The sequence below is a fragment of the Bacillus sp. AR13-1 genome, assembly GCF_008042285.1.
Taxonomy (GTDB): domain Bacteria; phylum Bacillota; class Bacilli; order Bacillales; family Bacillaceae_G; genus Bacillus_A; species Bacillus_A mycoides.
Window position 1 is genome coordinate 1 of record NZ_QNUA01000007.1, and the last position, 113113, is coordinate 113113.

The 113113-nt window shown below is 36.6% G+C and carries 133 protein-coding genes, 1 pseudogene, 1 riboswitch and 1 other annotated feature (1 of these 136 cut by a window edge); of the genes and pseudogenes, 46 read left to right on the plus strand and 88 right to left on the minus strand.

What is annotated here, in order from left to right; genetic code table 11:
• Positions 1–498 precede the first annotated feature (498 nt).
• The gene (locus DN408_RS04350; protein WP_002034530.1) at positions 499–1182 is read left to right on the plus strand and encodes an MgtC/SapB family protein; all 684 of its coding nucleotides are present in this window, start codon (positions 499–501) and stop codon (positions 1180–1182) included.
• A gap of 95 nt (positions 1183–1277) precedes the next feature.
• Complete coding sequence (locus DN408_RS04355; protein ID WP_003192106.1) at positions 1278–2273, plus strand: potassium channel family protein; 996 nt, start codon at positions 1278–1280, stop codon at positions 2271–2273.
• Here DN408_RS04355 and DN408_RS04360 read toward each other — a convergent pair.
• Both DN408_RS04360 and DN408_RS04365 read right to left on the minus strand, forming a co-directional pair.
• On the minus strand, positions 2260–2673 hold the full coding sequence (locus DN408_RS04360; RefSeq protein WP_002131278.1) for a YugN-like family protein: 414 nt from the start codon (positions 2671–2673) through the stop codon (positions 2260–2262). The genes DN408_RS04355 and DN408_RS04360 overlap by 14 nt on opposite strands.
• Before the next feature lie 108 nt (positions 2674–2781).
• Positions 2782–4134: a glucose-6-phosphate isomerase gene (locus tag DN408_RS04365; RefSeq protein WP_002015845.1), complete on the minus strand. Its 1353-nt coding sequence runs from the start codon at positions 4132–4134 to the stop codon at positions 2782–2784.
• A gap of 281 nt (positions 4135–4415) precedes the next feature.
• Between DN408_RS04365 and DN408_RS04375 the strand changes: the two genes are divergently transcribed.
• Positions 4416–4649: a DUF378 domain-containing protein gene (locus DN408_RS04375; protein ID WP_002089278.1), complete on the plus strand. Its 234-nt coding sequence runs from the start codon at positions 4416–4418 to the stop codon at positions 4647–4649.
• A gap of 112 nt (positions 4650–4761) precedes the next feature.
• Here DN408_RS04375 and yugI read toward each other — a convergent pair whose 3' ends face one another.
• From yugI to DN408_RS04390, 3 genes are all read right to left on the minus strand, one after another.
• Positions 4762–5106, minus strand: coding sequence for a S1 domain-containing post-transcriptional regulator GSP13 (gene yugI / locus DN408_RS04380; RefSeq protein ID WP_002015848.1), 345 nt, complete (start codon positions 5104–5106; stop codon positions 4762–4764).
• Between the two features lie 252 nt (positions 5107–5358).
• Positions 5359–6549: an aminotransferase gene (locus DN408_RS04385; RefSeq protein WP_078178521.1), complete on the minus strand. Its 1191-nt coding sequence runs from the start codon at positions 6547–6549 to the stop codon at positions 5359–5361.
• Positions 6546–7043 carry an Lrp/AsnC family transcriptional regulator gene (locus DN408_RS04390; protein WP_002129688.1) on the minus strand — a complete coding sequence of 166 codons (498 nt, stop codon included), beginning with the start codon at positions 7041–7043 and terminating at the stop codon, positions 6546–6548. The genes DN408_RS04385 and DN408_RS04390 overlap by 4 nt, the downstream gene beginning before the upstream one ends.
• 296 nt (positions 7044–7339) lie before the next feature.
• On the opposite strand from DN408_RS04390, the gene DN408_RS04395 reads away from it, so the two are divergent.
• Together DN408_RS04395 and DN408_RS04400 are read left to right on the plus strand one after the other, a co-directional pair.
• Entirely contained in the window at positions 7340–8332 is a 993-nt protein-coding gene (locus tag DN408_RS04395) for a 2-hydroxyacid dehydrogenase (protein ID WP_033707944.1), read from the plus strand.
• 263 nt (positions 8333–8595) lie between these two features.
• Positions 8596–9435, plus strand: a complete 840-nt coding sequence (locus tag DN408_RS04400; RefSeq protein ID WP_002034539.1) for an alpha/beta fold hydrolase — start codon at positions 8596–8598, stop codon at positions 9433–9435.
• Positions 9436–9650: 215 nt separating this feature from the next.
• Here DN408_RS04400 and DN408_RS04405 read toward each other — a convergent pair whose 3' ends face one another.
• Positions 9651–9902, minus strand: a complete 252-nt coding sequence (locus tag DN408_RS04405) for a YugE family protein (protein ID WP_078178520.1) — start codon at positions 9900–9902, stop codon at positions 9651–9653.
• A gap of 117 nt (positions 9903–10019) precedes the next feature.
• On the opposite strand from DN408_RS04405, the gene DN408_RS04410 reads away from it, so the two are divergent.
• Positions 10020–11171 (plus strand): MalY/PatB family protein, encoded by a 1152-nt coding sequence (locus DN408_RS04410; RefSeq protein ID WP_078178519.1) that lies wholly within the window; start codon positions 10020–10022, stop codon positions 11169–11171.
• 117 nt (positions 11172–11288) lie between these two features.
• Here DN408_RS04410 and sodC read toward each other — a convergent pair whose 3' ends face one another.
• On the minus strand, positions 11289–11828 hold the full coding sequence (gene sodC, locus DN408_RS04415; protein ID WP_016127724.1) for a superoxide dismutase [Cu-Zn]: 540 nt from the start codon (positions 11826–11828) through the stop codon (positions 11289–11291).
• A gap of 68 nt (positions 11829–11896) precedes the next feature.
• Positions 11897–12073 (minus strand): hypothetical protein, encoded by a 177-nt coding sequence (locus tag DN408_RS31300; protein WP_000982764.1) that lies wholly within the window; start codon positions 12071–12073, stop codon positions 11897–11899.
• Between the two features lie 165 nt (positions 12074–12238).
• Here DN408_RS31300 and kapB point away from each other — a divergent pair, with 165 nt between their 5' ends.
• A complete protein-coding gene (gene kapB / locus DN408_RS04420; RefSeq protein WP_001209324.1) occupies positions 12239–12622 on the plus strand; it encodes a kinase-associated lipoprotein KapB in 384 nt (127 codons plus the stop codon).
• A 40-nt stretch (positions 12623–12662) separates the two neighbouring features.
• Here the strand turns inward: kapB and kapD are convergent, their stop codons facing one another.
• A complete protein-coding gene (gene kapD, locus DN408_RS04425; RefSeq protein WP_002034559.1) occupies positions 12663–13286 on the minus strand; it encodes a 3'-5' exonuclease KapD in 624 nt (207 codons plus the stop codon).
• 290 nt (positions 13287–13576) lie between these two features.
• Here kapD and DN408_RS04430 point away from each other — a divergent pair, with 290 nt between their 5' ends.
• On the plus strand, positions 13577–14902 hold the full coding sequence (locus tag DN408_RS04430) for an ArsB/NhaD family transporter (protein ID WP_002129696.1): 1326 nt from the start codon (positions 13577–13579) through the stop codon (positions 14900–14902).
• 103 nt (positions 14903–15005) lie between these two features.
• Here DN408_RS04430 and DN408_RS04435 read toward each other — a convergent pair whose 3' ends face one another.
• Positions 15006–15473, minus strand: a complete 468-nt coding sequence (locus DN408_RS04435; RefSeq protein ID WP_002034556.1) for a hypothetical protein — start codon at positions 15471–15473, stop codon at positions 15006–15008.
• 118 nt (positions 15474–15591) lie between these two features.
• Here DN408_RS04435 and DN408_RS04440 point away from each other — a divergent pair, with 118 nt between their 5' ends.
• Complete coding sequence (locus DN408_RS04440; RefSeq protein ID WP_002015862.1) at positions 15592–16305, plus strand: DNA alkylation repair protein; 714 nt, start codon at positions 15592–15594, stop codon at positions 16303–16305.
• Positions 16306–16650: 345 nt separating this feature from the next.
• A complete protein-coding gene (locus DN408_RS04445) occupies positions 16651–18027 on the plus strand; it encodes a glycine--tRNA ligase (RefSeq protein ID WP_078178518.1) in 1377 nt (458 codons plus the stop codon).
• 36 nt (positions 18028–18063) lie between these two features.
• Here the strand turns inward: DN408_RS04445 and DN408_RS04450 are convergent, their stop codons facing one another.
• A complete protein-coding gene (locus DN408_RS04450) occupies positions 18064–18447 on the minus strand; it encodes a hotdog fold thioesterase (protein ID WP_002034550.1) in 384 nt (127 codons plus the stop codon).
• Between the two features lie 96 nt (positions 18448–18543).
• On the opposite strand from DN408_RS04450, the gene DN408_RS04455 reads away from it, so the two are divergent.
• From DN408_RS04455 to DN408_RS04465, 3 genes are all read left to right on the plus strand, one after another.
• Positions 18544–19287 (plus strand): DUF3298 and DUF4163 domain-containing protein, encoded by a 744-nt coding sequence (locus DN408_RS04455; RefSeq protein ID WP_002129698.1) that lies wholly within the window; start codon positions 18544–18546, stop codon positions 19285–19287.
• A 50-nt stretch (positions 19288–19337) separates the two neighbouring features.
• A complete protein-coding gene (locus DN408_RS04460; RefSeq protein ID WP_002015867.1) occupies positions 19338–19931 on the plus strand; it encodes a biotin transporter BioY in 594 nt (197 codons plus the stop codon).
• Between the two features lie 149 nt (positions 19932–20080).
• Positions 20081–20929 carry a hypothetical protein gene (locus tag DN408_RS04465; protein ID WP_078178517.1) on the plus strand — a complete coding sequence of 283 codons (849 nt, stop codon included), beginning with the start codon at positions 20081–20083 and terminating at the stop codon, positions 20927–20929.
• A 105-nt stretch (positions 20930–21034) separates the two neighbouring features.
• On the opposite strand, the gene galU is transcribed toward DN408_RS04465, so the two are convergent.
• Together galU and DN408_RS04475 are read right to left on the minus strand one after the other, a co-directional pair.
• A complete protein-coding gene (gene galU, locus DN408_RS04470; RefSeq protein ID WP_002015869.1) occupies positions 21035–21922 on the minus strand; it encodes a UTP--glucose-1-phosphate uridylyltransferase GalU in 888 nt (295 codons plus the stop codon).
• 152 nt (positions 21923–22074) lie between these two features.
• On the minus strand, positions 22075–23799 hold the full coding sequence (locus DN408_RS04475) for a phospho-sugar mutase (RefSeq protein ID WP_016127723.1): 1725 nt from the start codon (positions 23797–23799) through the stop codon (positions 22075–22077).
• A 143-nt stretch (positions 23800–23942) separates the two neighbouring features.
• Here DN408_RS04475 and cdaS point away from each other — a divergent pair, with 143 nt between their 5' ends.
• Positions 23943–24548, plus strand: coding sequence for a sporulation-specific diadenylate cyclase CdaS (gene cdaS / locus DN408_RS04480; protein ID WP_002129703.1), 606 nt, complete (start codon positions 23943–23945; stop codon positions 24546–24548).
• Positions 24549–24716: 168 nt separating this feature from the next.
• Here the strand turns inward: cdaS and pepA are convergent, their stop codons facing one another.
• From pepA to DN408_RS04505, 5 genes are all read right to left on the minus strand, one after another.
• Positions 24717–26201, minus strand: a complete 1485-nt coding sequence (gene pepA / locus DN408_RS04485) for a cytosol aminopeptidase (protein WP_002129705.1) — start codon at positions 26199–26201, stop codon at positions 24717–24719.
• 205 nt (positions 26202–26406) lie between these two features.
• Positions 26407–27033 carry a 3D domain-containing protein gene (locus tag DN408_RS04490; RefSeq protein ID WP_002129706.1) on the minus strand — a complete coding sequence of 209 codons (627 nt, stop codon included), beginning with the start codon at positions 27031–27033 and terminating at the stop codon, positions 26407–26409.
• 86 nt (positions 27034–27119) lie between these two features.
• Entirely contained in the window at positions 27120–27437 is a 318-nt protein-coding gene (locus DN408_RS04495) for a YuiB family protein (protein ID WP_002089308.1), read from the minus strand.
• On the minus strand, positions 27434–27940 hold the full coding sequence (locus DN408_RS04500; RefSeq protein ID WP_002015875.1) for an NUDIX hydrolase: 507 nt from the start codon (positions 27938–27940) through the stop codon (positions 27434–27436). The genes DN408_RS04495 and DN408_RS04500 overlap by 4 nt, the downstream gene beginning before the upstream one ends.
• A 120-nt stretch (positions 27941–28060) precedes the next feature.
• A complete protein-coding gene (locus DN408_RS04505; protein ID WP_078178516.1) occupies positions 28061–29269 on the minus strand; it encodes an NAD(P)/FAD-dependent oxidoreductase in 1209 nt (402 codons plus the stop codon).
• A 461-nt stretch (positions 29270–29730) separates the two neighbouring features.
• Between DN408_RS04505 and DN408_RS04510 the strand changes: the two genes are divergently transcribed.
• The 3 genes from DN408_RS04510 (at position 29731) to DN408_RS04520 (ending at position 32938) form a co-directional block, all read left to right on the plus strand.
• Entirely contained in the window at positions 29731–30720 is a 990-nt protein-coding gene (locus DN408_RS04510) for an NAD(P)/FAD-dependent oxidoreductase (protein WP_002184753.1), read from the plus strand.
• Positions 30721–30885: 165 nt separating this feature from the next.
• Entirely contained in the window at positions 30886–31362 is a 477-nt protein-coding gene (locus tag DN408_RS04515; protein WP_002167457.1) for a GyrI-like domain-containing protein, read from the plus strand.
• A 328-nt stretch (positions 31363–31690) separates the two neighbouring features.
• Positions 31691–32938 carry an MFS transporter gene (locus DN408_RS04520; protein ID WP_078178515.1) on the plus strand — a complete coding sequence of 416 codons (1248 nt, stop codon included), beginning with the start codon at positions 31691–31693 and terminating at the stop codon, positions 32936–32938.
• A 17-nt stretch (positions 32939–32955) separates the two neighbouring features.
• Here the strand turns inward: DN408_RS04520 and DN408_RS04525 are convergent, their stop codons facing one another.
• A complete protein-coding gene (locus DN408_RS04525) occupies positions 32956–33837 on the minus strand; it encodes a helix-turn-helix domain-containing protein (protein WP_147739968.1) in 882 nt (293 codons plus the stop codon).
• A gap of 231 nt (positions 33838–34068) precedes the next feature.
• Here DN408_RS04525 and DN408_RS04530 point away from each other — a divergent pair, with 231 nt between their 5' ends.
• Entirely contained in the window at positions 34069–34530 is a 462-nt protein-coding gene (locus DN408_RS04530; RefSeq protein ID WP_078178513.1) for a 2-thiouracil desulfurase family protein, read from the plus strand.
• Positions 34531–34560: 30 nt separating this feature from the next.
• Here the strand turns inward: DN408_RS04530 and DN408_RS04535 are convergent, their stop codons facing one another.
• The 7 genes from DN408_RS04535 to DN408_RS04565 form a co-directional block, all read right to left on the minus strand.
• A complete protein-coding gene (locus DN408_RS04535) occupies positions 34561–34914 on the minus strand; it encodes a YxeA family protein (RefSeq protein ID WP_044439147.1) in 354 nt (117 codons plus the stop codon).
• A gap of 177 nt (positions 34915–35091) precedes the next feature.
• Entirely contained in the window at positions 35092–35277 is a 186-nt protein-coding gene (locus DN408_RS31895; RefSeq protein WP_078178512.1) for a hypothetical protein, read from the minus strand.
• A 32-nt stretch (positions 35278–35309) separates the two neighbouring features.
• A complete protein-coding gene (locus DN408_RS04545; RefSeq protein WP_002166530.1) occupies positions 35310–35501 on the minus strand; it encodes a hypothetical protein in 192 nt (63 codons plus the stop codon).
• Between the two features lie 87 nt (positions 35502–35588).
• Positions 35589–36347: a hypothetical protein gene (locus tag DN408_RS04550; protein WP_003192150.1), complete on the minus strand. Its 759-nt coding sequence runs from the start codon at positions 36345–36347 to the stop codon at positions 35589–35591.
• A 268-nt stretch (positions 36348–36615) separates the two neighbouring features.
• Positions 36616–36969 (minus strand): HesB/IscA family protein, encoded by a 354-nt coding sequence (locus tag DN408_RS04555; protein ID WP_002034566.1) that lies wholly within the window; start codon positions 36967–36969, stop codon positions 36616–36618.
• A 41-nt stretch (positions 36970–37010) separates the two neighbouring features.
• Positions 37011–37877: a diaminopimelate epimerase gene (gene dapF, locus DN408_RS04560; protein ID WP_002015893.1), complete on the minus strand. Its 867-nt coding sequence runs from the start codon at positions 37875–37877 to the stop codon at positions 37011–37013.
• Positions 37878–38204: 327 nt separating this feature from the next.
• The gene (locus DN408_RS04565; RefSeq protein WP_002015892.1) at positions 38205–38444 is read right to left on the minus strand and encodes a YuzB family protein; all 240 of its coding nucleotides are present in this window, start codon (positions 38442–38444) and stop codon (positions 38205–38207) included.
• A 428-nt stretch (positions 38445–38872) separates the two neighbouring features.
• On the opposite strand from DN408_RS04565, the gene DN408_RS04570 reads away from it, so the two are divergent.
• From DN408_RS04570 to DN408_RS04580, 3 genes are all read left to right on the plus strand, one after another.
• Complete coding sequence (locus DN408_RS04570) at positions 38873–39943, plus strand: NAD(P)/FAD-dependent oxidoreductase (RefSeq protein WP_002015890.1); 1071 nt, start codon at positions 38873–38875, stop codon at positions 39941–39943.
• A 263-nt stretch (positions 39944–40206) separates the two neighbouring features.
• Complete coding sequence (locus tag DN408_RS04575) at positions 40207–40866, plus strand: ABC transporter ATP-binding protein (RefSeq protein ID WP_002129718.1); 660 nt, start codon at positions 40207–40209, stop codon at positions 40864–40866.
• Complete coding sequence (locus DN408_RS04580; protein WP_002129719.1) at positions 40850–41644, plus strand: ABC transporter permease; 795 nt, start codon at positions 40850–40852, stop codon at positions 41642–41644. The genes DN408_RS04575 and DN408_RS04580 overlap by 17 nt, the downstream gene beginning before the upstream one ends.
• Before the next feature lie 50 nt (positions 41645–41694).
• Here DN408_RS04580 and phnA read toward each other — a convergent pair whose 3' ends face one another.
• The 4 genes from phnA to DN408_RS04600 form a co-directional block, all read right to left on the minus strand.
• Positions 41695–42036 carry an alkylphosphonate utilization operon protein PhnA gene (gene phnA / locus DN408_RS04585; protein WP_002089332.1) on the minus strand — a complete coding sequence of 114 codons (342 nt, stop codon included), beginning with the start codon at positions 42034–42036 and terminating at the stop codon, positions 41695–41697.
• A gap of 281 nt (positions 42037–42317) precedes the next feature.
• Positions 42318–43091, minus strand: a complete 774-nt coding sequence (locus tag DN408_RS04590) for a DUF2628 domain-containing protein (protein ID WP_002166528.1) — start codon at positions 43089–43091, stop codon at positions 42318–42320.
• A 353-nt stretch (positions 43092–43444) separates the two neighbouring features.
• Entirely contained in the window at positions 43445–43819 is a 375-nt protein-coding gene (locus tag DN408_RS04595) for a hypothetical protein (RefSeq protein WP_002167451.1), read from the minus strand.
• Positions 43820–43855: 36 nt separating this feature from the next.
• Entirely contained in the window at positions 43856–44113 is a 258-nt protein-coding gene (locus DN408_RS04600; protein WP_078177957.1) for a DUF7660 family protein, read from the minus strand.
• Between the two features lie 89 nt (positions 44114–44202).
• Here DN408_RS04600 and DN408_RS04605 point away from each other — a divergent pair, with 89 nt between their 5' ends.
• A complete protein-coding gene (locus DN408_RS04605; protein WP_002015882.1) occupies positions 44203–44679 on the plus strand; it encodes an SMI1/KNR4 family protein in 477 nt (158 codons plus the stop codon).
• A gap of 350 nt (positions 44680–45029) precedes the next feature.
• Here DN408_RS04605 and DN408_RS04615 read toward each other — a convergent pair whose 3' ends face one another.
• Both DN408_RS04615 and DN408_RS04620 read right to left on the minus strand, forming a co-directional pair.
• Positions 45030–45824, minus strand: a complete 795-nt coding sequence (locus DN408_RS04615; protein ID WP_002015900.1) for a nucleotidyltransferase domain-containing protein — start codon at positions 45822–45824, stop codon at positions 45030–45032.
• 52 nt (positions 45825–45876) lie between these two features.
• The gene (locus DN408_RS04620) at positions 45877–46185 is read right to left on the minus strand and encodes a YuzD family protein (protein WP_000248590.1); all 309 of its coding nucleotides are present in this window, start codon (positions 46183–46185) and stop codon (positions 45877–45879) included.
• Between the two features lie 206 nt (positions 46186–46391).
• Here DN408_RS04620 and DN408_RS04625 point away from each other — a divergent pair, with 206 nt between their 5' ends.
• Both DN408_RS04625 and DN408_RS04630 read left to right on the plus strand, forming a co-directional pair.
• Positions 46392–46628 carry a NifU family protein gene (locus DN408_RS04625; protein ID WP_000431159.1) on the plus strand — a complete coding sequence of 79 codons (237 nt, stop codon included), beginning with the start codon at positions 46392–46394 and terminating at the stop codon, positions 46626–46628.
• Between the two features lie 190 nt (positions 46629–46818).
• Positions 46819–47034, plus strand: a complete 216-nt coding sequence (locus DN408_RS04630; protein WP_001137788.1) for a hypothetical protein — start codon at positions 46819–46821, stop codon at positions 47032–47034.
• A gap of 59 nt (positions 47035–47093) precedes the next feature.
• On the opposite strand, the gene yutH is transcribed toward DN408_RS04630, so the two are convergent.
• Complete coding sequence (gene yutH / locus DN408_RS04635) at positions 47094–48095, minus strand: spore coat putative kinase YutH (RefSeq protein WP_002089339.1); 1002 nt, start codon at positions 48093–48095, stop codon at positions 47094–47096.
• A gap of 120 nt (positions 48096–48215) precedes the next feature.
• Between yutH and DN408_RS04640 the strand changes: the two genes are divergently transcribed.
• Positions 48216–48707 carry a phosphatidylglycerophosphatase A family protein gene (locus DN408_RS04640; protein WP_002015902.1) on the plus strand — a complete coding sequence of 164 codons (492 nt, stop codon included), beginning with the start codon at positions 48216–48218 and terminating at the stop codon, positions 48705–48707.
• A gap of 19 nt (positions 48708–48726) precedes the next feature.
• Here DN408_RS04640 and DN408_RS04645 read toward each other — a convergent pair whose 3' ends face one another.
• The 3 genes from DN408_RS04645 to DN408_RS04655 form a co-directional block, all read right to left on the minus strand.
• On the minus strand, positions 48727–49206 hold the full coding sequence (locus DN408_RS04645; protein ID WP_003192160.1) for a GNAT family N-acetyltransferase: 480 nt from the start codon (positions 49204–49206) through the stop codon (positions 48727–48729).
• Positions 49207–49727: 521 nt separating this feature from the next.
• A complete protein-coding gene (locus tag DN408_RS04650) occupies positions 49728–52301 on the minus strand; it encodes an FtsX-like permease family protein (protein WP_002129725.1) in 2574 nt (857 codons plus the stop codon).
• Entirely contained in the window at positions 52285–53073 is a 789-nt protein-coding gene (locus tag DN408_RS04655) for an ABC transporter ATP-binding protein (RefSeq protein WP_002129726.1), read from the minus strand. The genes DN408_RS04650 and DN408_RS04655 overlap by 17 nt, the downstream gene beginning before the upstream one ends.
• Before the next feature lie 286 nt (positions 53074–53359).
• On the opposite strand from DN408_RS04655, the gene DN408_RS04660 reads away from it, so the two are divergent.
• Positions 53360–53941, plus strand: coding sequence for an NAD(P)H-dependent oxidoreductase (locus tag DN408_RS04660; RefSeq protein ID WP_078177958.1), 582 nt, complete (start codon positions 53360–53362; stop codon positions 53939–53941).
• A 32-nt stretch (positions 53942–53973) separates the two neighbouring features.
• On the opposite strand, the gene DN408_RS04665 is transcribed toward DN408_RS04660, so the two are convergent.
• From DN408_RS04665 to DN408_RS04680, 4 genes are all read right to left on the minus strand, one after another.
• Complete coding sequence (locus DN408_RS04665) at positions 53974–54504, minus strand: iron ABC transporter substrate-binding protein (protein WP_147739969.1); 531 nt, start codon at positions 54502–54504, stop codon at positions 53974–53976.
• A gap of 112 nt (positions 54505–54616) precedes the next feature.
• Positions 54617–55381 carry a TIGR01457 family HAD-type hydrolase gene (locus DN408_RS04670; RefSeq protein WP_002089349.1) on the minus strand — a complete coding sequence of 255 codons (765 nt, stop codon included), beginning with the start codon at positions 55379–55381 and terminating at the stop codon, positions 54617–54619.
• Between the two features lie 107 nt (positions 55382–55488).
• Positions 55489–56121: a helix-turn-helix transcriptional regulator gene (locus tag DN408_RS04675; protein WP_002167445.1), complete on the minus strand. Its 633-nt coding sequence runs from the start codon at positions 56119–56121 to the stop codon at positions 55489–55491.
• A 78-nt stretch (positions 56122–56199) separates the two neighbouring features.
• Positions 56200–56640 (minus strand): DUF86 domain-containing protein, encoded by a 441-nt coding sequence (locus DN408_RS04680; RefSeq protein ID WP_078177959.1) that lies wholly within the window; start codon positions 56638–56640, stop codon positions 56200–56202.
• Between the two features lie 147 nt (positions 56641–56787).
• Between DN408_RS04680 and glpX the strand changes: the two genes are divergently transcribed.
• From glpX to DN408_RS04695, 3 genes are all read left to right on the plus strand, one after another.
• Entirely contained in the window at positions 56788–57759 is a 972-nt protein-coding gene (glpX, locus tag DN408_RS04685; protein WP_002015911.1) for a class II fructose-bisphosphatase, read from the plus strand.
• 16 nt (positions 57760–57775) lie between these two features.
• Entirely contained in the window at positions 57776–58042 is a 267-nt protein-coding gene (locus DN408_RS04690) for a DUF3055 domain-containing protein (protein WP_002167444.1), read from the plus strand.
• Positions 58043–58415: 373 nt separating this feature from the next.
• Complete coding sequence (locus tag DN408_RS04695) at positions 58416–58913, plus strand: hypothetical protein (RefSeq protein WP_002129735.1); 498 nt, start codon at positions 58416–58418, stop codon at positions 58911–58913.
• Positions 58914–59037: 124 nt separating this feature from the next.
• Here the strand turns inward: DN408_RS04695 and DN408_RS04700 are convergent, their stop codons facing one another.
• Positions 59038–59340, minus strand: a complete 303-nt coding sequence (locus DN408_RS04700; RefSeq protein WP_002015914.1) for a YutD family protein — start codon at positions 59338–59340, stop codon at positions 59038–59040.
• Between the two features lie 118 nt (positions 59341–59458).
• Here DN408_RS04700 and DN408_RS04705 point away from each other — a divergent pair, with 118 nt between their 5' ends.
• Positions 59459–60037 (plus strand): YhcN/YlaJ family sporulation lipoprotein, encoded by a 579-nt coding sequence (locus tag DN408_RS04705; RefSeq protein ID WP_002015915.1) that lies wholly within the window; start codon positions 59459–59461, stop codon positions 60035–60037.
• A gap of 28 nt (positions 60038–60065) precedes the next feature.
• Here the strand turns inward: DN408_RS04705 and DN408_RS04710 are convergent, their stop codons facing one another.
• Positions 60066–60797, minus strand: a complete 732-nt coding sequence (locus DN408_RS04710; RefSeq protein WP_002129738.1) for a MerR family transcriptional regulator — start codon at positions 60795–60797, stop codon at positions 60066–60068.
• 99 nt (positions 60798–60896) lie between these two features.
• On the opposite strand from DN408_RS04710, the gene DN408_RS04715 reads away from it, so the two are divergent.
• Positions 60897–61712 (plus strand): YhfC family intramembrane metalloprotease, encoded by an 816-nt coding sequence (locus DN408_RS04715; RefSeq protein WP_002015917.1) that lies wholly within the window; start codon positions 60897–60899, stop codon positions 61710–61712.
• Between the two features lie 301 nt (positions 61713–62013).
• On the opposite strand, the pseudogene DN408_RS04720 reads toward DN408_RS04715, so the two are convergent.
• Positions 62014–62325: pseudogene (locus DN408_RS04720) on the minus strand (hypothetical protein); the annotation flags it as partial.
• Positions 62326–62458: 133 nt separating this feature from the next.
• Between DN408_RS04720 and DN408_RS04725 the strand changes: the two are divergent.
• Both DN408_RS04725 and DN408_RS04730 read left to right on the plus strand, forming a co-directional pair.
• Positions 62459–63013, plus strand: a complete 555-nt coding sequence (locus DN408_RS04725; protein ID WP_002184735.1) for a histidine phosphatase family protein — start codon at positions 62459–62461, stop codon at positions 63011–63013.
• 74 nt (positions 63014–63087) lie between these two features.
• The gene (locus DN408_RS04730; RefSeq protein ID WP_002184734.1) at positions 63088–63567 is read left to right on the plus strand and encodes a YbaK/EbsC family protein; all 480 of its coding nucleotides are present in this window, start codon (positions 63088–63090) and stop codon (positions 63565–63567) included.
• A gap of 20 nt (positions 63568–63587) precedes the next feature.
• On the opposite strand, the gene lipA is transcribed toward DN408_RS04730, so the two are convergent.
• A complete protein-coding gene (lipA, locus tag DN408_RS04735) occupies positions 63588–64484 on the minus strand; it encodes a lipoyl synthase (RefSeq protein WP_002034580.1) in 897 nt (298 codons plus the stop codon).
• 189 nt (positions 64485–64673) lie between these two features.
• On the opposite strand from lipA, the gene DN408_RS04740 reads away from it, so the two are divergent.
• Positions 64674–65657, plus strand: a complete 984-nt coding sequence (locus DN408_RS04740; RefSeq protein WP_002034579.1) for a M23 family metallopeptidase — start codon at positions 64674–64676, stop codon at positions 65655–65657.
• Between the two features lie 57 nt (positions 65658–65714).
• Here the strand turns inward: DN408_RS04740 and yunB are convergent, their stop codons facing one another.
• The 3 genes from yunB to DN408_RS04755 all read right to left on the minus strand — a co-directional run bounded on the left by yunB (position 65715) and on the right by DN408_RS04755 (position 68285).
• The gene (yunB, locus tag DN408_RS04745; RefSeq protein WP_002129745.1) at positions 65715–66446 is read right to left on the minus strand and encodes a sporulation protein YunB; all 732 of its coding nucleotides are present in this window, start codon (positions 66444–66446) and stop codon (positions 65715–65717) included.
• Positions 66447–66501: 55 nt separating this feature from the next.
• Positions 66502–66804 carry a YunC family protein gene (locus DN408_RS04750; RefSeq protein WP_002015926.1) on the minus strand — a complete coding sequence of 101 codons (303 nt, stop codon included), beginning with the start codon at positions 66802–66804 and terminating at the stop codon, positions 66502–66504.
• Positions 66805–66869: 65 nt separating this feature from the next.
• Positions 66870–68285: a bifunctional metallophosphatase/5'-nucleotidase gene (locus DN408_RS04755; RefSeq protein WP_321145796.1), complete on the minus strand. Its 1416-nt coding sequence runs from the start codon at positions 68283–68285 to the stop codon at positions 66870–66872.
• Positions 68286–68647: 362 nt separating this feature from the next.
• On the opposite strand from DN408_RS04755, the gene DN408_RS04760 reads away from it, so the two are divergent.
• Together DN408_RS04760 and DN408_RS04765 are read left to right on the plus strand one after the other, a co-directional pair.
• Complete coding sequence (locus DN408_RS04760) at positions 68648–68977, plus strand: PadR family transcriptional regulator (protein WP_078177962.1); 330 nt, start codon at positions 68648–68650, stop codon at positions 68975–68977.
• Positions 68977–69705 (plus strand): VanZ family protein, encoded by a 729-nt coding sequence (locus DN408_RS04765; RefSeq protein WP_078177963.1) that lies wholly within the window; start codon positions 68977–68979, stop codon positions 69703–69705. The genes DN408_RS04760 and DN408_RS04765 overlap by 1 nt, the downstream gene beginning before the upstream one ends.
• A 201-nt stretch (positions 69706–69906) precedes the next feature.
• Here the strand turns inward: DN408_RS04765 and sufB are convergent, their stop codons facing one another.
• The 15 genes from sufB to DN408_RS04840 all read right to left on the minus strand — a co-directional run bounded on the left by sufB (position 69907) and on the right by DN408_RS04840 (position 82628).
• A complete protein-coding gene (gene sufB, locus DN408_RS04770) occupies positions 69907–71304 on the minus strand; it encodes a Fe-S cluster assembly protein SufB (protein ID WP_002015928.1) in 1398 nt (465 codons plus the stop codon).
• A gap of 48 nt (positions 71305–71352) precedes the next feature.
• Complete coding sequence (gene sufU, locus DN408_RS04775) at positions 71353–71784, minus strand: Fe-S cluster assembly sulfur transfer protein SufU (protein ID WP_002089369.1); 432 nt, start codon at positions 71782–71784, stop codon at positions 71353–71355.
• Positions 71774–72994: a cysteine desulfurase SufS gene (gene sufS, locus DN408_RS04780; RefSeq protein ID WP_002015930.1), complete on the minus strand. Its 1221-nt coding sequence runs from the start codon at positions 72992–72994 to the stop codon at positions 71774–71776. The genes sufU and sufS overlap by 11 nt, the downstream gene beginning before the upstream one ends.
• A complete protein-coding gene (gene sufD / locus DN408_RS04785) occupies positions 72994–74286 on the minus strand; it encodes a Fe-S cluster assembly protein SufD (RefSeq protein ID WP_078177964.1) in 1293 nt (430 codons plus the stop codon). Before sufD ends, sufS begins: the two co-directional genes overlap by 1 nt.
• A gap of 15 nt (positions 74287–74301) precedes the next feature.
• Positions 74302–75087 (minus strand): Fe-S cluster assembly ATPase SufC, encoded by a 786-nt coding sequence (gene sufC, locus DN408_RS04790; RefSeq protein ID WP_002015933.1) that lies wholly within the window; start codon positions 75085–75087, stop codon positions 74302–74304.
• Positions 75088–75324: 237 nt separating this feature from the next.
• The gene (gene metQ / locus DN408_RS04795; protein ID WP_002089377.1) at positions 75325–76131 is read right to left on the minus strand and encodes a methionine ABC transporter substrate-binding lipoprotein MetQ; all 807 of its coding nucleotides are present in this window, start codon (positions 76129–76131) and stop codon (positions 75325–75327) included.
• Between the two features lie 71 nt (positions 76132–76202).
• Positions 76203–77015, minus strand: coding sequence for a methionine ABC transporter substrate-binding lipoprotein MetQ (gene metQ, locus DN408_RS04800; protein ID WP_002015935.1), 813 nt, complete (start codon positions 77013–77015; stop codon positions 76203–76205).
• 22 nt (positions 77016–77037) lie between these two features.
• The gene (locus DN408_RS04805; protein ID WP_002129754.1) at positions 77038–77703 is read right to left on the minus strand and encodes a methionine ABC transporter permease; all 666 of its coding nucleotides are present in this window, start codon (positions 77701–77703) and stop codon (positions 77038–77040) included.
• Positions 77696–78721, minus strand: coding sequence for a methionine ABC transporter ATP-binding protein (locus DN408_RS04810; RefSeq protein ID WP_002015938.1), 1026 nt, complete (start codon positions 78719–78721; stop codon positions 77696–77698). The genes DN408_RS04805 and DN408_RS04810 overlap by 8 nt, the downstream gene beginning before the upstream one ends.
• 178 nt (positions 78722–78899) lie before the next feature.
• Positions 78900–79007, minus strand: a riboswitch (SAM riboswitch).
• 125 nt (positions 79008–79132) lie between these two features.
• Positions 79133–79477 carry a hypothetical protein gene (locus DN408_RS04815; RefSeq protein ID WP_002015939.1) on the minus strand — a complete coding sequence of 115 codons (345 nt, stop codon included), beginning with the start codon at positions 79475–79477 and terminating at the stop codon, positions 79133–79135.
• A gap of 152 nt (positions 79478–79629) precedes the next feature.
• Positions 79630–79938, minus strand: coding sequence for a thioredoxin family protein (locus tag DN408_RS04820; RefSeq protein ID WP_002015940.1), 309 nt, complete (start codon positions 79936–79938; stop codon positions 79630–79632).
• Between the two features lie 3 nt (positions 79939–79941).
• Positions 79942–80286 carry a toprim domain-containing protein gene (locus DN408_RS04825; protein ID WP_000640865.1) on the minus strand — a complete coding sequence of 115 codons (345 nt, stop codon included), beginning with the start codon at positions 80284–80286 and terminating at the stop codon, positions 79942–79944.
• 375 nt (positions 80287–80661) lie between these two features.
• Positions 80662–81045, minus strand: coding sequence for a glycine cleavage system protein GcvH (gene gcvH, locus DN408_RS04830; RefSeq protein WP_000026895.1), 384 nt, complete (start codon positions 81043–81045; stop codon positions 80662–80664).
• Between the two features lie 41 nt (positions 81046–81086).
• The gene (locus DN408_RS04835) at positions 81087–81452 is read right to left on the minus strand and encodes an arsenate reductase family protein (RefSeq protein ID WP_002129756.1); all 366 of its coding nucleotides are present in this window, start codon (positions 81450–81452) and stop codon (positions 81087–81089) included.
• A 648-nt stretch (positions 81453–82100) separates the two neighbouring features.
• Positions 82101–82628, minus strand: a complete 528-nt coding sequence (locus DN408_RS04840) for a hypothetical protein (RefSeq protein ID WP_078177965.1) — start codon at positions 82626–82628, stop codon at positions 82101–82103.
• Positions 82629–82772: 144 nt separating this feature from the next.
• On the opposite strand from DN408_RS04840, the gene DN408_RS04845 reads away from it, so the two are divergent.
• Complete coding sequence (locus DN408_RS04845) at positions 82773–83420, plus strand: phosphatase PAP2 family protein (RefSeq protein WP_002129758.1); 648 nt, start codon at positions 82773–82775, stop codon at positions 83418–83420.
• Positions 83421–83474: 54 nt separating this feature from the next.
• On the opposite strand, the gene DN408_RS04850 is transcribed toward DN408_RS04845, so the two are convergent.
• From DN408_RS04850 to DN408_RS04870, 5 genes are all read right to left on the minus strand, one after another.
• Positions 83475–84488, minus strand: a complete 1014-nt coding sequence (locus DN408_RS04850) for a PTS sugar transporter subunit IIC (protein WP_002089394.1) — start codon at positions 84486–84488, stop codon at positions 83475–83477.
• 22 nt (positions 84489–84510) lie between these two features.
• On the minus strand, positions 84511–85461 hold the full coding sequence (locus tag DN408_RS04855; RefSeq protein WP_407707276.1) for an L-lactate dehydrogenase: 951 nt from the start codon (positions 85459–85461) through the stop codon (positions 84511–84513).
• Between the two features lie 247 nt (positions 85462–85708).
• Complete coding sequence (locus tag DN408_RS04860; RefSeq protein WP_002015950.1) at positions 85709–85957, minus strand: spore coat protein; 249 nt, start codon at positions 85955–85957, stop codon at positions 85709–85711.
• 13 nt (positions 85958–85970) lie between these two features.
• Entirely contained in the window at positions 85971–86156 is a 186-nt protein-coding gene (locus tag DN408_RS04865; protein ID WP_001180550.1) for a hypothetical protein, read from the minus strand.
• Between the two features lie 147 nt (positions 86157–86303).
• Positions 86304–87020 (minus strand): CPBP family intramembrane glutamic endopeptidase, encoded by a 717-nt coding sequence (locus DN408_RS04870; protein ID WP_002184721.1) that lies wholly within the window; start codon positions 87018–87020, stop codon positions 86304–86306.
• A 241-nt stretch (positions 87021–87261) separates the two neighbouring features.
• On the opposite strand from DN408_RS04870, the gene DN408_RS31900 reads away from it, so the two are divergent.
• On the plus strand, positions 87262–87390 hold the full coding sequence (locus tag DN408_RS31900; RefSeq protein ID WP_002112689.1) for a hypothetical protein: 129 nt from the start codon (positions 87262–87264) through the stop codon (positions 87388–87390).
• Between the two features lie 27 nt (positions 87391–87417).
• Here DN408_RS31900 and DN408_RS04875 read toward each other — a convergent pair whose 3' ends face one another.
• The 6 genes from DN408_RS04875 to DN408_RS04900 form a co-directional block, all read right to left on the minus strand.
• Entirely contained in the window at positions 87418–88140 is a 723-nt protein-coding gene (locus tag DN408_RS04875) for an MBL fold metallo-hydrolase (RefSeq protein ID WP_016127713.1), read from the minus strand.
• Positions 88141–88202: 62 nt separating this feature from the next.
• The gene (locus DN408_RS04880; protein WP_016127712.1) at positions 88203–88490 is read right to left on the minus strand and encodes a DUF2178 domain-containing protein; all 288 of its coding nucleotides are present in this window, start codon (positions 88488–88490) and stop codon (positions 88203–88205) included.
• Complete coding sequence (locus DN408_RS04885) at positions 88487–88714, minus strand: helix-turn-helix transcriptional regulator (protein ID WP_002184716.1); 228 nt, start codon at positions 88712–88714, stop codon at positions 88487–88489. Before DN408_RS04885 ends, DN408_RS04880 begins: the two co-directional genes overlap by 4 nt.
• Before the next feature lie 130 nt (positions 88715–88844).
• The gene (locus tag DN408_RS04890; protein ID WP_002089410.1) at positions 88845–90629 is read right to left on the minus strand and encodes an acyl-CoA dehydrogenase family protein; all 1785 of its coding nucleotides are present in this window, start codon (positions 90627–90629) and stop codon (positions 88845–88847) included.
• A gap of 384 nt (positions 90630–91013) precedes the next feature.
• Positions 91014–92186 (minus strand): acetyl-CoA C-acetyltransferase, encoded by a 1173-nt coding sequence (locus DN408_RS04895; protein WP_001206332.1) that lies wholly within the window; start codon positions 92184–92186, stop codon positions 91014–91016.
• Positions 92187–92207: 21 nt separating this feature from the next.
• Positions 92208–94589 (minus strand): 3-hydroxyacyl-CoA dehydrogenase/enoyl-CoA hydratase family protein, encoded by a 2382-nt coding sequence (locus tag DN408_RS04900; protein WP_033730843.1) that lies wholly within the window; start codon positions 94587–94589, stop codon positions 92208–92210.
• 237 nt (positions 94590–94826) lie between these two features.
• Between DN408_RS04900 and DN408_RS04905 the strand changes: the two genes are divergently transcribed.
• Positions 94827–94973 (plus strand): YuzL family protein, encoded by a 147-nt coding sequence (locus DN408_RS04905; protein ID WP_002034611.1) that lies wholly within the window; start codon positions 94827–94829, stop codon positions 94971–94973.
• 97 nt (positions 94974–95070) lie between these two features.
• Positions 95071–95910, plus strand: coding sequence for a D-alanyl-D-alanine carboxypeptidase family protein (locus DN408_RS04910; RefSeq protein WP_147739970.1), 840 nt, complete (start codon positions 95071–95073; stop codon positions 95908–95910).
• Between the two features lie 22 nt (positions 95911–95932).
• On the opposite strand, the gene DN408_RS04915 is transcribed toward DN408_RS04910, so the two are convergent.
• The 4 genes from DN408_RS04915 to DN408_RS32605 all read right to left on the minus strand — a co-directional run bounded on the left by DN408_RS04915 (position 95933) and on the right by DN408_RS32605 (position 99835).
• Positions 95933–96850 (minus strand): proline dehydrogenase family protein, encoded by a 918-nt coding sequence (locus DN408_RS04915; protein WP_002089421.1) that lies wholly within the window; start codon positions 96848–96850, stop codon positions 95933–95935.
• A gap of 310 nt (positions 96851–97160) precedes the next feature.
• Positions 97161–97406: a YusU family protein gene (locus DN408_RS04920; RefSeq protein ID WP_001290599.1), complete on the minus strand. Its 246-nt coding sequence runs from the start codon at positions 97404–97406 to the stop codon at positions 97161–97163.
• 48 nt (positions 97407–97454) lie between these two features.
• Entirely contained in the window at positions 97455–97757 is a 303-nt protein-coding gene (locus DN408_RS04925; protein WP_001018862.1) for an MTH1187 family thiamine-binding protein, read from the minus strand.
• Between the two features lie 77 nt (positions 97758–97834).
• The gene (locus DN408_RS32605; protein WP_147739971.1) at positions 97835–99835 is read right to left on the minus strand and encodes a methyl-accepting chemotaxis protein; all 2001 of its coding nucleotides are present in this window, start codon (positions 99833–99835) and stop codon (positions 97835–97837) included.
• Between the two features lie 208 nt (positions 99836–100043).
• Between DN408_RS32605 and DN408_RS04935 the strand changes: the two genes are divergently transcribed.
• Entirely contained in the window at positions 100044–100802 is a 759-nt protein-coding gene (locus DN408_RS04935) for a TrmB family transcriptional regulator (protein ID WP_002034606.1), read from the plus strand.
• A 180-nt stretch (positions 100803–100982) separates the two neighbouring features.
• Here the strand turns inward: DN408_RS04935 and DN408_RS31305 are convergent, their stop codons facing one another.
• From DN408_RS31305 to DN408_RS04950, 3 genes are all read right to left on the minus strand, one after another.
• Positions 100983–101156 (minus strand): hypothetical protein, encoded by a 174-nt coding sequence (locus DN408_RS31305; protein WP_002034605.1) that lies wholly within the window; start codon positions 101154–101156, stop codon positions 100983–100985.
• Positions 101157–101233: 77 nt separating this feature from the next.
• Positions 101234–102478, minus strand: coding sequence for an MFS transporter (locus DN408_RS04945; RefSeq protein WP_129146790.1), 1245 nt, complete (start codon positions 102476–102478; stop codon positions 101234–101236).
• Between the two features lie 49 nt (positions 102479–102527).
• Positions 102528–103841 (minus strand): APC family permease, encoded by a 1314-nt coding sequence (locus tag DN408_RS04950; protein WP_050001059.1) that lies wholly within the window; start codon positions 103839–103841, stop codon positions 102528–102530.
• 65 nt (positions 103842–103906) lie between these two features.
• Positions 103907–104143, minus strand: a binding site (T-box leader).
• Between the two features lie 165 nt (positions 104144–104308).
• Here DN408_RS04950 and DN408_RS04955 point away from each other — a divergent pair.
• On the plus strand, positions 104309–104536 hold the full coding sequence (locus DN408_RS04955) for a hypothetical protein (RefSeq protein WP_002015964.1): 228 nt from the start codon (positions 104309–104311) through the stop codon (positions 104534–104536).
• A 90-nt stretch (positions 104537–104626) separates the two neighbouring features.
• Here DN408_RS04955 and DN408_RS04960 read toward each other — a convergent pair whose 3' ends face one another.
• From DN408_RS04960 to DN408_RS04970, 3 genes are all read right to left on the minus strand, one after another.
• Positions 104627–105592 carry a hypothetical protein gene (locus DN408_RS04960; RefSeq protein ID WP_050001058.1) on the minus strand — a complete coding sequence of 322 codons (966 nt, stop codon included), beginning with the start codon at positions 105590–105592 and terminating at the stop codon, positions 104627–104629.
• A 129-nt stretch (positions 105593–105721) separates the two neighbouring features.
• Entirely contained in the window at positions 105722–106504 is a 783-nt protein-coding gene (gene yidC / locus DN408_RS04965) for a membrane protein insertase YidC (protein WP_002015966.1), read from the minus strand.
• Positions 106505–106532: 28 nt separating this feature from the next.
• A complete protein-coding gene (locus DN408_RS04970; RefSeq protein ID WP_002015967.1) occupies positions 106533–106817 on the minus strand; it encodes a hypothetical protein in 285 nt (94 codons plus the stop codon).
• 275 nt (positions 106818–107092) lie between these two features.
• Here DN408_RS04970 and DN408_RS04975 point away from each other — a divergent pair, with 275 nt between their 5' ends.
• Positions 107093–107986: a YitT family protein gene (locus DN408_RS04975; protein ID WP_000530031.1), complete on the plus strand. Its 894-nt coding sequence runs from the start codon at positions 107093–107095 to the stop codon at positions 107984–107986.
• A gap of 340 nt (positions 107987–108326) precedes the next feature.
• Complete coding sequence (locus DN408_RS04980) at positions 108327–108713, plus strand: DUF3938 domain-containing protein (RefSeq protein WP_002034640.1); 387 nt, start codon at positions 108327–108329, stop codon at positions 108711–108713.
• 225 nt (positions 108714–108938) lie between these two features.
• Here DN408_RS04980 and DN408_RS04985 read toward each other — a convergent pair whose 3' ends face one another.
• The 5 genes from DN408_RS04985 to DN408_RS05010 all read right to left on the minus strand — a co-directional run bounded on the left by DN408_RS04985 (position 108939) and on the right by DN408_RS05010 (position 112220).
• Positions 108939–109079: a DUF3985 family protein gene (locus DN408_RS04985; RefSeq protein ID WP_000404757.1), complete on the minus strand. Its 141-nt coding sequence runs from the start codon at positions 109077–109079 to the stop codon at positions 108939–108941.
• 85 nt (positions 109080–109164) lie between these two features.
• Complete coding sequence (locus DN408_RS04990) at positions 109165–110247, minus strand: site-2 protease family protein (RefSeq protein WP_098632651.1); 1083 nt, start codon at positions 110245–110247, stop codon at positions 109165–109167.
• 13 nt (positions 110248–110260) lie between these two features.
• Positions 110261–110974: a DUF3169 family protein gene (locus tag DN408_RS04995; RefSeq protein ID WP_147739972.1), complete on the minus strand. Its 714-nt coding sequence runs from the start codon at positions 110972–110974 to the stop codon at positions 110261–110263.
• Entirely contained in the window at positions 110964–111203 is a 240-nt protein-coding gene (locus tag DN408_RS05000) for a helix-turn-helix transcriptional regulator (protein ID WP_179957883.1), read from the minus strand. The genes DN408_RS04995 and DN408_RS05000 overlap by 11 nt, the downstream gene beginning before the upstream one ends.
• A 402-nt stretch (positions 111204–111605) precedes the next feature.
• Positions 111606–112220, minus strand: coding sequence for a DedA family protein (locus DN408_RS05010; RefSeq protein ID WP_078177971.1), 615 nt, complete (start codon positions 112218–112220; stop codon positions 111606–111608).
• Between the two features lie 410 nt (positions 112221–112630).
• Between DN408_RS05010 and DN408_RS05015 the strand changes: the two genes are divergently transcribed.
• Both DN408_RS05015 and DN408_RS05020 read left to right on the plus strand, forming a co-directional pair.
• Positions 112631–113074 (plus strand): DUF3978 family protein, encoded by a 444-nt coding sequence (locus DN408_RS05015; protein WP_147739974.1) that lies wholly within the window; start codon positions 112631–112633, stop codon positions 113072–113074.
• Positions 113075–113104: 30 nt separating this feature from the next.
• Positions 113105–113113, plus strand: the start of a protein-coding gene (locus DN408_RS05020; protein WP_147739975.1) for a L,D-transpeptidase. It continues 453 nt past the right edge of the window; 9 of the gene's 462 nt are visible here — the first part of the coding sequence; it begins with the start codon at positions 113105–113107; its stop codon lies off the right edge, out of view.

The window sequence follows — 113113 nt, forward strand, 5'->3', positions numbered from 1 at the left end:
GTTCAGTTTTCAAAGAACTTATCTGCCGCTTCAGAAGCGACTTCATCATATTAACATCTTCATTTTTCGATGTCAACTATGTTTTTCAATTTCTTTTTTGTCGTTTTCTGCGTTTCTGCATCAGCGACGTTTATTAATATATCATGTGAAAAAATGAAATGCAACACCTTTTGAAAACTTTTTTGAAACCAACTACATTTCTTTTTTAATATCATATACTTAAACGAAACATCTCTTTCATTTCTAAGTAATTCCTACATATATTCTATAGAAAGTCACTCTGTCAAAAAACGTTTCTTTCTATATAAAGTGAAACTTTAATCAGTGGGGGGTATTCATCCCCCACTGATTATTAGCCTTCACCAATCGGGCATGTACGGGCAGTCGTCCCCCACCTAACTTTCTCGCATTCGGCGAATTTTGAGGCGGGGCTTACTGCCCGCAAATAGTGGGATAAACGTTTTATTCATATACCATATCATACAAGGAGGAATATACATGGACTACACCGACTTATTAATAAAACTAGGTCTCTCGGCTATTTTAGGATTCGCTATCGGTTTAGAGCGCGAATTAAAACGTAAACCACTCGGCTTAAAAACGTGTTTAGTTATTTCTATTATTAGTTGCCTCCTAACCATTGTTTCTATTAAAGCAGCTTACAACTTACCACATACCGATCATATGAATATGGATCCACTTCGACTTGCCGCTCAAATTGTATCAGGAATTGGTTTTTTAGGTGCCGGTGTAATTTTACGCAGAGGAAACGATAGTATTGCGGGGTTAACGACCGCCGCTATGATTTGGGGTGCTTCTGGCATCGGCATCGCCGTTGGAGCTGGTTTCTATATCGAGGCTATTTTTGGAATGTGTTTCCTTATGATTAGTGTAGAACTTATACCATTAGCGATGAAATACGTCGGTCCTAGATCATTTCGCCAACGTGATATCGCAGTGAAACTCGTTGTACGAAATATGGACAATATCCCGACCGTAATTGAAGAAATAAAAGAAATGGATATAAAAGTTAAGAACATGAAGCTCAAAACATTGGAAAATGGTTCGCACTATTTACATTTAAAATTGTCTATCGATCAAAAAAGACATACTGCTGATGTTTATTATGCTCTTCAGCATCTTGAAAGTGTTCAACAAACTGAAGTTGAAAGTATGTATTAATTATGAAATGAACTCTCTTTTTAATTAGAGAGTTTTTCTTTTTTCTATAATGGTAACAATGAATGTAGTCCTGAAAAGTAAGGAGGAATAGGAACTTGAAATCCCGTCCGAATTTAGTAGATACATTTCGTGATTCCATTATATTTCGTTTAATTTGTTTTATTATTGTACTTACTACCTTCTCCGGCTTTCTTATACATATATTAGAGCCATCTCACTTCACCACATGGTTCGACGGGGTTTGGTGGTCAATCGTTACCATTTTCACCGTTGGATACGGCGATTTCGCCCCTCATACAACGATAGGAAAACTTATTGGTATATGTATTATTTTATTAGGAACGGGATTTTGTTCTTATTATATGGTTCTATTCGCTACCGACATGATTAATAAACAATATATGAGAATTAAGGGTGAAGCAGCTGCTACCTCTAATGGTCATATGATTATCGTTGGCTGGAATGAGCGTGCAAAACATGTTGTAAAACAAATGCACATATTACAACCGGACCTTGATATCGTTTTAATTGATGAAACACTTTCTTTACTTCCAAAGCCATTTCATCATTTAGAATTTATAAAAGGTTGTCCGCATCACGATCAAACTTTATTAAAAGCTAACATTACAACAGCTCACACTATATTAATAACAGCGGATAAAGAGAAGAACGAAAGCTTAGCAGATACACAGTCCATTTTAAATATTTTAACTGCAAAAGGACTTAATCCAAACATTCACTGCATCGCTGAACTTCTTACTTCTGAACAAATCCAAAATGCAACGAGAGCTGGCGTATCAGAAATTATAGAAGGAAATAAATTAACGAGCTATGTATTTACCGCTTCTCTTTTATTCCCTTCCATTTCAGGTGTACTATTCTCACTTTACGATGAAATCTCTGATAACAAATTACAACTGATGGAGATTCCCCCGTCCTGCACCGGACAATCCTTTGCAAATTGTAGCTATACTCTTTTAAAGCAAAACATTCTCTTACTAGGTGTAAAGCGCGACGAACAATATATGATCAATCCAGTTCATTCTTTCATTCTCATCGAAAGCGACATACTCATCGTTATTCACCATTAAAAAAATGATTTTCTAGTTCTTGTACCAATACTTTACCAATATTGACATACTTTCTTTTCACATCTCCATCTGGATCTTGCGGCTCCGCAAATTGATCCAATCCACTCGTTCCAGCTGTTAAAGCATTAACATTATCATCTAGTTCGTCTTGATATACGTGCGAAAGAATATACGGTGTTTCAAGACGGACTATTACACCAGGCACATCTAGTTCCCCATCCACCGCTGTAAATGGTACGCGTAAAAATTGATACCCTTCTTCTTCGTCGATTTTATAATCAAAGCATCCTTTATCATAATCCCAATTACCGCCAATACTATATCCAAGTGGTTTCATAACCTCTTCTAACTTATATAACGCATATGTACATCCTTCTAATTTTGATTGAATCGGAATCAAGCCCATCCCTCCTAGACTTTTCCTTTAGCATACCCATTCTAGTTTGAATATACCGATGTACCTTTCAATAAAATAATAAAAAGCGACCGGAGACCCGATCGCTTTTCATTATTTTAAACGCTCTTCTAATTCTGCTTTTAATTCTTCAAATCCTGGTTTACCAAGTAAAGCAAACATGTTTTTCTTGTATGCTTCTACTCCTGGTTGGTCAAATGGATTTACGCCTAATAGGTAGCCGCTCATCGCACATGCTTTTTCGAAGAAGTATACAAGGTAACCGAATGTGTACTCATTTAATTCAGGGATGTTTACGATTAAGTTTGGTACTCCGCCATCGCTATGTGCAAGTAATGTACCTTCGTATGCTTTTGTGTTTACGAAGTCTATCGTTTCACCAGCAAGGTAGTTTAATCCATCTAAATCGTTGTCGTCTAATTCGATTTTTAGTTCGTGTGTAGATTTACCTACTTTAAGAACTGTTTCGAATAGGTCACGACGACCTTCTTGAATGTATTGACCTAATGAGTGTAAGTCAGTTGAGAAGTTTGCTGAAGATGGGAAAATACCTTTTTGATCTTTTCCTTCACTTTCACCAAATAACTGTTTCCACCACTCAGAGAAGTAGTGAAGTGCTGGCTCATAGTTAACAAGCATTTCAATTGTTTTCCCTTTATTATATAGAGCATTACGAACTACTGCGTATTGGTAAGCTGGGTTTTCTTCAAGTTCTGATTTCGCGAAATCATTATGGCCAGCAGCTGCACCTTTCATCATCTCTTCAATGTTTAGGCCACTTACAGCGATTGGCAATAAACCTACTGGTGTTAATACAGAGAAACGACCGCCAACATCATCTGGAATAACGAACGTTTCGTAGCCTTCATTATCAGATAATGTTTTTAAAGCACCGCGCGCTTTATCTGTAGTCGCATAAATACGTTTGCGTGCTTCTTCTTTTCCATACTTTTCTTCTAATAATTTACGGAAAATACGGAATGCGATTGCAGGCTCTGTTGTTGTACCTGATTTGGAAATAACGTTAATAGAAAAGTCTTTACCTTCTAGTACGTCCATTAAATCTTTCATGTAAGTGGAGCTAATGTTTTGTCCAACAAATAGCACTTGTGGAGTTTTACGTTGTTCTTTAGAAAGCGTGTTATAGAAAGAATGGTTTAACATTTCAATTGCTGCGCGTGCTCCTAGATAAGAACCACCAATACCTACAACAAGTAAAATGTCAGAGTCATTTTTAATTTTTTCTGCGCATTTTTGAATGCGAGCGAATTCTTCTTTGTCATATTGAAGCGGAAGCTCTACCCACCCAAGGAAATCGTTCCCAGCTCCAGTTTTTTCGTGGATTGCATGATGTGTTACTTTTACTGCATCACGTAAATAAGTTAGTTCATTTTCACCGATGAAGGATAACGCTTTAGAATAGTCGAACGTTACATGTGTACTCATCTTTTTCCCTCCAATTATGTATATGTATTTCTGTATTCACTTTAGCGAAACTAAAGTTGTAAATCAAGCGATTCAACAATTGTAAACGTAACCATTATTTATTTTTTAGAAAAAGTTCATTTTTTGCATAAAAATTCGAATTTTTCGGTATAGATGTATATACATCGTTTTTCGTACATTTTTCATGTATAAAAACAACAAAACTATACCATTCTATAAAGGAGTTAAATTTTCTTATTAACTCCTTGCTTGCTCACGCTTCACATTAAGGGGGGCTTTTCATGAGTACCTTGCAACGTATCGCATTAGTCTTCACTGTAATCGGCGCTGTTAACTGGGGACTGATCGGGTTCTTCCAGTTTGACTTAGTAGCAGCTATTTTCGGGGGACAGAAATCAGCTCTTGCACGTATTATTTACGGCATCGTTGGTATTTCTGGGCTTATCAATCTCGGCTTACTATTTAAACCATCCGAGAATCTTGGTACTCACCCAGAAACACATGAAATTCAATAGTCAGTATGTCTTTTTCGCCTCCGACATACGAATATGATTGCATGCAATCATATTTGCAAATATATATATCATAAGTCACAGTAAAAGAGGAACGCTCATATGCGTTCCTCTTTTACTTTATTACCTCCGACTCTTCAATCCATTCTGCTAGCTTTTCTCGCAGTGTATTAAATCCGTTCTCTGATGGATTCGGTATAAGAATTCGTCCTTGCTTTCTTTTCGCCGCTTTTAACGATAAACTCATTTTTCTGTGTTCTTCATCAATTGAAAGTACTTTTACTTCTACTGTATCTCCGACCTTTAAAAAGTCATGAATGTCTTTTACATACCCATTTGTGATTTCAGATATATGCACAAGTCCTTGTGTTTCTGCATCCAAAGCTACAAATGCACCGTAATCTTGAATTCCAGTTACTTTCCCTGTTACAACCACTCCCGTTGTATATTGTTCTGACATGTGAAACACTCCCATACGTTTACCATTTTCTCTACAATTGTAAATAGCAAAGCAGATGTATTTATTGTTAAATATCCGATTAGTGGTAAGTATCCTAAGTAAAACACCGAGGATACTCCCACCTTATATTAGTAAATTATACCACTTTGATAGAACTCATTCAAAATTCACGAAAAAATTTCCTGTAATACGTATAATTCTCCAATATTAGGATAGAATACTAACACATGGCTTTCTAGTATTCCCCCCCTTTTATGGACAAAACGTATTGTGTTTTGTCCTTTTTTTATTCTCTATGAACCGTTCCATTCTCTTCATTGCTTCCATAAGTTGCTCAAGCGATGTTGCATATGAACAACGAATAAATCCTTCACCACTCCCGCCAAACACATTTCCAGAAACAACAGCCACTTTTTCTTCTAATAATAATTGTTCTGCAAATTCTGCTGAAGATAGTCCGGTTGAAGCTATAGAAGGGAAGACATAAAATGCCCCGCCTGGCACATGACATGTTAAGCCCATTTCATTGAAAGATGTCGTCATAAAGTTACGACGTTTTTTATAGCTATCTCTCATTCGAATTACTTCATCATTTCCCCCGCGTAATGCTTCAAGTGCTGCAAATTGAGACATCGTCGGTGCACACATCATTGAATACTGGTGGATTTTGAGCATTAATTCTGAAAATTGAACAGGGGCTGCAATCATCCCAAGACGCCATCCCGTCATGGCAAACCCTTTTGAAAATCCTGAAATTAAAATCGTATGGTCACGCATATTTTTAATACTCGCGAAACTCGTATATGCTTCGTCGTATACGAGCTCTGCATAAATTTCATCCGATAACACGATTAAATTATACTTCTCAACAATAACAGCTAGCTTTTCTAATTCGGATTTATTTAACATTGCGCCTGTTGGGTTATTGGGAGAACAAAGTAATATTGCCTTTGTTTTCGTTGTAATAGCTGCTTCAATTTGATCTGGCTGTACTTTAAATTCATCTTCTAATGAAGTCGCCACTGGAACAGGGACCCCGCCCGCTAACGTAACAAGCGGTGCATACGAAACGAAACTTGGTTCAATAATAAGTATTTCATCATCAGGGTTTACAATAGCACGCATCGCTACATCTAGCGCTTGACTCGCTCCAACTGTAACAATGATTTCATCATTCGGATCATAAGATACTGCAAATTGTTTTTTTAGATACTTTGCTATTTCTTGACGGAGCTCCAATAATCCTGCATTTGCTGTATATGACGTATATCCTTGTTCTAAAGAACGAATACATGCTTGCCTTACATTCCAAGGTGTAACAAAGTCCGGCTCTCCCACTCCAAGTGAAATAACACCTTTCATACTTGCCGCTAAATCAAAAAACTTTCGTATACCGGACGGTTGTAAAGATTCTGCTACTCTAGATAGGTCAAATTGCTTCACGGTGTCACCACAATTCTCTTATCATCATCTGTCTTTTCATAAATAATCCCCTCATGTTTATACTTCTTCAAAATAAAATGAGTTGTCGTTGAAACGACAGATTCAATTGTTGCTAATTTCTCAGAAACAAACATCGCTACTTCTCCCATCGTCTTTCCTTCTAATGTAATAGAAAGGTCATATGTCCCAGACATTAAATAAACGGATTTCACTTCTGAATAGCGATAAATTTGTTCAGCTACTGCATCAAAACCGACACCACGCTTCGGTGTAACTTTCACATCAATCATCGCCGTTAAACCAGTATGTTCTTTCACTTTTGTCCAATCGATATGTGTTACATAGTCCACGATAATCTTTTCACTTTCTAATTTCGCAACCATTTTTTTCACTTCTTCTACTTCTATATTTAACAACTTCGCTAATGTATCTACAGATAAACGACTATTCTTTTCAAGACAAGCTAATAATTCCAATTCTTTCTCTGTCACCATATAAATCATCCTTCCTTTTAGTTTCTGTCTAAATTATACAAATACTCTTTCCAGTTTGAAAAGAAGATTTTTTTTGAGAATTATGTCAAAATAAAGTGAAACTTTAATCAGCGGAATGCTCTATCCCGCTGATTATTAACCCGCACCAATCGGGCATTTACGGATAGTTGCTTTCCAACTTATATTCTTTGCCTTAGCTGTTCTTCAAGGCGGAAAGCTTACTGTCCATTAATGCGGGATAAAGTGAAACTTTAATCAGCGGAATGCTTTATCCCGCTGATTATTAGCACACACCAATCCAGGTAAAGAGGAAAGGGGATGGAACCGTGAAACCAAAAGTATATATTGCCGAACCAGTTCCAACATTTGTAGAAAACTATTTATCAGAACACTGTGATTTTGAAAAATGGGATCAAAATGAGAAAGTACCTCGTGATGTTCTATTAGAAAAAATAAAAGATAAAGATGGGTTATTAAATTTCGGATCTACTATAAATGAAGAGTTATTGCAGGTTGCTCCTAATTTAAAAGTAGTAAGTAACATTTCTGTTGGCCATGATAACTTTGATTTAAAAGCGATGGAAAAACAAAATGTTATCGGAACGAATACTCCATATGTGTTAGATGATACAGTAGCCGATCTCGTTTTCGCTCTTATGTTATCTGCTGGTCGCCGTGTTTGCGAACTCAATTCCTATGTAAAAAATGGTGAATGGAACGCTGAAATTGGAAAAGAACACTTCGGACTAGATGTACATCATAGTACGATTGGTATTATCGGAATGGGACGAATTGGAGAAGCTGTCGCAAAACGAGCGAAATTCGGCTTTGATATGAATGTCCTTTACTATAATCGTCGCCGTAAAGAAGAAGCTGAGCAAAAATTTGATGCTACATATTGTGATTTACAAACTTTAATCAAACAATCTGATTTTATTATTCTTCTTACTCCATTAACAGATGAAACGTATCATCTTATCGGTGAAAAGGAATTTTCATTAATGAAAGAAACAGCAATTTTCATTAATGCTTCTCGCGGGAAAACAGTAGATGAAACTGCATTAATTCATGCGTTAACAGAAAAGAAAATATTTGCAGCCGGCATCGACACATTTACACAAGAGCCGATTCAAAAAGAGAATCCGCTCTTATCATTACAAAACGTTGTAACTTTACCGCACATCGGATCTGCAACATTAAAAACTCGGCAGCAAATGGCAATGACAGCTGCTGAAAATTTAGTAGCAGGATTACAAGGAAAAACACCACCTAATATTGTGCGTGGGTAATTATAAAGTGAAACTTTAATCAGTGGGGGTTTTGTCCATCCCCCACTGATTATCAGCCTTCACCAATCGGGCTTTTACGGGCAGTTATCTCCCACCTAACTTCCTCGCATTCGCCGAATTTTGAGGTGGGAGTCTACTGCCCGGCGAATAGCGGGATAAATAAGCGAAAGGCAAGATGACGATGTCATCTTGCCTTTTTTTGTTAACATATTTTGTTTCTTGCCGGGAGATGATATGAACAAAAATCAATGGAGTGACAAAAAATGAACCATGAATGCAAATGCCCTTACTTCACTTTTTCCACTCGCGGGACTACTATTCATTACGAATTGTATGAACATAATACTAAAAAAGAACGACCTACTTTCGTACTCGTTCACGGCTTCCTCTCTTCCTCATTTAGCTATCGACGACTCATTCCTTTACTAACAAAGGAAGGTACAGTAATTGCCCTTGATTTACCACCATTCGGAAAAAGTGATAAATCTCATCTCTTTAAATATTCTTATCACAATTTAGCAGCTATTATTATCGATTTAATCGAACATTTATCTCTCTCGAATATTGTACTAGTTGGCCATTCTATGGGCGGACAAATTTCACTCTTTGTAAACCGACTACGCCCTGAATTAATTTCAAAGACGATTTTACTATGTAGCTCTAGTTATTTAGCACGCGCAAACTTACCTTTACTGTACTCCTCTTATTTACCATTCTTCCACTTATACGTGAAGAACTGGATTATTCGAAGGGGCATCGTCCATAACTTAATGAATGTCGTTCATGACCATTCATTAATTGACAATGAAATGATGGAAGGCTATGCTGCTCCTTTTTATGATGATCGTATATTCCCTGCTTTAACTCGAATGATAAGAGACCGTGAAGGTGACTTATCTTCAACTGAATTACAAAAAATCGAAACCCCAGTATTACTCATTTGGGGTGAAAAAGATCGCGTCGTCCCTGTACATGTAGGACACCGTCTCCATAAGGACCTACCTAATTCAACTTTCATTTCTTACGAAAATACAGGGCACCTACTACCTGAAGAAAAGCCCGATCATGTTTATGAAGAAATTATTACGTTTGCGACGCAATAAAGTGAAGCTTTAATCCGTGGGAGGCTCTATCCCCACGGATTATTAGCCTTCACCAATCGGGTTTTTACGGGCAGTTTGATTTCTCGCCTAACCTCTTTGCTTCAACCTAATCTTGAGGCGGGAGTCTTACTGCCCGTTAAAACGGGATAAAGTGAAGCTTTAATCAATCAGCACAAATGAAAATAAACAAAAAGGCTGTCGTAAATTCCGACAGCCTATAACGAACAACTTCCGCCTTCTTTTAGTACGAGTAACTCTATTGCTAATTTTTCGCATTTTTCAAGTGCAGGTACTTCTTCAAAAGACATAAAGTATATATGTTGAATCTTCTTTGCGATGTATTTCGGATCATCAAACACACTTACGACGTTTACAACATCGCTCGCTTCTGTTTCATAAAACTCCGGTCCCATTTGAAACGGATCCCAATTTTTCACAACCTCAATCATTTTGTCATATGCACCCATCTGCTTCCCGCCTTTTCACTTTTTAATGCTTTTCTTTATCGTATCACATCAGCTATTCTATAAGAAGAGTGAGAATTTTCATAACTTAACAGTTTGACAGAAGAAAGGAGCAAACATATGCAACTATTTCATAAAACGGTAAATCGTCGCGGAACGCATAGTACAAAATGGGATACATATAAAAATGAAGAGCTCATCCACGCTTGGATTGCCGATATGGATTTTGAAGTACCAAAACCAATTCAAACTGCATTACAAAAACGCACAGAACATCCTATTTTCGGCTATACACTTCCTCCTGAAAATATTGGGGATATCATTTGTAATTGGACGAAAAGCCAATACAATTGGGAAATACAAAAAGAATGGATTGTATTTAGCGCAGGTATCGTTCCAGCTCTTAGTACGAGCATACAAGCTATAACGAAAGAAGGAGAAGCCGTACTAGTACAACCTCCTATTTATCCACCATTTTTTGAAATGGTCAAAACAAATAATAGACAATTATGTGAGAGTCCCTTATTTAAACAAAATGGCATATATAAGATAGACTTCGAGCATCTAGAAACTCAATTTAAACAAGGTGTAAAACTAATGCTTCTTTGCAGCCCTCACAATCCTATCGGGCGCGTTTGGACGAAAGAGGAGCTAACAAAACTCGGTACGTTATGTACGCAATATAATGTAACCGTTGTCGCGGATGAAATTCACGCCGATATTATTTATAAAGGCCATACTCATACACCGTTTGCTTCTTTATCTGAAGAATTAGCAGCACGCACTATTACTTGTATGGCTCCGAGCAAAACATTTAATATCGCTGGATTACAAGCATCGATCATTATTATTCCGAATGAAAATCTCCGTAATGCCTTTATGTCTATCCAATATAGACAAGGATTCCACGGATTAAATACATTTGCTTATACAGCAATGCAAAGTGCCTATACAGAATGTAATGATTGGCTAAATGAAATTCGATTGTATGTTGAAGATAACGCTCAATTTGCTTGTGAGTATATTCAAAATCACATACCAGCTCTTTCTGTAATTAAACCAGAAGGTAGTTTTTTACTGTGGATTGATTGTTCCCACTTGGATCTTTCTCAAGATGAACGAACAGCATTGCTTGAAGAGAAAGGTAAAATCATCATTGAGCCCGGTGAGAAATACGGAACAGGTGGAGAAGCCCATATCCGAATTAACATTGGCTGTCCTAGATCTGTTTTAGAAGAAATTTTAAACAGACTACACCATACATTCTCATAACAAAAAAGGAGGCTATCCCAAAATGATATTGAGATAGCCTCCTTTTTTCGGTAAATCGATATAATTCCACTTACTATCATGCGGTTTTACAACAAAAGCTATCATTCACGGTAGCTTCTATTTTTTCTTCAGATCCGACGCTTTTTTTACGATAACACCGCAAGCAATTCGGCCACCAGATTTACCAGTTGGTTGCGTCATACCATCATCAGCGTTTTCTGTAATAATAATAGACGCTCCATCTTTTCTATGAATCGTCGTTTTTCCTTCTTCAAGCGTTATATGCGGAGCATCGATTTCTGCTTTAATCTTTCCAGAACCATCCGCCACTACATTCGGTAAATCACCATTTTCCGCACCTTTCGGATTCAAGAGCCCATGTTTTTTATTATCTGGATTAAAATGATTCCCAGATGATTCGAAACTAGGCGCTTTACATTCTCCGATTTCGTGTACATGTATACCGTGTGGTCCTGGTGCAAAACCTTCCGCTTTAATCGTAATTTTCACTCCACTTGTTTGCTGAGCTACTTTTGCAGTCCCAACTTCATCACCTGAAGCATTATGTAATTTCACATCAATTTCTTTCGGCTTCCCTTGGTCACAACCCGCCATTAGAAATAATAAACAACAACTGAAAAAAAGCCGTCTTTTCATTCAATTCCCTCCAAAATGCTTTCTGCCCTTAGATTGTCCGAGCATAGAGGGAAACATACAAAAATGAATTACCGTTTCTTTTCAGCTAAAAGCTTTTCTTCTACTTTCTGTAATCGCTCTGCTTCTCGTTTTGATACACGAATAAACATACGCCACGTAGCAACCGCACCGATGATAAATAGAACGCAAACAATACCTGGAATAATATACTCCGTTTTATCTTCAGGGAAATATAAAGGCATCATAACGAACACTCCTTATTATAGGATTCAAAAAACATCAGAATTTTCTGTTATATATCTTTAAATTATAGTTGAACCAGTTCATATTCTCAAGGGGGCGTTCCGAAAGCGAATGATTTCTTTGACTCCTTCGCGCACTTTCCTTACTATAAACTTGAGGTGAAAAATATGAGAGAAACATTTGAAATTGGTGAAATCGTTACTGGTATTTATAAAACTGGAAAATACATCGGCGAAATTACAAATAGCCGTCCTGGCAGTTACGTCGTAAAAGTACTAGCTGTTTTAAAACATCCAGTGCAAGGTGATTTACATAATGTAAAACAAGCTGACGTACCATTCTTCCATGAAAGACGTGCTTTAGCTTTTCGTGAACAGACGAACATTCCAGAGCAAATGGTGAAGAAATATGAAGGAGAAATTCCGGATTATACAGAGTCACTAAAATTAGCATTAGAAACTCAAATGAATTCATTTTCTGAAGATGATTCACCTTTTGCGGGGCGTAGTCTAGAAACACTTCAGCAATTGAAGCAAGATTACAAACTTTAAAAAACAAAACGACCAAATTACATATTTTGCAATTTGGTCGTTACTGTGTACTCACTTTCTTTAACACTTTCGAAAAATCAACAAGTTCCCCTAATGTCGGAGGTGCTGGTTTGACTAAATACTCTTTATCTTTTTCTACTAACTTAAAAATATTATATGTCGTCATCGCATCATCAAGCGCACAATGATGCTTTCCTGTTCCTGCTTTTCCATACGCCTCAATTGCTTTCCACAGCCCTGTTTGATTTCTCTCTCCAAAAAACTTCTTATACTCAAGCGATAAATCACGACACTGTCCAAAGAATGGAAATTCTACTCCCGCCATTTCACAGTTATGCTTTAAGACTTTCATATCCATATTTCCCCACGTTACAATTGTCGGTTTACCACTCTTTTCATATTCTGCAAGTTTCTCAACAAGTTCATGAAAAGAAATTCCTTTGTCCACTACTTCCTGTTTAATTCCTAAAAATTTTTTACATCGATCCGTTAAAGACGGAAATGTTTTCGGTCTAATATGCGATGAATACGTATCTTCCACCTTACAACCAACAACTGAAACGAGTCCGACCTCAATAATTTCTGGGAAAAAACCTTTTGGCTTTTTTCTATGCTGGGGCATCGTAAACTCAAAGTCTAAAAACAAAAATCGTTGTTCATCCATACGATCCCTTCCTTATCATATTTGTCATTCCTTTCTATTTGACACTCCTACACGAACAAGCTCGAATGCTGATTCGATTTTAAATATTCAGATTGGATGTATCTTATATATATGTCAGATGCCCACAAATATTTTTAAAAATAAGAAAAAATGACCTATGCAGAAAATATGACAAAATAAACCCTTTCATTTACATCCGCCATTTTTCTACTTTATAATGACGTTATGTGTGTTTCATCTAGTTAATTTTTTGACACACTAAGAAAAGTGAATGAAAGGAGATGAGAGTTTTGCACGAAACAACGCAAGAACTCGCAAACTGGCAGTATTATTTCGCTATCGCAGTCTTTTTAATTACATATGCCATTATTATTTCTGAAAAAATTAACCGTGCTGTCATCGCACTTCTTGGTGCAGCATTCATGGTAATTGCAGGGGTCGTTGACTTACACAATGCCTTTACGAAACATATTGAATGGGGAACAATTACATTACTCATCGGTATGATGATACTGGTAAACATTACAAGTAAGTCAGGTGTCTTCCAATACGTTGCCATTAAAGCCGCAAAAGGAGCACAAGGAAATCCAATTAAAATTTTAATTTCACTGTCCTTACTTACCGCGCTTGGCTCAGCATTTTTAGATAACGTTACAACAGTACTTCTTGTTGTTCCAGTTACTTTATCTATTACGCGCATCTTGCAAGTAAATCCTGTTCCATATTTACTTTCTGAAATTATTTTTTCAAATATCGGAGGAACAGCAACATTAATTGGTGATCCGCCAAATATTATGATTGGTTCTGCAAATAAGCATTTAGATTTCAATGCTTTCTTATTCAACTTAGCACCTATCGTGATCATCATTATTGCTGTTACGGCAACAATGCTTTACTTCATGTACCGTAAGCAATTAATTGCTGATCCTGTACAAATTAAAAAGTTAATGAGCTTAGATGAAAAACAATACATTAAAGACCCAGTATTAATGAAGAAATCTTTAACAGTACTTGGCCTTACTATTGTAGGCTTCATGACTCATTCTATTTTCCATATTGATGCAGCTATCATCGCCTTAACTGGCGCTACTGTACTTATGTTAATCGGTGTGAAAGAACATGAAATTGAAGAGGTATTCGCAAGTGTAGAGTGGGTAACAATCTTCTTCTTCGCGGGACTATTCGTACTCGTTGGAGGACTTATCGATATCGGGCTTATCAAAATGTTAGCTCAAAAAGTAATTGGAATAACAGGCGGAGATATTTCTCACGCATCTATCCTTATTCTATGGGTATCTGGTATCGCCTCTGCAACAATCGATAACATTCCATTCGTTGCAACAATGATTCCACTTATTAACGATATGGCAGTTGGGCTAGGTTTATCACCTTCTGACGCACAAATTGACGTACTATGGTGGGCATTAGCATTAGGTGCTTGCTTAGGTGGAAACGGAACATTAATCGGAGCTTCTGCTAACGTAATCGTAGCCGGAATCGCAAGTCGTGAAGGACATAAATTCAGCTACATGGAATTCCTTAAAGTCGGCTTCCCAATTATGATCGTTTCATTAATCATTTCTCACATTTACATTTACTTACGCTATCTTATGTAGTAGAAAAAAGCGTCCTGCTCAGCAGGGCGCTTTCGTTCTTTTTTCAGCATATCCGAATTATTATAGAACCAAATATATCGACCGCAGGGCAACTTTGATACGCCTACTCGTTATACCTCACCGGCTCATTCCGAATAATGAACAAATGAATCGGCAAGAAAACCGAAAACGTGATTGTATGAATGATCGTAAACAGTATGGAATTCGTTCCGTATCTATCCAAAATAGCATAGATAAGATAAATAGACAGTACAAGTGATACAGCTGTTGCTAATATATATAGAATTGGTACGAAATTAAAGATGAAGCATCCAACATATATGCCAAATACTTTCCACCCTGCTTCTTCTTTCAAGAAATCTGGTAATTTATCTTTCGCTAAATCACCCCATATCTTACTATTTATAAACGGAATAAAAGCAAGAACACCATCAGTTGCACCATCATTTTTCGCCATCGTATAAAGTGCAAAAGCCGTTAACAAATACGAAATAATTGCCCAAATTATTATAACAAGCATAAACGCAAAACTAAGAGCAAAGAAACCTGCTAGTACGCCTTGATCTTCCATCTTATCCTCTCCTCTCTCTTCTCAACATATTTCATTACAGTGCAAGTTATGTTTTAAAATTTAACCAAACTCTTTGTATAATAAGAAGAGAAAGATAATGAGAGAGGAGTACATACCTATGCATCCATTTGTAAAGGCATTACAAGAGCATTTTACAGCTCATCAAAATCCCGAAAAAGCAGAACCGATGGCACGTTATATGAAAAATCACTTCCCATTTCTCGGTATTCAAACTCCTGAGAGAAGACAGTTATTGAAAGACGTAATTCAAATACATACTCTCCCAGATAAAAAGGACTTCCAAATTATCGTGCGTGAACTTTGGGACCTACCAGAACGTGAATTTCAAGCTGCCGCACTCGATATCATGCAAAAATATAAAAAACACATAAATGAAACTCACATCCCATTTTTAGAAGAACTTATTGTCACAAAATCTTGGTGGGATTCTGTTGATAGCATCGTCCCTACATTTTTAGGTGCTATCTTTTTAAAACATCCAGAATTAATTTCTGCATATATTCCAAAATGGATTGCATCAGAAAACATATGGTTACAACGTGCCGCTATTTTATTCCAGCTAAAATATAAACAAAAAATGGATGAAGAACTCCTTTTCTGGATTATCGGACAACTACATTCCTCAAAAGAATTTTTCATTCAAAAAGCAATCGGCTGGGTCCTTCGCGAATATGCAAAAACAAAACCAGATGTAGTATGGGAATACGTTCAAACTAACGAGCTCGCTCCACTTAGTAAACGTGAAGCAATTAAGCATATTAAGCAAAATTACGGAATAAATAACGAAAAAATAGGCGAGACTCTATCCTAGATGGGCACGTTCCTCTATTGAGATTTAAAAAAGAACGTGTTAAAATATGTTCATTATTATTAATATAAGTAGCGATGACGGACTTATAAGTACTTGCATAAAAAGCGATTCAGGGATAGTGAAAGCCTGAAGCTGCGAGGAAACGGCAGTCTCGAGCAATACGTGATAAAGTGGATGCACATTTTGTGTATCAACTAGGGTGGAACCGCGGGCAAACGCTCGTCCCTAGGCGATTAAGCCTTGGGATGAGCGTTTTTTTATGTTTTTTAAAGCATATATTGCTCGTTTCCAAAGTACCTATCACGTCATCGCAAATACGTTAACTTTCAAAAGGAGGATTTTATTATGTATTCAATGGAACAAGTTGTAAACTTAGCGAAACATCGCGGTTTCGTTTTCCCTGGTTCTGAAATTTACGGTGGTCTTGCAAACACATGGGATTACGGTCCACTTGGAATCGAATTAAAAAATAACGTCAAAAAAGCTTGGTGGAAAAAATTCATTCAAGAATCTCCACACAACGTTGGTTTAGATGCTGCTATTTTAATGAACCCAAAAACTTGGATCGCTTCTGGTCACGTTGGTAACTTTAATGATCCAATGATCGACTGTAAAAAATGTAAAGCTCGTCACCGTGCTGACAAATTAATTGAAGATGCATTAGACGCAAAAGGTATCGAAATGGTCGTTGACGGTCTTACTTTCGACCAAATGGCTAACTTAATGAAAGAACATGAAGTAAAATGCCCAGATTGCGGTAGCCAAGAATTCACGGAAATCCGTCAGTTCAACTTAATGTTCAAAACATTCCAAGGTGTTACAGAGTCTAGCACAAACGAAATCTTCCTTCGTCCTGAAACAGCACAAGGTATTTTCGTAAACTTTAAAAACGTACAACGCTCTATGCGTAAAAAACTTCCATTTGGTATCGGCCAAATCGGTAAAAGTTTCCGTAACGAAATCACACCTGGTAACTTCACATTCCGTACACGTGAATTCGAACAAATGGAACTTGAATTCTTCTGTAAGCCTGGTGAAGATTTAGAGTGGTTCGCATTCTGGCGTGAAACTTGTAAAAACTGGTTACTTTCACTTGGTATGACTGAAGAAAGCATGCGTCTTCGTGACCACGGTGAAGACGAGTTATCTCATTACAGTAACGCAACAACTGATATTGAATTCAGATTCCCATTCGGTTGGGGCGAACTATGGGGCGTTGCATCTCGTACAGACTTCGATTTAAAACGTCATATGGAACACTCTAACGAAGACTTTAACTATATCGATCCACAAACGAATGAGCGTTACGTGCCTTACTGCATCGAGCCATCTCTAGGTGCAGACCGTGTAACATTAGCATTCTTATGTGATGCATATGAAGAAGAGCAATTAGAAAACGATTCTCGTACAGTTCTTCGTTTCCACCCTGCTTTAGCACCATATAAAGCAGCTATCTTACCATTATCTAAAAAGCTATCTGAAGGTGCTACTGAAGTATTCGCAGAACTAGCTAAAGACTTCATGGTAGACTTTGATGAAACTGGTTCTATCGGTAAACGTTACCGTCGTCAAGACGAAATCGGTACTCCATTCTGTATCACATACGACTTCGACTCTGTTGAAGACAAAGCTGTTACAGTACGTGACCGTGACACAATGGAACAAGTTCGTATGCCAATTAGCGAACTAAAAGGTTTCTTAGAGAAAAAAATCCAGTTCTAATTATAAAAAAGAGGCGCTCTATTGAGCCGCCTCTTTTTACTTTTCACGTTTTTCTTTAATTGCTACTGTACATCTTGATATACATAGTAACTCATCATTTTCATCAATGATGCGAATATCCCAAACCATTGTCGATTGTCCTCTATGTATCGGTGTTCCAATTGCTGTTACAATTCCATCTTGCTTTGAGCGAATATGATTTGCATTAATTTCTAATCCGAAACAAATACATTTTTCTTGATCAATTAAATTGTATGAACCAACACTTGCCACAGTTTCTGCTAATGCAACAGATGCACCACCGTGTAAAAATCCAAACGGCTGATGCGTGCGTTCATCAACAGGCATTGTAGCAACTACTTTATCCTCTGTCATTTCTAACAACTCAATTCCAAGCGAATCCATTAAAGTTTTTGACATATCGTTTTCAACCTCTCTCACTTTAGATCAAATGTATAATTTTACCTGTTTAATTTCAAACTACCTATAACACTTATATAAGGAGGTTTCACCTAAATGAAACAGAAATTTTGTATACTATTGCTTATGTTCTCCTTGCTGACTATTGTACCAAATTGTGCAATAGCAGCCAAAGCATCCAACCTGACAATCAATGTTAAGACTGTAACGCAAAAAGGTAAGAAACCTTATATAGAATATCAAATTAATAGGCCTTCCTTTCACAACTTTTCTGATTCAAAATTTCAAAATAAGCTGAATTCCTATTACAAAAACTCTACTACTAAATTTAAAAGTAAATTAGAAAAAGAAGCGAAGAAATATTATGAGGAAACAGAAGGATCTAGCACACCTTTTCATCCATACGTTGCAAATGTTGACTATAAAGTAGCTTTAAACAAACCACCTTTCCTCAGCCTATATGTGAATTACTATCAATATACAGGCGGAGCGCACGGACTGTATACGTGGAAGGCAAATACATTTGATTTAAACGAAAAAAAATTATTACACTTAGACGATTTATTTCAACAAGAGGATAAATATAAAGAAATAATTCGCACAGAGATTGTAAGACAAATTAAACAAAATGAAAGCATTTATTTTCCTGATGCAGTCGAAAAAGTAACGAGCACTAAAAAGTTTCACTACTTTTTAGAACCGGATAATCTTGTAATTTATTTCTCTTTATATGAAATTGCTCCTTATTCAAGCGGAATTCCGCAGTTTCGTATTCCATACACATTGCTTAGAGACTATTTAAAGCCTTCTTATCAAAATATTTTGATTGACAACAAGTAAATATTTTCGCTACGATAATGTTAACCTAAACACAACTGGAGGTTAACATTATGAAGAAGCTTCATGTTTTAGATTTAGCATTAGCTGCCATGTTCGTCGCTCTTATGGCTATTGGTGCAAATATTGTATCGTGGGCACCATTCTTACAAATAGCGGGCATTCCATTATCTATGCAACCATTTTTCGCAATTTTAGCAGGTCTTCTTCTTGGGAGTAGACTTGGGGCATTATCAATGACTGTTTACATGCTTGTTGGAGTAGCAGGTGCGCCAATCTTCGCTAACTTCAAAGCTGGATTTGGAGCACTTTTAGATCCTACTGGTGGTTTTATTATCGCATTTATTATCGTTGCTTACGTATCAGGAAAACTAGTAGAACAAAAAGAACGACCAACATTCAGCACCTTTGCAATTTCTTCTTTCGTCGGAATCATTTTAACGTATATTATCGGTACTACTTATATGTACGGGGCAGTCAATATTTTCATGGGTGGTAATATGAGTTATAAAGCTGCCTGGATGATTATGATGTGGTTCGCAGTAAAGGATATTGCGTTTACAATTATCGGCGCTATTATCGCACCTCGCATATACTATGCTGTACGTCGTTCCGCTTATCAGCATTCTCATTCGACGATTTCATAATAAAAAATGAGTTATTTCAGTATACTGAAATAACTCATTTTTTATTTTCGACAATATACGACACATATTAGAAATAAATTTTGTTATGATAGTTCAGCAAATCTTACATTTTGCACATCTAATTAAAACAATATTTTGGAGGAAAATCAGTGAAGCTATCAAAAAATACACTTATTAAAATAAGTGTCGGAGTACTATCTTTATTTTTCATACTAGGTATGAGCATCAGTTACAAATTATATGGAAATAGCGAGTTAGGAATGCAATATACCTTTGGAAACGGTCTAGCATTTTTCTTTTTAATACTTACTATAATTAGTTTATGCACAGCCTTAATCTTTATTGTTATTGGGTTAATTAAGAAAGTACGAAAATTACCAGCAAAAAAATCTTTATTAACATCTATAATACTCTTTCTTACATCAGTTATATCAATCATCATCCTTCTCTTTACGATAACAAAAGTAACGAATATGGAGGAAGAATATCAAGCTATTCAAGCCCAAAAGAAAAAAGAAGCTGATTACTTAATTGCTGCGGCATCTTTTTATAATGATATAGAAACCTTTAGATATTCAGCTTCTTATGTATTATCCGAGTATTCAACTACATGGTCAAAAGCGATTGATCAAAGAAATGACTTCAATAATGCGCTTAGATCTAAGAGAACAGAAATTGATGGGACGGTTACAACTGTAGATACGTTTTACAGCAATATGGGAACAGATTTAAAGTTAGTCTCTGAAGCTGCAAAAGAACAGCCAAATAAGTATAAAGAAACCTATGAAGAATATAAAAAAATATATGGTATTATTACCGCTCTCAATGAACAAGCTCAATCTCCAAGTGGCAGTTTAATCACATTCAACCAAAACGTTAATACATTAATTCAGGAATACAAAAAAGCAGCTGGAAATATTAATATCGCTATTACTGATGAAATTAAATCAAAAGCTAATGAATTGAATCCTACCGATAAAAATTTAAGTTCTAATTAAAGACACTCTTTCCAGAGTGTCTTTTTTTCTCAAAAAAATCCCCTTTAGATTAAGCAGTAAATACGTTCCTTTACCGCTCATCCAACAGGGGATTATATCACTATATTAAGACTCTTGCTTCATTTGCTCGTCTAAAACTTTCTTCATCATTACTAGCATATCATCACGTAATTCTGGGTGTTGCAATGCCATTTCAATTGTCGTTTGAACAAATCCTAATTTTTCACCAACGTCATAACGCTTTCCTTCAAAATCATATGCAAATACACGTTGAATTTCATTTAAGCTTTGAATTGCATCCGTTAACTGAATTTCGCCACCCGCTCCAACTTGTTGCTGTTCCAAGAACATAAAGATTTCAGGAGTTAAAATGTAACGTCCCATAATCGCTAAGTTTGAAGGCGCAGTACCTTGCGCTGGTTTCTCAACGAATTTACGAACTTGATAACGACGTCCCTCTTGCTCTAACGGATCAATAATTCCGTAGCGATGTGTTTCTGCTTCAGGAACAGTTTGTACACCAATAACAGAAGAAAGTGTTTTGTCATACTCGTCCATTAATTGACGTAAACATGGTTTTTCAGCTTGAACGATATCATCGCCTAATAATACTGCAAACGGCTCATCACCAATGAATTTACGTGCGCACCAAACAGCATGTCCTAATCCTTTTGGTTCTTTTTGTCGAATGTAATGGATATCTACCATTTTAGAAGAAGCTTGTACTTTTTCAAGTAACTCATACTTTTTCTTCTCTAATAAGTTTTGCTCTAATTCAAATGCGTTATCAAAATGATCTTCGATAGAGCGCTTTCCTTTACCAGTAACGATAATAATATCTTCGATGCCTGATTTTACTGCTTCTTCTACGATGTATTGAATTGTTGGTTTATCTACAATTGGAAGCATTTCTTTTGGCATTGCTTTCGTTGCTGGTAAAAAGCGTGTTCCTAATCCCGCTGCCGGGATAATTGCTTTTCTCACTTTTTTCATGACAAATACCCTCGCTTTTCATTCTAATTCTCTTAGTAAAGTGTAAATTTATAACACTCGCTCGTAATAATCCTCTACATCAAACAAAACTACAAGAAAAGAGGAGGCCGTTCTCCGTTCTCCTCTTTTCCTATCAGTAGCACTCTATTCTATTATAAACAATTCATAATATCTTCTTTAATAGTAAGTAACTTTTGTTCACTATTTTGTAAGGAATCATCTTGTACACCAAAGTAGAATTTAATTTTCGGCTCTGTTCCAGATGGACGTAAGCAGAACCAAGAACTATCTTCTAATTGATATTTTAACACATTTGATTTCGGTAAGTGAATCTCTTCCTTATTTCCATCTTGTAACGTTGTAATGATGCTTTCTTTATAATCCTCAACTGCAACAACTGTTAAACCAGCTACTTCTTTCGGAGGATTCTCACGGAATGTTGCCATCATCTTTTGAATCTGTTCGGCACCATCTTTTCCTTTTAACGTTAACGATACAAGGTCCTCACGGAAGAACCCATACTTCTTAAATACTTCTAGCAGACCATCGTATAACGTTTTACCTTGTGATTTGTAGTATGCAGCTACTTCACATGCAAATAGGACGGATTGCACCGCATCTTTATCACGGCAGAATGGACGGATTAAATAACCGTAGCTTTCCTCATAACCGAATTGGAATTCATATTGTCCGCTTTCTTCATACTGTTTAATTTTTTCACCGATAAATTTAAATCCAGTTAACGTATCAACTGTATCTAAACCGTATGCTTTTGCGATTGTACGGCCAATTTCAGACGTTACGATTGTTTTTAAAACAACACCGTTTTCTGGAAGCGTTCCGTTTTCCTTCTTTTGTGATAATAAGTAATCAAGCATTAACGCACCTGTTTGGTTACCAGTTAATACTTGGAACTCACCATCGTGATTGCGAACTGCTACACCTAGACGGTCTGCATCAGGATCTGTTGCGATTAACACATCTGCGCCTACTTTTTCACCGTCGCGAATTGCATACTCAAACGCTGCATGCTCTTCTGGGTTTGGTGATTTTACTGTAGAGAAATTTGGATCTGGTAACTCTTGCTCTTTTACAACTGTTACATCTGTAAATCCAACTTCTTCTAAACCACGGCGTACCGAAATATTTGATGTTCCATGCAATGGTGTAAAGACGATTTTTAAATCTTTTCCTACTTCTTTCACCATCTCTTTATTAATAATGACATTGTTCAATTCTGCTGCATAAGCATCATCTACTTCTTGTCCAATTATATGTAATAAACCGTCAGCTTTTAATTGCTCAACATCAGCAACTTCAACTGTTAATTCATTCTCTACTGCATTTACGTAGCTAATTAACTCATCAGCTTCCTTTGGAGGCAACTGGCCACCATCTTCACCATATACTTTATAACCGTTATATTCGGGCGGATTATGGCTTGCCGTAAGAACGATTCCACTTGCTGTATGTAAATGACGAACTGCGAAAGAAAGCACTGGTGTTGGACGTAAGCTTTCAAATACATATGTTGTAATACCGTGTGCACCAAGAGTAGCAGCTACTTCCATTGCGAATTCAGGTGATTTATGACGAGAATCATACGCGACAACAACACCGCGTTTTTTCGCTTCTTCACCTAGTTTTTCAATAAACATAGCTAATCCTTTTGTTGCTTTACGAACTGTATATACATTTAAACGGTTCGTACCAGCACCAAGTTCACCACGCATACCACCTGTTCCGAACTCTAGATTTTTATAAAAGCTATCCTCGATTTTCTTCTCATCTTGCTTCATGTTTTCTAGCTGTTCTTTTAATTCTGCGTCTAATTCTGCATATGAAAGCCAGCGACTAAATTCTTGTTTCCAATTCATACTTCCATCTCCTCTCGCCTGTCGTACCTTCATTATATGAAAAAAACAACCTGAATCTCAATATTTTTTAAAATCTAGCAGGATTTTACTATAAATATTTGTATACACTATGGTTAAATACTCCACCAAAGGGAATGAGGATTATGCAAGAATGGGGCTTGTCAGAAGAGCTCAAAATAAAAACAAAGCAGATGATTGAAATTGCTGAAAAAGAATTATCAAACATGAAGCATGCAATCGATAAAGAAGATGAATGTATTTTATGTAAAATGGAAGATATTCATCATATGTTAACAAATGTACAGACGTTAGCAGCTACATATTATATTCAAGCATATTTATCACCTTATACGGAAAGTTCACATTTCATCACTACAGCTGTCCAACATTTAAGCGCTCGAAAACACGGTGCTCTTATTATTGTGGAACGAAGTGACGCTATTGATTCTTTCATTCAAACTGGAACGACATTAAACGCACACTTAACCGCGCCACTACTTGAATCGATTTTTTATCCAGGGAACCCTCTTCATGACGGAGCCGTTCTCATTAAAAATAATCATATTGTCTCAGCAGCTAATATTCTCCCATTAACAAAAAGCATGGAAATCAATCCTGAGCTAGGAACACGTCATAGGGCTGCAATTGGCTTATCCGAGAAAATTGATGCACTTATATTAGTTGTCTCTGAGGAAACAGGGCGTACTTCATTCGCTTTAGGCGGGACGTTATATACGATTTCTTTATAGGACGAATCTTTCACTATGTAGCACTTTTTGAAACGGTAAAATAGTAAATGAAATTATATTAACCGTAACTCCAAATATATCGACTTACCGACAAAAACTTACAATAGTCATACCATATCACTAAGAAAAGGCTATCCCAAAAATTTGAGACAGCCCTTTCTTCAAAAATTATTCTTCTCCGAAACGCTCAACAAGTGTTGCAAGTGTACGCACCATTGCACCTGTTGCTCCAGATGGTCCTAAATCATGTGCTCCTGATGTTTCAGATGTTCCAGCGATGTCTAAGTGTACCCATGGTGTTTCTTCTGCAAATTCACCAAGGAATGTCCCAGCCATAACCGCATGTCCTTCACGGCCTGGTGAGTTATTTAAATCAGCAAATTTACTGTTTTTGACACGTTCTTTATCACGTTCAAAAATCGGCAATTGCCAAATTGGCTCATCCGTTTCCATAGAAGCCTCTAACACTTGTTCAAACAATTCTTCATTATTTGTCATCGCGCCTGTTGTATGATTTCCAAGTGCAACAATTACACCGCCTGTTAATGTTGCAACATCAACTAAGTAATTTGCGCCAAGTTTCTTCGCATACGTAATACCGTCAGCTAACGCTAGGCGACCTTCTGCATCTGTATTTAATACTTCAATTGTTTTTCCGCTCATAGATGTAATAACATCATCTGGCTTAAATGCTGTACCACTTACAACGTTGTCAGTTGATGGAATAACAGCAATTACATTTTGCTCTGGACGAAGTTCACCGATGATCTCCATCGCGCCAAGAACAGCTGCAGCTCCGCCCATATCACCTTTCATACCAACCATGCCTTCACGTGGTTTTAAAGAATAACCGCCTGTATCATATGTAATCCCTTTTCCAACAAATCCAATTACATCTTTCCACTCTTCTTTTCCTTTATAAATAAGAGCAATCATTTTTGGCGGTTCAGTAGATCCTTGGTTTACTGCAAGTAATGCACCCATACCAAGCTCTTCCATCTCTTCTTTCTCAAGAACCTTATAATCCATATCGTATTTTTCTGCTAATTCAACTGCATACTCAGCAAGCTTTGTCGCTGTTAATACGTTTGGCGGCATATTTACAAGCGTACGAGCTGAATTCGTTGCACGTCCATGTACGTATCCTACAGTTAATGCTGCTTCAATTTCTTGTGCATCTTCTGCTGTAATAGCCGTAAACTTCTCTAATTCTACACGATCCTTTTTATCTGTTTTATACGTTTGTAATTCATATGTACCAAGACCTTGTACTTCTGCCGCAATATGAGCTACATCAATCGCATCTAATTTATCTGTCACGAAAGAATCAAGTAAGATTGCTGCATCTTGTACTTTTGCTGCTTGTAATGCTTTAAACGCCTTACCAAGAGCAGCACGTAACGTTTCCGTTGTATATGACTCTTTCTTACCTAAACCAACAAAATAATAACGTTTAACATTTGTTTTTCCTAAGCTATGTACTTTTGAAATGGCTTTCTTCTTAGTTGAAAGTTCTTTTTCTTCTAATAAAACTTGTAATTGTCCTTCAAACGCTTTATCCAGTTCTTGTACAAAGCTACTCTTTTTATCTTCTTCAAATAAGGCAACAATTACCGCTTCATGACTTACTAATTCTTTTTGTACTTGAAACATGTTCAGACCCCCTAAATTTCTCTACGTCCATTATAACTTTATTTTCGATAAAATGCGACAATTCTAAATTCTGTTATTTCATATAAAGTGAAACTTTAATCAGTGGGGGTTTTACCGGCCGCAAATAGCAGGATAAAGATGCTATCTCCAATATCTTCTATGGTGAAATAAGACAAGAAAAAAGTCTAGCGTTATTGCCACTAGACTATCTTTGTTTTAAATATTGTCCACGAAACACTTGCATCGTTTCGTCTTGATTTAACATCGTTAACTCTTCTTCCGAAAACTTGCCATTTCCTATTTTCACTATATACACATTTACTTTTTTCTTACCCCATTGGCTATAAACATCTTTCACCGTATCATAATATAAATCGAGACGATTTCCTTTTATAGCACCGCCCTTATCAGCTACAACACCATATCCGTAACCTGGCACGAATAGAATTGTCCCAAGCGGGAATACGCGTAAATCGGCAGCGATTGTGGAATATAAATCCCTTTTTGCTTTAACACCTGAATATGTAATGCCATACTCTGGATGCCCCGGCCTCTTTCCAGTCGACTCTATACCTGATGTATAACCAGTTGCAGTCATTTCTATAACACGATATTTAGACCAGTCATTTGCCTGCTCTAAAGCATTTATCACTTCTTTACTCGGAGCAACTTTTTTCTCAATTTCTGCTGCATGTACTTCTTTTACACTTGTTCCTTCATATAATTTTATAATCTCTAATAAAGAAACTCCTGTGAAAGCCTGCCATGTTACGCATAATGCGAATGCAAGTAAACAAGTCATCATAATGCGAATACAATATCGTTTTAACATTTTTATATTCCACACTCCTTCATCGTTAATCATTCCCTATACGATGAAGGAATATGCAAAAAAATAATCTCCAAATTGATTGGAGATTAAAACATTTGATATCCACTTTTTCGAAGTTTTTTAATTATGATTCCTGCTAAAGCAGCACCTACTAATCCAGTAGATAGAATAAACACATCTGCGTGTCCTAAATGCGATACACTTGTCCCAAATGAAGAAAATGTTTCTTTTGGCTTTGAAAAATAGTCCCATACACTCGCTTTATTAATAATAAGCATACAAATAATCGGATATACAATAACCATTACCCACGTAGCTCGCAAAATCATGTTGAGTAAAAATCCAATTCCAAAAAATAAAATAAAGAACAACATCATTGAAATAAGTAGTACCGGTATACTCACTTCTTCTCCCTCTCCTTCGCATACGCCGTAAACACATGATAAGCCGTATAACCAAATTGCTCTCCTGGATTTAATGTTTTGTCCATTTCAAAATGCGACTCTGCTCTTCCTTCTAATAAATATTTGATGAGTACAGAAGTATTTTGATCATCTGCAATATTTTCTGGATGTAAAAAAGCTACTTCCGACAATTCTTTCTCCTGTACGATAACGTCTTCTCCCTCTGGCTCTAGAAGAAAAATAATCATATTATCACTAATTTCATTATGAATAACACCTGAGCGAATACCAATAATCCCCTTTACATGAGCAACAATGCCTGTCTCTTCCAAAATTTCACGTTTCACAGCTTCATCAACAGTCTCGCCTTCATTAACAAAACCAGCAGGTAAAGACCATTGCCCTTTCAATCCACCGTATTTTTTCTTAACGAATAGCCATCTCCCATCTTCTGTAGCTACTAAGCCACTGACAGCTAACCACACTTTCCCTCGCTTCCCCATGATATAACCTCCTCCATCAAAACGAACAGAATATTCTTTCTTTTTTATATATTATACTATATTTTCAATACGAAAAAAGCAGAAACAGCTCATAGCCGTTTCTGCTTTTTCTACTATATATTAAAAGAACTTCAATTTACCTTTTTTAAGAACTAATAAAGGTCCGCCTAGTAAGAATAAGTAACGGTTGTCGATTACTTTCTTCATGAATGAAGCTTTCCAACCTGTTAACTTTTTACCCATAACAACGCCCATTGCATCGTCATGACCTAATGAACATACAGATCCTTTATTATCAAATGCGAACTTTTTCATTTCACCTTCGCCGCGAACTAACACAGTTAAATTGTGTGCAATATTATAACCTTCTTGAATTGCAATCTGTGCTGTTGGTGGGTATGGACGGTTAATCTCTTCGTTGATGATTAACGCTGCATCACCAACCATGAATACATCTTCATGACCTGGAGCGTGCATGTACTCATCCACTTTAATACGTCCGCGCATTGCTTCAAATCCAGACTCTTCCACAATACCATTACCACGAACACCTGCAGCCCAAACTACAGTTTCAGATTTAAGAAGTTCAGCATCATCACCGTTGGCAACGATAATACCTTCTTCAGTTGCTTCCTTAATTGCTGTACCGATGCGGAATTCTACACCTTTTTTCTCAAGTTGTTTTACAGCGTACTCTACTAATGCTGGATCGAAACCAGGAAGTGCTGTTGGAGCAGCTTCTACACAGATGATACGTGCTTTTTCACGTGGAACATCGTACTCTTTGCAAAGTTCAGGAATACGATTTGCAAGCTCACCTACGTACTCGATACCAGTAAATCCAGCGCCACCAACAACGATTGTTACTAACTCATCACGTTTTTCAGTCGCATATTGAGCGAATTTTTCTTCCATATGCTCACGAATTTGACGAGTTGCATTAATGTTAGTGATTGAGAATGCATGCTCTTTTAATCCTTTAATTCCGAACGTTTCTGATTCGAAACCAAGACCGATTACTAAGTAATCATACTCTAATTCACCATCTTTTAAGATAACACGTTTTTCAGCAGCTTTAATCTCTACTACTGTATCTTGTACAAAGTTCACTTTATTTGTATCGATAACGTCTTGAATATCTAGACAGATTTTATCATCTTGTAATGTACCAGCTGCACTCTCATGTAACCAAGTTGCTTGGTAGTGATAGCTGTTGTTGTTTACTAACGTAATTTCAGCTTCACTTACAGATAATGTTTTTTGCAGACGAACAGTCGTAATCATCCCGCCATAACCTGCACCTAAAACTACGATTTTTGGAGTCTTCACTAAATCACAACCCTTTTCTTTATATAATAGTAATAAAAAATAATACCAAGTACTAAAAACTCTATTTGTCAAGAATGTGGAATTTATCACATTCTATATCATAACAAAACGCAGTCAAAAAATCGTACGAAATTTGTCATAGAAATTTAACATAATACTTCCCTATATTAGTCGGTTTCATTCCATAATTCAAGCACCTAGAGAATTATCGATATTTTAAAATAACATAGCGTTTTCAAGGATTTTTTAGCCTTTTTTTCATGTATTTTCCTTCCGTTGTATTTTATACGATTCTAAAACATCTATACGCAAACTTACTTATTATTCAGTCGTTTTCAGAAGTATTATTAACTGAAATATGCTATCATTTATTTGAAAGTGTCATCATTTGCAGGATTTTCGTGTACATATGAACAATATATGAAATCAATATTAAAATTCCATCTATAGGGGGAATGAAAGTGACAGAAAATCAAAAAGTTTACGACATAACGATTATTGGTGGTGGCCCAACAGGACTATTCACTGCATTTTATGGCGGAATGAGACAAGCAAGTGTAAAAATCATTGAAAGCTTACCTCAACTTGGAGGGCAATTATCCGCACTATATCCCGAAAAATATATTTATGATGTAGCTGGATTCCCAAAAGTGCGTGCACAAGAGTTAGTTGATAACTTAAAAGAGCAAATGAAAAAGTTCGATCCAACTATTTGCTTAGAAGAAGCTGTTGATACGCTTGAAAAACAAGCTGACGGTATATTTAAACTTGTTACAAATAAACAAACTCACTACTCTAAATCTGTCATCATTACTGCTGGCAATGGTGCTTTCCAACCACGCCGCTTAGAATTAGAAGGCACAGCAAAATACGAAAAGAAAAACTTACATTATTTCGTTGATGATATGAATAAATTTGCTGGAAAACGCGTCGTTGTATTCGGCGGCGGTGACTCAGCAGTAGATTGGACAATGATGTTAGAAACGATCGCGGACAAAGTTACAATTGTTCATCGCCGTGATAAATTCCGTGCACATGAACATAGCGTAGAAAGCTTAATGAATTCCCGTGCAGAAGTAAGCACACCTTACGTTCCAGTTGAACTTATTGGTGATGATACTATTGAACAAGTTGTTCTTCAGCACGTAAAAACAGAAGAAAAAATTATCATCGATGTTGATGACGTAATCGTAAACTACGGCTTCGTTTCTTCACTTGGTCCAATTAAAAATTGGGGCTTAGATATTCAAAAAAACAGCATCCTCGTGAACTCAAAAATGGAAACAAATATTCCTGGCATTTACGCTGCTGGTGACATTTGTACATATGAAGGAAAAGTAAAACTCATTGCTTGCGGCTTTGGTGAAGCACCGACAGCAGTAAACAATGCAAAAGCTTACTTCGATCCAAACGCAAAACTTCAACCAATGCATAGCTCAAGTATGTTTTAATATAGAAATGAAAAGAGCTCCTTTTACATGAAAGGAGTTCTTTTCATACTCTCTCTTTTTCCTAACTAAAATACATCGCAATTTGATAAAAAACACTGCTTCTTTCCAAAATATGTTACAATAAAACAGAACGTACGTTTCATTTAATAAAGGGAGGTTTTATTAATGAAAGAACCTATTATCGTAAAAAAAGAAGCTTTCCAAGCAATCGGTGTTTCTATTACAACTACAAACGAAAAAGAAGCATCAAATGAAGGAAAGATTCCGGTGCTTTGGAATCGCTACTTCCAAGAAAAAATCATGCATCAAATTCCAAATCAACAAACAAAAGAAACATTCGCTTTCTACTCAAACTACGAATCGGATGAAACTGGTACATATCAATTTACTATCGGCATGCCTGTTTCTTCATTAGAAGAAGTTCCTGAAAATATGACAACCTTAACAATACCTGCTGCTACGTATGCGGTATTTACAACGAGAAAAGGTCCTGTGTCTGAAGTCGTTTGTGAAGCTTGGGAATATATTTGGCAATGGTCGAAAGAAAACACACGTGCTTTTACAGCAGACTTTGAGCTTTATGACGAAAGTGCAGTTGATCCAAATAACGTACAATTGGATATTTATATTGCTTTAGCCTGAATGACAAAAAAGAAGATACCCTTTGGTATCTTCTTTTTTGTCGTTAAATAGCCACTGTGCAAATTCATTATTATTGTCTACAATGAGAAAGTGCAGTATAGAACTATTAGAAACTGTATAAAGTGAAACTATGCTCAGTGGGGGTTTTGTTCATCCCCCACTGAGTATTAGCCTTCACCAATCGGGTGGTTACGGGCAGCCCGACTCCCGCCTAACTTCTTTGCTCTAGCCAAATTTTGAGGTGGGAGTTTTACTGCCCGTTAACGCGGGATAAAACGATTGTTAATAGGTTTTTCAGTCTAAAATCGGTACATAGAAAGGAAGCAATATGGAGGAACTACAACAAAATAAATCTGCTTTAGAAGGAAGCGGAAAACCGTTATTAAAAAATACGAATTTCCTTTTTCTTTGGGCAGCTACTCTCTTTTCAAGCTTTGCTTTAGCCTTTTTTACTTTTTCACAAACATGGTACATAGCAAAAACATTAAACCTTGAGGCTTCACTCGGTATTGTTTTCGTGGCTCTTAGTGTTCCAAGGCTCATCTTTATGATTATCGGCGGAGCATTAGCTGATAAATTCCCGAAAAAAAATATCATGTTTTACTCTAATATTATTCGCGCTATTCTTGTCGCAACTATTCTCACCTGGTTCATCGTCGGTGATGTAACACTATATACATTTGCTTTATTCGCATTGTTCTTCGGACTTGCTGACGCTTTCTTCTGGTCAGCAGATGGATCTATTCTGCCTGAACTTGTAGAAAAGAGCCGTTTAACACAAGCAAATTCACTTACTCAAATGACAAACCAAGCATCTGTCATTTTAGGACCTGTACTTGGCGGTATTCTCATTAAATTTACGAACTATGAAACAATTTTTTCAATTACAATCCTGCTACTCATTATCGCTGCAATACTCGTTCAAAAAATACAATTTACCGTACCCGAAAAAAATGAAACAGATAAAGGCATGTTTACTTCTATTAAAGAGGGAATTTTATATGTAAAAGAATCACCATTTCTTTCAACTTTCCTTATATGTAGCGCCTTTTTAAACTTATTTTTAATCGGCCCAATGCAAGTAGGATTTCCGCTCTTCGTCAAAAACGTCCTGCACGGTGATTCACTTCAGTTTAGTTACTTAGAAGCGTCTGTTGGCGGCGGGATGGCGATAGGAGCTGTCATTGTCGGATTAAAAAACATTAACCGTAGACGTGGCCTATTTTGTATTATCATGATGCTACTGTCTGGTGTATTCTTCCTAGCCATCAACTTTAGCAGCGTACTTTGGCAAGCGTTATTAGCTGGAATGTTTTACGGTATTACAATTGCGATGGCTATCGTTCCACTTATGGCAATGATTCAATCAACAGTAAAAGAAGAGATGATGGGACGCGTTATGAGCTTACTCATGCTTTCATCGATGGGATTCATTCCGCTCTCTTACGCATTTACATCGCTTGCACTTGGGGTAGGCATTCCAATTGTAACGGTTATGAAAAGCGGTGCAATCGCTGTTATCGTCTTTGTACTATTTGTAGCAATTCGTGTTCCAGTTGTAAGAAAGTTCGATTAGCTACTTGGAGTCATGTATTATACGCATGGCTCCTTTTTAAATGGATCGAATAACGGTATTCCCTTACTTCTCCTTAATGCCGCTCCCCACTCTAATCCAATTTCTAAAAATAAATCTCGCATCGTACTATACAATAGTGCTCCAACATCTTTACGAATTTCTCCGTACTTATACGCTCTCACAACACTTTTCACCCTCCAAATTAAATTTCCACACACTTCTTCATCAGCTAATATTCCCTCTAATAAAGCACCTTGCTCTAGTAATCCGCTCTTTTTATAAGCAAGTTCCACCTTACTCCAAAATATATTAATCTTCTTCGGATTACTCGTCATCGGCACCAGTGCGTATATAAAAGGCTTCGGTATATCGTGACGACAATACGTTTCATCAAGCTCGTACGTTACTTTTCTTTTCTCTTTTATTTGTGGAATGTTTTTAGAAAGAATTGTTTCCCCCTCATTTTTTTGCTCGTTTCCACTACAGCCATCTGTACGATCATCACTTTCACATGCGGACATTTTCATACGGTCATCCATGCGGTCAATTGCGGATTTAAGAAATACATATAAGTTTGCACTATATCCCCCGCGCTTATATCTTTCTTTTGTCGCAACACGTTTTATAATCCCTAGTTCCTCTAACTTTGCAATCGAGCAGCGTACCGTACGAATACTCTTTCCAACATTTGTAGCAATCGTCTCCATTAACGGACAAGCAACTCCCACTGTTTTCTGTTTCTCATTCACTGCATACTTTCCTAAAAAATGAATAATGATAGAATCCGTTTTATTCATTTGAAATCGATAGCACTTCAAAACTTGTTTTTGATATGTATTAAACTCTTCTTTACTTCGAAATTGACTATATGGTTTCATTAAATTATATAAGCTTCCCATTTTTATCACCTCACTTATAGGTAAGAACTAGGAAGAGAAATTGGCGTGATATTTAATATTTTTTATCCCGCATTAATGGGCAGTAAGACTCCCACCTCCAGATTCGGCGAATGCGAGGAGGTTAGGTGGGAGATCAACTGCCCGTAAAAGCCCGATTGGTTCAACTAATAATCAGTGGGGGATGGACAAAACCCCCACTGATTAAATTTTCACTTTATTGGAGATGAAAATATGATTGTAATTAGTGCTTGTTTAGGTGGTATTGCTTGTCGGTATGACGGTAACGATAATCTCGTTTCAAAAATAGAAGAGTTATTACAAAGGGAAGATACCATCCTCGTTTGTCCCGAAGTATTAGGCGGTTTACCAACACCACGCCCTTCTGCTGAAATTATCGGCGGTAATGGCGATGATGTTTTAGATGGAAAAGCAAAAGTAATGACGAAAGAAGGACAAAATGTCACGGAGGCTTTCGTGCGTGGTGCTTATAAAGCATTAGAACAAATAAAAGCTTTAAACCCAGAATATATAATTTTAAAAGAACGCAGTCCATCTTGTGGTAGTTCTACTATTTACACAGGGGAATTTAACGGCAATAAACAAACTGGTTACGGAGTGACAACTGCTTTATTCAAAAGGCATGGATTTAAAGTAATTTCAGAAGAGGATTTTGAGAACGAAAAAAGGAATTGACCCTGTTCGTCAATTCCTTTTCCATCTGTCTTATTTCACACCTAATTTTTCTTTCACTTTCGCAGGAAGCTCGTCCTTTTTCACTTCTTCCCAAGCTGTTACACCTTTTTTATCTGAGTGGTATACGCGTAGGAATGCTTCTTTACGAAGATTTTTTTGCGCTATGAATTCTAACTCTTTCTCTTTACCATCTTTATCAAAACCAGTTAGTTTATATTCGTAATCTTTATACGGCTGACCATTATCAGCTTTACCATTATATTCTTTTCCATCTACTGTAATTTGAACGTAATACTCATCTTTACCCATACGGTTTAAATCACAGCCAACTAACAAACTTGCGAATACAACTAAAATACTAAAAAGTGCAATATATCTTTTCATTTCCTTCACCTCATATGTTTTTCTTATATTGTTATCTTAAGGCCTAAGCTTTAAAGAAGAAATTCAAAAACATGACATGAACATTACACTTTTGTAAGATAGTAAATTAAAACTTTAATCAGTGTTTTTTCATTGAAAACGTTATTGACACTCATCTAGCCTAGTCATGACAATCTATTAACGCCCATAACGTCTTCCACGCCAATTTTTCCACTTGTCACGAATCTTATCACGTAATTTCCTTATACCGCTTATTACACCTTCTATTACGCACTCTATTATGATATCAATTACAAGGTAACTTACAAATCTAATTATAGGTTTAATCACATATCTCCTTACGAATTCAAAAATATCGTCAATCTTGCGTCCCCTCCCGCTCGTACAAAGAACTGCTACTTCCCATTCTTTTTGCGTAATCTACGTTCTGTTACAACCGCTGCGCCTACTGCAGTAGCTATCAACAAAAATAGTACGGCGATAGCGTCCACAATGAGGCTATTGAATTTGGATGAAACCCCAACAAATACTAACGCTATCGTTAATACTGCTAGCATAATTATCGTTATCTTATCTTCGTTCATCATTGTCCTCTCCGATTACTTACGGTTCTCTCTCCAAGACTTTATAAAGCCACCGACAACTTTACTGCAATTGTTCCCGTAATTAATTTATTATCGTTGTAATCCATCTTCTACTACCTGCGTAACAGTTCCATTTGGTTCGAAGATTACACGTAATGTTCCTTCGCCGCCATAACCGGTATAGCCGTATACTGAATACGATTTATATTTCTCAATCATACGTGGCTGTCCAATCGCAGCTTTTACTTGATTCGCAGGCATACCTTTTTTGATTTTCAAATAGTGATTATAGTCTACTTCCGCCGAATCGTTATTTACATCTTTATACCACGGTACGCGGTCGTTTTTTTCTTCATATTCCTTTACAGGCTCTTCACTGCTTTTCGTAGATACCGGACTCTCTTTATCCGCATCCCTTATAGCAGTGCGTTCAATATTCACAACGTAACCATATGTATTTAATTCAACCATAATTTCATATGTACCATCCGTATCCTTTTCAGTATAAAACACGCGTTTTTCCTTGTTATTATAATGTTTTATGTTCTCACCACCGTAGTCAATCTTGTTAAGGATATCCGTATATGTCATGCCTTCCTCAATCTTTTCGGCTTCGTCACGAGAAATATAACGCTTCTGTGACGATGTAGCGTCCTCATATTTAATGCTGTCACGTTCGCTCGTAGTCATAGGGGTTTCCTTCTGTTCTTTTAGTACTTCCGCTTCCGATTTCACCTGTTGCTTTGCTCCCGCTTTTGTTAACACGTCGGTATCGTTAGAACAAGCTCCAAATATTGATGCTGTAACCAACGTCATCCCTAATACCAGTACTTTCTTAAATGACTTCATTGTAATTCCTCCGGTAGTTTTTAATTTCTAGTAATCAGCGTATTTTAATTAATATGGAACGAGTCAGTTCTATACAATTCGATATAGCCTGCACCTTCATGCATCCTCTTTAGCCTTCTTCTTGCATGTATTCGTTATCTTTGTCATGCTCTTTTTCTTTTTAGCGCAAAAGAAAAGACCTTCCTAACGATTTGGTTTCATCGCTAAGAAGGTCTTTATATGCAACCTACCCATTCAATTTCCACTTAGAATAAAGGGATGAAAAAACTTAGCAATCTTCTGGCTTACCAGCATTCGACGCTGTACGGAAAGATGATCCGCATCCACATGATGCGATCGCGTTTGGATTGTCGATTGTGAATCCGCCGCCAAGCATAGATTGCTTATAGTCAACTTTTACTCCTTTTACAATCGGAGCACTTTCTTTATCGATAACAAATTCAACACCGAAAAACTCAAGAACTGTATCGTCTTCTTTTGGTTCTACTTCAAATCCTAAGCCGTAAGAAAGACCACTACATCCGCCGCCATGTACAGCAAGGCGCACGTACTTCTCTCCATCTTCAGCATCTTTTAACATATCTTTAATTTGAAAAGCTGCTTGTTCTGTTACTTCAATCATGAAATACACCATCCTTTCTGTTCTCATTCTATTATACATCTTTACGCTTCTATCTTGTACTCATACACTCCGCGGCAAATTATTTCCGCAGGTCCTTTCATTAATACATTTCCTTCTTCTGTCCATGCGATCATTAAGTCGCCGCCTGCTAAGTGAACCGTAATTTCTTTACCGTGTTCCATTTTCCCATTTAAAATTGCCGCAACGACAGCTGCGCATGCTCCTGTCCCGCAAGCTTGTGTTACACCAGATCCTCGTTCCCAAACGCGGAAATTCATCTCTTCATCATTCAAAATCTCGATGAATTCAACATTCACTCGCTCTGGGAACATTTCATGCGTCTCAAGAACCGGTCCTAACGTTGTAAGAGGCGCTTTTTCTACATCATCAACAAAAATAACCGCATGTGGATTCCCCATTGAAACAGCTGTAAATGCATAACGGTGATTATTGTATAAGAAGTTTTCACGAATAAATGGTGTTTCTCCTTCACCAAGCATCGGTATCTCTTCACGTGTTAAACGAGGTGCTCCCATGTCGATTTTCGCTAATGTAACTTTGTCATCTTCTACCGTTACTTCTGCCGTAACAATGCCCGCTAACGTTTCAATTGTGAAAACTTTACCTTCTACTAGTTTATGCTCATACGCATATTTCGCTACGCAGCGTAAACCATTTCCACAGCTCTTTCCTTCTGAGCCATCGTTATTAAACATGCGCATTTTTACTGGTGCCACGTCAGAAGGACAAATTAAAATCATTCCATCTGCACCAATACCAGTATTAATATTTGAAACCTTTTCCGCTACAATTGCTAAATCTTCTTCTCTAATTTGTTCCTCAAACATATTTACATATATATAACTATTTCCAAGACCATGCATTTTTGTAAAAGAAAATTGGCTCATTTTTATTCACTCCAAAAATAATTTATTATTTCAAGTATAAAATGCATGCTTTTAGAAAACAATATGAATGTCCCCCGTTTCTCATATTTGACAGTGTTTTGGCAATAAGCCGTTCTTACACAAATCGTGTAAGAAAAAAGCCCTTCTAAAAGGGCTTTTTTTTTCGAAATAAACACTCCTAGTAAAGTGAAACTTTAATCAGTGGGGGACGGGCAGCAGGGCTTCAACCTAACTTCTTTGCTTCAGCTGAATTTTGAGGTGGGAGTCTTACTGCCCGCAAATAGCGGGATAAATGAAAAAAGAAAAACGTTGCCTGTTTGCAACGCTTTAAAACATTGGATTTTCATCCATATAATCATATACATTATTTACAAGTTCTTCTACTGTTGCACCTTGTACCACTTCACCATTTACAAGTGCAAATGGACCTTCAAAACAGATGCCACAATATCCTAAACAACCATATTCCATTACGTCTAAATTAGGATCTTTTTCTAATTTTTCTAAAGCTGCTTGCGAACCGCTTGCAAGGTTACCTACACAAAATTCGATTAATGGTTTAATCAAAACTCTCTCCCCCCTGTATCTCTAAACAAATTACCATTTACTTTATATGGTATGTGCATACCTAATTTGCGAAACGGATAAGTAACCCTCTCTACTTGTTACCATTCCACTTTATTTATAAGAAGAAAACTAAGCTTTTTCTTGTTGTTTTCGTTATATATTCTAAACTATTTAGTTACTTCACTATTTCACTTCATAATAGATGGTCTTCTTTATATAACATACTACTCATAATGAAATAGTAAATAGTAACTAGAAAATGAAAACCACTTACTTTACTTTTCTTCTTATTGTACAACAGAGTATTCATTCATGCATTGTTATTTGTTCACAAATTCGATATAATTTGATTGTGTAAAGTCAAAATATTTTATTAATATAAAATTGTATGATTAGGGGATATTTCAACAGAAAAGGGGTAATCCATCATGAAACACCTCGTACTACTAGGTGGTGGCTACGGTGGAATGAGAATTCTGCAGCGGCTACTTCCAAGCAACCAACTTCCAGATGATGTACAAGTGACATTAATCGACAAAGTACCATATCATTGCTTTAAAACTGAATATTATGCATTAGTTGCGGGTACAATTTCAGAAACGCATATTCGCATACCGTTTCCTGAGCACCCACGTCTCAATATTCAATACGGAACAGTAACAAATATTGACCTCGAAACGAAAGCCGTTCATCTCGATGGCGGTGAAACGATTCAATATGATGATTTAATTATCGGGCTTGGCTGTGAAGATAAATATCATAACGTTCCTGGGGCAAAGGAATATACACATAGCCTACAATCAATTGAACAAACACGTAAGACATATGAACAATTAAATAGCTTAGAACCAAATGCAACAGTAGCTGTCGTTGGGGCTGGTTTAAGCGGCGTTGAAGTGGCAAGTGAACTTCGCGAAAGCCGTTCGGATTTAAAAATCTATTTATTTGATCGAAAAGATAGAATTTTATTCCCATATCCAGAGAAATTAAGTAGATACGTAGAAGAATGGTTTGTAAAACATAAAGTTACCATTATACGAAACTCTAACATTACAAAAGTGGAACCAAACATTGTATACAACCATGATGAACCACTTGAATGTGATGCAATCGTCTGGACAGCTGGTATTCAAGCAAATGAAGTTGTTCGAAACCTTCCAGTAGAACAAGATGGTAGCGGACGGGTTGTTTTAACGAAATATCACAATATTCCAAATAACGAGCACGTTTATGTCGTAGGAGATTGTGCAGCACTTCCACACGCACCATCTGCTCAACTTGCTGAAGGTCAAGGAGAACAAATTGTCCAAATATTATTAAAACGTTGGAATAATGAACCCCTTCCTGATGAACTGCCTGTTATTAAATTAAAAGGTGTTCTCGGTTCTCTCGGCAAAAAACATGGATTTGGTTTACTAGCAAACCAACCATTAATGGGACGTGTACCGAGATTATTAAAATCCGGTCTTCTTTGGATGTACAAATATCATAACGGTTAATACTTTAAAGGCTGCCTACATAGTAGACAGCCTTTTTCTATTCATTTTTTGTAACTACTCAGTCATTCTATGAAAAACCGACAAAAAAGCATTTTTTTAAATGGTCGAAAAGGACTGGCTATGTATAGGATCCGTCAGTGCCTTTTCCTGCCACGCGCAAAGTTTTAAAACAAAGAAAAAAGATGTTCCTTCTAAAGAGACTTTATTTTTCTATTTTTCTCTCTTTTTGATACGATATAACTAGAATCAGAAAGGAGCAATTTATGTTTATATTAAAAGACATCACATATAAAGATATTCTACACATTCCTTATTTACAGATTCAAAAAGAAAAAACAACTTGTATTATCGGTGAAAGTGGTAGTGGTAAAAGCACATTACTTCGCATGTTAAACGATTTACAATCACCAACATCTGGCACAATTGAATATAACGGAAAATCTATTTTAGATTATCCTCCCATTCAATTACGCCGTGAAGTTGTCATGCTCGGACAAACTCCGCCTATTTTTGATGGAACAATTAAAGATAATTTATTAATGGGGCTTCGATTTTCTGAAAAGCCATTTCCAAATGACGACGCCCTGCAAGGCGCATTAACGACTGTTAGCCTAGATAAAAAATTAGAAGATAACGCCTCTTCTTTATCAGGTGGCGAAAAACAAAGACTTGCTTTCGCTCGTATTATACTAATGGATCCGCCCGTCTATTTATTAGATGAACCAACTTCTGCGCTAGATGGTGACACAGAACGCCGCGTTATGAAACAATTTACTATGCTAGCAAGAGAAAAGAAAAAAACAGTTATCTTCATCACGCACTCGCAACAACTTCCAGAAGAAATCGCAGACGATATTATTGAAATTAGTAAAACAAACGGTGCAACTAGAAAGGAAGTGCTATCAATTGAAGGGCGTTATTGAACTACAAATTTGGCAACTTGCAGCTGCATATATTTTCATCCTTATTTTAATCGGGCTTGTGAAATTAAAAGGAATACCGCGTGAGAAACAAATTACAATTGCTACATTACGTATGACAATTCAGCTCGTACTAGTCGCATATGTTCTTACATACATATTTGAAAATAGTAATCCGTTTTATACAATAGCTCTCATTACTTCTATTACTACCTTTGCGATTTTCAATATTTATAAACGAGTTAATATTCCAATGTCAAAAGAATTAAAACGAGTAGCTGCCCTCTCCATGATTGCTGGATCAATTGGCCCTCTTCTACTATTTATCTTTGTCATTATCGGACACGATCCTTGGTATGCTCCGCAGTATATCGTTCCTATTGCCGGCATGCTAATCGGTAATGCTATGACAGGTATTTGCCTCGGGGCAAACACCTTTTTAAACAGTATGAAATCACAAAGAGACCATATTGAAGGTGCACTTATGCTTGGCGCAACTCCAAAACAAGCAGCTGCTCCGCTCATACGGGACGCTTTCGATTCTGCTATTTTACCAACAATTAATTCCATGGTCGGAATGGGAATTATAAGTCTTCCCGGCATGATGACAGGACAAATTTTATCCGGTGTATCACCATTTACAGCTATCCAATATCAAATTGCGATTATACTTGGCATTTCTGGAAGTACAGCTTTCTCTGTTATTATCTTCTTACAGCTTGGGTATAAAACGTTCTTTAATAAGCGGTGCCAGTTGAAAGAAGTTGAAGTACAATCATAAAAAAGACGCTCTGCAAGTTACTTACAGAGCGTCTTTTTTCTTTGCTAATCTTACGCTTTCTTAACGAACTGTGATTTTAACTTCATAGCTCCGAAACCGTCGATTTTGCAATCAATATCGTGATCTCCCTCAACTAGACGGATACTCTTTACTTTCGTACCAATCTTTACAACTGAAGAAGTTCCTTTTACTTTTAAATCTTTAATTACAGTAACAGCATCGCCATCTTGAAGAACGTTTCCATTCGCATCTTTTACAACTTTTGCACCATCATTACTTTCAGCTTCCGCTTCTTGACCCCACTCATGGGCACATTCTGGACATACGAAAAGAGCGCCATCCTCATACGTATATTCTGAATTACATTTTGGACAATTTGGTAAAGTAGCCATAAATTCATTTCCTCCGTTCATTATTTATACGTAAAAATCAAATCGAATTTTTACATGTCGATAAATAAAATTTGTATAGCATTTCTTTATACTGCCATAGTCTCACGTTATTGACAAGCCTACCTCAAATTCTCATTTTTTATTGTATTTTACAAAATTTCAATTAGTATGGCGTTTGTTTACTAATGTTTTTCTCTTCTTGTTACATATCCTTTCTCATAAATAAAAAGAAGAATCTTCATTAGACTCTTCTTTTTGCGATACATCATTATCTATTTATATTAATACCAGGCATTTTCTTCAATATAAAATTGATACTCTTCTGCTTCTTCTTCATTTAACTTTTTATCGTTTAAATAAATTTCTTTCCATTCAAATCTCTGTTTATCTAAATACACAGCGAACTTAACCTTTACATCCTTTTTTTCCTCATAATCATAACCAGTAAATTCTACTATATCAAAACGTCCTTCTTTTTTTACATACGTCCATTTTGGATCATCAGTAAAAACTTCCAATGTAATCCCTTCATCACTTAAACGAACTACATCTTTTATATTTGGTTCCGTCGGTAAATACGATAACCCATAACCAGCTGCACCAAATACTACAAATAATAACGCATTTAATCCAAGCATAATCCCAACATGAGTGCCACCCTTTGTTTGGAAGTAATAATTGTGTTGTGCATCAGATAACTCTTTTGCCTTATGTAAAACACGAACTGTATGCTTGTAATATAAACGATTCCCTTGCCATCCAGTAAATAGCATAGTTCCGAAATAAACAATAAAATCGATCCACATCGGGATATCTATAAAAACAGAGGTAATTAAAGTAGGAACTCCTACTAATGCAATAATAATAAATAATTTATACATCTTGCGATAAGCTAACCACAATAATGGGAAGAAAAAGGCTATCCAGTTCCAACTATTTCCCTTCTCGGGATCTTTTGCTTTCCCCCACTTAAAGTCGTAATATGCAGTATTATTTCTCACAACTTTATGTAACTCTTTAGGAGCTATCGCTTCCTGTAAAACAGTGTCCTTCACGTACATCATCCTTCTCTTATTTCTATATAACTTTATTGTATATCTATAAAAAGAAGGAATCTAACAAAAAATAGTTATATTTCATAAAAATGAACAAAAATCGAATACATTCCGACAATTATCCATTCTATATTCCATTTTACTATTAAGTATATTAGAATACTCATATATAAGACATTTAATACACTATGTTAAACATCTTGTATATTCGCAAAAAAGGATGTATCAAAATCATTTTGACACACCCTTCTCCTATTAAACTACTATTGTAATATGACCTAGCCTAAAATCTCGACTTAAGAGACTTCACAAATTAGCTCTCTACTATTTCAAACATATTTCCACTTACACAACTATCCCACATTACCCTTCACTTTCTCAATAACATCTTCTATACGCTTAGCTATACATTCTGGCTCCCAATCTCCCTCACCATGCATAGCTGTATAAACCGGACAATTCTCATCATTACTATCTACAAAGATCGGATCTCCAAGATAAGAATCTATCCCAATTACAATCCACCCGTCTTTCCAATCTCCCTCTTCATTTCCGACTAAGCTTTGCCCTCCCTCATCAAAGCTATAACCAAGTTGTCCTTCTTCTATTTCTTCACTATTAAATAATTCGATTGTCATAGGTTCAAATTCACACTCTAACTCAATTTCATTATCCTCAGCGCGATCTACATGTGCTAAAAGTTGTTTAATTTTATTGTGGTTAATCATAATATCTTCTCCATTAGATCTTTTAAAAATTTAATTTTATTCATAATAAGCTGCTGCAAGCAACATCTGGGCAATAAACTTCCATGGAATATTTTCTGGAAGCTTCTCCCCCCCTTGATTTATATAAACACCTTCATAAGCACCTAACCAACCATGTAATGCCTCTAAATAAGTCTCTACCTCTATATTCTCCCATTCATCTTGATTCACTTTGAAATCCTTTTGAAGATATACAAGAAACTTCAACAAGTCTTCCTTAGAATTTACATGATCAAGGTATTCAAATACATCCATATTTATTCCCCCTTTCTATTGCTCGTCATTTAAACTAACTATAATATATGAAATAAGATTCTTAAAACTATTATTTGAGGTGACCAAATATGAAGACTACACTTTGGGCAGAAGATGACTATTTAAAATTAGCACCTATTAACGACGAACTAATAAAAAAAGCAGAAGAAGTACTAAACGTAAAGCTCCCAGAATCGTACATAAATCTTCTAAAAGAACAAAACGGAGGAACTCTTCGATTAGATGCTCATCCTACTTCAGAGCCAAATTCTTGGGCAGACGATCACGTTAATGTTTCTGGATTATATGGCATTTCTTTTGATGAAAATGAATCTAGTATTTTAGAGAGCCATTATTTAATTCAGGAATGGGACATGCCTGAGAATATCGTGCTTTTATCTGGTGACGGACATACGTGGATTGCACTAGACTATCGAAACGTAGCTGAAAATCCTCCAGTTATATTTATCGATAATGAGTTTGAGGAAATTATTGAATTAGCACCTAATTTTGAAAGCTTCTTACAAAACTTAACTACATACAATTATGATGAAGATGAAGAGTAAACCTATCTCTAAAGGAGTGCGCAATAGTGCAAGATTTCATTATAAAGTGAAACTTTAATCAGTGGGGGTTTTGTTCATCCACCACTGATTATTAGCCTTCACCAATCGGGCTTTTACGGGCAGTTGATCTCCCATCTAACTTCTTTGCTCCAGCCGAATTTTGAAGTGAGAGTCTTACTGCCCGTTAATGCGGGATAAACATCAAAAAGAACAGTCTATTGCATAATGTTTCACATGAAACTATCCATATTTTAGATTATCTTTCGACTTCTCATTCCTTGCAAAGTACTTTTTCATTATATAAAAATAGTAAAAGCATCCTTTATATGAAGGATGCTTTTACTATTCACCTACCACTTCCCCCTACACTCTTCAATCAAACACAGCAAATACCTCTTCGTCATATCAGCCCTCCTCCAAATAGAGAGCTTGCGCTTTCCCTTTGGATTATTTCGCATTCGCTCTACCTCTTTTAATAAAGGCTCCCATTCTTTCGCTGAACGTTCTAATAAGTATTGTAATCCTCTATCTTTTGAAACGATTGTTTCATGATCTAACGTATATAAAATACGTCCCATCGTAACGACAGCTGATTCTACCCATTCTTCTATGAAAAATAAATAAGGACGCTTCGCTTTTTCAAGCCAGTAATGTTCTACGTTGTATTTCATTGTATTTACTACATCGTCCCACTTTATTTGAAAGGAAAGGTCTTCTACTTCTTTCCCGCTAACTGTAATACCTTGATTTTTCAATGTCCACCATGTGACCGCGTTAATATCCCAATGACCAATATCAGCCTTACCATCTGCACAATACACGTACTCATTCATTTCATCATTGTATTTCCCTAAATCAGCAAGCGGAATATACATACCATCCATTCTTTTACCTAACGTACTTTTACTATTTTTTTTATGCAGTTCTATAATTTGTTGTTTTTCAGCTTCATTCACGGAATCACTTATTACCGTAACAAAGTCAACATCGCTCGTTTCTATATGAAATGCTCCTAGCGCGATTGATCCGTAAATATATACCCCGACTATTTTTTCATCCGAAAAAATTTCTTTTAATTCTACTATGTACTGCTCCATTAATTGCTTTACTTCTTCTGGTAAAGCATGTTTTATTCCATTCTCCACATCTATCCCTCCAATAAAAAAAGCCTTCGCAAATTCGCAAAGGCTTCCTGCTTTATAAATATTTCTCGATTTCTTCGTAAACATCCTTCAAACGAGGATTTCCTTCTCCAACAATTTCTCCATTTACAAGAACGACCGGATAAAATAGATCTTCTTCCACTACGCGCTCTGCGAATGCTTTTTTATCTTCATCTTCTTGTTCTTCTTGAAAATCAATATACTCGAAATTAAATTTATTTTCTTGTCCTTCATATTTACGACCAATCGCTGCTTGTAACCACTCAAACGTTTCTGTTGAAGATGGCATTCCAACGCAGCTCGCACAAATTACTTTCGTCCCATACACTTGCACATTAACCATTTCTTCTCCCCCACTTCTTGTTTCAACAGTATATTCAGATGTCTTAGTACATAAGCACATCATTTTACAAATTTATTCTATACCCCTATACTGAAAAAACACGTTGTAAACATGATAAAAAATTTCGACAATAAAACAAGAACAGAAAAAATAGATTTTCCCCTCTATCTTGATTATAATAAAACTGATGAAAGGAGTCGATAAAAATGGAAAACCCACATATGCAAGAACAAGTATTAGAAGTATTAGATAAATTACGTCCATTCTTACTTCGCGATGGCGGAGACGTTGAATTAGTAGACATTGAAGAAGGTATCGTAAAATTACGCCTTATGGGTGCTTGCGGAAGCTGCCCAAGTTCTACAATCACACTAAAAGCTGGTATCGAACGCGCACTACTTGAAGAAGTACCAGGCGTTATTGAAGTAGAACAAGTATTTTAATCTAAAAGCAGAAGCGGCTCGTTCAGAATCGCTTCCTAGAAAGAGACCCAAATGGGTCTCTTTTTTTATTCAAATAACACTTCCCCTTTAACATCATAAAACAAAATTGGAAATCCTTCTCAAAAAATGCGATAATTAATACTATAGAATCGTTCACACATATACAGAAAAAAACATAGGGGGACGACACATGCCAAGAATGGGGAACACTTTCTTAACAATTCAAGAACTAGAAAAGAAAAAAGAGTATTTATTAGACCTTTCATCCGTTATACCAACATGGAATGCAAGTTATCAATTTTTATTTAAAGAAATCCAGCAAGAATTATTGAGTAAAGTAAATGAAAAAATCGAAAGACATCAATTCATTTTAAATATATGTGCAGATCAACAGGTAGGGGCATAATGTATTACATACAATTGTGATATATAAAAAAGAGACCTCACCCGGTCTCTTTTTTCATTTTAAGACAGCCAATCTAATTTCCTAATGCCTAACTTATCAACAGGTAAACGAAATGACTCGTAAAAATGATTCATAAATTGCTCAGTGCGCTTCACATCATGTAAAATGATTTCTAAACGGGCTCTATATATGCCTTTTTGTTCTTCGTTTCCTGTTTGATAATATCGTTCAATCGTTTCAAAGTAGTGAAGCGGGAACAGAAGCCTTGCGAATAATAAGCGCCAACCAAATGAAGAGAGCGAATAATTACGTTCATAATCTGTAATGAATTGAACTACCGTTTGCTCCCAATCTTTCTTTTTTTCTATCATCATATAGCGAATACATTCTGCTATATCTCTACTTGGGTGATCATATACCCAATCAAAAGGAAGTTTTAAACGCTTCGTTTGCTGCCATAATAAAGGTGTAAATCGTTCTTGGCAAATTGTTGCTGCGTCAGTTATTTGTGGTGTATCGTCCATTTCTGTATCGACAACATATTGAATTGCATTTTCTGCAACTCCTAAGTAATACGGGAAGGATTCAATAAACAATTGATCGAATACGTCTGAAGGATGGTTCATCACTTGCGATTGCCAAAACCTTTCTAATTGGTCGAGCCTTTTTTCCCATAATGCTTTCCATTCACCAATGCGGCTTAATTGCTCAACTTCTTCTGGAAAGAATGCGCCACGTTTATGGAATATAGAAAGCTCACTTCCTAATGATGTAGCATGTCGCTCTAACATACGCATACCTTTTAATAAGCAGTAATTTTTTTCTTCTATCTCACTTACATAGTAGCCGTGTATAGTCGGAACGAAAGTCGAAACAGTTATATCCCCTTGCTGGTTCATATAATCACTGAGCTTTTTCATCTCTACAAGTACTTCTTCCTCCATTTCTCCAATTGGAACAAGTACATAAATTTTGTTGCGAATCCAAAAGCTTTTATAGGGGCCAAGGGGGATTAATTCTTTAACATGCATGTGATAATGCTCATAAATATGCTGAATCATCGCAGTCGCCACCTATGGTTTTTCTTTATATATATGAGCTTGTGCTCGCCTTTCATTCCTATGCACATGATAAAGCAACGAAACGTATACAAATACTAAAAAGAAAAAAAGGTGATAAACATGAAAGACTCAAATCAACTACAAGAAAGAGCATTACAACTATTACAAGAGCGCGGTGTAACAATTGACGATATTGCTGATCTTGTTCATTTTCTTCAAAAGAAATACCATGCAAATTTAGAGATGTCAGAATGTCGCTATAACGTTGAGCGTGTACTATCAAAACGAGAAGTACAAAACGCTCTTATTACAGGCATTGAACTTGATGTCCTTGCTGAAAAAGGAATGCTAAGTCAGCCGTTACAAGATATCGTAAAACGCGATGAAGGACTATATGGAATTGATGAAGTCATCGCACTTTCAATCGTTAACGTGTACGGGTCAATTGGCTTCACGAACTTTGGATATATCGATAAATTAAAACCAGGTATTTTAGAATACTTAAATGATAAATCAACTGGAAAGGTGCATACATTCCTTGATGATATCGTTGGCGGAATCGCTGCCGCTGCTTCAAGTCGTTTAGCGCACCGTGCTGAGCATTCGGAATAAGGGGTCTAGGCCGTCAGTTTCATACTGACGGCCTTTCATATTCCATAAGCATGAACTCTCTTCCACGGCTCAAAAAAAGAGGTCCTACTTGAAATCCAATGTTTTTATATAGCCTAATCGCTCTCTTATTGAATGTCGCTACACTCAGTCGAAACATTTTCGAATTCAATTCCTCAGTAGCAAATGCTATTCCCGCTTGAAAAAATATTTCTCCCATCCCTTTCCCTGTTAACTCTGGCTTCATTCCAAGCCCAATATCTACTACATCTTCTCCCCTATATAAATTAGCATCTCTTCCCCCTGGCACTTGTGCATTTTCTCCAAAACAAAAATAGCCGATGAATTCTCCATTCTCTCCGCAACAACCGTAATACGTTCCATCTAGCAACTCTTCTATTACTTCAGCATCTCCCGAAAAGCTATATAACATATAGGGATTTTCATACTTCCACGTATTTATTTCTTTCGCTTCTTCTTCTGTTAACTTATGTATATCCATTCATCTCCCTCCTTATCAAATACTCTACTAATCTATATGTATTTACTCATTCATTTTCCAAACTTGATTCTCCTCTAATCGTAATATGCATAGTTACATACGCACACCCCTTTAAAAAATGCTAAAATCTATTTGAATCGCTGTTGTTACACTTCTTGATTAAGAAAGACTGTTAACCGGAAAATTAACGTCTTATCAAACTCAAGCAATTGGCACGTTTTGTCATCATGAAAGACACTCGAAAGAGTGTCTTTTTTCTATACCTGAGCAGGACCTGCTCATTTACAAAATTAATGCATAAATTAATATAACTCTTTAAACGCATTATTCCCTTTCTATATGTTGCGGCGTTCGTTGCGACATATTCGGATAATAAAAAGCACTCCAGCCAGAGTGCTTTTTACTTTCAAACAAGGAGGTTACATATATGGATAGTACTCTTGTATTTAACTTTGGTATCGGTATTGTTATCATTTTATTCGTCTTCTTTGTACTTTGTATGAGCGGGATATAATAATCTTTTATGCTGATAACTCCTTTAAAGTATCACTCAATTTAAACTTTCTTAATTGTAATGAAGCAATCATTGCTGCTCCTGCTCCGAGTATAATGCTAGCTAGTGCCAATATTAAAACTTGATTATACGGAATGATAATAACCGTTAACTCTAAGCTTGATAACACAATATAACTAAATACAATTCCACCTAAAACCCCAATACAACCAGCTATCGCTCCAAGTAAAGTGCCCTCTAATAAAACAATCCGTCTCATTTGCTTCGGAATAGCTCCTACCGCACGAATCATACTAATTTCAGCACGTCTTTCATGTAAACTTGAGACAATCGCATTCATTAACCCTATACCAGAAATAATGAAAACAATTACAACTAACAAGCGAATTAACATCATCATTTGCGATAATAACTGCTCCTGTTCTTTTAATAAATCATGGCTATTAATAACTTCTACGTTCTCTTTATTATTTGTAATTTGTTTTACTTGCTTCTTAATCTCTTCAAATGATTGATTAGAATTTGTCATAACTTGAATTGCTTCATATCCTTGCACGTGAAACTTATCACGAACCCATTGTTCATTTACGAAAATGTCTAATCCTCTTCCCCTTAATCCTTGCTCAATAATCGAAACGACTTTAATCGTTTGTTTTTCTTTCCCTTTTCCTTGTACTTCAATCGTATCATGCAACTGAATCCCTAATGTTTTAGCAGTTCTCTTCGTAACGACTCCCTCACCATCTTGTAATGGCTTATTTAAATCTTGTCCTGTAATCACTTTCGCTTTTGTTACTTTTTGATAAGCAACAATATCATTCCCCACAACTTCTATCACATCATATTCAAAATCATCTTTCCTCACATTTTCATACCACTCTTGATCCGCTTTTTTAAAATCATAATTTATAAGCTTCGCTGTAAAGTCAGTAACATTTGCTACGCTCTCTTCTACACCATCAATTTTTTTAACCTTCTCCATCCAACTAAATGGTAATACTTCAGTACTTTGCGACTCTATTGGAATTCTTATTACTAAATCAGCTGGTAAATGTTTTTGTAACCCATCTTTCATGCCTTCGTAAATAGAGTTTATATACATCGTTCCAACAAGTGCTAACATAAAACCAAATGCTAGTATAGCAACCGATACAGCTGCCTTATTTCGATAACGAATTACATTTCGGCTACTAATCGTCGTTTCAATTCGTAATATCATTTGAAGTGGTTTTGCAATCACTGGTGCTATCATCCGAATAAATAACGGAATCGCAAATAACAAACCGACCGCAAATAACAGCGCACCTATCGCACTTGGATTAAAACCGATATATCGCTCTAATACGTTACCCGCTAGTCCAATAACAGTACCAATGATTAAAATGCTACCACTAAAAGCACTCCACCTTTTTTCTTTTTTCTCATTACTAGGAAGACCTGGCCTAAGCGCTTGAACTGGTGGAATTTTTCTAACCATAAAGGCTGGTATAATAGCCCCTATGATAGACATAACAATCCCTAGTAAAAACGTAATGAGTAAAATCTCGCCTGAAATCGAGAATGATTCTTTCACTGCCCCCTCAATATTCACCCATTTATTAATAAATGATGCGGCGATTGTTTGCGTACCTGCTCCAAGAATAACTCCTGCTAGTGATCCGATTGCCCCAATACATAAAGCCTCTAATAAAACGACTAATATAATTTGATTTGGATTACTACCAAGTGCACGTAATAATGCCCATTGCTTAAATCGACTTCTGACAGATAAGAAGAAACTTCCCATTATTAAAAGGGCTACAACAAATAAGGCAATACCACCTAAACTAAAAATTAATGGCTTCATTACATTTAGTCGTTCAAATGCCTTATCTACATAAGTACGTTGGTCCACCTTTATATTTTCAATCTTTTTATGTACATCAAAAGCAATTGCTTTTTTCACATTTACATCTTGTACTTTCACTTGAACAAGATTGAATTGATTTGGTAAATTTAATTCTTTTTGAAGCCAATGGATTGGAAAATAAGCACTATGCCCCATTGACGCCATTAACGGTGGATTTAAAATACCGACAACTTTCACAGCCTTTTCACCATGCTGCGGGAATGGCAGTTTAATCGTATCTCCTACCCGTATATTTTCACGATCTGTATACCCTTTTGTCAGTGCTACTTCAGCACCTTCTTTCGGATATCGTCCTTCTAATATTTTATAAGAATGCATTTCTGGAGAATCTTGCTCAACACCCCAATAAGATGGCTTTCCCGATAGTTCTTTATAATGTGGAAAAGGATACGGTATAAGTGCTTTTGATATTTTTTCAGCATTTTCTAAGCCATCTATTCCTTTTAAACTTTCATTATTTAAATACATGTCATTTTTTATATAGCCAAATTGTAAATTATAATCTCCATACCGACTTACTACTTGTTCCTTCACACTTTGCTCTACTGATTGATTACCTAGTAATAACATCGTCGCTAACATAACACCTAAAGCTGCACCGAGGGCAATCAACATATTTCGCAACCAATTTTGTTTCATCGATTTTACCGCATACTTAATTACCCATCGCATCACCTTTACCTCCTACTTTAAAGTGACGATTCATAATCTCTTGAATTTGAGTAACTTGTTGCGGGATATTTCGAAATTTCCACCCTTTACTTTCAGTATGCTCATGAATCACCTCACCATCTAATAAGAAAACGACTTTATCAGCATGGGCCGCTACGAACGGATCGTGCGTTACAATGACAGCTGTTTGCCCTAATTCATCACATGCATTGCGAAGTGCCGCGATAATATTTTTGCTGTTTTCTGAATCTAACGCCCCTGTTGGCTCATCTGCTAATATAATAGCCGGCTCATTTGCAAAAGCTCTTGCTATCGCAACCCTTTGCTGTTGCCCACCTGATAACTGTGCTGGTAAATGCTTTTCTTTTCCTTTCAATCCAACGAGCTCTAATAAACGATTTGCTGTCACCGTTGCCTTCTTTTGCGAAACATTATCTAATAGTAAAGGCAACCCTACATTTTCCTCCGCATTAAACACTGGAATTAAATTAAACTGCTGAAAAATAAAACCGATTTTATGCCTTCTAAATAAAGCGAGCTCTTTTTCTTTTAATGTTGAAATCTCCGTACCATCAACTCGAATACTACCTACCGATGGAATATCTAATCCACCTAACAGCTGAAGTAAAGTCGTTTTACCCGATCCACTTGCCCCCATAATACAAACAAAGTCACCTTTTTGAATTTGAACATTAATATCTTTTAAGATCTTTACTTTACTATCCCCAATATCAAACGATTTTTCTAACCCTTCAATTTCAATAATATTCATCCCGATATCCCCTTTTCTCTCTATTTACCAATCTATATATTCTATTCGAAAATGCAAAATACCTACTATTTTGTATTTTTTTGTCACATACTAACATTTATATTAACCGGCAGTAAGTGCCCGATTAGTGTGAGCAAATAATCAGTGCGGGATGGACACCCCCCACCTATTAAAATTTCACTTTATTTCTCACGTCAGAAAAGTTGACTCTCGCAACGGAAGTAACCATAATAATTACACGAATATATAAAAACTATTCACATATCCACAATTAGGAGGAAGAACAATGAAACATGTGATCGTTTATGCACACCCGAATACAGAAAGCTTCAACCATGCAATTTTAGAAACTGTAAAAAGTGAATTAGAAGGAAAAGGTCATGAAGTAAGCGTTCGTGATTTATACGAATTAAACTTCAATCCAGTATTAGGTGCTTCCGATTTCATCTCATTTTCCCAAGGAAACACACCAGAAGATATTAAAGAAGAACAAAAGCATATCTCTTGGGCTGATAGTATTACATTCATTTACCCAGTTTGGTGGGCGGGTCTTCCTGCTATTTTAAAAGGATACGTTGACCGTGTATTTAGCCACGGCTTCGCTTATGCTTACGGTGAGAATGGTATTGAAAAGTTATTAAGCAGTAAAAAAGGATTGTTATTATCTACGATGGGAAATTCGAAAGAAGTATACACAGCAGGCGGTATGTTTGATGCAATGAAAAAAACAACTGATGCTGGTATTTTTGAATTTACAGGCATTGAAACACTGGAACATACATTCTACACAAGTGTTCCTTCTGTGGATGACAGTGTGCGTAAACAATATCTTGAAGAAGTTAAAGACGTAGTGAATCGTGCGTTTTAATAAAAAAACTCCGGTTATAACAACCGGAGTTTTTATTTCATCATCAATTTCGGAATATATCTTTGAAGAATGCTTTCTAATTCATTCATATCTTCCTGTCTAATAAGTAAATTCACATTATCATTCATTTTTTCTCGCCCGCGATATAAAAATATATTTTCTTTTGGATTTTCCCATGTTGATGTTTTATAGCCTTTTAATTCTTCGTATGAATAATAGTTCAATCCGTCTATTACACCTTTTTCATATATTTGTACACTTTCAATAAGATTGATCGCTATTAAAATCATAAAACAACTTACTACAGCATAACTACCTGACTGAATGAGAAACTGTTCAAATGTACCAATATCACCACTTACGTATTGAGCATATATATACATACATTGTCCGATAAAGTACGCTGGTCCAAGTAAGGCAATCCAACGTCGTTTCACCCGAGGATATGCTGCAATAAGCTTTCCCGCGCTTTTTTTCATTTCATTTATTTTATATATCTTCCATAGAACAAAGAATAAAACACATAATGTAAAAATAAACATAATACATGACATCCAGTACACTCTTATTCCACCTTCTCATCATTATATATAAATTTTACATTTTAAATCCCTATAGTACATATGCAATTGTGCATAAAAAAACAGGCAACCTCTTCCGGTTACCTGCCTTTCATTACATCTTCTCAATCCACTCCGTCAAGTTGTGCACAACTTGCGTCGGTTGTACTTCATATTCTGTTAACTTGTCCACAGTTGTTACTCCAGTGTGGACAAGAAGGGTATGCATACTAGCATTTATCCCCGCTAAAATATCTGTATCGTAGTTATCCCCAACCATTAAAGCTTCTTCTTTTCCTATGCCAAGCACTTTTAACGCTTGTTCCATAATGATTGATTCTGGTTTACCAATAAAGATTGGGTCCACACCTGTTGATACTGCAACAACTGATGTTAATGAACCGTTACCTGGTAATAATCCGCGCTCAGTCGGAATTGCGATATCCCCATTTGTTGAAATAAACGTTGCACCGTTACGCACAGCAAGGCACGCTTTTGCTAATTTTTCATATGTGATATCGCGATCTAAACCAACAATGACGAAATCAGGATTTTCATCCACAAGTTCAAATCCTTTTTCCACAAGAGCAGCGTGTAAGCCCTCTTCACCAATCATATATACAGTCGCATCTTGTTTACGCTCATAAATAAAGTTCGCTGTAGCCATACTCGTTGTGAATACTTGCTCCGCTTTCGCTGGAATATCGAAACGAACAAGCTTTTCTGCAACTTGTTCTGGTTTACGAGTTGAGTTATTTGTAACGAATAAATATGGAATACCGCGCTCCCCTAATGCTTTTACGAAGTCACTTGCTTCTTCAATTTGCTCTTCACCGCGATACATTGTACCGTCTAAGTCAATTAAATAGCCTTTATACATCTGTTTGTCTCTCCTTCTATGCTAACGTTCTCATCTATCATACCACTCTTATATTAACCCCTTTTTCAAAAGAAAAAAACGCTTTACCCTAAAGCGTCCCATAACGTTCATTTTTTCTCTTTTATTTGGTACGAACAATTACAATCTCCCTCACACATGTTTGCTAACGTCTTCACATTTGCATCTGCAAATAACCGCTTATACATATCTTTTTCATCTTCACACACTTGCGGGAATCTCTCTGCAATTTCCTTTAACGGACAGTTTTGCTTTTCAAATATGAAAGAATGCTCCCCATCTCGCTTTATTTGAACCATATAACCGTTTCTCTCTTGCATAGCAGCTACTTCTTGAACTTTATACGCTAAATTGCTTTGATTACTTATCCTCTTTTGCAACTGTTCTTCCATTCGTTTCGTTCTCGCTTGCAAGACGTGACGCAGCATTTTTTCATCGCCCATTCGAGCTAAATCTTCTAGCATATCAATAGCAAACTGCTTATATTCTTTCGGGAATGTATCTTCTCCCTTTTGACTTAATCCATACAAATATGTTGGGCGTCCAACATGCTGCCTTACCATCTTTGAATAAATTAGCTCATCATTTTCTAGTTTACTTAAATGTCGACGAATCGCCATCTCTGTAATTTCTAAAGCTTCGGCTAATTCTGCTACAGTATGCTCTCCTTTTATCTTCAGTAATTGTACAATCTCTTCTCTCGTAGTACGTGCTTCCCCCATAGCTCACCCTTCTCCCTTTTCTTTCTCCTATACAATATAAGATCCCCAAAGGAATTCCCGGGGATCTTATAAGCACAATTATTCTGGTACAAATGCAGATACAGGTCCTAATTCCTTTTCTAAATAACTACGAATATTTGCTGGGTATTTCTTTACCACTGCGATATTTTTTTGAATCGTCTTATATAATTCATCATGATTCATTTGAATATAATCTTGCGTAAGCATTTTTCGAAGAAGAATAATTTCTTTAATATGCGCTCCCTCTTCTCCACTTATAACTCTCTCGTCCATTAAAATATCAATAATATCTTCGTAACTTCCTGGATCGCGCATAATAAATCCATCAATCATCGCATTCCCTACATCTAATATACAATCGATAATAAGATGGGCTATGCGCTCTAATGCATAAAATTCAAACTCTGTTTCATATGTCTTTTTCTCTTGAAATGTATTTGTTGCTCGTTCTAAACATACTAGCATTTGTTCTATTTTCTTTCTGTCTACGAAGTACATGAATGTCACCTACCTGGAAATTAAAGCATTTACATTTTAATTGTAACGCTTTCTTCTGAAAAAATCGACAATTTTTCGAATTCACCTTTTCCTCGTTATTTGTTATAGTTATATTTGTATGATTTTTGAAATTGGAGGAATGCAACCTTGGAACGTGAACTCGCACTAGAAATTGTCCGTGTAACAGAAGCAGCAGCCTTAGCATCCGCACAGTGGATGGGCCGCGGAAAGAAAAACGAAGCAGATGATGCAGCAACTACAGCTATGCGTGATATGTTCGATTCAGTAAACATGGCAGGTACAGTTGTAATCGGTGAAGGAGAACTTGATGAAGCACCGATGTTGTATATTGGTGAAGAACTAGGAACAGGTAACGGTCCAGAAGTAGATATCGCCGTTGATCCATTAGAAGGTACAAACATCGTTGCAAAAGGCCTTGCAAATGCAATGGCAGTTATCGCAATCGCCGATAAAGGAAACCTTCTTCATGCTCCGGATATGTACATGGAAAAAATCGCGGTTGGTCCAAAAGCAGCTGGTAAAATTAGCTTAGATGATCCAATTGAAAAAACAATTGATATTGTAGCAGAAGCAAACAATAAAAAAATTCGTGACCTAACGGTTATCATCCAAGAACGTGAACGTCATCAAGATATTATTGACCGTGTTCGTGCAAAAGGTGCACGCGTAAAATTATTTGGTGATGGAGATGTTGGTGCATCAATCGCTACAGCTTTACCTGGAACAGGTATCGACTTATTCGTAGGTGTAGGCGGAGCTCCAGAAGGCGTTATTTCTGCAGCAGCATTAAAATGCCTTGAAGGTGAAATGCAAGCTCGCTTAGTTCCAATGAACGAAGAAGAAGAAGCTCGTTGTCGTGAAATGGGATTAGAAGATCCTCGTCAACTTCTTATGTTAGATGACTTAGTATCTGGTGATGATGCAATCTTCTCAGCAACAGGTGTATCTGCTGGTGAATTATTAGACGGCGTGAAATTCCTTGGCGGAGATTTAGCTGAAACATATTCTATCGTAATGCGTTACAAAACAAGAACAGTACGTTTCATTAAAACGCATCACCATTTAGATCATAAACCACACTTAAACTTAGATATTTAATAAAGGAGCCATGTGTATGGAAGAACGTTTCTTTCTGTACGACGATACAGTCGCTACAAAAACGCGTTTCGTTAGCTTTATGGGGGAAAATGAGCGTCATGATTTAGCGCTTTTATACTCCGATCGTCATTACGGTAAAACGATAGTCCTTGATATGCAAAGCAACAAATTTGCTATCATCGGTCCTGACGATTTAAACGAACAAGGCTACTTAGAGCATGCATTTTCGATGTCTGAAGAAAATGCAGAAGAATTACGCTCATTTTTATTTGAACTTATATAATTTATCTGGAGCACCAGCTATGTTAGCTGGTGTTTTTTTACGATTAATATTTTGAATTTTCAATCTTACGTGTTATACTTATGAACAAATCTATTTGGATAGAAAGGACGTTATCTGCGTATGCCAACATTTACTTTGTAATGGATCAGCAATTGGATAGCATTACTCTCAAAAAAGCACCGTGCTTTTTCAAGGGAGTAGTCTGCCCATTCCCATTACGAAGGAACGTAACGCATCTGTAGTATGATGTTTACGGAGGTTCCTCTTGGGGGAACCTCTTTTTATTTTTGTCTACTTCTTATGTCTTCATACTACAAGACATCCAAATAGCTGTATTACGTTCCTTTGCCACTAATATAAGAGGTGAAGGAAAATGCAGAAAGTACAACTTTCTTGGAGTTTATATGAAAACGAACTAGCAACAATCGAAAAATATTGTAAAAATTGCAGGCGTACTACCCTTTTTACCGACACGAACATTCGCAGGCATAACGCAAACGGAAAGAACATATACCGATTTGCAATTTATAAATGTCCGAAAGATCATACGTGGAATCAAAAACTTCATATTTATAAATCATTTACTGATCACGTCGAAACTGTCGAGATGACTCAGCAAGAACAAACGGAAACAAGTACTACCATTTCCATTACACAATACAAAGAAAGTGGTATAGCCGAAATAACGATCGTATTAGACATAGTTTTCGGTTCCCACCGGATTGATAAAGTGTTATCCACATATATTTCAGATTGGAGCCGTGCACTCATTGTGGATAAAATTAAAAATGGGCATATCCAATTGAACGGACAACAAATGAAACCAAACAAAACTCTTTCTGAAGGTGATTACATTTCAATTTGTTTGTAAGGTGGACTCTCATGTTAAAGGTGAGAAAAGGTACGATTGATTTATTGAATGACTTAGATGTAATGTAAACAGTCTCCTCATAATTACTATGAAAAAATCCTCTTACAATCGTAAGAGGATTTTTTCATTTCTTCACTTTTCGCAATACAAAGTGTGCACAACCGAAGTTACAGTACTCGTATAAATACTCTGATAAAGTACTAATTTTCGTATCATATGTCGAACGTTGATTACTATCATCAAAGAATCCGCGCAATCTAAGTTGCTCATAACCCCAGTCTCCAACGATATAATCATATTTATTTAAAATTTCTGCATAGCGCTCTTTAAGTGCTTCTTCACTAAAACCGTCACGAAAGTTTTTAATCACTTCGTACTGAACATTATTAACGCTCACCGTAGTATGAATCTCTTGCTTTTGCTCCATTATGAACTTCCTCTCTAAGCATTCTTCTTTTTATCGTATCACAAAGCATAACAACCAACAATTTCAAATACAAAAAATTGAAAATTAGTGCATGCTATGGAGAAGGAGGTGCTACATCGTGAAAAAACAAATTATACTCTCTCTTCTCACTCTTTCCTTATTTGCAGGCTGCCAATCAACTAATAAAGCTGAAATGGAGCGTGAAGAAGGAAGTCGTGTTCTTGTTTCCAACAAAAACGACATGTATCATACGGAAAATACAAATACACGGCTCACAAGGGTGGGCTATTCATCTAAACAAAAACATGAAGTATCTAACAAACAAGTAGGCGCCATTAACCGTGAGAAAGTCGCTGAAATGATTACAAGCATGACAGTCAAACTTCCTGACGTCACCAATGCCGCTACACTCGTTACCGACGACGAAGTGTTCGTTGTATACCGTGCAAACACAACGGATCCGAAACTCGTAACAGATCAAGTATATAAAACTGCTTTGTCCATCGTTCCTCGCTATTATAAAGCATATGTATCAACAAACCAAAAGTTGATTTCTCAAATTCAAGGTCTTCAATCTGGTAGCTTAAACGATAAAGAATATGAACAAAGTCTTGATATGTTAAAACGGGAAATGAGCGATAATCCTCATTTGAACAATACGGGGGATCAAACTTTAAATGATATGATTAAAAAATAAAAAGGTGGAGAAAACCTCCACCTTTTTACTATTTCTTACGATCCGCATAAACCTCCATCGCATCACACATAAACTGCGCTAAACCTTCACCAAACTTATCAATATTTTTCGTAAAACGCTCATCAGCAACATACATTTGACCGAGCCCCTTAAAGGCTTCTAATGAATATTCACCGAAGTTTTGCAAGTAATCGTACCATACCCCGATTGCGGATTGCGCTTCTTTAGAATCAGGTGCTCCATTTCGAAGTGTTGCTAGATTTCTGTAAATATTATTAAACTCCTCCTGTTTCTCTTTAGACATCCCCTTCGCTGTTTTATTCGCTTTATCTACAGCCTCATCTCCCCATCGTTCACGTGCTTCTTCTTCGTACGGGTTATGACTAAAATCAAATCCTTCAAATTTCTCTTTATTCGTCATATCAATCTCTCCTTTTGTATGCTGAATTGTTTTATTAATCGTCGCTATCACCTTATCTAACCTGGCACGCTTTTCAAGAAGCATTTTCTTATGAAGCTGTAGCGCTTCTTCATGATCAAATGATGGACTCATGATAATTTCTTTAATCTTCTTCAAAGGGAAGCCTAGTTCTTTAAAAAATAAAATTTGCTGCAGTGTCTCTAAATTTTCATTGGAATACAGACGATATCCAGACTCTGTCGTCTCGTCTGGGGTTAATAACCCAATTTCATCGTAATGATGCAGTGTGCGCACACTAATTCCAACTAAATTAGCTACTTCTTTTACCTTCATTGTCATGTGTATCTCCCCCTTAGTACATACGATAAAGTATGACGCAACGTTAGAGTCAATAAGTAAATTCATTTATCTCTAAAAGTTTCATCTCTCCCATATTTCATGCATAATAGATATGTACATATATTAGAAAGCGGTGAAAGTATGGTTTCAAATACTGTAATTGCCAGCATCATATTTCAACTCGTTGTTTCGGTTCTGGTCCCAATTATTGTACTCGTTTATTTCCGTAAAAAATATAATATTAATTGGAAAGTGGTCGGCGTTGGTGTTCTTATCTTTATTGGATTTACCCAAATTCTCGAAACACCGTTCCACCTATTTATGCGTGGTAATCCAGCAATCGCTCCATTTTTAGAAAATCCGTATGTCTTTGCAATTTATGGCGGACTAACTGCTGGTATTTTTGAAGAATTAGGACGCTTCGTTGCCTTCTTCTTCCTACTAAAAAAATATCTAGAATATAAAGATGGCTTCGCTTATGGAATTGGTCATGGCGGGATTGAATCCATTTTAGTTGGCGGATTCTCTGCATTGCAGACACTTATATTCGCTAATGCTATTAACAATGGTAGCTTCGCTCAAATGGCAGAAAAACTACCACAATTAAATCTTGTAAAGGATATGTTAATAGAACAACCTGCCTATTTATACTTACTCGGTAGCCTAGAAAGAATTATGGCACTCGTGCTGCAAATTGCCTTCACAATGCTTGTCGTATACGCAGTAAAACAAAAGAAATACATTTTCCTTGTTTACGCTATATTATTCCACGCACTTGTAGACTTTTTCGCGGCACTTTACCAAACAAAAATGATTAACATCTTTGTAGCAGAAGGAATTACTCTTCTCTTCGCGATTGGTGGTTTCATTCTTATTCGTAAAATGAAAGCGAAATTAGTAAGTGTGCCAGAGTAAAAAATAACCCACCAGTTGGTGGGTTATTTTTTATATGGATTTTCGTAGTGATGATAACTTTTCCCCCCTTGCAGCTCCCTCTTTGTTTCCGCATCTATAACGATGTACTTATGGAACTCATCTACTTCATCTTGAGAAAAGGAAGCGAAAAAATAAAGTGAAACTTTAATCAGTGGGGGTTTATCCACTGATTATTAGTTGAACCAATCGGGCTTTTACGGGCAGTTGATCTCCCATTTAACTACTTTTCTTTAAAACTGAATTTTGCGGTGGGAGTCTTGCTGCCCGTTAATGCGGGGTAAACTTGGCGATCAGGGTGAATAAAAAAATCTTGAAACACCACGCTACTCCGACAACCCACGGCTGTTTTTTGTCTGAAAGAAAATTCTTCATCGGGCACTTCTTTAAATAAAATCTTTTTCCGAACACTATATGCTGCATTTTTATATTCTTTATACACCTTTTTATCTAACTGTTCGTAAAACACATCCTCACTCACAAATGGCTTATTTCGATTGCTTGGATAGTCTAATTTTTGATTTGATTGTGCATATGTTGTGGACAATTGCGCGAGAAAACAAATACTGAATACAATGCATATCATTTTTTTCATAATTGCACCTCAAATTTTCATTATCCACATTACTTTTCCACATACTTAGATCACTATTCCGTTTCCAATAAAAAGGAATTTTTTCCACATTTGTCGAAGTATATAGCGTCAACTTGAAAGATGGGGATGAATTATGAAGAAAATTATTGTAATACGACATTGTTCCGCAACTGGACAAAAACGTGATGCCGAATTAACGTTTGCCGGAAAAGATCAAGCTAACACCCTTGCTGCATTCCTCTTAGAAAATCAGCTACAAATAGATCATATTATTTCGAGCCCATTTGTCCGAGCTATCGATTCCATTCGGCCCTATGCGATTCAAGCTAACCTATCTATCGAAGAGGATGAACGATTAGCTGAACGTATATTAAGCAACGTTCCGATGGATGATTGGATGCAAAAACTAGAATCTACTTTTACAAACATAGATATTGCCTTTTCAGGCGGAGAGTCAACAAAACAAGCAACGGACCGTGCTATATCGCTTATCCAAGACGTTTTAAAGTTAAACCATACTACAACACTACTCGTTACACATGGAAACTTACTTACGCTCATTTTAAAGCACTTTGATCGTACGATCGGCTTTAGTGAATGGAGAACTTTAACGAATCCTGATGTTTACGAAATTACAATCGATGAACAAAGTTTCATAAAACGATTATGGGAAGCATCGTCCAAGTAGTATCCCTTTCCAAAACACTCAGTTGACGCCACGAGAAGAGACTGTATTAACAATAGAGAGGGGTATCATTCCATATGTATGAAGATGTACTTTCTTTACTACATAAAACAAATGCTTCTTATGAAAAATTTGAACACGAACCAGTACTTGACTATGAAACAGATCGTATCGTTCGTGAAAGACTTGGTTTGCAAGGCACTCCAAGTAAAAGCTTATTTTTAAAATCAAAATCCGGGGAGCATTACGTATTCTTTACGTTAGAAGGCACTCGCCTCAACCGAGGAGAGATGAAAGAAATAACAGGAGAGAGCTTATCTCTCTGTTCTCCTAATGAGCTAAGAGAAGAGACTGGTTGCACTCCTGGATGTGTAGCTCCTTTCGGTTATTCACAAAATGTAACGATTATTGTGGACAGTTCAATTTATACTTACGATAAAATTTTAATTACACCTGGTGTACCTGAATTTACAATTGAATTATCCACAGAGGAATTAAAAAAGATTTTATCCACATGTCAAAATAAAGTTTTAGAGTATAAGAAAAAAGAGAGCTAATGATTAGCTCTCTTTTTTCATTATTTCGCTTCTGCTGTTTTTTCTTTTGCAGAACGTACTTGCTCGTCCGCATGATAAGAAGAACGTACAAGTGGGCCAGCTTCACAGTGGCTAAATCCTTTGCTAAGTGCAATTTCTTTTAGCTCTGCAAATTCTGCTGGTGGGTAATATTTAATAACTGGTAAATGCTTCTTAGATGGTTGTAGGTATTGTCCAAGAGTTAAAATATCCACATTGTTTGCACGTAAGTCATCCATTGCTTCAATTAAATCTTCTCTCGTTTCACCTAAGCCCAGCATAATGCTCGATTTAGTTGGAATATCAGGCTGCATTTCTTTTGCTCGACGTAAAAACTCTAATGAACGGTCATATTTTGCTCTAGCGCGAACTCGGTTAGATAATCGACGTACTGTTTCAATGTTATGGTTCAAAATATCTGGTTTTGCATCCATTAACATTTTTAAGTTTTCTTCTACCCCACCCATATCAGATGGTAATACTTCGATAGACGTGAATGGATTTTCACGACGAACAGCGCGTACTGTTTCAGCAAAAACAGCTGCTCCGCCGTCCTTTAAATCATCACGTGCAACCGCTGTTATAACAACGTGCTTTAAGCCCATTTGTACTACAGAATCTGCTACGCGTTCTGGCTCTTGTAAATCAAGCTCAGTTGGTAAGCCTGTTTTAACCGCACAAAAACGACAAGCACGTGTACAAACCGCACCTAAGATCATAAATGTTGCTGTTTTCCTTACAGCCCAGCATTCATGAATATTCGGACATTTCGCCTCTTCACAAACTGTATGAAGATTCTTAGAACGCATCATTTTCTTTAAGCCTGTATAGTTTTCATTCGTGTTTAACTTAATTTTCAACCATTCGGGCTTGCGCTTATACTCTGTTTGTTTTGTCATGGTTATCAACTCCGCACAATATGAAATAGTTTACCGTGTTCGCTTCTTTCAATGTAACATATCTATTCTAACGTATGAAAGCGATTTGCTCAAATGAAGATTCTAAGATTTTTTCCAATCGTTCCCTATAATGAAATACTCCGTATATCCCACACTAAAAAGAGTGATGTTGTGAAAGGAGTCTATTTCATGCTTCGAAAAATTTCTCTTTTGCTTTCGATTTGCTTTCTTCTCCACCAAAACATCGCTTACGGTGAAGATAATCAGCAAAGCATATATGAAAAGCGCATGGCACTATATAAAGAAACTGAGCAATCTTCCGGTATTCCGTGGTATTACTTAGCCGCAATGGATCAATACGAAAGAAACATACGGAGCGTAAGAAAAGATATACCGAAAAAACCAGATGCCATCATTTCCCTTTATTTCAAACCTGAAATATGGGCTGGACCTGTTAATAGTAATGATACTCTCCCCCATACAATTTCTCTATTTGGCGGAATGGGTTTAGATGGTGACAAAGATGGATTTGCAAATGCAAATAACGACCGTGATCTTCTGCATACAGCAGCAACTATTTTAAAGAAACAAGGAACGTCGGAAGACCGTATTAACATTATGCTTTGGGAATATTATAGACGTGCAAAAACAGTTGAATTAATTACAGAATACGCCCGAATTTATAAACATTATGGACGCATTAATTTAGAAGGTAATGCTTTCCCTCTCCCGATTCGCAGTGACCATAGCTATCGTAGTACTTTCGGTGCTGGTAGAAGCTTTGGCGGCAGGAGGATTCATGAAGGAACCGATATTTTTGCTGGATATGGCGTACCAGTACGATCAACTTGCTATGGCGTTATTGAAACAAAAGGATGGAATCGCCTTGGTGGATGGCGCATTGGTATTCGTGACCTTCATAATAATTACCACTATTACGCTCATTTAGGCGGGTTCTCTAAAGAAATACAGCTCGGACAAATTGTCGAACCAGGAAAAGTAATCGGATTTGTCGGTAGTACCGGCTACGGTCCTCCTGGTACAGCTGGAAAATTCCCGCCTCACTTACATTTCGGCATGTATAAAGACAATGGCTATACAGAATGGGCTTTCGATCCATACATGCATTTAAGCCTTTGGGAACGAAAAGAACGAGCAAATACAAAAAGATAACCGTAGCAAATTGCTACGGTTATTTTTTATAAATATAAATCAATAGAACACTACTGACTAATTATCCGTTTTCTTTTTATCTGGTACAACAACTCCCCCGCTTCCGTAATAAGTAGGCACTTCACCTTGAACGATGCGCGTTGCAATCGGAATGTTTTGCTTCACCTTAATTTCTTTCGTGCGTAACGGAATCATAACTTGTAACGTCACTTCCACTTCCATAATAATTTTGATCGCCGTATTATTAATTCCTTGCGGCTCAACTAATTGTTTAATATCCGTATTCACATGACCAATTGGCGTAAAATTAATCGGAATATCTGGTCCTATATTACCAAGAAGCGCATTATCAGTTATGCGCCCAAAAGGAACTGACATAGATACCCCATTCTCTTCAAAAATACCAAGTGCTTTCGTATCCCCTTTTTCTACTTGTTGTAAATATTTTTCTATGTATGCAGTAGTCGATGTTAATATTTCATTTACTTGTTTTGTATTTAAATCAATTGTAGATACTTTCCCGTTCCTATCCGTTTGTACTTTCATTAATGAATCTACATCAAACCCTTCATTAATCCGGTCTTTTACCGCTTTCGTCATAACTGCTGTTGCCATTTTATGAGTCTCTGTTTCCCCATACTTAATTAACGTTGGCTGAATACTTTTATTTACAATCCATAAACCTTGAACTACCATTACGATAAAAATAATAAATGAAATAAGCAGTATATACCGAAAGGAAATCGGTCCCCTTCGAAACCGCGAATTTTTCGAACGAAATATGCCCATAAGAAAACCCTCCTTCTTATATTATTTCTATGCAAGAAAGAGGGATGATATATGCTTATCTCATTTTTAATAGTGCATCTTTTCCGATTGTGCCTACCGGAATACCTAAAGCTTCGGCTCCAGTCGTTACTGATTCCAGCGGTGCTTCAAGAAGTTGTTCAATCGTTCTTACACCAACCGCACGGCCAGCAATAATTCCTCGATCACCTAACTTCTCATTTAGAAGACCTACATCTAAAGCACCGCACATAATATATCCTTTATCGCTCATTACAGCTAGCAAATTTGTCTTTGGAAGTTTTACGCTAACAGCAATGAACGTATAGTTATCAATTATAATTGGCTCTACATTAACCATAGTTCACACTCCTCTCTTTCTTATCTTTATGACAAGAGAAAAATGAGTGTTACAAGTTAACTAGCCTATAGTTTGACTGAAGATGTATAAGTTATCAACATGTCTGTTAGTACATCTCTAAGCAATTCCGGCATATAATATTGTTTGTCAGAAAGTGTGGATAGCTCTGGGTATAAGTATCCGAATGTAAACATATCAATCGTCCCTACCGTATATATCCGGTCTAATTCCAGCGATTCGCCGTTAATCAATACATCTTCTAGTAAAATTTTATTCCCTGGAATCGTATCTGGAATCACTTCCAAACCATCGTAAATCATTTTCCCCATTACTTTTCCACGAAATCCGAATCCTTTCACCTCAAGATTCTCCATATTCGGGCGGCGCGCTTTCAAAATAACTTCTCTTAACGTTTTCCCTGGTACTTTTAACATACATGGATTAATTGGATGTGGACAAATCCGATGAATATCTCCGCGCGTCACAACACCTTCATTTAATCCCTCAAGAAGTACACCAGCATTCACCATCCCAACATCCGCATTACACCACTCTTTAAGTGCACTTGCCAACATATGAGAAAACGTCGTCTCCTTAAACCAATCAACCGGCAATGATTCTTTTAAATGAACGACAGGCTCAGCCATTATCTGTTTACTTTCTTCCTTTAGCATTTCAATTGTGGATAACGGCTCGCTATAAGCACCTAACCGTTCTGTCTTAATCGCTCTACCGTCTTTTTTCAACAGTCTCTTCGTCTCTTTATCCACAGTAAGCTGAACGTGACCAACGTAATGTCCCCACTTTTCACAACAGCAAAGCAAGGTATTATCCACAAGAACACCACGCTCAAATAAATGATGCGTATGTGCCCCTAAAATAACATCTATATCATAATGCTCCGCCATATACTCATCCATACTTTTTCCAAGATGAGAAAGCACAACAGTAATATGAGCTGTATCCTTAACTTCTTCTAAAATAGACTCTAAATGAATGATTGGATCTTCAATATGCCAGTCTAACATATGATAAAACTCTGGATAAGCTACCGTTAATCCAATAAAGGCAATCGTAATCCCATCTGTCGTTGTATGTAATTTATAAGGTTTCGCCCACGCTGGACGTACATCCTCTTTTTCAAATAAGTTCGCTACAAGCACCTCAAAACCAGCATCATCATATAGACGATTCAAATGCTCTTTCGCCAATGTAATTCCTTCATTATTTCCGATCGTTACATAATCATATAACGCCTCATTTAATAATTTTGTATTCCCAAGTCCATTTGTCGCTTCCGAAATACTATGAAAACGATCCACATGATCGCCAATATCCACAGTTAAAACAGTCTCTCCCGCTTCCTGTCTTCGCCTTTTCTCCCCTAGTACAAACCGAGAAATTTGCGGCCAATTTTCAAAATGACTATGTATATCATTTGTATGATAAAGGTGGATGATTGTTTCTTTATTTATATTCAGAGAAAAAACCTCCTCTCAGTTCCTTACTGCCATTTACGCTATACGTACGCAATAATCCTGTAAATACTTTTCGTCTTTTCTTGCTATTCTACATTGTACTCGCATTATAAGAAAAAGCCAAAGATTGCCCTTTTAATATGGAAAACTTTATTTTACTTTTTCTAGTCTGTTGATTAGTTTGAGGGGGGAATTTTTGTGAAATGATTCTAGTTGGTGTTGGGGACCTATTTGTCAGGAAGTTTGTTGGACGGATTGGCGAAGAGCTTTTTGCTGCCTACTAGATGGAGTATTACCCTACACATATACCTTGTAATACGACATATGTCGTGTTACAATCTCATCACAAGGTGGTGAACCATAAAATGGATAAAGAGATATTAAAAGGAAGTATTGATATTTTACTTCTCTCCATCATTAAACAGCACGATACGTACGGATATGAAATTATTCAAAAGCTAAAAGAAAACAGCAATGATTTATACACGATGAGCCAAGGTACACTCTACCCAGCACTCAAACGCTTGGAACAAAAGGATTTCATCAATTCATACTGGGGTGAATCTGAAACTGGTATGAAACGAAAATTTTATCGCATTACTACGAGCGGGAAGAAAATTTTAGAAGAAAAACTAACAGCATGGGATTCAGTTACAACTCTTATTAAAACTTGTCAGAAAGGAGCTTTAAATTAATGACGATTGAAGAATACATAAAGAGTATCGTTCAAAAAACAAACCTATCGCAACCTGATAGAGACGAACTTTACTTCGAAATTTACGATCATCTTACAAGTTTAAAACAAGAATTTCTCGATCAAGGAAAATCTGAAGAAGAAGCTACTACATTAGCCATTCAAAACTTCGGAGAAGCCTCTACTTTAGGAACTGAAATTGAAAAAGCGATGCAATCTTCTACGCAAAAATATGTACAGTGGATTGGTTGGGGATTATTTTTACCGTATTCATTTGTTTTATTATTTAAACTGTTGCTCGGGAGGCCAGCTTTTTACTTTGGTAATCTGAAGTACTTCTTTGAAACAGGTGACTGGCATTCTATACACGGTGGGTTAATAAACTTAGTTCCTTTCAGAAGTACAATCCGCTATTTAACTGAATTTGATTCTTATAATCTAGACATCGTACTTATGAATACATTAGGAAACATCATCATATTTATCCCATTCGGATTCCTTCTACCTTTATTATTTAAACAAATAAACAATGTAAAAATGGCATCAAAAATTTTCATTAAGTTTATTTTATTAATTGAATCGTTACAACTCCTTACTTTTACTGGTGTTTTTGATATTGATGACATCATATTGAATATGCTAGGTGCTTTAATTGGATATGGTTCTTTCATTGGGATGAAACATATTTGGGAGCGTATTAAATCTGTGGATAAGGTGGATACGATTTAGGTTCGGGGTATATACCCATCTCAGCTTATAGAACATAAAAAAGCGCCCTGCACAGCAGGGCGCTTTCTTCATACATATATTATCCAGTTCCAGCGGCTAGAATGTTCGGTGGCTTCACTTCTTCCTATGAGGCAAAAAGCGCCTCTACGTCAGAAGCTCCATCCCCCTCACATTCTGAACGAGCCGCTTCCACTTTAAATATTAACCAATAGAACCTTCCATCTCAAACTTGATTAGGCGGTTCATTTCAACTGCGTATTCCATTGGAAGTTCGCGAGTGAATGGCTCGATGAAGCCCATTACGATCATTTCTGTAGCTTCTTGCTCAGAAATACCGCGGCTCATTAGGTAGAATAATTGTTCTTCTGATACTTTAGATACTTTCGCTTCGTGCTCAAGTGAAACGTAATCGTTTTTGATTTCGTTGTAAGGAATTGTATCAGATGTAGATTGGTTATCCATGATTAACGTGTCACACTCGATGTTAGAGCGAGAGTTTTTCGCTTTTGGTCCGAATTGTACGATACCACGGTAAGTTACTTTACCACCATGCTTCGCAATCGATTTAGAAACGATTGTTGAAGACGTGTTTGGTGCTAAGTGAATCATTTTCGCACCAGCATCTTGGTGTTGGCCTTTACCAGCAATCGCGATAGATAATGTTAAACCACGAGCGCCTTCGCCTTTTAAGATAACTGCTGGGTATTTCATCGTTAATTTAGATCCGATGTTACCGTCAATCCATTCCATCGTTGCGTTTTCTTCACAAACCGCACGTTTTGTAACTAGGTTGTATACGTTGTTCGCCCAGTTTTGGATTGTTGTATAACGGCAATATGCATCTTTCTTAATGATGATTTCTACTACCGCACTATGAAGTGAGTTAGTCGTGTAAACAGGTGCTGTACAACCTTCTACGTAGTGTACGTGTGCGCCTTCGTCTACGATGATAAGCGTACGCTCGAATTGTCCCATATTTTCAGAGTTAATACGGAAATACGCTTGAAGTGGTGTATCAACTTTAATACCTTTTGGAACGTAGATGAATGATCCACCAGACCAAACTGCAGAGTTTAATGCAGAGAATTTGTTGTCTGTTGGTGGGATTACTTTTCCGAAATGCTCACGGAAAATATCTTCGTTCTCTTTTAATGCGCTATCTGTATCTTTGAAGACGACTCCTAGATCTTCTAGGTCTTCTTTCATGTTGTGGTATACAACTTCAGATTCGTACTGTGCAGATACACCAGCTAAATATTTTTGCTCAGCTTCAGGAATACCTAATTTATCAAATGTCGCTTTAATTTCCTCAGGTACTTCATCCCAAGACTTCTCAGATTTCTCAGATGGTTTTACGTAGTACGTAATTTCATCGAAATCTAAGTCGTTTAAGTCGCCGCCCCATTGTGGCATTGGCATTTCATAGAACTTATCCAGTGATTTTAAACGGAAGTCTAACATCCACTGTGGTTCTTCTTTCATACGTGAAATCTCTTCAACGATTTCTTTTGTTAAACCGCGTCCAGCACGGAAAATCGAAACGTCTTTATCCTTGAAACCATATTTATAATCGCCGATATCTGGCAGTTGCTTCGCCATGTTGGTGTGTCCCTCCTTATATAACCTCGTTTTTAGGAACCTTTAACATTACTTATCTTCGTTTAAGCCCTTTTCTAACGCTTTCCACGCTAATGTTGCACATTTAATACGTGCCGGGAACTTGCATACGCCTTGTAATGCTTCAATATCTCCTAAATCAATGCTGTCATCATACTCTTTTCCTAGCATCATGTCAGAGAAAATTTTAGAAAGCTTAAGGGCCTCTTCAATTTTCTTTCCTTTTACTGCTTGTGTCATCATTGAAGCTGAAGACATTGAAATTGAACATCCTTCGCCTTCAAACTTCGCTTCTTGTACAATACCCTCTTCTACTTTCATCGTAAGTTGAATACGATCGCCGCAAGTTGGATTGTTCAAGTTAACGGTAACACTATCTTCTAACACGCCATGGTTACGAGGATTTTTATAATGATCCATAATAACTTGACGATATAACGTATCTAAATTATTAAATGACATTTGTGAAATACTCCTTTGTCTTGATTAGTGATTCAACAAATGTATCAATTTCTTCTTTTGTATTATATAAATAGAAGCTCGCACGTGCTGTAGAAGAAGCTTTTAGCCACTTCATAAGCGGTTGTGCACAGTGATGTCCTGCGCGAACCGCAATGCCTTCTACATCTAATACAGTTGCTACATCGTGAGGATGTACGTCTTCAATATTAAATGTAACTAGACCAGCGCGATGCTTTGGACCATAAATTGTAACGCCATCTACTTCTGATAGTCTCTCTAAAGCGTATTGCGCTAATTCATGTTCATGCTTTTCAATATTATGAAGACCGATTTCTTCTAGGAAATCAATTGCCGCACCAAGTCCAATTGCATTACCGATAATCGGTGTACCTGCTTCGAACTTCCACGGAAGCTCTTTCCAAGTAGACTCTTGTAAGTCTACGAAATCAATCATTTCACCACCAAATTCAATTGGTTCCATATTGTTTAGCAATTCTTTCTTACCATATAATACGCCGACACCTGTTGGTCCGCACATCTTATGAGCAGATAATGCGTAGAAATCACAGTTTAAATCTTGTACATCCACTTTCATATGAGGTGCACTTTGTGCTCCATCAACGATCATGATTGCACCGTTTTCATGTGCGATTGCTCCGATTTCTTTTACAGGGTTAATCGTTCCAAGTACGTTAGAAACGTGCATGATAGAAACGATTTTTGTATTCGGTGTAACTGTTTGACGAACATCTTCTAAAGAAATTGTACCGTCTAGTTGAAGCGGAAGGTATTTTAAAGTTGCACCAGTTTTCTTCGCAACTTGTTGCCACGGAATGATGTTACTATGGTGCTCCATGTAAGAGATGACGATTTCATCGCCTTCTTTTACATTATCAAGACCATAGCTAGCTGCTACTGTATTTAATGCAGTTGTCGTTCCGCGCGTGAAAATAATCTCTTCCATTGATTTCGCATTAATAAACTTGCGAACTTTCTCACGTGCACCTTCATACGCGTCGGTAGCTTTCGTACCGAGCGTATGAACACCGCGATGCACGTTAGAATTATATTCTTTATAATAACGTTCTAACGTTTCAATGACTTGAATTGGTTTTTGAGAAGTTGCTGCACTATCGAAATAAACAAGTTGTTTGCCGTTCACTTTTTGATCAAGAATTGGAAACTGTTTGCGTATTTCATGAATATTCATTAGCGAACTTTCCTTTCAATTACCTCAACAAGCTGTGCCTTTACTCCTTCAATTGGAAGCTCATTTACTACAGGTGCTAAGAATCCATGGATGACTAAACGTTCTGCTTCGCGTTTTGGAATCCCACGGCTCATCAAGTAGTATAATTGGTATGGATCTACGCGGCCTACTGAAGCTGCGTGACCTGCCATTACATCATCTTCGTCGATTAAAAGAATTGGGTTTGCATCACCGCGAGCTTTCTCATCTAACATAAGAACGCGAGAAGATTGTTGTGCATTTGATTTAGATGCACCGTGTTCAATCTTACCAATTCCGTTAAAGATAGATGTTGCACTATCTTTTTGTACACCGTGTTTTAAAATCCAACCTTCAGAGTGTTTACCGAAGTGAACAACTTTAGTTGTAAAGTTTTGTGTTTGGTTACCACGACCAATTGTTACTGTTTTTGTATCAGCATATGATCCGTCGCCCATTAAGTTCGTAACGTTCTCTGAGATTGTATTTCCGTCATTCATAAGGCCTAGAGCCCAATCAATGCGGCCGTCGCGTCCAATAATTCCGCGGCGGTTAACGTAAGTTGTTACGTTTTTTGCTAATAGATCAACCGCACCGAATTTCACTTGTGCGCCTTGTTCCACGATTACTTCTGCTACGATATTTGCAATACCTTTAGCATTTTCATTTGCAACGTAGTTTTCTACATATGTTGCAGTACTGTTCGCATCAGCTACGAATAATACGTGGTTATATACGTTAGCTTCTTCGCCGTCTACTAAGAATACAGCTTGAAGTGGAGTTTCAAGAACAACGTTTTTCGGAACATATACGAATGCACCGCCGTTGATTAATGCAGCATGAAGTGCAGTTAGACGATGCTCGTCTACTTTCACGCCGTCTTTCATTAAGTACTTTTGTACTAATTCAGCATGCTCTGTTGCAGCTGTTACGATGTCTGTAAAAATAACACCTTTTTCTTTTGCTTCGTCTGCTAAAGAAACGAACGCAGTTGTACCAGCACGTTGTACTAATACGCTGTTATTTTCATCGATTAAGTTTTTCACTGCTTCTGGAAGCTCTGTTAAAGAACTTACAGGCTCTTGCTTAGCAGCGTCGCCTTTTCCGATAAAGTCCCATTTTTCAATTTTCGTTTTATCAGGCGTTGGCATTGGAAGTTCAGTTGCTTGTGCAAGAGCTTGTAAGCGGAACTCAGTCAACCAAGCAGCTTCGTTTACTTCGCTTGCGCGCTGACGGATTGTTTCTTGATCGAAAGGTAATGTACCGATTGTCATGTTTATGCTCCTCTCTTACGCTTCTTGCTCTGCTGTTTCGTCTTCAATACCTAATTCTTTTTTAATCCAGTCGTAACCTTCAGCTTCTAGACGTTGTGCAAGCTCAGGGCCACCAGATTTAACGATACGACCGTTCATCATAACGTGAACGAAGTCTGGAGTGATGTAGTTTAATAAACGTTGGTAATGCGTAATCATTAGGCAGCCGAACTCTTCGCCGCGCATTTGGTTAATACCTTTTGATACAACTTTTAATGCATCGATATCAAGACCTGAGTCGATTTCATCTAAGATTGCAATTTTTGGCTCGATCATCATTAATTGAAGAATCTCATTACGTTTTTTCTCACCGCCAGAGAAACCTTCGTTTAAGTAACGTTGTGCCATTTCTGGATCCATTTCTAGGAATTCCATGTTTTTATCTAATGTACGGATAAATTTCATAAGAGAAATTTCTTCGCCTTCTTCACGACGTGCATTAATTGCAGAACGTAAGAAGTCAGCGTTTGTTACTCCGCTAATTTCACTTGGATATTGCATTGCTAAGAATAGACCTGCTAGCGCACGCTCATCTACTTCCATTTCTAATACATCTTCACCGTCGATGATGATGCTACCTTCTGTTACTTCATACTTTGGGTGACCCATAATCGCAGAAGATAAAGTTGATTTACCTGTTCCGTTAGGTCCCATAATTGCGTGGATTTCTCCACCTTTCACTTCAAGGTTTACACCTTTTAAAATTTCTTTGCCGTCGATTGATACGTGTAAGTCTTTAACCGTTAATGTAGAACCAGCCATCTCAATACCTCCATTAATCCTCTATATACATTTTAAAAATTACTAAAACGTTCATATTCTCATTTTATTCTCATTCTAATCTTATAGCAAATAAAATGATATCGCAAACACTAAGAAAATGTAACAATTTTTTCACAAATGTATATAAGTATTTCCTTTACATCCTCTTATGATACACCTTTCTTCTTATATATATAAAGAAAAAAGGACTGGATTATCCCCAGCCCTTTCCAGCACCTATTCGTTCACAGGAAGTACAGCACCTTTATATTCTTTGTTAATAAAATCTTGAATTTCTTTTGAATGTAGCACTTCTACTAGCTCTTTAATTTCTTTTTTCTTCTCGTCACCTTTACGAACTGCGATAATATTTGCGTAAGGAGAGTCTGATCCTTCAATTGCGATTGCATCCTTTGTTGGATTTAATTTCGCATCAATTGCGTAGTTTGAATTAATAAATAAAGCATCACCTTCATTGTTTTCGTACAGCTTCGGTGAAAGTCCAGGTTCTACATCTGTTTTAAACTTTAAATTTTTCGGATTTTCTACAACATCTTTTACTGTTGCTTTAACAACATCTACACCGTCTTTTAATTTAATAACGCCGCCTTTTTGTAACAATGCGAGCATACGGCCACGCTCCGCTACGTTATTACTCATAATAACTGTTCCGCCATCTGGAAGTTCTTTTAAGCTTTTATATTTCTTAGAATAAATGCCCATTGGCTCTAAATGAATTTTTCCTGCATTTACAATTTTGTATCCTTTTTCTTGAATCTCTTTATCTAAATAAGGGATATGTTGAAAATAATTTGCATCGATTTCTTTATCAGCTAATGCCTTATTTGGTAAAACATAATCCTGGAATTTTTTTATCTCTAACTTAATGCCCTTTTTCTCTAATATTGGCTGTGCCTTTTCTAAAATAACAGCGTGCGGTATATTAGAAGCGCCAACGACAAGCTTATTCTCATCTTTCCCCCCGCAAGCAGCTAATGTAAATACAGACAGTGCTGTAACAACTGACAATAGAATCTTTTTCATATGATGTCCCCTTCTCCCCTATAGTTATGTAGTAAAAAAAGGACCGGCATACACCAGCCCTTTTTCCGCAATTATTCTTTTACAGGAACAACTGCCCCTTTATATTCTTTAGTAATAAAGTCTTCAATTTCTTTAGAATGCAGTACTTCTATAAGAGCTTTAATCTCTTTTTTATCTTTATCGCCTTTACGAACAGCTACTACGTTTGCGTATGGAGAATCATTTCCTTCAATTGCAATCGCGTCTTTTTCTGGGTTTAATTTCGCATCAATTGCATAGTTAGAATTAATTAGAACCGCATCGCCTTCTTTATTGTTATACACTTGTGGCAATAAACCAGGCTCGATATCTGTTTTGAACTTTAAGTTTTTCGGATTATCCGCAATATCTTTTGGAGTTGCTTTAACTGGCTCTACTCCGTCTTTAATTTTTAAAATGCCTTCTTTTTGTAAAATTGCTAAACCACGACCATGATCAGTAACAGAATTACTCATAATAATTGTCGCCCCGTTTGGAAGTTCTTTTAAGCTCTTATATTTTTGAGAATACACACCAATCGGTTCTAAATGAATTTTTCCTGCTATTTCAAAATCATATTTCTTATCTTTAATCTCTTTTTCTAAATACGGAATGTGCTGGAAGTAGTTTGCATCTAATTCTTTATCCGCTAACGATTTATTTGGTAATACGTAGTCTTGGAATTTTTTAATTTCTAGCTCAATTCCTTTTTTCTCAAGTAACGGTTTTGCCTTTTCTAAAATTTCAGCGTGCGGTACGTTAGAAGCACCAACAACAAGTTTCTTTTCATCTTTATCTTTCCCGCCACAAGCAGCTAACCCAAAAATTGAAGTTGAAATAAGTGCTGTAAGTAATAATTTTTTCATTTGAAATATCCCCCTGTGTTCATTATCTTTTATCTATTCGAGTCGTTAAACTATCACCAATCCACTGAATTAAAAATACAACGAGTAATACACAAATTGTCGCAACGATTGTTACATCGTTATTTCCACGCTGGAATCCCTCTAAGTAAGCAAGTGTTCCAAGACCACCAGCACCAACAACACCTGCCATTGCTGTATAGCCTACTAAAGCAATAGTCGTAACCGTAATACCAGATACTAACGCTGGTAACGATTCTGGAATTAACACCTTCAAAATAATTGTGCTTGTTTTTGCTCCCATCGCTTTTGAAGCTTCAATTACACCTTTATCAATCTCACGAAGCGCGATTTCAACCATTCTCGCGTAAAATGGTGCCGCTCCAATAATTAAAGCTGGCAGCGCTGCACTCGCTCCGAGTATTGTTCCAAGAAGAATCTTTGTGAACGGGATTAATAAAATAATTAAAATGATGAACGGTATAGAACGGAAAATGTTTACGAACGCTCCAATCACCGTATTAATCGCTTTATTTTCCCATAAATTATCTTTCGCTGTCATAAAGAGTAATAGTCCTAAAATAAGTCCTAAAACAAATGTGGCAAGTGCTGCGATTGCCGTCATATATAACGTTTCACCAGTTGCTTCTAACATTTGATTCCAATCAATATTTGCGATTAACTTATCCATGTGCAATCACCTCCAGCTCTACTTGATCTTGATGAATCCCTTCTATTGCTTGCTGGATCGCTGTTTCTTCACCATTTAAATGAACGACTAAACTTCCGTAAGATCCGTTATTCGTTTGCGCGATATTTCCTTGCAAAATGCTAACTTCTATATCACCGCGCTGCATTAACCTTTGAAGTACCGGTCTTTCTACCGCTTCACCGACAAACTGCAAACGAATTACTTTTCCATCTGGATACTTTTCTATTAAACTTTCAATCGTTTCATTTGTATCTTCAGAATCAGTTAACTGCTGTACAAATCGTTTTGTAATGTCTTGCTGTGGATTACGGAATACGTCAAGTACTGGACCCGTTTCTACGATCTTCCCTTTCTCCATTACAGCAACTCGATTACAAATTTTGCGAATAACGTGCATCTCATGCGTAATCAATACAATTGTTAAGCCGAGACGCTTATTAATATCTAACAATAAATCTAAAATTTGATCTGTCGTTTCCGGATCAAGAGCTGACGTTGCTTCATCACATAAAAGTACTTGTGGATTATTTGCTAACGCTCTTGCAATCCCGACGCGCTGCTTTTGTCCACCACTTAGCTGAGATGGGTACGCGTCTCCTCTTCCTTCTAATCCAACAAGATGAATTAACTCATCGACACGTTTTCTTCTCTCCGCCTTATCGACACCTGCAATTTCAAGTGGGAATGCGATATTTTCACGCACAGTTCGTGACCAAAGTAAGTTGAAATGCTGAAAAATCATTCCGATTTCTTGTCTTGCCTTACGAAGTTCATTTCCAGTAATCGCTGAAATCACACGATTCGCAATTGTAATTTGGCCAGAAGTTGGTTTCTCTAACTGATTAAACAATCTGATTAACGAACTTTTCCCAGCGCCACTATATCCAATAACACCAAATATTTCACCCTTATCTACTTTTAAGTTGGCGTTATCTACAGCAGTGACATCACCGCTTTTTGCCTTATATATTTTCTTTACATTTTCTAATAAGATCATGATGTTCACCCCTTTTTTGTTTGGATAGACTCCGCATTTTTTTATTTTTCATGCGTGTAGTCCATCGTTATAGCTCCTCTTATTATTTGAATGTCCTCCGCATTCAAACAACAAAAAACCTTTCCGCTTCTAGAGAAGCAGAAAGGTTTATATGCGTATATAACAACATTATCCCTCTCTCTCATCTCTCAAAGCATTTGCTTTGCAGGAATTGGCACCATTTCAACATAAGTTGACGGTTGCCGGGCTTCACAGGGCACAGTCCCTCCACCTCTCTTAATAAGAGAAATCAGATTAAATTTTCGTCTGATTTAAAATTTATGAAATTGTCTATATTTTATGAATTGAATTGTATCAATATCCACACGCTCTGTCAACAGAAATTTTCGTAAAAAAAGAAACTTCAGAATTTTAAGCTCCGACTGACATCGGTTTACATATATGAAACATCGATTCAACTAATAACATCGTTCGATACGTTCCAGAATATTGTACCCGTCCATCACTCATTAACTTTTGCAACCTCATATTTCCAGTCACTAACTTTTGTACATCCTCTTCCTCTAAACAAACGATTTGTTCCGTTCCTCTCGCCTCTTTCAAAAGTTCTATATAATCTCTTGAAATTTGTAACGAACAGCATTCATCTCCAAAACGAAAATTAACAGTTCTTTCTCCTTGCCTTAAAAGCGGTTCTAAATGATATTGACCATTAGCGTAATTTACAAATGATTGAAGCAAAGAATATAATTTCATCCTAAACCACATCCCTCATATCACTTTCTATTACATACCATTCCCTCTTATTAAAGGGCAATCCTGTTATTTTCGCTCGACAAATACTGTATCTATCACGCATGTCGACATATTTCCCAAGAAATATGTCGAGGCGGCAAAAACTTTGCCGCCTACTTTAATTCCGTATATAAATATTCAACCGAATGAAATGCATATATTTTCTTCATCAGTGTCCCATTTTCAAAAATAAGTAAACACGGTACACTTTCTATCCCATACTCTTTCGCTAAATGCGGGGCATAATTTAAATCTAACATTCCAATTTTCAAATCTTCAATCGTCATCTCAACGACCGTTAACATCTTCTTTGCCAATTGGCATGTTCCACACATTGGTGTATACACATATAACACTGTTTTTTCTTCATTTCCTATTAGGGCTGTAGCTTCGGCACCTGTCCAATCAATCACTTCTATCATTCCTTACCGTAAATATTCTGTATAAACGTCAATGTCTGCTCCCCATAATACATTTGCTAAATGTGAAGAAGGTGCAGTCGCCACCTCGCGATACGAGCGATCAATATAAATATGCTCTGCTTGCGGAAATTCTTTTCGGAATTGTTTCCTTAACTTTTCTCCTGCATCATCAGCATCCACTAGCACATATACGTCCTTATCAAAAAATTGATCAATGAGCTCATCCATTTTCGACAAACCAATTGTACCATTTGTACAAACAATTTCCACTGGTTCACGAATAATAGATTCAATCTTTCTTCTATCCGATTTACCTTCTACAATAATGACTTTTTCCACATAAATCATATGTCATCACCCGATCACCATATACTATACAACCTTTAACTTAGTATATAGTATATTCGTTATTTTCATGTTGTTTCCTGTTTATTTTTGCAAAAGAAAAGCGCAAGCGGCTCGTTCAGAACAGGAGGGCATTGGAACTCCTGAACTAGAGGCGCTCTTTGCCTCAAGTGAAGGAGTGAAATGACCGACTGTTCTAGCCGCTGGAGCTGGATCATAACGAAAAGCTCAAGCGGCTTGCTCAGCATGAAGCCTACATGAAAAAAGTTTTTCAAAAACGTTCTCCTACATAATAATTAATATATATGTTTTTAAATTCATTATGTACACAACATAAAAAAGGACAGCACAAAGGCTGTCCTTTTTCTTCGACTATAATTAGTCTTGGTTTGTCATTTCTGCATATTTTTCTGCAGTTAATAACTTCTCAACTTGGCTTGCATCAGAAAGTTCAACTTTAACCATCCATGCACCCTCGTATGGAGATTCGTTAACTAGTTCTGGTTGGTCACTTAATTCTTCGTTTACTGCTACAACTTTACCACTTACAGGTGCGTATAATTCAGAAACTGTTTTAACAGATTCTACGCTTCCGAATGGCTCGTCAGCTTGGATTGTTGCACCTACTTCAGGAAGTTCAACGAATACGATATCGCCTAACTCACCTTGCGCAAAATGAGTAATACCGATAACAACCGCATTACCTTCTGTTTTTACCCATTCGTGTTCTTCAGAGTAACGTAAATTATTTGGAATGCTCATGACTGTACCTCCAGTGAATGTATTAATTATGTAAAAATACCTTATTGGTACTTTTTCCACACACTTTCAAACTGCTCTTCGTTAAAACCAAGTGTTACACTCGTTCCATCTGTTACAATTGGACGTTTAATCAACATGCCATCAGATGCTAAAAGCTCATACATTTCGTCTTCGCTTGCATCCTTTAACTTATCTTTTAAACCAAGTTCGCGGTAACGCATTCCACTTGTATTAAAGAATTTTTTTAATGGTAATTCACTTTTCTCATGTAAATTACGTAAATCTTCTTTTGACGGTGGATTTTCAACAATATGAATCATCTCATATGCTACATCGTTTGCCTCAAACCATTTCTTTGCTTTTTGACATGTGCCACATTTTGGATATGAATAAAATGTTACTGTCATAAATTCACCTACTTTTTTACTAACCTTTACCTTTATCATATAGAAAACATTTTATTATTTCAAACGATTATTCGCTAAACTTTTACTTATTTCGTGATAATTTTTAATAATCCTGCTAATTTTTCTTATTTTTCCGCCATTTATTAAGAAAAAATAAATATATAATTTTTTAAAAATTTTTTCTCATCCCACGCCGAACATATATCTTAAACAAACGTTTGATTAATTTCATATTTTTCTACCTCAACCTTCGGAATACGTAGATTCTTTTATACCGAACATATACCTTAAACAAACGTTTGATTAATTTCATGTTTTTCTACCCCAACCTTTGGAATACATGAATTCTTCCATACCGAACATACCTCTTAAACAAACGTTTGATTAATTTCATGTTTTTCTATATCACCTTTGGAATACATGATTTTCTATACCGAACATATATCTTAAACAAACGTTTATCCCGCTATTTGCGGGCAGTAAGACTCCCACCTCGAAATTCGGCAAATGCGAGGAAGTTAGGTGGGAGATAACTGCCCGTAAAAGCCCGATTGGTGCGGGCTAATAATCAGTGGGGGATGGACACCCCCCACTGATTAAAGTTTCACTTTATTTAAAAAATAAGAAGTCCTTTTACAGGCTCCTTCATCATCGACTTAAATAGTCCGAAATGGTTTGAAATACTACTATATACATATTATGAATACTTTCTTCTGTATTTCCACCATTCAATAAACCTACTCCCCATTGTTGCCCTTCGCCACTTCCAATATTCGCAAAACCTTGCGCGTACATAGCATTTACATCTTTTCGTGCACTGTTATACTCTATCCCTTTTGTAATAAAAGTTGAATATGATTTATCTTGTAAACCAATAAAAAATACTGGTTTCTTTAGCGATGAAAATACATCTTTATACTGCTCTGTTGAGGCTTCTTGAAAGTGATCTTTCATTATTAGAAAACCATCCACTTCCTTAGCTTTCTTTTCCAATTCCTCTAACTTCACTTTTTCAAACTTTATATTTCTAAATGTATCTTTCGGCTTTTCACCAACAACTCCAATGACGAGTGCTCTCCCGTTATATTCTAAATTCTCTCCTTCTTTATCCTTTGCACACCCAGTACTCACTAGGCATAACAATATAAAAACTAAGAAATACAGTGAACGCTTCATATAGCACCCTCCCCCTCTTTTAAGTCAAGTGACAAAAATGTAAGGTGAATTCAAGAAAATGTAAGTAAAATCGATAGCCCAATTGGATTTTCTATATTATAATCAATTGAATTTATTTACATTACTAAAACATAGGAGATTATCATGAAGAAATTTAAACTTTCATCTCTTCTTCCGTTAAGTTATATACTTCTACTCGTACTCGTAAGTCCCCTTTACGATGTATTAAATAAATCTACTGTTCACGCAGTAGATGTCACAACTGTAGTAGATGATTGGATTCCATTTGTGAAAGCATTTATTATTCCTTACTTACTTTGGTTTCCATACTTATACGGTGCACTTATTTATTACTGTTTTGCTGATCGAAAGCAATATTATGTCACTTTAAGTAGTGTAATTCTTGGAAAACTTGCTTGTTTTTCGATTTATTTTTTTTGGCAGACAACTGTACCACGCCCAACCGTCGTTGGAACAGATGTATTTTCCGAACTAGTCCGCTATATTTATAGTATTGATCATCCAGTAAACTGCTTCCCAAGCATTCATGTCCTTACGACATTTGTAATTATGTTAGCTGCCTTTAAGCGTAGAGAACAGCATACTTTGGAATATTACATCCTTACTTTCTTCGGTACGCTTATTATTTTATCAACATTATTTACGAAGCAGCATGCATTTGTAGACGCCATTTCTGGAATGACGCTTGCAAGCGTACTATACTTTGGTGTTCAGCTATTATTAGCAAAAGAAACCGTACGTGTTCCAGTAAAACAAAATCAAAAAATGTAAAAAAGCAGACTGTGGCTTCAGTCTGCTTTTCTCTATATTAAGGAGATTTTCAAATTAAGATTGCGGTACAGTCATATCACCAGAATGAATACGACCTGCTTTTTTAAGAGCAATGTACAGTATATAAGAAACAGCTACTGGAATGATGATATAAGTGATTACCATCGCTGGGACAACTTCCCACCCTTGGCTGGAAATTAAATTAATTGGTGCGATAAGAGAGCTTAATCCAAGACCTGCAATTTCTTTTCCTGCTTCCAGTTGGAAAATTAGTGCCGATACTGGGCCAACTATTGCACTGGCGACGACAGTTGGGACGAGAATCATTGGATTTTTAGTAATGTTCGGTAACTGCACTTTTGGAGTACAAAGTGCCTGGGCTAATATGCCACCTAAGTTATTTTCTTTCGCTGAAATAACAGAGAATCCGATAAATTGAGCAACACACCCTGCAAGTGCTGCACCGCCTGCAACACCATCTAAGCTAAGCGCTATCGCTAACGCAGCTGATGAAGCTGGAGAGATAAGTAACAATCCCCAAACTACAGCAATCACGATAGAAGCGATAAACGGGCTACCAGCTGAACTATCTTTAATGAATGCTCCAACTGTATTTAAAACTGGGCTAATATTTTGAGCTAACCAAATACCGACTAAACCAGAACCTAATATTGCTGCAAATGGAACGAGCATCATATCTAAAGCAGTTTTTCCACTTAATCGTTTACCAATATAAACTGCTAAAGTCGCTGTTAATAATGCACCGATTGGTTCACCTGTTTTAATGATGAGACCAGCTTCAGTAATTGAAATGGAACCAGCTCCAATTGCTCCAGCTACCATCGCTGAGAAAATTACGAGTCCGTTTGCACCGAGCATAAAGGCAATCCCGGCTCCAATTGCTGGTGCCATAAGTGATTTTGCAACGACTCCGATTGTAATAAGTAATGGTATATCAACAATTCTTCCTATATTTTCGATCAGTAAACCAATTCCAAGGGATACGAAAATACCCTGTGCGATTCCGGCAGAAGCTTTAAACACACGAGACATTATATATTCCTTCATTTGTTTCACCTTCTCCTATAATTTAGTAACCAATTGTTTTCATATAATCGCGTAAAACATCGTTTGATTTTGCAAAGCGACTTTCTTCATCTTCTGATAAGTTTAGTTCTACAACTTCTCTTACACCGTCTCTAGTAATAATTGCTGGTACTCCTGTACAAATATCGTATTCGCCATATTCACCATCTAAAATAGCTGAAACAGCGATAACACGGTGATCATCATTGAAAATTGAGCGCGCAATATAAGCTAAAGAATTTCCGATTCCGTAATAAGTAGTTCCTTTACGCTTATAAATTTCCCATCCAGCTTTTGCAGTCTTCTCAACAATTTCATCTAAATCTATTTCACCTAAGCGTTCTTTTTGTTCCTCTAAAATTTGCAGAATTGATTTTCCACCAACAGTTACGTGAGACCAAGCAACCATTTGAGAATCACCATGTTCTCCTAATGAATACCCATGAATACTACGAGGATCTACATGTAACATTTCAGATAAAATTGTTCTTAAGCGAGAAGAATCTAGTGATGTACCTGTACCAATCACACGATTTCTAGGTAATCCAGATAGCTTCCACACTTGATATGTAATAATGTCAACTGGGTTCGATGCGAGTAAGAAAATGCCATCAAATCCACTTTCCATTACGCCGCCAACAACACCCTCCATAATCTTAGCGCTGGCTCCTAAAGTGTCTAAACGACTTTGTCCAGGCTTCGGCGCTGGTCCTGCTGTAATAATAACAATGTCCATATCTTTGCAGTCTTCATAGCTTCCGGCATATACTTTTGTTCTTGTATTTGTAAAGTTAATGCAGTGCGATAAATCCATCGCTTCTCCAACTGCACGTTCATGATTTATATCAATTAACAATAGCTCTTCGCAAATCCCTTGGTTTACAATGGAATACGCACAGCTTGATCCAACTAATCCAGTACCGATAATTGCAATTTTTCTTGTGTTTCTATTCATAGCAATCTCTCCTAATTGATCATGTAGTCTATTTCTTTCGTTCTTTACACCCCTAATTATAGAGGTTCTCACGATAGAAACCATGGATACTTTGTGAAATATTGAGCAAATTTTTTGTCCTTTTTGTGAATTGTTATATTTAATTTTCGTCATATTTGTTACAACTGAAAAAATATTTATTATGTATTTATTGACATATACCAAACAAAAAAACGAGCGAATCCATTCGCTCGTTTCATTCATCACACTATTCCGCACTTAATTGACTTTTCAATTGCTGCACAATCATTGGATTAGCAGGTGCTGCCGGCTTGTAATAACTTTTTTGCTTTGCATATTCATACATATTACGTTGACGCATCTCATCTTGATTACGAATTTGAATTAACGTTTGATGTAACTGTTCGTTATCAGACTGAGAAATATAATTTGCATAACTTGTTAAACTTGAGTTTAACCCTGCTAAATAATCATTTACCATATCTTTTTCATTCATTTCTCTCTTCCTCCTATCCTAGAAAAGTCATTAATTGCTGTTTCGTATTTCGTGCATCTTGTGCATCCTTTTGTAGCATTTGCTTTAGCTGTGGATCTGTACAAGCCTGTGCATACTGGTCCAATTTGTTAATAATCGTCGCATGACCACCAATTAAATGACGTAAATTTTCCACTTCAAGCTCTGTTAAATTTTGCATAGGATACTCCTACCTTTCTTTGTTCATTCGTCATTAGTATTTGGTTCTTTTTGGATTGTATGCATGAATTAACTTTTCCTACCTATAAACAAAATAAAAGATGCATAGCTAAGCCATCCATCTTTTATGCTAAATATTCGTTCAATTTTATAAAGAGACAATCATGCTTATACTCACAAGTAAGTTCCATGCAATATGTAAAATGATACTAGGTACAATAGACTGTGTCTTCTTATATAACATAGCAAATACAATCCCCATAATCGTTGCCGTAATTGGAAAACCACCATGAAAAATCCCAAAAATGAAGGAAGAAATAATGATACCAACTAGAAAACTATATTTCTTTTCAAGAAATCGATACAAAATCCCTCTATATAAAACCTCTTCTTTAACTGGTGTAATTATAGCCACACTTAACACATATATAATGCTTTGTATCACACTATTTTGAAGTGTCTCTCCCCCTAATTGATCTCGTTGCTGCCCTGCACTTTCAAAGCTAAACAGCTCTAACATTACATACTGAGCTAATGCAATGACGATAAAACCTAGTAATAAATACAAGTAGGTTTTCCCACTTTTTAAAACAGATACATCCCAAATGTTCTTAATAAAATGAAGCACTGGTTTATAAGCAAATAAAACAATAGCAACCACAGCCGCATCAAATAGAAGTAAATAATATCCCTCTAAATTAGCACGTAATACCTCTTCTCCAAAAATTCCAAGAGCTAAAGCAAGGAATAATCCCCCCATTAATAGGAACCCCAAAATACTTGCTATCATTACTAATAAATTTTTATATGTTAAATTGTCTATCCTCTCTTCTACGCTATAAGCCTCTAATACTGTTTTACTCATACTATTCCTCCACTTGTTTTAATTCATAATAATCTTTAGTTCTTAATATACATATAAACAACATAACAAAAACCAAAACAAGAATAATATGCAATTTTACATATCACGAAAACTTTGCATTCTATAGATTTAGGAATTAGATTACTATAGAATAATTATTAGATGAAATTCCAAAAATTCCTTATCTATCCACCATAACCCTCGCATCATATAAAACTTATTAATTAAAGGAGAAATGAACATGAAAACACATGACTTCCTTACAGAAATCCAGAAGGGCTCTGAACCTAATCCATATCAAGATCCTATCGCATTTATTTTCCTTTGTTTTTCCTTAGCCATATACACATTTTTAAAACCAGCAAAATAATATCATCTAGCAAAAAGAGCCTCAAAATTATTTGAGACTCTTTCTTGTTAAATTCCTTTCCGCTTCTTCAATCGCCCGTTGCATTTGCACTAACGGATCCTTAATCATCTTCCCATGCCCTGTCGCCAATATAGTCGGCCTATATTCCAGTAATTTCTGAGCGCTTATTAACGCCGTTTCTGCATCCCAAGTACCAAACACAGGGAACGGAAATAACCACTTTATTTGTCCTGCAACGGCCACTCCTCCCCTCGTTTGAAACGCATCTCCAACAACTAGCGCATCATTCCTCGTATCTAAAAACGCCATTGAACCTGGTGTATGACCTGGAGTCTCAATCGCTAAAAGAGAACCAATTCTACCTCCTTCTTGAAGAAGAATATCTGGAATCGTCTTTATCTTTTTGGACACACCCACTTTTATCGGTGTGTTTCGTTCTCCCTTTTGCAGTGCCATATCTCCTTCAAGTAAATGAGCATCTCTTTTAGAAATATAAACCGGAACATCCGGCAATTCTTTCTTTATAACATCAAGCGCTCCTATGTGGTCATCATGAGCATGAGTAATAATAATATTCGTAATCGGTTTACCAATTTTTTGGGCCGATTCTAAAATCTTCTTTCCACAAAATGATAAAGCAGCATCAATTAAAGTTAATCCAGCCTCCTCCTCAACAAAATAACAGTTGATTGGAAATAGATGCGGGAAAAATGCTATTTGATGAACTGTTCCTGCTTTTATTACGCTCATCTCCTGTACCTCCATAAAAAAGAGCCGTTTACAAATACATATGTAAAACAGCCCTTTTCCAGTTAATATTTTCTTTTCAAAACTACAATAGTTAAAGCATAAGAACAAAGTACCCCTGCTAACAAAAATGAATTCGCTAGTTTATATTGTTCGCCTGTCAATGAATATAGATTTCCAATTAAAAAGATAACTAAATATAGAAGTAAAAATACAAATAACGAAATTTTAGCTGCATTCCCCGTAATATGCTCGCCTCTTTCGTCTTCCCCCTCATTCTTCTGAAAACGTGTTGAATATAAAACACCTATTAGTCCTGCTACTGAGATTATTATCCCTACTACAATACTCATTCCGTTTCCCCCTCTATCTTATATTGAAAAACTTCATGAAATTCCTTACCTAAAATACTTGCAATTTCAAAAGCTAAAATTAAAGATGGATTGTAACGATTCGCTTCAATTGAAGCGATTGTTTGTCTACTTACCCCAGCTTGGTTCGCTAAATCCGTTTGTGACCAGCGTTTTTCTGCTCGGAGTACAACGAGATTATTTTGTAACGTTCCACTCTGTTTCATAACCTCTCCTCATTTTACATTATTTTCTATATTCTAATTGTAATTTATTTTTAACATCATGTAAACTATTTTTAACATCAATAAAAATAAAAAACCAGCAGCCAACAGGCCACTGGTTCTCTTTCATCTATTAAACTGTATAACGCTCATCTTCTAAAATTTTCGCAGCAATTTCACGCTTCTTCGGAATTACGTTAAGTGGTGTGTGGCGAGTTAATTTACGTAATGATGATAACATCATGCGCAGCATGTCGCCATTTTCAACTGCGATAAGTGTTTCTTTCGCATCTGCTTCGATTTCGTTGAATGCTTCTTGGCAGAATACTTCAGTGTATAACACTTTTTGTTTATTCTTTTCAAGACCAGTTGTTTTAATTGCTTTTTCTGTACGAAGAAGAGCTGATTCCATTGCGTAAAGATTGCTTACGATGTCAGCGATATTCACAAGAATTTCTTGCTCTTTATCTAATGCTTTACCGTATTTTTGAGCTGCTAATCCAGCTACCATTAAACCGATTTTCTTCGCGTTCTTTACTAAATATTTTTGAAGTGCTAATGGCTCATCGCCTACTTCTTCTGGCATCATCATCATTAACTCTTCTTGTAATTTTTGTGCTTTTTGTAGTAATGGTAATTCACCTTTCATCGCTTTACGTAAGAACGTACCTGGTACGATTAGGCGGTTAATTTCGTTCGTTCCTTCGAAAATACGGTTAATACGAGAATCGCGGTACATTCTTTCAATCTCGTACTCTGCCATAAATCCGTAACCACCGTGAATTTGAACACCTTCATCTACTGTATAATCTAACACTTCAGAACCGAATACTTTATTTAAAGAGCACTCGATTGCATATTCAGCGATAGAAGCTGCTACTGCTTTACCGTCTTTTACTTCTTCTTCAGATAATGTGCTCATGCGACTTTCGAATAAACCTACTGTACGATATACAGAGCTTTCAGCTGCATATGTTTTCGCTGCCATATTCGCAAGTTTCTCTTGAATTAATGGGAAGCGAGCGATTGGTTGTTTGAATTGTTGACGTTGATTTGCATATTGTGCTGAAATTTCTACTGCACGTTTCGCAGATCCAACTGTACCAACACCTAATTTATAACGACCGATATTTAAAATGTTGAACGCGATAATATGGCCTTTACCGATTTCACCAAGTAGGTTTTCTTTCGGTACTAACGCATCTTCTAAAATTAACGTACGAGTTGAAGAACATTTAATACCCATTTTCTTCTCTTCAGGGCTTGTAGATACACCAGCATAGTCTTTCTCTACGATAAATGCTGAGAAGTGCTCACCGTCTATTTTTGCGTATACGATAAATACGTCAGCAAATGCAGAGTTTGTAATCCATTGTTTTTCACCATTTAATACGTAATGCGTACCTTCTGCATTTAAACGTGCAGTTGTTTTTGCACCTAATGCGTCAGATCCTGAACCTGGCTCAGTTAATGCGTATGCCGCTAATTTTTCACCAGTTGCAAGTAGTGGTAAATATTTTTTCTTTTGCTCTTCGTTACCGAATAATACGATTGGTAACGATCCGATACCAACGTGAGCACCGTGAGTGATTGCAAAACCACCAGCGCGCGAGAATTTCTCTGCGATTAACGCTGAGCTTACTTTATCAAGACCAATTCCGCCGTACTCTTCTGGTACGTCAGCGCCTAGTAAACCAAGTTCACCAGCTTCTTTTAAAAGACGCACAGAACGATCAAACTCGTGTTGTTCTAAATATTCAAGCTCCGGAAGAACTTCATTTACGATAAAGTCCTCTGTCGTTTTTGCAATCATTTTATGCTCAGATGAAAAATCTTCTGGCGTAAACACTTGATCAATTGTAATTTCCTCTACTAAAAAGCTACCGCCTTTAACCGCATTTCCTACTGTTTTTTCCATGAAAATTTCCTCCTTCATATTTTCATAAGCCGCTTTTCTCATTTTGAAAGAAGCTGGCTCTCATTTTTTTATAAACCTTTGTTGCTTCCATTCTTTGCTTTAGCGCCCTCTTGTTCTGAGCGAGCCGCCTGCGCTTTTTTTATAATCCAGTTCCGGTGGCTAAAACAGTCGGTCGTTTCATCCCTTCCTGTGAGGCAAAAAGCACCTCTTCGTCAGGGCTTCCAACGCCCTCCTGTTCTGAGCAAGCCACTTGCACTTTTTTTTATAATCCAGTTCCAGCGGCTAGAATGTTCGATGGCTTCGCTTCTTCCTACGAGGCAAACAGCGCCTCTTCGTCTGAAACTCCATCACCCTCACATTCTGAGCGAGCCGCTTACACTTTTTTTATAGTAATTCAAATACTCCCGCTGCTCCCATTCCGCCACCGATACACATTGTTACGATACCGAATTGTTGGTTGCGACGTTTCATTTCGTGAATAAGAGATAGTGTTAGTTTTGCTCCTGTACAGCCAAGTGGATGTCCAAGTGCGATTGCACCGCCGTTTACGTTTACTTTTTCTTCATCTAAACCAAGTTCACGAATAACTTGGATAGATTGAGAAGCAAATGCTTCATTTAGTTCAAATAGACCGATATCAGATAGCTCTAAACCAGCTAATTTTAACGCTTTCGGAATTGCAGCAATTGGGCCGATTCCCATTACTTCTGGTGGTACTCCAGCTACTGCGAATGAACGGAATTTTGCAAGTGGCTTCATGCCATCGCTCACTGCTTTTTCACGATCCATTAATAGTACAGATGCTGCACCGTCACTCATTTGTGAAGAGTTACCAGCCGTTACAGAACCGCGAACGTTAAATGCTGGACGTAATTTACCTAAAATGTCTAGCGTCGTCTCTGCTCTTACACCTTCGTCTTGTGCGAAAATGATTGTTTCTTCTTGCAGTTTGTTGTTTGATCCAACCGAGCGTAACGTCACATCTACAGATACTGTTTCATCCGCAAAGTTCCCTGCAGCTAATGCTTTCGCAGCACGTTGATGACTTCTTACTGCAAATGCATCTTGTTCTTCACGAGAAATTCCATATTTCACAGCAACTTGCTCTGCTGTATGTCCCATACCCATATAATATTCTGGAGCAGCTTCTACAAGGCGACTGTTCGGACGAACAACGTGCCCCATCATTGGAACTAAACTCATTGATTCCGCTCCGCCTGATAATACAGCTTCAGAGTGACCAAGCATAATGCGCTCTGCTCCGTAAGCGATACTTTGTAAACCTGAAGAACAGTAACGGTTAATTGTAATAGCTGGAACATCGTAAGAAAGTCCTGCTAGCCCGCCGATATTACGAGCCATATTTAAACCTTGCTCTGCTTCTGGCATCGCACAACCGAAAATTAAATCATCAATTGGTCCTTCATAATTCGCACGCTTTAACGTTTCTTTTACTACTAACGCCCCTAGATCGTCAGGACGAACTGTTTTTAATGAACCCCTCTTTGCTTTTCCAATTGGTGTTCTTGCTCCCGCAACAATGACAGCTTCTCTCATGAACGATATCTCCCCTCGTTATTAGTTACGTAATGGTTTTCCTTTTACAAGCATGTGCTGCATTCTTGCTTGTGATTTCATCTCACTTACTAAGCTAATAAATGCTTCACGTTCTACATCTAATAAATACTGCTCATCAACTTCTGTTCCGTACGGCACTTTTCCACCCGCAATGACATATGCCAGTTTCTTCGCAATGTGCAGATCATGTTCAGAAATGTAACCTGATAAATGCATTGCCTCTGCACCAAGTACAAGCGCTGCATATCCTGTCTCACCAACAACTGGTATCTTTTTGCGGATAGGTGCTTTATAACCTGCTTCATATAAAGAAAGTGCTTTTTGTTTCGCATCATATAGTAAGTGATCACCATTCACACTAATACCGTCTTTATCGCCTAAGAAGTTGTTCGATACAGCTTCTTGTGCTGATGTAGAAACTTTCGCCATCGCTACAGATTCGAATACTTTATTCGCAACTTTTTGTAAGTCAAATTCTACACCGTTTGCCATTTTGTTTAAGTGTTTAATGTATAACTCTTTGTTACCGCCTCCGCCAGGGATTAAGCCAACACCTACTTCTACTAAGCCCATATAAGTCTCACTAGAAGCTTGAATGCTCGCTGCTGGTAAACAAACTTCTGTACCTCCGCCAAGCGTCATACCATATGGTGCCGCTACAACTGGCTTAGAAGAGTATTTAATTTTCGTCATTGCATCTTGGAAGTTTTTCACAACCAACTCAATTTCAAAGTAGTTGTCATCTTGTGCTTCCATTAAGATCATTGCTAGGTTCGCACCCACGCAGAAGTTCTTCGATTGATTACCGATAACAAGACCTTTATAATTCTTTTCTACTTCATCAACAGCGTAGTTAATCATTTGCGTAATATCCATACCGATTGCATTGCTCTTCGAATGGAATTCTAAGCAAAGGATACCATCGCCTAAATCGATTAAGCTCGCTCCGCTATTTTTCTTTAATACGCCATTTTTCGCTTTTAATTGTTTAAGAGAAATTGCCTTTTTATTACGTTCGATTAGCTTATATTCGCCATTATCGTAATAGTAGCTATCTCCGTTATCGTGTTTGTAGAAAGTAGTGAAACCTTTCTCTAACATTTCTTTCACCCAAGTCGGAACAACTACGCCGTTTTCTTCCATCTTTTGAACGGACTTTTCAACGCCGATTGCATCCCAAACTTCAAATGGTCCTTGCTCCCAGCCGAAGCCCCACTTCATCGCTTGGTCAATTGCAACGATATCGTCAGCAATTTCTTTATGAAGTTTTGCAGAGTATAAAAGAGTTGGTGTGATGATGTTCCATAACAACTCTCCTGCGCGGTCTTTCGCGTATACAAGCGCTTTCAATTTATTCGATAAACCTTTTTCTTGTTTACTTAACTCGATAGATGCAGCTTTTAATTTTTTGCGAGCTTCGTATTCCATCGTTTCAGGATTTAGTTCTAAAATTTCTTTTCCTTGTTTTAAGAAGAAGCCTTGACCTGTTTTGCTTCCAAGCCATTTTTTATCAAGCATGTCATGCATGAAAGCTGGTACTTTAAATACATCACGCTCTTCTTCTTGTACGTTTTCATATACGTTATTTGCAACGTGTACGAATGTATCTAAACCAACAACATCTAATGTACGGAACGTTGCGCTCTTCGGGCGACCAATAAGTGGGCCTGTTACAGAATCAACTTCCCCAATGCTATAGCCGCGTTTTATCATCTCTTGAAGAGTTACTAATAAACCGTACGTACCGATGCGGTTTCCAATAAAGTTTGGTGTGTCTTTTGCGATAACAACGCCTTTTCCAAGAACGTCTTCGCCAAATAGTTTCATGAAGCTTAATACTTGTGGATCAGTTTCTTTCGTCGGTATTACCTCTAGAAGTTTTAAATATCGTGGTGGGTTAAAAAAGTGTGTTCCTAAGAAGTGCTTTTGGAAGTCGTCTGAACGACCTTCTGCCATTTTTTCTACTGAAATGCCTGACGTATTCGAGCTTACAATAGAACCCGCTTTACGAACGGCATCTACTTTTTCAAATAGTTTCTTTTTAATATCTAAGTTTTCAACTACTACTTCGATAATCCAATCTACATCAGCTAGACGCTCAAGATCATCTTCTAAGTTACCTGCTTCAATCAGTGCTAGATTTCCTTTCACTGTCAGAGGAGCTGGTTTTTGCTTTAATAGTTTTTGCACAGCCGTATTACTAAAACGATTTCTCACACTTTTATGTTCTAATGTAAGTCCCTTCGCCTCTTCTTCTTTCGTAAGCGCAGGTGGTACAATATCAAGCAATAATGTCGGAATACCAATATTAGCTAAGTGTGCCGCAATTCCTGAACCCATTACGCCTGAACCTAGAACAGCAGCCTTTTTAATTTGGAACATCCATTTCTCCCCCTATTCTTGAATGAATGCTCATTCAATTTTTCGACATGAGTCGCAATCAATGAGTGAGCCTCTACTAATAAATATATGATACAGTTTGAATTTTCGCAATATATTTATTGATAAAATTTTCTGAAATAAATATATTTCTTTCATTTGGCTATGCTATACATGTGTATTTTCTTCATTAAAATGCACTTTTCCTTTTTATAATCTGACGAAACTGGAGGAATATATATGGCAAAACTTAAGAAGAACCCTTCAAAAGCTGGAATTAGCGCAGCAAGTGTAACTGGAAATGCAGGTCCGCATAATCACGGTGTTGAAAAAGGGCGTCAAAGTAATAACCAACAATATAAGAAGCATAATATGGGCGAAAAATAACGCTATATTTTTGGGCAGAGGACGTGGCATAATGATTAATGGCTGCTTTTTCTGCCCAATTTATTTGTACATATGGAAAACAAAAGAGGGAACGACGATGAAACGAACAATAATTATGATTGTAATGATTGCCACACTATTTACAGGGATGATTTTCTTCTCTTATGCACAAAGGCAACAAGTTGTAAGAGCAGATCAGCCTAACATTAATGGGCAATACGGGATTACAATCGATGCAGACACAGGTGAAATTTTGTATGGAAAACGGGAAGATGAACGCTCTTATCCGGCTAGTATAGGGAAAATGATGACTACCTTACTCTTACTAGAAAATGTGAAAGAAGATGAAGAAATTACGGTTACAGAGAATGCGATTAAAACGGAAAGTCAAAGTAAGAAGATTAAGCTTCGCGCGGGTGAAAAATTAAAACGTGATGAGGCATTAAAACTTATGCTTATTATTAGTGCAGACCCAATCGCTGAGTCAATTGCAGAACATATCGCAGGATCAAAAAATGAGTTTGTGAAAATGATGAACGCTAGGGCGAAGGAACTTGGGACAAAACATGCGACTTTCAAAAACGCAAGCGGTGCTGATGCACTTGGAAATAAAGTATCACCATATGACATTGCTATTATTACGAAAGAAGCCTTGAAGTATCCGATCGTTTTAGAATATATGAATTCAATACATACAACACTACATACTTCAGAGCGTTCTCCGAAAATCGCAAACTATGGACGGGAAGAACTATATGATGATCCATATGCGATTGGAAGTAAAAGCGGTTTATCAGCACTCGGAAAATACACAGTCGTAACAGTTGATGAAAAAGACGGTAAACGCGTCATTAACGTCGTGTTATCTTCTACTCGTACGCAGCTATATCCTGATACGAAGAAAATGGCGCACTACGCATTTCAGCAATTAAAATAACCAAGGAGTATTTTCTCCTTGGTTATTTTTTGATCATACCTTTTAATACGAACGCAACGTTTGCTGGACGTTCTGCTAGACGGCGCATGAAATAGCCATACCAGTCGTTTCCATAAGGCACGTAAACGCGCATTTTGTAACCTTCTTTTACTAGCTCAAGTTGACGCTCTGTACGAATACCAAATAACATTTGGAATTCAAATTGATCCCTTGGAATGTTGTGTTCTTCCGCAAGTTTTTTCGTATATTCAATAATCGCTTCGTCATGTGAAGCAATTGCAGTGTAATTTCCATTTAATAAGTGCATTTTAATAATTTTTTTATAATTGTCATCTACATCTTTCTTTTCCGGGAACGCTACTTCTTCAGGTTCTTTATAGGCCCCTTTTACAAGACGTAAATTAGGATTATAAGCGTTTAAATCTTCCATATCTTTTTCTGTACGATATAAGTAAGCTTGAATAACTGTACCAATATTATCGTACTCAGATTTTAACTGTTTAAAGATATCAATTGTTTTTCCGCAGCGCGTATAGTCTTCCATATCAATTGTAATAAACACACCATTTTCTTTTGCAGCTTCTAAAATACGGCGCATATTGTTCATTACGATTTCGTCAGAAATATCTAATCCCATAGAAGTCATCTTTAAAGAAAGCTGCGAATTAAGACCTTCTCTTCCAATTGCACGAATCGCTTCAATCGATTCGCTAGCCATTTCATTTGCTTCCGCTTCGTTATCAACGAATTCACCTAAATAATCGATTGTTACACAAAGACCTTGCTTATTTAATGCTTTAATTGCAGCTGTCGCTAATTCAATCGTTTCCCCTGCGACGAAGCGACCTGCACCAAAGCGTAAACCGTACTTTTTAGCCAGTTTTGTTAGCGCTTTATTTTTAGATAAGAAAAGAAACGAATTTCGCATTAATTGTTCCATGTAATTCACCCCTACGACTATAATTTATCTGTTTTTTACCCCTCTTCAAAATTATATCATTGTTTAAAATTATTTGATACAAATAATTATTTAGATAATTTATAAAATACTATCAAAACATTTAAAACTCTATATTCTCGTTTGTAAATATGAAGAAAACATTTTTCGACATTCAGAAAAAACGGGTTTACTAGGGAAAAAATGAGCATGCCGAAAATATTCGACATGCTCACAAAACCATTTATATTTCATGTAAATTATATAAGGATATTAATAACAAAAACTTGAGGTAACATTATCTCAAGCCTTCTTACTTCTCATTTCGCTTCTCATCATTCAGCTTTTTAATATTCGTAATTAACTGTACCATCTCTTCTTTTGCATCTGGATACGTCTCATTCCAATGTTTCACTAAAGCTGGCATCGTCTTAGCCATATAAGAATAAAGTGCCCATTTCTGTACCTGCTCTTTTCGCTCTTCGTTGCTCTCTCCAAGTAATAGTTCCGTGTATTTCTCTAGCAAGCCATCAAACTGCTCATTAAACTTTTCACTCATCTTATTTTCCTCCTATATGAAAAAAGCAGCGAAGATCGCTGCTTTTTCTTATAATTTTGATCGAACAGAGTTTAATTTCTTCTCCATCGTACTTACTTTATCACGGCGATCATCGATACGAATTGTTGTCGCAACGCGCTGTGCACCTTTCGTGTATGGAACTTCATGCATTTGTTGAATGACTTCTAAAATGACAGGAAGATCTCCTTCAATTACTGTATTCATCGGTGTTAATTGATACTTCACGCGATCAGCATTTTTCTCTAGTACCTTTTGTACTTCTGCTACATATTCACTAACACTTGGATTACCTGTTCCTACTGGAATAATCGATACATCAACAATTGCCATAATAATCTTCCTCCTATTACTGCTTCTTATATATCCATTGTCTATTTTACCGAAATTCTCATCATTTTACTAATACGTTACTCTTCTACTTTAAACTGCTCAATCAATTTTTCTAAGTCCTGCATATTCTCTGTCAAACTTTCCATCGTATGAGCTACTTTTTCTAAATGATTCACTTGTGACTCAGTTGCTGCATTTACCTCTTCAGAAACAGCCGCACTCTCTTGACTCGTGCTAGCAATTGTTTGCATAACTTCTGTAATTTCTTCTTGCTCGTGACCTATGTTATTTACCTCTTCTACAATTTTTTCAACTGAGGCACTAATAGTATTTACAACTGACATAATTGTGCGGAATTCTGTCTCCGCCTCTGTCGTAACTTTATTTTGTATATCCGCAATGTCTTTCAATTTACTTACAACTTCTACAACTCGTTTTACTTCTAACTGCACATCGCTAATCATTATTGTAATCTCACCCGTTGCCTCTTTTGATTGTTCAGCTAATTTCCGAACCTCTTCCGCAACAACAGCAAAGCCCTTACCTTGCTCACCTGCACGTGCTGCTTCAATTGAAGCGTTTAAAGCCAGTAAATTCGTTTGATCCGAAAGACCTTTTATAAGTTCTACCACATTTTGAATCGATCCAACCCTTTGCTCTAACTTACCGGACGCTTCTTCCGTATGAACAACGATAGAAGATGATTGTTCTCTTGTACGAACTAAATTACGCATCGTATTTAATCCTTGCTTAGATGCCTCTTCAGCTTTGCCAGCCACTCCTTTTATTTCACCAACGGAGTTATTCATTTGCTCCACTGACTGCGCCATATTCTCGAGCTGTTCTGAAACTTCATCTACACTATTAGCAAGAGTAGACGCGCCTCCGCTCACATCATCCATTGCACCTGAAACTTCTCTACTAGCTGCTACAGTTTCATTCGTTAAATAATGCAGATTGTGAGTCGATTTCTGTACTGTCCATACACTATTTTTAATTTTACTTACCATTTCATTCATTTGCTCAACCATATGATTAAAATGATTTGTCAGTTCTCCAACTTCATCCTTACTTGTCACTTTCATTTGCAACGTTAAGTCACCTTCTGCTACTTTTTGAACGTGATTTGTTAATAGTTGTAATGGTCTTGCTAATCTTCTTGAGAATACATATGAAGCTAATATTCCAATCAATAAACTTATACATGCCATTATAATAACTGTATTTCTTGTTTCTATTAGTAAGTTATCAATGGACTCTTTCGGATATACAATCCCGATTTTCCATTTCATCTTATCAAACAATTGACTATAGGCTACTACATCTTTTCCACCTAATGTCGCCGCCGCAAATTTCGTTTCATCTTTATTTAAACTTTTAACAAGTGGTTCTTTCGAAACATCTTTTCCTACTTTCTCCGGGTACACAATGGCAATATTTTTATCATTTATAACAAACATTTCTCCGCCATTATTATATTGAATATTATGGAGTAGCTTTTGAATCGTTCCTAGTGATACATCCATTGCTACAACACCTAACACAGAACCATCTTGTCCGACAATGGCTTTTGAAACTCCAATACTTAACTTACCCGTCGCGATTTCATATTGTGGTTCTCCCCAAATAGTCGATTCTGTAGCTGCTTCTGACGCTTTATACCAAGGGCGACTCGTCGGATCATATCCTTCTGGAACTGTCCCACCATCTGCAAGATTTGCACTCAACGTTTTTTTATCTTTCGTCCCAATGTAGACATCTAAAATATCAGGATGATTCTTTTTAAACCTTGAAAATTCCTTTAAAATAAAACTCTCTTCTTCTGGAGTAACCCCATCTTGTAGCATGTTTTGAATATCATCATGAGATCCATAATGACCCATATCTTCTTCAATTCGCTGCATAAATGCAGTTAACTGCTCTGTCACAAGATCCATCGTATTTTCAGAATACTGGTCTAATGAGTGCGTTTCTTTCTCTTTTTGCAATTGATACACAGCTGTACCTAATATTACAAACATCATAGAAATAAGTACCGAAAATACTACTGCAATTTTTAAACGTAAACTTCTCAACATATTCCCTCAAGCATCCCCTTCTCGGTAAAATTCAATCGCATTAATCATTATATTAAGTATAATAGATAAAACGGAAAGCTCAATCCATATAGTTTAAAAAATTGAAATTTATTCTCATTTCAATCAACCTACTTGTTATCTCAACACTTGTGTAAAAACAAATAGTTCATTATCCTTAACATATAATCTCATTCGTTCGGAGGGAACTATGCTACAAAAATTCGGTTTCTCACAATATGAAAGCCAAGCTTATGAAGTTGTCGTATCAAGCAATGACCCATTAGATGCAACAACTATCGTTAAACATTCAGGTGTTCCAAAAGCAAAAATATACGAAGTGTTAGCACGACTCATTGATAAAGGGATGGTAATGGATTCTGTTTCTGAAAAGAAAAAATTGTATACAGCATTACCACTCAAGCTAGCAATTGAAAAGTTAACGACAGAATTCCAATCTAATATTAAAGAACTTGAAAATAATATTTCTAAAAAATCATTTACAGATGACCGCGTTTGGAGTTTAAAAATGCAGTCTTCTATTAAAGTACAAAGTAGGCAACTTATAGAAGATGCGAAAGAATCCATACGCATCTCCGCATGGAACGATACCCTTTTAGAATATCTTCCTTTACTAGAACAAAAAGAAAAACAAGGCGTCCAAGTCGAGTCCCTCATAGTTGGAAAAGTGGAAACTGACTTAGAAAACATGCATTTTTTAATCCCAGCTCAAGAACCTAACGCATTAGAGCGTTATTTACTACTCATCGTTGACGATAGTGAAATTTTATTTGCTGGTGTAGAGCAAGAATCATGGCAAGCGATGAAAACAATGTCACAACCTTTCGTGAAGTTCTTTACGGAGTTCTTCTATCATGACGTTGCACTTGCGAAGATTACAGAGAAGCACCATGATCTCTTTATGCAGGATGAGGAAATTAAGGAATTGTTGATGAAGTTGAGATATTAACAAATCCAAAAATCGATTCTACCATTTGAATAGATAATATAATTTTCCATACAAAAAAAGCTGTATCAAACGGAGTTTTACATACTCATTTGGTACAGCTCTTTTTTACGCTTTCGCTAATTCAATTTTATGTAGTTGGTTTTTCGGATGGTTTTGATTTGTAAATACAGAACGTTCATTTCACGATTTTTTTTGCTCCTTTATCTCCATCAAAAGCTCAATAATCTTCTCATTTTGCTCTACTTGTTTCTCAGAATTTTGATAGATGAAACGAATCCATCTAAATACAAAAATAATAAGAAATAATGGGACTAAAGAAATTAGAAAACCAATAATTGAAAAATTAGACTCCATATACTATCACCTCGCTATATACTCCCTTCTCCATTTCTCTACTAACCCCTGCAATTTTTCACACAAAAAAGAACCTATCAAATGATAGATTCTTCTTTCGTAAGCTGATTCGAACGTCCTCTCGTAATAGAGAAAATCGCACAAAGTAGTGCCAATATAATGAAAACGCCGCCTACCCAAGCGTTATATATAACAGATGATTTCTCAATAACAACTCCGCCCACTGTTGAGCCAAGTGCAATTCCTAAATGAAGTGCAGAGTTATTTAAACCTTGCTGAATACCAGCTGATTCTGGCGCAATTTCAATTAAATAGTTTTGCTGTGCTGGCGAAATTGCCCAGCTCAACATACTCCAAAGCCCCATCATAATAATGAAAAGCGGGAATGAGAATGTCATCATCGGCAACATAAAGATTGCACATGCAAATACGATAATGATGGAAATAATACTTTTCTTCGATCCCCATTTATCAGCAAGCCAGCCGCCAAGGCCACCTCCAAGTACCGCTGCAATTCCGAAAATGAAGTAAAACACACTAATCCAATTTGCTTCAACATGCATCACATCTTTTAGAAACGGCGTTAAATATGCGTATAGCGTTAAATGACCTGTTAAAAATAAAAATGATGTTAACTGTGCGCTTACAATTTTTTTATCCTTTAACGTAGCAATTTGTTCTCTTATTGATAATACCGATGTCGCTGGTACTTTCGTTAAGAATAATGAAATACAAGCAATCGCCATAACCGTTAATATTGAAATTAATACAAATGGTGCACGCCATCCATATGCATTTCCGAGCACAAGACCTAGCGGTACTCCAAGTACGAGTGATCCACTAATACCCATGAAAATGATTCCAATTGCACGCGCACGAAAATGCGGTTCTACAACGCTAGAAGCAAGTGTTACTGATAGTGCAATAATAAGCGAACCACTCGCTGCACAAACAACCCTTGAAAACATTAACATCCCGTAATTCACACTAAATGCTGAAATAATATTTCCGATTAAGAAAATTGATAATGCCCCAATGTATAATCTTTTTCTTTCAAATTTTCCAGTTACCGCTAATAAAACCGGACCTGATAAAGCAAATACTACTGAAAATATTGTTATAAGCTGACCAGCTGCACTAATAGATACTCCTAAATCATTGGCAACTAGATCGAGCGTTCCTCCTATAATTAGCTCAACCGTTCCGACTACAAAAGCCGCGATAGCTAAAATATACACACGAAAATTCAAGTCTTTCCCCACGCTTTCTTTTTTGGTTACTACGACTATAGTAACCAAAAAAGAAATTGAAAACAAGTACAATTTTTTTACAATAAAAAAACAGGCGTATCATACGCCTGCCTTCTAATTATTAAACACTAGTTTTGTTCTTCTTATTTAAATACCAATATACCGGTAGTCCAGTAAAGACAATTCCAATTGATAAGAAACAACTTACCGGATCATTAATAATCGCACTTCCAAGTACAAACAATGATCCTAAAATCGCAATGATTGGTACAATCGGGAATAACGGTACACTGTATGCACGCTCTTTATTCTTGTTACGTTTTCTTAAAATGAAGACACCAATAAACGTCATTACATAGAAAATATAAATAATGAATACGGAAATCTCAGATAGCTTATTCGGATCACTAATAATCATTAAAATAATTCCTAAAATGATTTCAACAGTAATCGCATTTGCTGGTGTTTTAAATCTTGGACTTTCCTTTGCGATAAACTTAGAAAACGGAAGGTGTCCACGCTCTGCCATCGACATCGGAATACGTGGGAACGTTAAAATCTTTCCATTTAAACAACCGAAAATAGAAACGATAATACCGATACTAATGATTTTCCCGCCATATTCTCCAAGTAGCATGCCCGCAGCTGTCGCTGTTGCATTTTCTCCAAGGTCTACAATTTTCGCTGCTGGTAATACATTTAATAACGCTAAGTTAATTAACACGTAAGCAGCTGTTACAATTAAAATCCCAACTGTCATTGCCTTCGGTAATAACTTTGTTGGGTTCTTCATTTCTCCGCCAATAGAAGCGAGTAAAATCCAGCCATCATAGGCAAATAAAGTTGCTAAAATTGCCATCCCGATACTTTGATTTTCTGATATCGGTACAACTACGTTGAAGATATCACTATTCCCTTTCCAAAACCCTAGCACAACAATTAATATAATTGGGATCATCTTCCCAACTGTCGTAACCGTTTGAACGATGCCCCCATATTTTGTTCCCAAACTATTTATAACGCCTAGGAACACAACTGTTCCAATTGCGATTGGTAAATTCCAGACTTTATCTAAATAGAAAAAATTAATCATTAAAGAACTAAAATACAAACCTAACGTTCCAATAATAGCTGGCCCATAAACAATTGTTTGCATCCAGCCAGATAAATACCCCCAAAAACTTCCGTAAATCTCCTCTAAATACGTATACAACCCACCATTTTTCGGAATTTGCGCTCCAATTTCGGCTACTGTTAAACCACTTGCTAACGTCAACAGACCACCAATTACCCAAGCAAGAATAGCCATATTAGAACTCCCTGAGTAATCTAATACGCTCCCTGGTTTCATAAACACACCAGACCCAATAATAGTTCCTACTACGATAGAAAGTGCTACTGTTAAACCAATTTTGTTTTTCTCATCATGATGCATGCTGCGTATCCTCCTTCCAATTCTAGTGTGATGCAAAAATGAAATAAAAAAACACTCCTCCCTAAAAAAGGGACGAGTGTTGTATTCGTGGTTCCACCCTTGTTTCAATTAGTAAAGTGATACACTTCACCAATTTCTCAAGTCTAAATAACGGTTTTTGCCGGCATGCAATTACTAGATATCCGTTCACTGCTGCAGTTCAGAGGTGGTAATCGATTTTCCCGTATTAGGAAGCTCACAGCCAAAGGCCTCCCTCTCTGATAATCGTAAAAAACTGATCATATCCTCATCATCACTTCTTGATGTCGAATTTTGTAGTTATTGTTCATTATATTGAATTGTTAGAAAAAATCAATATATTTTTTATATAACATAAGAAACATTTCTCTTCTTATATTATAACAGAAGTTACCATTTTTCTCTATTTCCCTAAAAATGGTATAATTCATGTAGGAGGTGTACTAATAATGATTGCTATTTTTTGTATCATCGCTACTGTTCTTTCTTTTATATTCGCTATCATGTATCGATATAAGTATCCTGGTTATAGCATTTTAGCGGTAGCTATTATACCAGCTGCTTCCTTCTACGTATTAGGTAAATACCAATATACTGAAGTGTTTATCGGTTTTGCAATCTTCTACTGCATCTTTGGATACATACTAACAATGAAAAGAATTTCAATGAATCATTAAAAGGGACCGATTTCTGCTTACAGAAATCGGTCCTCGCATTTGTCGTATGTACCTTTCGGTTGCCCACACGAAAGATACTACATAGTTCAATTATTTATCATCTTTTTTCATAAAAAATTTATGATTTGGAAGATCCACATTTAAATCTGCTAATTGTTTCTTTTCCTTTTCTAGAATCGCTTTCGCTTTTTCTTTTGTCGTCTCATCTAAGTTTGCAAAGATGTCTTCATGCTTCCCTTTCTCTGGAAGATTCACACCTAGTTTTGTCAATTCTTCTTTCGCTTGCTCGCGAGTTAATTTCCCGGACTTTTCTTGCTCAAAAATAGACTTCGCTTTTTCTTTTGTCGCCTCATCTAGATTCGCGAACATATCACCGTGCTTCCCTTTCTCTGGGAATTTCACACCTAGTTCTTTCAACTTCGCTTTTGCTTGCTCACGAGTTAGTGTTCCAGACTTTTCTTGCTTCAAAATTGCTTCCGCTTTTTCTTTTGTCGCCTCATCTAAATCCGCGAACATGTCACCGTGCTTCCCTTTCTCTGGAAGCGTTACGCCTAATTCTTTCAATTTCTCTTTCACTTGCTCATGCGTTAATGCTCCGGACTTTTCTTGCTCAAAAATGGACTTCGCTTTTTCTTTTGTCGCCTCATCTAAATTCGCGAATATATCTTTGTGCTTACCTTTCTCTGGGAATTTCACGCCTAGCTTTGTTAATTCCTCATTTGCTTGTTCGCGAGTTAATTTCCCGGATTTTTCTTGCTCTAGAATCGACTTCGCTTTTTCTTTTGTCGCCTCATCTAAGTCCGCAAGCATGTCTTTGCGTTTCTCCTTCTCTGGAAGTTTCACACCTAGTTCCTCTAACTGTTTCTTTGTATCGTCCATAATCGTTTTTACTTTTTGTTTTGTAGCCTCATCTAAATTCTTCTTCGCAGTTCCTTTTGTAACTTGCTCGGCCGCTGGAGTATTCGTTGCCGCAAACGCTGGTATGCAAGCTCCTCCTATAATTCCAAATGATAAAGCACCTGCAATTGCTACATACCCAACTGTTTTCTTCTTCATAGGAAATTTCCTCCTTCATAGTTCTAAAGCATGTACACTTTCGTATACAATGCCAATAGTAATGTTGGTTTCTTAAAATTTCCTTAACGATTTAAATAAAAAACACCGCTCATCACGAGCGGCGTTTTTCTAAGCTTTTTGTAATTGTAATTCTTCACGTTCCATTACTTTTCTTAATACAATTGTTTGTGTCATTGTAAATAAGTTACCTGTAATCCAATACAGCACCAGTCCTGATGGCGCCGCAAATCCCATAAATAGAATCATTGCAGGCATCATAATTTGCTGTATTTTCAGCATTTGAACTTGTTCTCCAGGCGTTACATTTGATTGGAACACCTTCATTTGAATAAATGTTGTTAACGCTGCGATAATCGGTAATATATGATATGGATCTGCATGTCCTAGGTTCACCCATAAAAATGAAGATGTACGAATCTCTTCAGTTCGGCTAATCGCATAATACAAAGCAGAGAAAATCGGCATTTGTATAAAGATTGGCCAGCACCCAGCTAACGGATTCCAACCGCCTGATTTCATTAGTTCTGACATTTCTTTTTGATACTGCTTTTGTTTTTCAAGATCTTTACCCACATCACCGTATTTCTGTTTCAGCTTCTGTAATTCAGGTTGCATTTTTTTCATTTTCGCTTGGCTACGATATTGCGAAACAGCTAATGGAATCATTGCTGAACGAATAACGAGCGTCATGATAATAATGGCAATCCCGAAGCTAGCTCCAGGTATATGATGAGCAACAAATTGAATCATAAATGAGATTGGATATACGAAATAATGGTTCCAAATTCCCGTACTATGTGAATCAATTGTGCCTGCATTACTGCAGCCAGATAAAACAAAAACAAGTAATAATGATAAACTAATGAGCCTAGCTCGGTATGATTTTAACATGTTCATTCCTCCAATGTTTCGTAATTAATTAGCGAAACATTGGTGTATACGGACCTACCTCGTCACTCTCTCCACTCGATTCTTGTCTGCGGACAGAACGAATCATTCCATATTTATAAAAAATAGAAAATAGCGGTACATTTCTTGTACCCTCTTCACACGTATCTACTAGTTTAAAAGCTCTCTGTCTACCGCTCGATGCTTGCTGACGCACAAAGCGAGAAACGTTAGCAAGAAAAAAGACTTCTAATACACAAAGCGCTGTCGTTACAAACGATATATATAGAATTGCATCCTGCAATAAAAATTCCATCGCTTCACATCCTTAATAAAGTCATTTTAGCATATTCAGCAAACATTCTCTATTTCCTTTTGTTCTCAAAAATTTTTTTTGCATATTTTCTCAAAAAATTATGCTAGAAAACTAATGTATCCGCTTTCTTTAGTATATTCACACGTATCTTTGAATAGGTTTAATTTGTTAGAAATTTATAAAATTTTTGCATTATAATAAAACTATTGCCAGTTTTTGAAAAAAGCTTTATTCTCTTCTTGTAATCAAAAATGAATATGGAGATGAAACATACTATGGGTCAACTAGGAGACGCCGATTACGTTCCCGACACCGCCTTTTTATCCTTCCCAGCAGCTAAAACATTTCATTTAGAATTCATCATACAGTTAGTTGTTATTTTTATAGCTTCTATTTTGTATGCAATTTCTATGAATATGTTTTTTATCCCGCATAATATGATTAGCGGTGGATTCGCTGGTGTAGGGATGATTATCGGTTATTTAATGCACTACAATATCGGAGCACTTATCTTTTTACTAAACATTCCGCTTCTTATTTTAAGTCACTTTTACTTAGGAAAGAAGACAACCTTTTTAACGGCATACTTTGTGGCTGTATCATCTTTAGCGATGAACATTATCCCAGTACACCAAGTTTCAGATGATATTTTGCTGTCTTCTGTATTCGGTGGTGTCATCTGCGGTGCTGCCTCAGGAATCATATTCCGATTTGCTTCTTCAACAGGTGGTTTTGATGTTGTTGGATTGATTGTAGCGAAACATCGCGATGTTTCAATTGGAGCAATCATCTTTGGATTCAACTTAATCTTACTTGTTGCAGCAGGATTTATTTTCGGATGGGATATTACGCTTTATACGTTAATTAGTCGGTTTGTAGTCAGCAAAGTAATTGATGCCGTGCATACAAAACATATTAAATTAACGATAATGACAATTACAGAAAAAGGTGAGGAAATAAAAAGCTCACTATTACATCACGGCATACGTGGCGTAACAATGGTAGATGCTGTCGGCGGCTATACAAACCATAAGAAAAAAATGATTTACACTGTCGTAACTCGCTACGAGTTGGGCGAAATGAAACGTATTATCCGCCAAGTGGATAATAAAGCATTTATGAACATTACTGAAACAGTTGAAATTGTCGGCCGTTTCAAACGTATATAAAAAGGCGCAAGGAACTACAATTCCTTGCGTTTTTTATTTTTTACACTTATTACAAAATCAGATAATTCTATTATTGTATCACTAAATATGTTATAATAAAACTAGACTTACAAAAAAGAGTATATAGACTTGGAAGTTTCTCTTATTTTTATAAGCAAAAAGAAACGAGCAGTCGGGTATATTTCAGACACCATACACGTAACGGTTTAAAAAAACCGATCATCTTAGTTATTCTTCACTGATCTTTTTATAAAAGATACGTACAACTAAAATTCACTTCAATATACTATACCTACCTTTTTGACTTCCAAATCATCTTATTACATAAGGAGATGAACATATGAATCAATATATACGATACACACTAGCTGTCCTATTTGCGATCGTCGGCGGCGTGATCTGTTTCTGGACAAACACAGAGCTTGGAGAGAATATCATTTTTAATGGAATCGAAACCCTTGTAAGCGCTTCAATTTTAGGCGGATACATTTTCTTCCTCTTCAATCCAGAAGAAAATGCTCAAAAAACAATGTTATTAACAATGATCGGAATCGTTGGTGGATGTATTTCCTACTCAATGACAAACTATACATTACCACTTCAATTAAGCTCAGCTTTCTTCCACGGTCTATGGACTTGGTTTATCGCATTCTGCCTAGCAGATGTATTCAATCTATTACAGGACACTGAAGAAGAAAATGGTCGTCAAATTGAAAGTAACTCGTAAGCTGGAAGATATTCTTCCAGCTTTTTTGTTTACTGTTCTTTCCTGTTCATACCCCATCACCAAAATAAAAAGAAGTTACCTCCACGGTAACTTCTTTCCCATATACCCCACTTAGTATTCAATTAAATATATCAACGATTTTTAAAATATATCGATCGTTTCTCCACTTATATCAGCGATTTTTTCATTATATCGACGGTTCGACACTCAAAACGCACAACATGCCTATCCCCCAAGTAACTTACTGCCGAACTCAACGATTAAAAAGATAATTAATAGGATCGCGAGTATCTTTAATGCTACATACGCCACTTTAAAAACAGCATAAATGAGCAAGACTATCAAAATAATCGATAAAATTTCCATATGTATCTCCTCCTATCTCTTTTATTCTACCTGTACTTCGTTTTTTATGAAATCGAATAAGATGACATATAAAAAAGAGGATACCTCACCCATCGTAAGATACCCTCGCCTGTAGCTGCTCAAACCATTCTCTCTCTACTTGTAAATATCCCATTCCACTCCTCTCAGCACTCTCCAATTCTTTATCAGCTTTCTTCATATAAATGCGGGAAGCTTCCATATCGTCCTCTAAATATTTAATAATTCCTTGTGTACGGTAATATCCGTTTAAATCCATTTTGGTAATAGCCTTTGCATGTTCCTTTGCTTCTTGCAGAGAAAGGCTATCCATCTGATAAAGAGCTTTATATAAAAGATACCAACTATGAAAACTACCAACGAAAAATTTATTTTCCTTCGTTACAGATAGCTGAACAATTTGTTCTATATACGGTATCGCTCTTTCCATTCCCTTTTGATCAGCTCGGGCATAAAAGACGAGCATAAGTCCGCTCATTATCTCTCTTATACTTTTGTCCTCTTTTAATTTTTCCTCACTAAGTTCTACTAATCTCTCATCCCAATCTTTCGGTCTTTTATAACTAAATAACTCACTCGATATTTGAATCGTATATAAATGCTGCTTAGCTTTTTCATCATCTTTAATTAAAATGAGAAATTGCATGCCATCACTCAGAAGCGTTCCTTTTATCGGCACAATTGTAACCGCAAAGATTGCAAAATGGAAAAAGGAAAAATATAAAAGATATTGATAATAACTTACCATGTATATGTAACCTGAAGTAATACCGAATAGTAAACTTGTAATCGGTCCACCTAAAGTGAGCCATGCCCATTTTCCCGAAAGATTCGGTGTCTCTATAGAAGGTGGTACTAGTGTTGCAACGCCTCCAAAGTATGCCCATAATTTATTTTCTCGAATGCGTAATTTTCCCTTTTCTTTTTGAATAGTAATGGGTCCTACTGTCATAAACTTAAATTTCAAACCGCCCATCAAACCGAATATTACATGCCCTAATTCATGAATAGCTAACACAAGCAATGCAATCCCGAAAAAGGCCCATATTTCTATAATTTGCTGTACTTTTTCTATTCGAATAAGCCCATATAAAGTGGAGCAAACGAAGGCAACGAACATTGAAAAAGCAGGTCTTCTTAAAACGTCCACCGTTTTTCTCCCCTTAATAAATCATTTTTTTATGCATTTCGTACATATATGTTCCAACATGTAATACCCAAACGAACGAAATCATAATGACCATGAAGAAGTCTTTTCCATCTAAAATTGCATACGTAATCGCCGCCAACCACGCACAAGCAAGTGTCATATTTGTATATTGATATGCCTTATATCCCGCTTCATGAACAATTTGCTTTTGCCCTTCATCTGCATTCTTTGCCCACATTTCCATTGACTGAGAATACGTAACACTCTGTTCTGGATATAGAGCGTTATACCTTTTCCTCATTACAGATCCTAACCAAGTTATAGCAATAAAGCACACTGTAGATACCACAATACTTACACTAACAAAGAGCAAGTTCCCCTCACTTGTATACGTTCTATAAAAAGCGATAACTGAGCAAACAAACCATGATGGAATAATAATTTCCATTACTCGAAAATAAATAAGTGCTATCCCTAATCTTCGTCCCTTAACATTTTCTTCATCATCTTTCGTTTGTGCGAGCGCTCTTGTACGCTTCCAAATATAATATATAATCGCTACGCCAAATACACTCATCATAGCAATGCTAATAACAGGAGGTATTTTGCTAGTACCCTCTGTTGCAATATCCCCTACTACATACCCTATAAACCCACCAAAAATTGCTCCTACTAACAACTTCAATATACCCGTCATTTTCCCATTTCCCTTACTCCTACTCTTCATCTCCATCTTCCCCCTCCACCAACATAAATATCTCCTCCACCGGCGCTCCAAAAATTTGTGCGATTTTTAGCGATAACACAATAGATGGTGCATAATCTCCACGCTCAATTAAACTAATGGTTTGCCGTGATGAGCCAATCGCTTTCCCTAAATCCCCTTGTGATAAACGATGCTTTGCTCGAAATTCCCTCACTCGATTTTGAAGCTTCATGTCTTCCCTCTTTTTCATTTATTTAATTAAAATTGTAAATAATATCCTTATCTTTGTCAATTATAATTGTCATTTTGACGTAGATACATGTCAAAAACGAATATATATTATACTAAACATAACGTATATAATAATCTTCAAGAACTACATAATTGAGGTCAACGTAAACTTCCTTATTACTGAAAATAGCACCTACCAAGGTTATAGCACTGGCTTTTCTAGTGAATTTAATAAATATGAACCCCTTTCCGAACTAAGTGACGATACGTATGAACTTTCACCTAATAGAACGGGAACGTATTATATACCAGCCACCGGTTACGGTATCGATGGAAAAATAAAAGCAAACTGGAAAATACAATAAAAAAGGCAGTGCTTTTGCACTGCCTCCCTAAAATCTGACATAGAATGGATTCCATATTAACTTGCGTTTTGTAAAAATACTCGTTTTAGTTGCTTGCGGAAACGAACGCTTAACGTAATTGCTACAATGACAATGGCTCCGAAAATGATTTTGCCGATATGATCTTCCAATAATCCGAAAATATCATGTAAGTTACCACCTAACCAGTAGCCACCGATTAAAAAGAATGATACCCAGAATAAAGCACCTGAATAAATTGTAATCGCGAAACGGCGAAACGGTAAGTTAATGATACCTGCAAAGTATCCTGTAAAATGACGTACTCCAGGAATGAAGAAACCGATAAAGATTAGAAAATATCCATACTTATCGAACCACATTCTCGTTAAATCAATTTTTTTGTGTGTTAAAAATACGTACTTCCCGTATTTTTGAACAAAAGGCATACCAAGCTTATTTCCTAAAAAGTATTGGATTGTCATTCCTACACTTGTCCCAATAAAGGATAGGATAATTAAAATAGGTAAACTTAAATCACCCTTCTGTGCTAAAAATCCCGCATATGCTAATGTTGGCTCTCCCGGAAACGGAAGTGCAATATATTCTAACAGCAAGCCTACAAGTACTACATAATACCCGTATTGCTGAAATAATTCATGAACCCATTCCATGTCATCTCCCCTTTCATTCACGTACAACTTGTTACTATTATTGTATAAAAAAATTGTCGAAATAACTATCACAATAGCTTACATTTTTATTACATTTTTGTAAGGCTCATGCTAAGGTTTTCTGTTCTTTATTTACATATATCTACTATCATTTAAAAACGAGCTAACAACTATATATCGTAAAAAAAACCATTAATATACATTTTTATCCGGTTTTTAACACTCAAAAACCACCGGATTTTGTTCTCTATAAAAAACCACCACAAACTCATATGAACTTCATATTAGCTTCATATACGTATTGTAAGATTATATCGGAATTTGTTGAAAAATTTAGCTAATATATGACTAAACATTAAACTGAATAAATATAAGTCGCTTTTCGAAATTGAAAAAAGGGTGAATAAGAAATGGAAGCTTATAAAATGCACGATTTTATTAATACGAATGCTGAATCTCATCAAAATGAAACCGTTTTTAATTTACAAATATGTGAAACAAATGAATTTGACGTAAGTTTAACAAAATCTACAACGCTGTCTTTTATCGTTTCAAAAAAGAACATTAAGATCGTCACGAGAAAATGGGTTAATTCAAATCAAGAAAGCATGATTGGCAAAAGCTACATCATTCCAACGAAAGCTTTTCACTATTTCTTACCGATTATTTCTGAAACTGAAGATGAACTAAATATTCGAGTTCAAAGTTTTGGACTACATGGTGAGCTTTTATTAAATGAAAGATTACTTATTGATAAAAGCAACAAATGTAATCCAAAGATTACTACCTTCTTTGAAACATTAGATGAAAATGTCAATCAAGCATTACGAGGTTTACAAATTCATTGTATGTAAGACTACTACAATAAGTAAAAGGAGAATATAATGAAAAAA

What these genes read in the sequence shown, in the direction of transcription:
- DN408_RS04350 (WP_002034530.1), top strand. Translation starts at nt 499, where the DNA reads ATGGACTACACCGACTTATTAATAAAACTAGGTCTCTCGGCTATTTTA.
- DN408_RS04365 (WP_002015845.1), bottom strand. Translation starts at nt 4,134, where the DNA reads ATGAGTACACATGTAACGTTCGACTATTCTAAAGCGTTATCCTTCATC.
- DN408_RS04375 (WP_002089278.1), top strand. Translation starts at nt 4,416, where the DNA reads ATGAGTACCTTGCAACGTATCGCATTAGTCTTCACTGTAATCGGCGCT.
- yugI (WP_002015848.1), bottom strand. Translation starts at nt 5,106, where the DNA reads ATGTCAGAACAATATACAACGGGAGTGGTTGTAACAGGGAAAGTAACT.
- DN408_RS04390 (WP_002129688.1), bottom strand. Translation starts at nt 7,043, where the DNA reads ATGGTGACAGAGAAAGAATTGGAATTATTAGCTTGTCTTGAAAAGAAT.
- DN408_RS04400 (WP_002034539.1), top strand. Translation starts at nt 8,596, where the DNA reads ATGAACCATGAATGCAAATGCCCTTACTTCACTTTTTCCACTCGCGGG.
- DN408_RS04405 (WP_078178520.1), bottom strand. Translation starts at nt 9,902, where the DNA reads ATGGGTGCATATGACAAAATGATTGAGGTTGTGAAAAATTGGGATCCG.
- DN408_RS04410 (WP_078178519.1), top strand. Translation starts at nt 10,020, where the DNA reads ATGCAACTATTTCATAAAACGGTAAATCGTCGCGGAACGCATAGTACA.
- sodC (WP_016127724.1), bottom strand. Translation starts at nt 11,828, where the DNA reads ATGAAAAGACGGCTTTTTTTCAGTTGTTGTTTATTATTTCTAATGGCG.
- DN408_RS31300 (WP_000982764.1), bottom strand. Translation starts at nt 12,073, where the DNA reads ATGATGCCTTTATATTTCCCTGAAGATAAAACGGAGTATATTATTCCA.
- kapB (WP_001209324.1), top strand. Translation starts at nt 12,239, where the DNA reads ATGAGAGAAACATTTGAAATTGGTGAAATCGTTACTGGTATTTATAAA.
- kapD (WP_002034559.1), bottom strand. Translation starts at nt 13,286, where the DNA reads ATGGATGAACAACGATTTTTGTTTTTAGACTTTGAGTTTACGATGCCC.
- DN408_RS04435 (WP_002034556.1), bottom strand. Translation starts at nt 15,473, where the DNA reads ATGGAAGATCAAGGCGTACTAGCAGGTTTCTTTGCTCTTAGTTTTGCG.
- DN408_RS04440 (WP_002015862.1), top strand. Translation starts at nt 15,592, where the DNA reads ATGCATCCATTTGTAAAGGCATTACAAGAGCATTTTACAGCTCATCAA.
- DN408_RS04445 (WP_078178518.1), top strand. Translation starts at nt 16,651, where the DNA reads ATGTATTCAATGGAACAAGTTGTAAACTTAGCGAAACATCGCGGTTTC.
- DN408_RS04450 (WP_002034550.1), bottom strand. Translation starts at nt 18,447, where the DNA reads ATGTCAAAAACTTTAATGGATTCGCTTGGAATTGAGTTGTTAGAAATG.
- DN408_RS04455 (WP_002129698.1), top strand. Translation starts at nt 18,544, where the DNA reads ATGAAACAGAAATTTTGTATACTATTGCTTATGTTCTCCTTGCTGACT.
- DN408_RS04460 (WP_002015867.1), top strand. Translation starts at nt 19,338, where the DNA reads ATGAAGAAGCTTCATGTTTTAGATTTAGCATTAGCTGCCATGTTCGTC.
- galU (WP_002015869.1), bottom strand. Translation starts at nt 21,922, where the DNA reads ATGAAAAAAGTGAGAAAAGCAATTATCCCGGCAGCGGGATTAGGAACA.
- DN408_RS04475 (WP_016127723.1), bottom strand. Translation starts at nt 23,799, where the DNA reads ATGAATTGGAAACAAGAATTTAGTCGCTGGCTTTCATATGCAGAATTA.
- cdaS (WP_002129703.1), top strand. Translation starts at nt 23,943, where the DNA reads ATGCAAGAATGGGGCTTGTCAGAAGAGCTCAAAATAAAAACAAAGCAG.
- pepA (WP_002129705.1), bottom strand. Translation starts at nt 26,201, where the DNA reads ATGTTTCAAGTACAAAAAGAATTAGTAAGTCATGAAGCGGTAATTGTT.
- DN408_RS04490 (WP_002129706.1), bottom strand. Translation starts at nt 27,033, where the DNA reads ATGTTAAAACGATATTGTATTCGCATTATGATGACTTGTTTACTTGCA.
- DN408_RS04500 (WP_002015875.1), bottom strand. Translation starts at nt 27,940, where the DNA reads ATGGGGAAGCGAGGGAAAGTGTGGTTAGCTGTCAGTGGCTTAGTAGCT.
- DN408_RS04515 (WP_002167457.1), top strand. Translation starts at nt 30,886, where the DNA reads ATGAAAGAACCTATTATCGTAAAAAAAGAAGCTTTCCAAGCAATCGGT.
- DN408_RS04520 (WP_078178515.1), top strand. Translation starts at nt 31,691, where the DNA reads ATGGAGGAACTACAACAAAATAAATCTGCTTTAGAAGGAAGCGGAAAA.
- DN408_RS04525 (WP_147739968.1), bottom strand. Translation starts at nt 33,837, where the DNA reads ATGGGAAGCTTATATAATTTAATGAAACCATATAGTCAATTTCGAAGT.
- DN408_RS04530 (WP_078178513.1), top strand. Translation starts at nt 34,069, where the DNA reads ATGATTGTAATTAGTGCTTGTTTAGGTGGTATTGCTTGTCGGTATGAC.
- DN408_RS04535 (WP_044439147.1), bottom strand. Translation starts at nt 34,914, where the DNA reads ATGAAAAGATATATTGCACTTTTTAGTATTTTAGTTGTATTCGCAAGT.
- DN408_RS04545 (WP_002166530.1), bottom strand. Translation starts at nt 35,501, where the DNA reads ATGATGAACGAAGATAAGATAACGATAATTATGCTAGCAGTATTAACG.
- DN408_RS04550 (WP_003192150.1), bottom strand. Translation starts at nt 36,347, where the DNA reads ATGAAGTCATTTAAGAAAGTACTGGTATTAGGGATGACGTTGGTTACA.
- DN408_RS04555 (WP_002034566.1), bottom strand. Translation starts at nt 36,969, where the DNA reads ATGATTGAAGTAACAGAACAAGCAGCTTTTCAAATTAAAGATATGTTA.
- dapF (WP_002015893.1), bottom strand. Translation starts at nt 37,877, where the DNA reads ATGAGCCAATTTTCTTTTACAAAAATGCATGGTCTTGGAAATAGTTAT.
- DN408_RS04570 (WP_002015890.1), top strand. Translation starts at nt 38,873, where the DNA reads ATGAAACACCTCGTACTACTAGGTGGTGGCTACGGTGGAATGAGAATT.
- DN408_RS04575 (WP_002129718.1), top strand. Translation starts at nt 40,207, where the DNA reads ATGTTTATATTAAAAGACATCACATATAAAGATATTCTACACATTCCT.
- phnA (WP_002089332.1), bottom strand. Translation starts at nt 42,036, where the DNA reads ATGGCTACTTTACCAAATTGTCCAAAATGTAATTCAGAATATACGTAT.
- DN408_RS04595 (WP_002167451.1), bottom strand. Translation starts at nt 43,819, where the DNA reads ATGATTAACCACAATAAAATTAAACAACTTTTAGCACATGTAGATCGC.
- DN408_RS04600 (WP_078177957.1), bottom strand. Translation starts at nt 44,113, where the DNA reads ATGGATGTATTTGAATACCTTGATCATGTAAATTCTAAGGAAGACTTG.
- DN408_RS04605 (WP_002015882.1), top strand. Translation starts at nt 44,203, where the DNA reads ATGAAGACTACACTTTGGGCAGAAGATGACTATTTAAAATTAGCACCT.
- DN408_RS04620 (WP_000248590.1), bottom strand. Translation starts at nt 46,185, where the DNA reads ATGGTTAATGTGCAAGTGTATGGGACGAAAGTAATTTGTGCGAGCTGC.
- DN408_RS04625 (WP_000431159.1), top strand. Translation starts at nt 46,392, where the DNA reads ATGGAAAACCCACATATGCAAGAACAAGTATTAGAAGTATTAGATAAA.
- DN408_RS04630 (WP_001137788.1), top strand. Translation starts at nt 46,819, where the DNA reads ATGCCAAGAATGGGGAACACTTTCTTAACAATTCAAGAACTAGAAAAG.
- yutH (WP_002089339.1), bottom strand. Translation starts at nt 48,095, where the DNA reads ATGATTCAGCATATTTATGAGCATTATCACATGCATGTTAAAGAATTA.
- DN408_RS04640 (WP_002015902.1), top strand. Translation starts at nt 48,216, where the DNA reads ATGAAAGACTCAAATCAACTACAAGAAAGAGCATTACAACTATTACAA.
- DN408_RS04645 (WP_003192160.1), bottom strand. Translation starts at nt 49,206, where the DNA reads ATGGATATACATAAGTTAACAGAAGAAGAAGCGAAAGAAATAAATACG.
- DN408_RS04650 (WP_002129725.1), bottom strand. Translation starts at nt 52,301, where the DNA reads ATGCGATGGGTAATTAAGTATGCGGTAAAATCGATGAAACAAAATTGG.
- DN408_RS04655 (WP_002129726.1), bottom strand. Translation starts at nt 53,073, where the DNA reads ATGAATATTATTGAAATTGAAGGGTTAGAAAAATCGTTTGATATTGGG.
- DN408_RS04660 (WP_078177958.1), top strand. Translation starts at nt 53,360, where the DNA reads ATGAAACATGTGATCGTTTATGCACACCCGAATACAGAAAGCTTCAAC.
- DN408_RS04670 (WP_002089349.1), bottom strand. Translation starts at nt 55,381, where the DNA reads ATGTATAAAGGCTATTTAATTGACTTAGACGGTACAATGTATCGCGGT.
- DN408_RS04675 (WP_002167445.1), bottom strand. Translation starts at nt 56,121, where the DNA reads ATGGGGGAAGCACGTACTACGAGAGAAGAGATTGTACAATTACTGAAG.
- DN408_RS04680 (WP_078177959.1), bottom strand. Translation starts at nt 56,640, where the DNA reads ATGTACTTCGTAGACAGAAAGAAAATAGAACAAATGCTAGTATGTTTA.
- DN408_RS04690 (WP_002167444.1), top strand. Translation starts at nt 57,776, where the DNA reads ATGGAAGAACGTTTCTTTCTGTACGACGATACAGTCGCTACAAAAACG.
- DN408_RS04695 (WP_002129735.1), top strand. Translation starts at nt 58,416, where the DNA reads ATGCAGAAAGTACAACTTTCTTGGAGTTTATATGAAAACGAACTAGCA.
- DN408_RS04700 (WP_002015914.1), bottom strand. Translation starts at nt 59,340, where the DNA reads ATGGAGCAAAAGCAAGAGATTCATACTACGGTGAGCGTTAATAATGTT.
- DN408_RS04710 (WP_002129738.1), bottom strand. Translation starts at nt 60,797, where the DNA reads ATGACAATGAAGGTAAAAGAAGTAGCTAATTTAGTTGGAATTAGTGTG.
- DN408_RS04715 (WP_002015917.1), top strand. Translation starts at nt 60,897, where the DNA reads ATGCATAATAGATATGTACATATATTAGAAAGCGGTGAAAGTATGGTT.
- DN408_RS04725 (WP_002184735.1), top strand. Translation starts at nt 62,459, where the DNA reads ATGAAGAAAATTATTGTAATACGACATTGTTCCGCAACTGGACAAAAA.
- DN408_RS04730 (WP_002184734.1), top strand. Translation starts at nt 63,088, where the DNA reads ATGTATGAAGATGTACTTTCTTTACTACATAAAACAAATGCTTCTTAT.
- lipA (WP_002034580.1), bottom strand. Translation starts at nt 64,484, where the DNA reads ATGACAAAACAAACAGAGTATAAGCGCAAGCCCGAATGGTTGAAAATT.
- DN408_RS04740 (WP_002034579.1), top strand. Translation starts at nt 64,674, where the DNA reads ATGCTTCGAAAAATTTCTCTTTTGCTTTCGATTTGCTTTCTTCTCCAC.
- yunB (WP_002129745.1), bottom strand. Translation starts at nt 66,446, where the DNA reads ATGGGCATATTTCGTTCGAAAAATTCGCGGTTTCGAAGGGGACCGATT.
- DN408_RS04750 (WP_002015926.1), bottom strand. Translation starts at nt 66,804, where the DNA reads ATGGTTAATGTAGAGCCAATTATAATTGATAACTATACGTTCATTGCT.
- DN408_RS04760 (WP_078177962.1), top strand. Translation starts at nt 68,648, where the DNA reads ATGGATAAAGAGATATTAAAAGGAAGTATTGATATTTTACTTCTCTCC.
- DN408_RS04765 (WP_078177963.1), top strand. Translation starts at nt 68,977, where the DNA reads ATGACGATTGAAGAATACATAAAGAGTATCGTTCAAAAAACAAACCTA.
- sufB (WP_002015928.1), bottom strand. Translation starts at nt 71,304, where the DNA reads ATGGCGAAGCAACTGCCAGATATCGGCGATTATAAATATGGTTTCAAG.
- sufU (WP_002089369.1), bottom strand. Translation starts at nt 71,784, where the DNA reads ATGTCATTTAATAATTTAGATACGTTATATCGTCAAGTTATTATGGAT.
- sufS (WP_002015930.1), bottom strand. Translation starts at nt 72,994, where the DNA reads ATGAATATTCATGAAATACGCAAACAGTTTCCAATTCTTGATCAAAAA.
- sufD (WP_078177964.1), bottom strand. Translation starts at nt 74,286, where the DNA reads ATGACAATCGGTACATTACCTTTCGATCAAGAAACAATCCGTCAGCGC.
- sufC (WP_002015933.1), bottom strand. Translation starts at nt 75,087, where the DNA reads ATGGCTGGTTCTACATTAACGGTTAAAGACTTACACGTATCAATCGAC.
- metQ (WP_002089377.1), bottom strand. Translation starts at nt 76,131, where the DNA reads ATGAAAAAGATTCTATTGTCAGTTGTTACAGCACTGTCTGTATTTACA.
- metQ (WP_002015935.1), bottom strand. Translation starts at nt 77,015, where the DNA reads ATGAAAAAATTATTACTTACAGCACTTATTTCAACTTCAATTTTTGGG.
- DN408_RS04805 (WP_002129754.1), bottom strand. Translation starts at nt 77,703, where the DNA reads ATGGATAAGTTAATCGCAAATATTGATTGGAATCAAATGTTAGAAGCA.
- DN408_RS04810 (WP_002015938.1), bottom strand. Translation starts at nt 78,721, where the DNA reads ATGATCTTATTAGAAAATGTAAAGAAAATATATAAGGCAAAAAGCGGT.
- DN408_RS04815 (WP_002015939.1), bottom strand. Translation starts at nt 79,477, where the DNA reads ATGAAATTATATTCTTTGCTTCAATCATTTGTAAATTACGCTAATGGT.
- DN408_RS04820 (WP_002015940.1), bottom strand. Translation starts at nt 79,938, where the DNA reads ATGATAGAAGTGATTGATTGGACAGGTGCCGAAGCTACAGCCCTAATA.
- DN408_RS04825 (WP_000640865.1), bottom strand. Translation starts at nt 80,286, where the DNA reads ATGATTTATGTGGAAAAAGTCATTATTGTAGAAGGTAAATCGGATAGA.
- gcvH (WP_000026895.1), bottom strand. Translation starts at nt 81,045, where the DNA reads ATGAGCATTCCAAATAATTTACGTTACTCTGAAGAACACGAATGGGTA.
- DN408_RS04835 (WP_002129756.1), bottom strand. Translation starts at nt 81,452, where the DNA reads ATGACAGTAACATTTTATTCATATCCAAAATGTGGCACATGTCAAAAA.
- DN408_RS04840 (WP_078177965.1), bottom strand. Translation starts at nt 82,628, where the DNA reads ATGAAGCGTTCACTGTATTTCTTAGTTTTTATATTGTTATGCCTAGTG.
- DN408_RS04845 (WP_002129758.1), top strand. Translation starts at nt 82,773, where the DNA reads ATGAAGAAATTTAAACTTTCATCTCTTCTTCCGTTAAGTTATATACTT.
- DN408_RS04850 (WP_002089394.1), bottom strand. Translation starts at nt 84,488, where the DNA reads ATGAAGGAATATATAATGTCTCGTGTGTTTAAAGCTTCTGCCGGAATC.
- DN408_RS04855 (WP_407707276.1), bottom strand. Translation starts at nt 85,461, where the DNA reads ATGAATAGAAACACAAGAAAAATTGCAATTATCGGTACTGGATTAGTT.
- DN408_RS04860 (WP_002015950.1), bottom strand. Translation starts at nt 85,957, where the DNA reads ATGAATGAAAAAGATATGGTAAATGATTATTTAGCAGGGTTAAACTCA.
- DN408_RS04865 (WP_001180550.1), bottom strand. Translation starts at nt 86,156, where the DNA reads ATGCAAAATTTAACAGAGCTTGAAGTGGAAAATTTACGTCATTTAATT.
- DN408_RS04870 (WP_002184721.1), bottom strand. Translation starts at nt 87,020, where the DNA reads ATGAGTAAAACAGTATTAGAGGCTTATAGCGTAGAAGAGAGGATAGAC.
- DN408_RS31900 (WP_002112689.1), top strand. Translation starts at nt 87,262, where the DNA reads ATGAAAACACATGACTTCCTTACAGAAATCCAGAAGGGCTCTGAACCT.
- DN408_RS04875 (WP_016127713.1), bottom strand. Translation starts at nt 88,140, where the DNA reads ATGAGCGTAATAAAAGCAGGAACAGTTCATCAAATAGCATTTTTCCCG.
- DN408_RS04880 (WP_016127712.1), bottom strand. Translation starts at nt 88,490, where the DNA reads ATGAGTATTGTAGTAGGGATAATAATCTCAGTAGCAGGACTAATAGGT.
- DN408_RS04885 (WP_002184716.1), bottom strand. Translation starts at nt 88,714, where the DNA reads ATGAAACAGAGTGGAACGTTACAAAATAATCTCGTTGTACTCCGAGCA.
- DN408_RS04890 (WP_002089410.1), bottom strand. Translation starts at nt 90,629, where the DNA reads ATGGAAAAAACAGTAGGAAATGCGGTTAAAGGCGGTAGCTTTTTAGTA.
- DN408_RS04895 (WP_001206332.1), bottom strand. Translation starts at nt 92,186, where the DNA reads ATGAGAGAAGCTGTCATTGTTGCGGGAGCAAGAACACCAATTGGAAAA.
- DN408_RS04900 (WP_033730843.1), bottom strand. Translation starts at nt 94,589, where the DNA reads ATGTTCCAAATTAAAAAGGCTGCTGTTCTAGGTTCAGGCGTAATGGGT.
- DN408_RS04905 (WP_002034611.1), top strand. Translation starts at nt 94,827, where the DNA reads ATGGCAAAACTTAAGAAGAACCCTTCAAAAGCTGGAATTAGCGCAGCA.
- DN408_RS04910 (WP_147739970.1), top strand. Translation starts at nt 95,071, where the DNA reads ATGAAACGAACAATAATTATGATTGTAATGATTGCCACACTATTTACA.
- DN408_RS04915 (WP_002089421.1), bottom strand. Translation starts at nt 96,850, where the DNA reads ATGGAACAATTAATGCGAAATTCGTTTCTTTTCTTATCTAAAAATAAA.
- DN408_RS04920 (WP_001290599.1), bottom strand. Translation starts at nt 97,406, where the DNA reads ATGAGTGAAAAGTTTAATGAGCAGTTTGATGGCTTGCTAGAGAAATAC.
- DN408_RS04925 (WP_001018862.1), bottom strand. Translation starts at nt 97,757, where the DNA reads ATGGCAATTGTTGATGTATCGATTATTCCAGTAGGAACAGGTAATCCA.
- DN408_RS32605 (WP_147739971.1), bottom strand. Translation starts at nt 99,835, where the DNA reads ATGTTGAGAAGTTTACGTTTAAAAATTGCAGTAGTATTTTCGGTACTT.
- DN408_RS04935 (WP_002034606.1), top strand. Translation starts at nt 100,044, where the DNA reads ATGCTACAAAAATTCGGTTTCTCACAATATGAAAGCCAAGCTTATGAA.
- DN408_RS31305 (WP_002034605.1), bottom strand. Translation starts at nt 101,156, where the DNA reads ATGGAGTCTAATTTTTCAATTATTGGTTTTCTAATTTCTTTAGTCCCA.
- DN408_RS04950 (WP_050001059.1), bottom strand. Translation starts at nt 103,841, where the DNA reads ATGCATCATGATGAGAAAAACAAAATTGGTTTAACAGTAGCACTTTCT.
- DN408_RS04955 (WP_002015964.1), top strand. Translation starts at nt 104,309, where the DNA reads ATGATTGCTATTTTTTGTATCATCGCTACTGTTCTTTCTTTTATATTC.
- DN408_RS04960 (WP_050001058.1), bottom strand. Translation starts at nt 105,592, where the DNA reads ATGAAGAAGAAAACAGTTGGGTATGTAGCAATTGCAGGTGCTTTATCA.
- yidC (WP_002015966.1), bottom strand. Translation starts at nt 106,504, where the DNA reads ATGTTAAAATCATACCGAGCTAGGCTCATTAGTTTATCATTATTACTT.
- DN408_RS04970 (WP_002015967.1), bottom strand. Translation starts at nt 106,817, where the DNA reads ATGGAATTTTTATTGCAGGATGCAATTCTATATATATCGTTTGTAACG.
- DN408_RS04975 (WP_000530031.1), top strand. Translation starts at nt 107,093, where the DNA reads ATGGGTCAACTAGGAGACGCCGATTACGTTCCCGACACCGCCTTTTTA.
- DN408_RS04980 (WP_002034640.1), top strand. Translation starts at nt 108,327, where the DNA reads ATGAATCAATATATACGATACACACTAGCTGTCCTATTTGCGATCGTC.
- DN408_RS04985 (WP_000404757.1), bottom strand. Translation starts at nt 109,079, where the DNA reads ATGGAAATTTTATCGATTATTTTGATAGTCTTGCTCATTTATGCTGTT.
- DN408_RS04995 (WP_147739972.1), bottom strand. Translation starts at nt 110,974, where the DNA reads ATGAAGAGTAGGAGTAAGGGAAATGGGAAAATGACGGGTATATTGAAG.
- DN408_RS05000 (WP_179957883.1), bottom strand. Translation starts at nt 111,203, where the DNA reads ATGAAAAAGAGGGAAGACATGAAGCTTCAAAATCGAGTGAGGGAATTT.
- DN408_RS05010 (WP_078177971.1), bottom strand. Translation starts at nt 112,220, where the DNA reads ATGGAATGGGTTCATGAATTATTTCAGCAATACGGGTATTATGTAGTA.
- DN408_RS05015 (WP_147739974.1), top strand. Translation starts at nt 112,631, where the DNA reads ATGGAAGCTTATAAAATGCACGATTTTATTAATACGAATGCTGAATCT.